This window comes from Roseovarius azorensis, assembly GCF_900109455.1.
Classification (GTDB): domain Bacteria; phylum Pseudomonadota; class Alphaproteobacteria; order Rhodobacterales; family Rhodobacteraceae; genus Roseovarius; species Roseovarius azorensis.
In genome coordinates this window covers 222,808-304,579 of record NZ_FOAG01000004.1, presented here as the reverse complement: position 1 = coordinate 304,579, position 81,772 = coordinate 222,808, and the positions used below count along the sequence as shown (strand labels likewise).

General features: G+C 62.0%; 77 protein-coding genes, 2 tRNA genes and 2 pseudogenes (1 of these 81 cut by a window edge). 36 read left to right on the top strand and 45 right to left on the bottom strand.

The window, feature by feature from the left end; genetic code table 11:
- The first annotated feature begins 157 nt into the window (after positions 1–157).
- The 3 genes and pseudogenes from tnpA to BSG08_RS19900 all read left to right on the top strand — a co-directional run.
- Positions 158–523: an IS66-like element accessory protein TnpA gene (gene tnpA / locus BSG08_RS08645; protein ID WP_093035130.1), complete on the top strand. Its 366-nt coding sequence runs from the start codon at positions 158–160 to the stop codon at positions 521–523.
- Positions 432–1,079 (top strand): annotated as a pseudogene (gene tnpC, locus BSG08_RS08640) (IS66 family transposase); the annotation flags it as partial. The gene tnpA and the pseudogene tnpC, both read left to right, overlap by 92 nt.
- 82 nt (positions 1,080–1,161) lie before the next feature.
- Positions 1,162–1,299 (top strand): annotated as a pseudogene (locus BSG08_RS19900) (transposase); the annotation flags it as partial.
- Positions 1,300–1,415: 116 nt separating this feature from the next.
- Here the strand turns inward: BSG08_RS19900 and BSG08_RS08630 are convergent.
- From BSG08_RS08630 to BSG08_RS08590, 9 genes are all read right to left on the bottom strand, one after another.
- Positions 1,416–2,381 (bottom strand): SMP-30/gluconolactonase/LRE family protein, encoded by a 966-nt coding sequence (locus BSG08_RS08630; protein ID WP_093035124.1) that lies wholly within the window; start codon positions 2,379–2,381, stop codon positions 1,416–1,418.
- Positions 2,382–2,422: 41 nt separating this feature from the next.
- The gene (garD, locus tag BSG08_RS08625) at positions 2,423–3,976 is read right to left on the bottom strand and encodes a galactarate dehydratase (protein ID WP_093035121.1); all 1,554 of its coding nucleotides are present in this window, start codon (positions 3,974–3,976) and stop codon (positions 2,423–2,425) included.
- A 3-nt stretch (positions 3,977–3,979) separates the two neighbouring features.
- The gene (locus BSG08_RS08620) at positions 3,980–4,867 is read right to left on the bottom strand and encodes a 2-hydroxy-3-oxopropionate reductase (RefSeq protein WP_093035118.1); all 888 of its coding nucleotides are present in this window, start codon (positions 4,865–4,867) and stop codon (positions 3,980–3,982) included.
- Between the two features lie 25 nt (positions 4,868–4,892).
- Positions 4,893–5,735 carry an HpcH/HpaI aldolase family protein gene (locus BSG08_RS08615; RefSeq protein WP_245770636.1) on the bottom strand — a complete coding sequence of 281 codons (843 nt, stop codon included), beginning with the start codon at positions 5,733–5,735 and terminating at the stop codon, positions 4,893–4,895.
- Complete coding sequence (locus BSG08_RS08610) at positions 5,716–6,519, bottom strand: NAD-dependent epimerase/dehydratase family protein (protein WP_093035112.1); 804 nt, start codon at positions 6,517–6,519, stop codon at positions 5,716–5,718. The genes BSG08_RS08615 and BSG08_RS08610 overlap by 20 nt, the downstream gene beginning before the upstream one ends.
- Before the next feature lie 103 nt (positions 6,520–6,622).
- The gene (locus BSG08_RS08605) at positions 6,623–7,609 is read right to left on the bottom strand and encodes a TRAP transporter substrate-binding protein (protein ID WP_093035109.1); all 987 of its coding nucleotides are present in this window, start codon (positions 7,607–7,609) and stop codon (positions 6,623–6,625) included.
- A 95-nt stretch (positions 7,610–7,704) separates the two neighbouring features.
- Positions 7,705–8,862 carry a M24 family metallopeptidase gene (locus BSG08_RS08600; protein ID WP_093035106.1) on the bottom strand — a complete coding sequence of 386 codons (1,158 nt, stop codon included), beginning with the start codon at positions 8,860–8,862 and terminating at the stop codon, positions 7,705–7,707.
- Positions 8,863–8,890: 28 nt separating this feature from the next.
- The gene (locus BSG08_RS08595; RefSeq protein WP_093035103.1) at positions 8,891–10,168 is read right to left on the bottom strand and encodes a TRAP transporter large permease; all 1,278 of its coding nucleotides are present in this window, start codon (positions 10,166–10,168) and stop codon (positions 8,891–8,893) included.
- Between the two features lie 6 nt (positions 10,169–10,174).
- Complete coding sequence (locus tag BSG08_RS08590) at positions 10,175–10,669, bottom strand: TRAP transporter small permease (protein ID WP_093035100.1); 495 nt, start codon at positions 10,667–10,669, stop codon at positions 10,175–10,177.
- 144 nt (positions 10,670–10,813) lie between these two features.
- Between BSG08_RS08590 and BSG08_RS08585 the strand changes: the two genes are divergently transcribed.
- From BSG08_RS08585 to BSG08_RS08575, 3 genes are all read left to right on the top strand, one after another.
- On the top strand, positions 10,814–11,866 hold the full coding sequence (locus BSG08_RS08585; RefSeq protein WP_093035098.1) for a LacI family DNA-binding transcriptional regulator: 1,053 nt from the start codon (positions 10,814–10,816) through the stop codon (positions 11,864–11,866).
- Between the two features lie 62 nt (positions 11,867–11,928).
- Positions 11,929–13,179, top strand: coding sequence for a glycerate kinase type-2 family protein (locus BSG08_RS08580; protein ID WP_093035095.1), 1,251 nt, complete (start codon positions 11,929–11,931; stop codon positions 13,177–13,179).
- Positions 13,180–13,349: 170 nt separating this feature from the next.
- Positions 13,350–13,607: a hypothetical protein gene (locus BSG08_RS08575; RefSeq protein WP_093035092.1), complete on the top strand. Its 258-nt coding sequence runs from the start codon at positions 13,350–13,352 to the stop codon at positions 13,605–13,607.
- 310 nt (positions 13,608–13,917) lie between these two features.
- On the opposite strand, the gene BSG08_RS08570 is transcribed toward BSG08_RS08575, so the two are convergent.
- On the bottom strand, positions 13,918–14,658 hold the full coding sequence (locus BSG08_RS08570; protein WP_093035089.1) for a glutamine amidotransferase: 741 nt from the start codon (positions 14,656–14,658) through the stop codon (positions 13,918–13,920).
- Positions 14,659–14,793: 135 nt separating this feature from the next.
- On the opposite strand from BSG08_RS08570, the gene BSG08_RS08565 reads away from it, so the two are divergent.
- From BSG08_RS08565 to lpxK, 3 genes are read left to right on the top strand one after another with little or no spacing between them, the layout of a single operon-like run.
- Positions 14,794–15,036 (top strand): DUF4170 domain-containing protein, encoded by a 243-nt coding sequence (locus BSG08_RS08565; RefSeq protein ID WP_093035086.1) that lies wholly within the window; start codon positions 14,794–14,796, stop codon positions 15,034–15,036.
- 5 nt (positions 15,037–15,041) lie between these two features.
- Positions 15,042–16,271, top strand: a complete 1,230-nt coding sequence (locus BSG08_RS08560; protein ID WP_093035082.1) for a 3-deoxy-D-manno-octulosonic acid transferase — start codon at positions 15,042–15,044, stop codon at positions 16,269–16,271.
- Entirely contained in the window at positions 16,268–17,290 is a 1,023-nt protein-coding gene (gene lpxK / locus BSG08_RS08555) for a tetraacyldisaccharide 4'-kinase (protein WP_093035079.1), read from the top strand. Before BSG08_RS08560 ends, lpxK begins: the two co-directional genes overlap by 4 nt.
- A 92-nt stretch (positions 17,291–17,382) precedes the next feature.
- Here the strand turns inward: lpxK and BSG08_RS08550 are convergent, their stop codons facing one another.
- Together BSG08_RS08550 and BSG08_RS08545 are read right to left on the bottom strand one after the other, a co-directional pair.
- Complete coding sequence (locus tag BSG08_RS08550; protein WP_093035076.1) at positions 17,383–17,991, bottom strand: DsbA family protein; 609 nt, start codon at positions 17,989–17,991, stop codon at positions 17,383–17,385.
- 17 nt (positions 17,992–18,008) lie between these two features.
- Positions 18,009–18,518, bottom strand: a complete 510-nt coding sequence (locus BSG08_RS08545; protein WP_093035073.1) for a DUF721 domain-containing protein — start codon at positions 18,516–18,518, stop codon at positions 18,009–18,011.
- Between the two features lie 82 nt (positions 18,519–18,600).
- Here BSG08_RS08545 and mutY point away from each other — a divergent pair, with 82 nt between their 5' ends.
- Both mutY and BSG08_RS08535 read left to right on the top strand, forming a co-directional pair.
- The gene (gene mutY / locus BSG08_RS08540; protein WP_093035070.1) at positions 18,601–19,662 is read left to right on the top strand and encodes an A/G-specific adenine glycosylase; all 1,062 of its coding nucleotides are present in this window, start codon (positions 18,601–18,603) and stop codon (positions 19,660–19,662) included.
- 31 nt (positions 19,663–19,693) lie between these two features.
- A complete protein-coding gene (locus BSG08_RS08535) occupies positions 19,694–20,833 on the top strand; it encodes an alkane 1-monooxygenase (RefSeq protein WP_093035204.1) in 1,140 nt (379 codons plus the stop codon).
- Between the two features lie 10 nt (positions 20,834–20,843).
- Here BSG08_RS08535 and BSG08_RS08530 read toward each other — a convergent pair whose 3' ends face one another.
- From BSG08_RS08530 to petA, 4 genes are all read right to left on the bottom strand, one after another.
- Entirely contained in the window at positions 20,844–21,512 is a 669-nt protein-coding gene (locus BSG08_RS08530; protein ID WP_093035067.1) for a cupin domain-containing protein, read from the bottom strand.
- Between the two features lie 138 nt (positions 21,513–21,650).
- Complete coding sequence (locus BSG08_RS08525) at positions 21,651–22,496, bottom strand: cytochrome c1 (RefSeq protein ID WP_175544733.1); 846 nt, start codon at positions 22,494–22,496, stop codon at positions 21,651–21,653.
- A gap of 16 nt (positions 22,497–22,512) precedes the next feature.
- Positions 22,513–23,835 (bottom strand): cytochrome b, encoded by a 1,323-nt coding sequence (gene petB, locus BSG08_RS08520; protein WP_093035061.1) that lies wholly within the window; start codon positions 23,833–23,835, stop codon positions 22,513–22,515.
- A gap of 12 nt (positions 23,836–23,847) precedes the next feature.
- Entirely contained in the window at positions 23,848–24,408 is a 561-nt protein-coding gene (petA, locus tag BSG08_RS08515) for a ubiquinol-cytochrome c reductase iron-sulfur subunit (protein WP_093035058.1), read from the bottom strand.
- A 228-nt stretch (positions 24,409–24,636) separates the two neighbouring features.
- Here petA and BSG08_RS08510 point away from each other — a divergent pair, with 228 nt between their 5' ends.
- Positions 24,637–25,326, top strand: coding sequence for an outer membrane protein (locus tag BSG08_RS08510; protein WP_093035055.1), 690 nt, complete (start codon positions 24,637–24,639; stop codon positions 25,324–25,326).
- A 36-nt stretch (positions 25,327–25,362) separates the two neighbouring features.
- Here BSG08_RS08510 and BSG08_RS08505 read toward each other — a convergent pair whose 3' ends face one another.
- The 4 genes from BSG08_RS08505 to dapF form a co-directional block, all read right to left on the bottom strand.
- Positions 25,363–25,965 carry a glutathione S-transferase gene (locus BSG08_RS08505; protein ID WP_093035052.1) on the bottom strand — a complete coding sequence of 201 codons (603 nt, stop codon included), beginning with the start codon at positions 25,963–25,965 and terminating at the stop codon, positions 25,363–25,365.
- Positions 25,966–26,027: 62 nt separating this feature from the next.
- Positions 26,028–26,648 carry an FMN-binding negative transcriptional regulator gene (locus tag BSG08_RS08500; protein WP_093035049.1) on the bottom strand — a complete coding sequence of 207 codons (621 nt, stop codon included), beginning with the start codon at positions 26,646–26,648 and terminating at the stop codon, positions 26,028–26,030.
- Between the two features lie 16 nt (positions 26,649–26,664).
- Positions 26,665–27,924 carry a tRNA (N(6)-L-threonylcarbamoyladenosine(37)-C(2))-methylthiotransferase MtaB gene (mtaB, locus tag BSG08_RS08495; protein WP_093035046.1) on the bottom strand — a complete coding sequence of 420 codons (1,260 nt, stop codon included), beginning with the start codon at positions 27,922–27,924 and terminating at the stop codon, positions 26,665–26,667.
- On the bottom strand, positions 27,921–28,754 hold the full coding sequence (gene dapF / locus BSG08_RS08490; protein ID WP_093035043.1) for a diaminopimelate epimerase: 834 nt from the start codon (positions 28,752–28,754) through the stop codon (positions 27,921–27,923). Before dapF ends, mtaB begins: the two co-directional genes overlap by 4 nt.
- Positions 28,755–28,862: 108 nt before the next feature.
- Between dapF and BSG08_RS08485 the strand changes: the two genes are divergently transcribed.
- A tRNA-Lys gene (locus tag BSG08_RS08485) sits at positions 28,863–28,938 on the top strand.
- A gap of 355 nt (positions 28,939–29,293) precedes the next feature.
- On the opposite strand, the gene BSG08_RS08480 is transcribed toward BSG08_RS08485, so the two are convergent.
- On the bottom strand, positions 29,294–30,118 hold the full coding sequence (locus tag BSG08_RS08480) for an IclR family transcriptional regulator (protein WP_245770634.1): 825 nt from the start codon (positions 30,116–30,118) through the stop codon (positions 29,294–29,296).
- Positions 30,119–30,130: 12 nt separating this feature from the next.
- Between BSG08_RS08480 and BSG08_RS08475 the strand changes: the two genes are divergently transcribed.
- From BSG08_RS08475 to BSG08_RS08460, 4 genes are read left to right on the top strand one after another with little or no spacing between them, the layout of a single operon-like run.
- A complete protein-coding gene (locus BSG08_RS08475) occupies positions 30,131–31,489 on the top strand; it encodes a selenium-binding family protein (RefSeq protein ID WP_093035038.1) in 1,359 nt (452 codons plus the stop codon).
- On the top strand, positions 31,486–31,854 hold the full coding sequence (locus BSG08_RS08470) for a 2Fe-2S iron-sulfur cluster-binding protein (protein WP_093035035.1): 369 nt from the start codon (positions 31,486–31,488) through the stop codon (positions 31,852–31,854). Before BSG08_RS08475 ends, BSG08_RS08470 begins: the two co-directional genes overlap by 4 nt.
- A 1-nt stretch (position 31,855) precedes the next feature.
- A complete protein-coding gene (locus BSG08_RS08465) occupies positions 31,856–32,320 on the top strand; it encodes a CoA-binding protein (protein WP_093035032.1) in 465 nt (154 codons plus the stop codon).
- A 39-nt stretch (positions 32,321–32,359) separates the two neighbouring features.
- The gene (locus BSG08_RS08460; RefSeq protein ID WP_245770633.1) at positions 32,360–32,668 is read left to right on the top strand and encodes a rhodanese-like domain-containing protein; all 309 of its coding nucleotides are present in this window, start codon (positions 32,360–32,362) and stop codon (positions 32,666–32,668) included.
- Here BSG08_RS08460 and BSG08_RS19230 read toward each other — a convergent pair.
- From BSG08_RS19230 to BSG08_RS08440, 5 genes are all read right to left on the bottom strand, one after another.
- Positions 32,598–33,023 (bottom strand): hypothetical protein, encoded by a 426-nt coding sequence (locus BSG08_RS19230; RefSeq protein ID WP_139274548.1) that lies wholly within the window; start codon positions 33,021–33,023, stop codon positions 32,598–32,600. The genes BSG08_RS08460 and BSG08_RS19230 overlap by 71 nt on opposite strands.
- Positions 33,024–33,567: 544 nt before the next feature.
- Positions 33,568–34,359 carry a heme ABC transporter ATP-binding protein gene (locus tag BSG08_RS08455; RefSeq protein WP_093035030.1) on the bottom strand — a complete coding sequence of 264 codons (792 nt, stop codon included), beginning with the start codon at positions 34,357–34,359 and terminating at the stop codon, positions 33,568–33,570.
- Positions 34,359–35,429 carry a FecCD family ABC transporter permease gene (locus BSG08_RS08450; RefSeq protein WP_093035027.1) on the bottom strand — a complete coding sequence of 357 codons (1,071 nt, stop codon included), beginning with the start codon at positions 35,427–35,429 and terminating at the stop codon, positions 34,359–34,361. Before BSG08_RS08450 ends, BSG08_RS08455 begins: the two co-directional genes overlap by 1 nt.
- Complete coding sequence (locus BSG08_RS08445; protein WP_093035024.1) at positions 35,410–36,309, bottom strand: heme/hemin ABC transporter substrate-binding protein; 900 nt, start codon at positions 36,307–36,309, stop codon at positions 35,410–35,412. Before BSG08_RS08445 ends, BSG08_RS08450 begins: the two co-directional genes overlap by 20 nt.
- Entirely contained in the window at positions 36,306–37,370 is a 1,065-nt protein-coding gene (locus BSG08_RS08440; protein ID WP_093035021.1) for a hemin-degrading factor, read from the bottom strand. The genes BSG08_RS08445 and BSG08_RS08440 overlap by 4 nt, the downstream gene beginning before the upstream one ends.
- A gap of 242 nt (positions 37,371–37,612) precedes the next feature.
- On the opposite strand from BSG08_RS08440, the gene BSG08_RS08435 reads away from it, so the two are divergent.
- Both BSG08_RS08435 and BSG08_RS19455 read left to right on the top strand, forming a co-directional pair.
- On the top strand, positions 37,613–39,631 hold the full coding sequence (locus BSG08_RS08435; RefSeq protein ID WP_245770632.1) for a TonB-dependent receptor domain-containing protein: 2,019 nt from the start codon (positions 37,613–37,615) through the stop codon (positions 39,629–39,631).
- 142 nt (positions 39,632–39,773) lie between these two features.
- Positions 39,774–39,932, top strand: coding sequence for a hypothetical protein (locus BSG08_RS19455; RefSeq protein WP_175544732.1), 159 nt, complete (start codon positions 39,774–39,776; stop codon positions 39,930–39,932).
- A gap of 9 nt (positions 39,933–39,941) precedes the next feature.
- Here BSG08_RS19455 and BSG08_RS08430 read toward each other — a convergent pair whose 3' ends face one another.
- Positions 39,942–40,733, bottom strand: coding sequence for an inositol monophosphatase family protein (locus BSG08_RS08430; protein ID WP_093035018.1), 792 nt, complete (start codon positions 40,731–40,733; stop codon positions 39,942–39,944).
- 16 nt (positions 40,734–40,749) lie between these two features.
- Entirely contained in the window at positions 40,750–41,556 is an 807-nt protein-coding gene (locus BSG08_RS08425; protein ID WP_245770631.1) for a DeoR/GlpR family DNA-binding transcription regulator, read from the bottom strand.
- Positions 41,557–41,758: 202 nt separating this feature from the next.
- Here BSG08_RS08425 and BSG08_RS08420 point away from each other — a divergent pair, with 202 nt between their 5' ends.
- The 5 genes from BSG08_RS08420 to BSG08_RS08400 all read left to right on the top strand — a co-directional run bounded on the left by BSG08_RS08420 (position 41,759) and on the right by BSG08_RS08400 (position 49,183).
- Positions 41,759–42,703, top strand: coding sequence for an ABC transporter substrate-binding protein (locus tag BSG08_RS08420; protein WP_093035015.1), 945 nt, complete (start codon positions 41,759–41,761; stop codon positions 42,701–42,703).
- Between the two features lie 108 nt (positions 42,704–42,811).
- Entirely contained in the window at positions 42,812–43,843 is a 1,032-nt protein-coding gene (locus BSG08_RS08415) for a quaternary amine ABC transporter ATP-binding protein (protein WP_093035012.1), read from the top strand.
- On the top strand, positions 43,840–45,849 hold the full coding sequence (locus BSG08_RS08410) for an ABC transporter permease (RefSeq protein ID WP_245770630.1): 2,010 nt from the start codon (positions 43,840–43,842) through the stop codon (positions 45,847–45,849). Before BSG08_RS08415 ends, BSG08_RS08410 begins: the two co-directional genes overlap by 4 nt.
- The gene (locus BSG08_RS08405; protein WP_093035009.1) at positions 45,846–46,733 is read left to right on the top strand and encodes a choline/ethanolamine kinase family protein; all 888 of its coding nucleotides are present in this window, start codon (positions 45,846–45,848) and stop codon (positions 46,731–46,733) included. Before BSG08_RS08410 ends, BSG08_RS08405 begins: the two co-directional genes overlap by 4 nt.
- 8 nt (positions 46,734–46,741) lie before the next feature.
- On the top strand, positions 46,742–49,183 hold the full coding sequence (locus tag BSG08_RS08400) for a GcvT family protein (protein WP_093035006.1): 2,442 nt from the start codon (positions 46,742–46,744) through the stop codon (positions 49,181–49,183).
- A 31-nt stretch (positions 49,184–49,214) separates the two neighbouring features.
- Here the strand turns inward: BSG08_RS08400 and BSG08_RS08395 are convergent, their stop codons facing one another.
- The 8 genes from BSG08_RS08395 to BSG08_RS08360 all read right to left on the bottom strand — a co-directional run bounded on the left by BSG08_RS08395 (position 49,215) and on the right by BSG08_RS08360 (position 58,362).
- Complete coding sequence (locus tag BSG08_RS08395; protein WP_093035192.1) at positions 49,215–50,276, bottom strand: ATP-binding cassette domain-containing protein; 1,062 nt, start codon at positions 50,274–50,276, stop codon at positions 49,215–49,217.
- Between the two features lie 14 nt (positions 50,277–50,290).
- Positions 50,291–51,346 (bottom strand): ABC transporter permease, encoded by a 1,056-nt coding sequence (locus tag BSG08_RS08390; protein ID WP_093035003.1) that lies wholly within the window; start codon positions 51,344–51,346, stop codon positions 50,291–50,293.
- A 99-nt stretch (positions 51,347–51,445) separates the two neighbouring features.
- A complete protein-coding gene (locus BSG08_RS08385) occupies positions 51,446–52,408 on the bottom strand; it encodes an ABC transporter substrate-binding protein (RefSeq protein WP_093035000.1) in 963 nt (320 codons plus the stop codon).
- A gap of 91 nt (positions 52,409–52,499) precedes the next feature.
- A complete protein-coding gene (locus tag BSG08_RS08380; RefSeq protein WP_175544731.1) occupies positions 52,500–53,204 on the bottom strand; it encodes a DUF3726 domain-containing protein in 705 nt (234 codons plus the stop codon).
- The gene (locus BSG08_RS08375; RefSeq protein ID WP_093034994.1) at positions 53,204–54,883 is read right to left on the bottom strand and encodes a hypothetical protein; all 1,680 of its coding nucleotides are present in this window, start codon (positions 54,881–54,883) and stop codon (positions 53,204–53,206) included. Before BSG08_RS08375 ends, BSG08_RS08380 begins: the two co-directional genes overlap by 1 nt.
- On the bottom strand, positions 54,880–55,887 hold the full coding sequence (locus BSG08_RS08370) for a membrane dipeptidase (RefSeq protein ID WP_093034991.1): 1,008 nt from the start codon (positions 55,885–55,887) through the stop codon (positions 54,880–54,882). Before BSG08_RS08370 ends, BSG08_RS08375 begins: the two co-directional genes overlap by 4 nt.
- On the bottom strand, positions 55,884–57,335 hold the full coding sequence (locus BSG08_RS08365; RefSeq protein ID WP_093035189.1) for an aldehyde dehydrogenase family protein: 1,452 nt from the start codon (positions 57,333–57,335) through the stop codon (positions 55,884–55,886). The genes BSG08_RS08370 and BSG08_RS08365 overlap by 4 nt, the downstream gene beginning before the upstream one ends.
- 25 nt (positions 57,336–57,360) lie before the next feature.
- Entirely contained in the window at positions 57,361–58,362 is a 1,002-nt protein-coding gene (locus BSG08_RS08360) for an Ldh family oxidoreductase (protein ID WP_175544730.1), read from the bottom strand.
- A 100-nt stretch (positions 58,363–58,462) separates the two neighbouring features.
- Between BSG08_RS08360 and BSG08_RS08355 the strand changes: the two genes are divergently transcribed.
- Positions 58,463–59,338, top strand: a complete 876-nt coding sequence (locus tag BSG08_RS08355; protein WP_093034985.1) for a LysR family transcriptional regulator — start codon at positions 58,463–58,465, stop codon at positions 59,336–59,338.
- Positions 59,339–59,402: 64 nt separating this feature from the next.
- On the opposite strand, the gene BSG08_RS19805 is transcribed toward BSG08_RS08355, so the two are convergent.
- The 3 genes from BSG08_RS19805 to BSG08_RS08345 all read right to left on the bottom strand — a co-directional run bounded on the left by BSG08_RS19805 (position 59,403) and on the right by BSG08_RS08345 (position 61,604).
- Positions 59,403–59,537, bottom strand: coding sequence for a hypothetical protein (locus tag BSG08_RS19805; RefSeq protein ID WP_281248265.1), 135 nt, complete (start codon positions 59,535–59,537; stop codon positions 59,403–59,405).
- Positions 59,538–59,655: 118 nt separating this feature from the next.
- On the bottom strand, positions 59,656–60,117 hold the full coding sequence (locus tag BSG08_RS08350) for an ABC transporter permease (protein ID WP_093034982.1): 462 nt from the start codon (positions 60,115–60,117) through the stop codon (positions 59,656–59,658).
- Positions 60,111–61,604: a Hint domain-containing protein gene (locus BSG08_RS08345; RefSeq protein ID WP_175544729.1), complete on the bottom strand. Its 1,494-nt coding sequence runs from the start codon at positions 61,602–61,604 to the stop codon at positions 60,111–60,113. The genes BSG08_RS08350 and BSG08_RS08345 overlap by 7 nt, the downstream gene beginning before the upstream one ends.
- Positions 61,605–62,040: 436 nt before the next feature.
- On the opposite strand from BSG08_RS08345, the gene BSG08_RS08340 reads away from it, so the two are divergent.
- A complete protein-coding gene (locus BSG08_RS08340; protein WP_139274547.1) occupies positions 62,041–63,018 on the top strand; it encodes a LytTR family DNA-binding domain-containing protein in 978 nt (325 codons plus the stop codon).
- Between the two features lie 156 nt (positions 63,019–63,174).
- Here BSG08_RS08340 and torT read toward each other — a convergent pair whose 3' ends face one another.
- Positions 63,175–64,218 carry a TMAO reductase system periplasmic protein TorT gene (gene torT / locus BSG08_RS08335; protein WP_093034973.1) on the bottom strand — a complete coding sequence of 348 codons (1,044 nt, stop codon included), beginning with the start codon at positions 64,216–64,218 and terminating at the stop codon, positions 63,175–63,177.
- 83 nt (positions 64,219–64,301) lie between these two features.
- On the opposite strand from torT, the gene BSG08_RS08330 reads away from it, so the two are divergent.
- Positions 64,302–67,229 (top strand): ATP-binding protein, encoded by a 2,928-nt coding sequence (locus BSG08_RS08330; RefSeq protein WP_093034970.1) that lies wholly within the window; start codon positions 64,302–64,304, stop codon positions 67,227–67,229.
- Here the strand turns inward: BSG08_RS08330 and BSG08_RS08325 are convergent.
- Positions 67,202–67,906: a winged helix-turn-helix domain-containing protein gene (locus BSG08_RS08325; protein ID WP_093034967.1), complete on the bottom strand. Its 705-nt coding sequence runs from the start codon at positions 67,904–67,906 to the stop codon at positions 67,202–67,204. The genes BSG08_RS08330 and BSG08_RS08325 overlap by 28 nt on opposite strands.
- A gap of 155 nt (positions 67,907–68,061) precedes the next feature.
- Here BSG08_RS08325 and BSG08_RS08320 point away from each other — a divergent pair, with 155 nt between their 5' ends.
- The 3 genes from BSG08_RS08320 to BSG08_RS08310 all read left to right on the top strand — a co-directional run bounded on the left by BSG08_RS08320 (position 68,062) and on the right by BSG08_RS08310 (position 72,061).
- Complete coding sequence (locus tag BSG08_RS08320; RefSeq protein ID WP_093034964.1) at positions 68,062–69,003, top strand: ABC transporter substrate-binding protein; 942 nt, start codon at positions 68,062–68,064, stop codon at positions 69,001–69,003.
- A 74-nt stretch (positions 69,004–69,077) separates the two neighbouring features.
- Positions 69,078–70,109 (top strand): quaternary amine ABC transporter ATP-binding protein, encoded by a 1,032-nt coding sequence (locus BSG08_RS08315; protein ID WP_093034961.1) that lies wholly within the window; start codon positions 69,078–69,080, stop codon positions 70,107–70,109.
- Positions 70,106–72,061, top strand: a complete 1,956-nt coding sequence (locus BSG08_RS08310) for an ABC transporter permease (RefSeq protein ID WP_093034958.1) — start codon at positions 70,106–70,108, stop codon at positions 72,059–72,061. Before BSG08_RS08315 ends, BSG08_RS08310 begins: the two co-directional genes overlap by 4 nt.
- 222 nt (positions 72,062–72,283) lie before the next feature.
- Here the strand turns inward: BSG08_RS08310 and BSG08_RS08305 are convergent.
- Positions 72,284–72,360 (bottom strand) — tRNA-Met (locus BSG08_RS08305).
- A gap of 104 nt (positions 72,361–72,464) precedes the next feature.
- On the opposite strand from BSG08_RS08305, the gene BSG08_RS08300 reads away from it, so the two are divergent.
- The gene (locus tag BSG08_RS08300; protein ID WP_093034955.1) at positions 72,465–73,892 is read left to right on the top strand and encodes an FAD-binding oxidoreductase; all 1,428 of its coding nucleotides are present in this window, start codon (positions 72,465–72,467) and stop codon (positions 73,890–73,892) included.
- A gap of 1 nt (position 73,893) precedes the next feature.
- Here the strand turns inward: BSG08_RS08300 and hemC are convergent, their stop codons facing one another.
- The gene (gene hemC, locus BSG08_RS08295) at positions 73,894–74,841 is read right to left on the bottom strand and encodes a hydroxymethylbilane synthase (RefSeq protein ID WP_093034953.1); all 948 of its coding nucleotides are present in this window, start codon (positions 74,839–74,841) and stop codon (positions 73,894–73,896) included.
- A 94-nt stretch (positions 74,842–74,935) separates the two neighbouring features.
- On the opposite strand from hemC, the gene hemE reads away from it, so the two are divergent.
- Together hemE and dddP are read left to right on the top strand one after the other, a co-directional pair.
- On the top strand, positions 74,936–75,994 hold the full coding sequence (hemE, locus tag BSG08_RS08290) for a uroporphyrinogen decarboxylase (protein WP_093034950.1): 1,059 nt from the start codon (positions 74,936–74,938) through the stop codon (positions 75,992–75,994).
- 262 nt (positions 75,995–76,256) lie between these two features.
- Positions 76,257–77,600 carry a dimethylsulfonioproprionate lyase DddP gene (gene dddP, locus BSG08_RS08285; RefSeq protein WP_093034947.1) on the top strand — a complete coding sequence of 448 codons (1,344 nt, stop codon included), beginning with the start codon at positions 76,257–76,259 and terminating at the stop codon, positions 77,598–77,600.
- Here the strand turns inward: dddP and BSG08_RS08280 are convergent.
- The gene (locus tag BSG08_RS08280) at positions 77,597–77,809 is read right to left on the bottom strand and encodes a hypothetical protein (RefSeq protein WP_093034944.1); all 213 of its coding nucleotides are present in this window, start codon (positions 77,807–77,809) and stop codon (positions 77,597–77,599) included. The genes dddP and BSG08_RS08280 overlap by 4 nt on opposite strands.
- Positions 77,810–78,236: 427 nt before the next feature.
- On the opposite strand from BSG08_RS08280, the gene BSG08_RS08275 reads away from it, so the two are divergent.
- Entirely contained in the window at positions 78,237–79,448 is a 1,212-nt protein-coding gene (locus BSG08_RS08275) for a bifunctional alpha/beta hydrolase/OsmC family protein (RefSeq protein WP_093034943.1), read from the top strand.
- A gap of 66 nt (positions 79,449–79,514) precedes the next feature.
- Here the strand turns inward: BSG08_RS08275 and BSG08_RS08270 are convergent, their stop codons facing one another.
- Positions 79,515–79,877 (bottom strand): response regulator, encoded by a 363-nt coding sequence (locus BSG08_RS08270; RefSeq protein ID WP_093034940.1) that lies wholly within the window; start codon positions 79,875–79,877, stop codon positions 79,515–79,517.
- A gap of 247 nt (positions 79,878–80,124) precedes the next feature.
- On the opposite strand from BSG08_RS08270, the gene BSG08_RS08265 reads away from it, so the two are divergent.
- Together BSG08_RS08265 and cbiB are read left to right on the top strand one after the other, a co-directional pair.
- Positions 80,125–81,066: a threonine-phosphate decarboxylase gene (locus BSG08_RS08265; protein ID WP_093034937.1), complete on the top strand. Its 942-nt coding sequence runs from the start codon at positions 80,125–80,127 to the stop codon at positions 81,064–81,066.
- 14 nt (positions 81,067–81,080) lie between these two features.
- Positions 81,081–81,772: the 5' portion of an adenosylcobinamide-phosphate synthase CbiB gene (cbiB, locus tag BSG08_RS08260; protein ID WP_245770641.1), read on the top strand. Its footprint extends 193 nt past the window's final position; only the first 692 of its 885 coding nucleotides appear in the window; it begins with the start codon at positions 81,081–81,083; its stop codon lies beyond the right edge, outside the window.

Below are 81,772 nucleotides of genomic sequence, written 5' to 3'. Positions count from 1 at the left end.
CAGCCAGGTAGCTCGTCAGGCTCATAACCTGAAGGTCGTAGGTTCAAATCCTACTCCCGCAACCAAAAATACTCATAATAAATCAACACGTTTGAGGCGTAAGCCTCCGGGGGCGGCCGTCTGATCTTGGGTTCGCTCCGATGGTAAGTCCGACTTTATCAACCGCCCTCAAATCGAAGTTCTGTCTGCTGCCGATGGTGATCGCCGCCGGTATTGGTCGGATGATGACAAACTGCGCATTGTGGAAGAGAGCTTCATCGGCGACCGCCAGGCGGCGGCCACGGCGCGGCGGCATGGCATTTGCCGATCGCTGCTGACCACGTGGCGGCGGCAGTATCGAAACGGCGAACTTGGGTCTTCTCGCGCGGTATCGTTCGCGCCGGTGACCGTGACGAACGCGCCGCCGCCGCAGATCAATTCAGTTGATCCCTGCCGCTCACCGTCTGCATGGCGACGACACGACCGTGCCGCTTCTGGCGCGGGGTGGCGCGAAGAAGGCTCGGCTTTGGACCTTTGTGCGTGATGACCGGCCCTGGAATGGGGGCGCACCGCCGGCCGCGGTCTTCCACTTCTCCCGCGACCGTTCGGCAACCAATCCCAATGAGCATCTGGCCGGATGGCAAGGCGTGCTACAAGCGGACGCCTATGGCGGATACAACGACCTCTATCGAGCTGACCGTGATGCGGGGCCCGTGACCAGTGCGTTGTGCTGGTCGCATGCGCGCCGGAAGTTCTTCGAGCTGGCTGACATCGCGGGCAACGTCCGCAAAGGCAAACCCGCCCATCAGATCTCGCCGGTCGCGCTGGAAGCGGTGAAACGGATCGACGCCATCTTCGACATCGAGCGCGAGTTGGGTGGGCTGGATGCCGATGCCCGCCTTGCCACCCGCCAGGACCTGTCCCGTCCCCTGGTGAACAGCCTCCATGACTGGCTTCTGGCAGAGCGCGCGAAACTCTCCCGCCACAACAAGGTGGCCAAGGCGATCAACTACATGTTCGAGAAAGATGGGCGTTGGCAGGCCTTCACGGCATTCCTCGATGACGGGCGCATCTGCCTGACGAACAATGCGGCCGAACGAAACGGATGCAATAATTATGCTTCCAAGCAGTCCTGGGTCATTCCTTGAACTTGGAGCGTTTTCGCACATGGAGGAAGCGCGGATGTCATCGCAGAATAGGTTTACGGACGAGTTCAAAAGGGACGCTGTGGCGCAGGTTGTTGATCGCGGCTACGCGGTCAGCGAGGTGGCCGAACGGCTCGGGGTCAGCATCAAGTCGCTTTACACATGGAAGGCTCAGTTTGCGACGCCTGCCAAGGACTCCCTTGCGAAAGGCTGGCGACGGCGTCGAATAGTGGATATCGCGTCAATAAATAGTGACTGTGACGCGCTTCGTTCGACCTGAATGTGTGGGCGCTACCCGCTGACAACACCGGCCACGTTCACATAGAGTGCATAGACGGAGTGGCTGGCGGCCATGAACAGCCGACTGTTGGCGCGGCCACCGAAACACAGGTTGGCGCAACGCTCTGGCAACGCAATACGTCCGATGGGCGTGCCGTCGGGCGCAAAGACCATCACCCCATCCAACTCGGCGCTTCCCATGCCCCAACCGCACCACAGATTGCCATCCACATCGACGCGGAACCCGTCCGGAGTTCCGGGTCCCGCATCGATCAGCACGCGTTTGTTACGGATCGTTGCCCCATCTTCGCTGAGGTCATAGGCTAGTATCTTGCGGGTCGGCACACCACGCGATTCGACGATATAGAGCATTTGTTCATCAGGGCTGAACGCCAGTCCGTTTGGCCCCAGGATATCATCGGCCACCACATTCAGCTTGCTGGTGTCGGGATCCAGGCGATAGACATTCTGTTCCAATTCCGGTTCGGCTTTGTGACCTTCGTAGTTGCCAGCGATGCCAAAGGGAGGGTCAGTGAACCAGATGCTACCGTCGGACTTCACCACCACGTCATTGGGCGAATTCAGCCGCTTGCCGTCGAAGCTGTCTGCCAGAACTGTGATCGCACCGTCGTATTCCGTACGCGTTACCCTTCGCCCGCCGTGCTCGCAGGTGATCAGGCGGCCCTGATGGTCGCGTGTCTGTCCGTTCGAAAAGTTCGACGGTTGGCGGAAAGCCGAGACCTGCCCGGTCACCTCGTCCCAGCGCAGAATACGGTTGTTGGGGATGTCACTCCAAAGAAGGTAACGGCCATCACCGAACCATACCGGGCCTTCGCACCAGCGGCAGCCGGTCGCCAGCCGTTCAACGCCAGCGAGTGGCAACTTCAATGCGTCGAACCTAGGGTCCAGCGAGATAACGGAAGGGTCAGGATACCGCGAGGCCGGTTTCCAGCCACTGTAATCTGTGAAGCTTTCCATCGTCTGCTGACCTCTTTAGACAATGTGGAGGGACGAATGTGTCAGGTCACTGGTCCCGGATTGAAAAGAGCAAGTTGATTGCTGATCCCCAAGCACTCGGCTTTAGTCTTTTGACCACTGGCCACCGCCAGTATCGTTTCAAAAATCTCTATCCCCATGGACTCAAGCGTTCGGTTCTCGGAGATGATCCGGCCCGTGTCGACATCAACCAGATCGTACCAGCGCCGCGCCAGATCGGTGCGCGTCACAAGCTTCACGACTGGTACTTCGGACAGGGAATAGGGTGTTCCCCGCCCGGTTGTGAAGACATGCACATTCATCCCTGCAGCCAACTGCAAAGTACCGCAAATGAAATCAGAAGCCGGAGTCGCGGCGAACAAGAGACCCTTCCGAGATGCGCGCTCTCCAGCCGGGATGACCCCGGAAATGGGCATCGATCCCGACTTGCTGATCGACCCCATGGCTTTTTCGACGATGTTTGAAAGGCCACCTTTCTTGTTGCCGGGCGTTGTGTTGGCGCTGCGGTCGGACCGGCCTGCGGCGAGGTATTCGTCGTACCAAGCCATCTCGCGGATGAGATCCTTGGCTACATCCGCTGTTGCAGCGCGCGCGACCAGCCGGTCGATGCCGTCGCGAACTTCGGTCACTTCCGAAAATATCACCGTGCCGCCCGCTCGAACAATCAGGTCAGCAGCTATACCAAGTGCAGGATTGGCCGTGACGCCGGAAAGGGCGTCGCTGCCGCCGCATTGCATCCCAACCACAAGATCGGACACCGGACAGGCTTCGCGCGTTCTGTTGTTCAGCGCGGTCAGATGCACTTCGGCTGAGTACAGAATTGACGTAATCATTGCCTCGAACCCGACATGGCTTTCGTCCTGAAGGGTGACAAGGCTGCTGGCTCTCCCCCGATCTAGGCCGGACCCGTCCGGGCTTTGAAACAGCTCGGGGAAAAGCCGAGTAGGTTGTAGTTTTTCGCAGCCTAGGCTCACGATCATAGTCGAGCCCGCGAAATTCGGATTGCGGGCTATGTTGTGCAAGGTGCGGATCGGCACAGCGGCGCCGGGCGCATCGATCGCGACACCGCATCCGTAGGTGTGATCTAGGGCGACAACATTGTCGACATTGGCAAACCGGGGAAGCATCTCACGCCGGATGCGCTCCACTGCGTGCCCGACCACGCCAGAGACGCATTGGACTGTGTTGGTGATGGCTAGAATGTTGCGCGTCCCCACGCTGCCGTCGCGATTGCGAAAGCCCTGAAACGTATAGCCTTCCAACGGAGACGTCGCAGGCGGTGGTGCCGATGGCACAATCAGTTCGGACAAAACCGGCGGCGCCGGCATGGTCAGGTTGGTTTCATTGACCCAAGCGCCTGCCGGTAGTGGACGGTCCGCGTGGCCGATCACGACGCCATAGCGCAGCACTGGTTCGCCCGCCTTAAGGTCCGTCAGCGCAACCTTGTGCGCCTGTGGAACGTCGTCGACCAGCGTCAGTCCGTCAACCTCTGTTCCTCCGGCCAGCCCTCCGTTGTTGGCGACAACAGCGACATTGTCAGACGCATGCATCCGGATAAGGCGTGGCAAATCGGCCATGGTTCAGGACCGCCCAATCTCATGATCGGCCAGAAGTTCAAGCGCGCGGACCATGCCGGAATGGTCCCACGCGGACCCGCCATTGGCAACGCAGGCGTTGAATAGTTCCATCGCCGTGGCCGTGTTCGGCAAACTGAGCCCCATCTGCCGCGCGTTGGACAGCGCAAGGCCAAGATCCTTTTGGTGCAACTCTATGCGAAAGCCGGGATCGAAGGTGCGCTTAATCATTCGTTTGCCGTGCACTTCGAGGATCTTCGAAGAGGCAAAGCCACCCATGAGCGCTTGACGTACCTTTTCCGGATCCGCTCCGGCTTTCGAAGCGAAGACCAGCGCTTCGCTGACAGCTTCGATGTTCAGCGCCACGATGATCTGGTTTGCGACCTTGCAGATCTGGCCGCTGCCCACGTCGCCCACATGGGTGATGTTTTGACCCATAAGTTCCAGAAGCGGCAGAACCCGGGCAAAGGCCGCGTCCGAGCCGCCACACATGATCGTCAGGCTGCCCGCCTTGGCCCCGACTTCGCCGCCAGAGACTGGCGCATCAACGTAATCACATCCAAGATCGTCGATCTTCCGGGCGAAATCCTTGGTGGCGAGGGGCGAAATCGAACTCATGTCGATCACACATTTCCCGGCGCCAAGGCCAGTGGCCACACCGTTTTCAGCGAACAGAACTTCTTGGACATGTGGCGTGTCCGGCACCATCAGGATGATCGTGTTGGCGCTCTCGGCGACTGCTTGCGGGGATACGCAGGCGACGCCGCCCGCCTCGGTTAATGGACTCGGGACACCGCTGCGCGAATGCAGGAAAACGTCGTGACCTGCCATAATCAGATGCCTCGCCATGGGCGCACCCATGATGCCAAGCCCAATAAACCCTACCTTGCTCAATGCACCCTCCTGTTCTCCGGACTGATCAATAGCTGAATGTTTGTGACGCAGGTTTTGCTGCGCGCATTGTCGACAGGATTGCCTGCGATCCCGATGCCATCAGGCGCGCGTCCGAGGAGACGGTCACAAACTGATACCCCATCTCGACCCGTTTCAGCGCCACTTCGACCGAGCCGTTGTGGATACCGCAGATTTTCCCATACTCTTTCGCCTTGGCGGCAACGTGCGCGATGGCCTCAGCAGCGGGCGGATCCACGTCGTCAAATGTCGGTCGGCAGCCCAGGGCCAGCGACAGGTCAGAAGGCCCCACATAAACTGCATCGAGGCCTGGGGTTGACAGGATGTCTTCGAGGTTGTCGAGTCCCTCGCGCGTTTCGATCATAGCAAAGACAACCACGGTGTCGTTGGCGCGTTCTGGATAGTCCTGCCCGCCATACAGAAAACCGCGGATCGGGCCGAAGCTGCGGGTGCCGTGGGGCGGATAGCGCGTATAGGCCACGAGCCTTTCGGCATCCTCGCGCGTGTTTACCATCGGGCAAATGACGCCGTAGGCACCCGCATCGAGAACCTTCATAAGGTAGACCGGGTCAAGCCATGGCACACGGACCACGGGTACCGTTTCGGTCGTGGAGATCGCGGTCAGCATCGGCACGGCCGCCTGATAGTCGACAACGCCGTGCTGCAGATCGACGGTCAGTGAATCCCAGCCTTGATGGGCCATGGTTTCGGCGGAGAACCCGTTTGGAACCGCAAGCCAACCATTTACTGCGGCGCCGCCGGACGCCCAAATCTGTCTTAACCTGTTCGCGCGCATGATGCGTATCCCTTTTGCTCGAATGATCCCCGGATCACTCTTCGTGAATGCCATCCGTGCAGAAAAGTCCGCCTTGATACATTGCGTCCGGCTCATTCCGCATGGGCGGTGTCCGTTCGGCGTCGAGTTTGCTGCGGAAACGCTCGGAATTGTCCTTGGGGCGCCAGCCGAGATAGGCGGCGCTGCTGTTGTCCCACCATGCGGCATCGTTATCCGACACGCCGTAAAGGACGGGACAGCCAAGCTGCGGGACGCTGAAGATCCGCTCGATCAGACAGATCATGTCATCCGCGCTTAGCCAGGACGACAACATCCGGTGGCTGGGCGGTTCGGGAAAACAGGAACCGATACGTACGCAGGCCGTCTCAATCCCGAACTTGTCATAATACATCCGTGCCAGCGCCTCGCCGAATACCTTTGAAACCCCGTAGAGTCCATCCGGGCGTGTCGGGTTCTTGCTTGGATCAAGGCGGGTTGTTTGCGCATGAAAGCCGGTGGTGTGGTGCGAGCTGGCAAAGAATATCCGCGGTTGGACAGAGGATTTCCGTGCCCCTTCATAGAGGTTGAACATGCCGTCGATATTGGCGGCCTTGACGATTTTCCAAGGACCCTCGACCGCCTGCCCGCCCATGTGAACGATGCCGTCACAGCCCTCGACCATCGCTTCGACCGCCGACTTGTCGCTTAGGTCGCAATAGACGATCTCTTCATCTGGCCCCGCAACGCCCAATCCGCGCCGGGCATTCAGGCGAATGGTTTTAGCCATGTGACCGAGGCGTTGCCGACAAAGGGATCCGAGACTTCCGTTGGCACCAGTGATCAGAAGCTTTTGCAACATCGTCCATTTCCTAGGTTTGCTGTGAAAACCACCGCAGGCCGCGAAACCTGTGAGCGCGCGACTGACGCAGGCGGCTTTCTGCCGCCCGCGTCAGTTGGTTCATTCAGGGAGTGGTGTTCTGCACCGCTTCGAGAAGTTCCCCGCCATGCTTAGACTTGAAGTCTTCGTATATCGGGCCCATCCGAGCCCGGAAGGCTTCGACATCGACCTCGTTGACCTGCATGCCTTTGGCCTGAAGCTCTTCCAGCGCCTGCGCGCCGACCTCGGCTGTCAGGGCGATCTCGTAGTCCTGAAGCCGTGCAGATTCCTCGACAAGCACTTGTTGCTGTTCTGCGGTCAGGCCGTTCCAGGTCCCCAAACTGATTGCCACGACACCCGGAGGACGAAAATGCTGCGTCATCGACAGGTAACTGGTCACTTCATAGAAGCGATCGTTCAGCACGTTGCCGGTGGCGTTTTCGCCCCCGTCCAGAACGCCCTGTTCGAGTGCGGTGTAAAGCTCGCTATAGGACATCGGTGTTGCCGAGCCGCCCATCGCGTTCACTGTGTTGACCATGAGCGGGCTTTCCATAACGCGGATTTTCAGCCCGCCCATATCTTCTGGCGTCACCACTGGGCGCACCTTGTTGAAGACGTTGCGATAGCCGTTGTCGAACCAGGCCAGGATCTTGATGCCGCGTGCTTCGGCCATCTCGTTGAACTTTGCGCCGACCGGCCCCGAGATAACCGCCTTGAAATGTTCGGTGTCGCGGATCAGGTAAGGCAGGCTGAACAGGTCGAATTCCGGTACGAAGCCGGCGATCGGGGCGGTCGAGACCTGCGCCATCTGAATGCTGCCCAGCATCATTCCTTCAATGTAATCCCGCTCACCGCCAAGCTGGGCGCCGTCGAGAACCTCGATATTCAGGCCAGCGTCGCGCGCGGCGACCTGTTCGGCGAACCAGCGCAACGAGATGTTGTGATGGTGCGATGGTCCGGTGACCGACGCCACGCGGATTGTCTTGTCCTGGGCCAGCGCAGGGCTTGCCAGCGCGCCAAGCGACAGTATAGCAGTAGCTCCGATTACTTTGAGAAGTGCTCTTCTGATCATGGTGTAATTCCTCCCTTTAGAGTCCGTTGGATAGTCAGGTTATCCGGCCCCTTGCCGGATAGTCGCTTGACGGATCAGCGCCTTGCCTTCAAGGCTCAGCGCTGCACGGCAAAATCATCTGGTTCATCAAGAACCAGCTTGTTGAGCGGGCGCACGCCGTCTTTGGTGACCGCGACCACAACTTCGATCCGATAACCGCCGCCTGGCAGATCGTGCAGGTCCAGCTTGACGGCCAGCGTCATGCCGGCCTCGAGCTCGAAATCGCTGTCCGAGCTCAGGTTTGGCGGTTCGACCACGTCAAGCCCCACCGCATGCCCCACGCCGCGCAGGCCTTTTGCATAGGGCGTGAAATTATCGGCAAAGCCATGCGGTTCGAGTTCTTCCAGTAGCGTGTCGAAGATCGAGCGCGCGGTGATTCCCGGGCGAATGGTCGGGATCACCTTTTTCAGCGCCCGGTGACCTGCCACCAATGCGCGTTCCTGTTCCGGATCGGCGCCGGGCATCAGAATCGTGATGCCACCATCGTTGCAATAGTGGCCGATGGCCGGGTTGAAATCGAGCATGACGTATTCGCCCGGCCGGATCTTGCGGTCGGTTGCGCGCCATGCGGGGTAGTTCGTGTTTGGTCCAGACATGACCACGGTGGCCGAGCCGATGTCGGCGTTCATCTGCCGCGCGATGCCTTCGGCCAGTCCGGCGACCTGGATTTCGGTCATGCCCACCTTGACGGACTTGGCGGCCTGCTTGAGCACAGCGTCGTTGATATCCGCCGCCTGCTCCATCAGGTCGATTTCAGCCTCGGACTTGATTTTTCGCAGATCGAGCATGATGTCGTCTCGGTTCTCGATCACAGCGTCGGGCACGGCATCGACGAGTTGCTCGTAGATCTCGAAGGGCAGGATGTTCTTTCCGATCAGGCCAATCTTGCTAGCGCGGCCAACGATCGGGGCAAATACCTGTGGAAAATCAGAATACGGGCGGTGAATGCCGCGCACGTCCTCGATCCAGCACATATCCTTGGCGGCGTAGGCATTGAGCCGCCCCAGAAAGACTACCGGTTCATTGTCACCAACGATCAGCACCAGCTGCGGTGATTCCTCGATCACGTTGATGGGCTTGTAATTCGTGACATATGTCGAATGACCCGAGCGGTATTCATCCGAATAGATGATGAGCGCGTCGTATTCCTCGGACTTCATGCGGCGTCGCAGGTTTTCGGTCCGTTGCTTTAGTTCCTCAGTTGTAATGCCCATAGCGGCTATCCTTTGCTGGAGTAGGGGTTCAGTGGCCGAGCAGCGTCGGTACTGACATGATGAAGACGGGAAACACTGCGCAGAGGAGCAAGATTGCAATCAACACGGCGCAGAACGGCACGAGGCCGCGGAACGCCTGTGAAATTGTGATGCCCGCGATAGCGCAGCAGATGTAGGTGAGGATACCGACAGGCGGCGTTACCGATCCGATGACCACAGCCATGACAAGAATGACCCCGAAGAAGACAGGATCGATGCCCAGACCCAATATGACTGGCAGCAGCACGGGCGTGAAGATGATCAGGATTGGGATTCCCTCGATGAACAGCCCTAGAATCAGAATGAAGATGAGGATCAGAAGCAATGCGATAGTCGGATTGGTCGATATTCCTCCAAGGACATCGAGCACCGCGGCACCAAAACCGGCCCAGGCCAACAGCCATGCAAAGGATGTAGCCATGGCGATAAGGAACATCGCGGCGGCGGTGGTCACGGCGGCATCAACCAAAAGCTCGCCCACCAGTTTGAAGGTAAGCGTCTTGTAGACGAATGTGCCGACAAGTGCGGCGTAGGCGACCGCCACAACCCCGGCCTCGGTGGCGGTGAAGACGCCCGAGAATATCCCGCCAAGGATGATGACCGGCATGAAGAGCGCCCAGGCAGCGCCTCGGAAGGCCGGGATTACAGGCGGTAGTTCGCTGCGCGACGGTGCGGGGTAGTTGCGTCTCCGGGCGATGTAATACGCCATGCCCATTAGCCCCAGGGCAACCATCAGGCCCGGGACAAAGCCACCAAGGAAAAGCTGCGCAATCGAGACATTCGCGATCGAGCCATAGATGACCATCATTATGCTGGGCGGGATGATCGGCCCCATGGCGCTCGACGACGCGTTGACCGCAACGGCATAATCGGCGTCAAAGCCATTCTTCTTCATGGCGGGGATCATCATTGATCCGAGTGCTGAGGCATCCGCCGTCGCCGACCCGGAAATGCCCGAAAAGAACATGCTCGACACGATTGAGACATGGGCAAGACCGCCCCGGATATGGCCGACCAGAGATCTTGCAAAGGCCACGATCCGTTCGGTGATGCCGCAGGCGTTCATCAGCTCTCCGGCGATGATGAAGAACGGGATGGCCAGCAGGGTGAAGCTATCCACGCCGACAAAAGCGCGTGTCACAATGCTGTTGATCGGCAAGGTATCATCGACGAGCAATGTTGTTGCCGCGGCGATGCCAAGCGCAAAGGCAATCGGCATGTTGACAATCAGCAGAACGAAGAATGTCAGAAAAAGGACGGTAAGCATGTGTGATCAGTCCTCTGACATGTTGCTTGAGAACGCGTAGGCGACCAGCCGCTCTGCGCAGATCAGAAAGATTAGGGCCATCGAGACGGGAATCGCGATGTAGATCCATGACATCTGCATGCCGAGCGCAGGGGAACGCTGGAACATGTTCATGTTTATGACGGGGAAACTCGCGTAGATGACAGTGGCCGCAAATCCTGCAATGAGCGCGTTGGTAAGCGCATCAAGCCCGCGACGCGCTTTGCGCGGTAGCATGTTGACGAATAAATCTACACCTAGGTGAATGCCGCGGGACAAACCGACTGCACCGCCCAGAAAGACAATCCAGACAAAGCAGTAACGCGCCAATTCCTCTGACCATGGCAGCGGCGCAGCAATCACGTAACGGAAAACGACCTGGGCTAGTGTAACGAAGACCATCACAACCGAAATTGCAATGATGGACGCTTTCGTAATCGCCAGCAAAGCCGTGAGTACGACCGAATTCCTGTCGCCTTCCATGGCCCCCTCCCTCTAATGCCCCTGCTCAGGGGCTGCCCTCAAATATGAAATCGATTTCACAAGAAATGTCATCTTGAGTCAATACTTTTCTGCTTTTGCCTCTAAATATCTGGTAACGGACAATTTGTAAGCTTATGATCCGGTATGAAGTTCACAGAATCAGGAAATCGATTGCAGGATTTTGCGTTAAAAGTGCGTGTGACGGATGTCGCTCGGCTTGCCGGTTGCGCCCCGGCCACTGTCTCGCGCGCGCTCAACAATCCGGACAAGGTGTCGCCTGAAAAACGCGCGCGTGTCGAAAGCGCGATGAAAGAGCTGGGCTATGTACGTAACCATGCGGCTAGGGCTCTGCGGTCACAGCGGTCGCATATGGTGGGAGTTCTAATCCCAACGCTCGATTATGCGATTTACGCCAGTCTTGTCGGTGCGGCCACCCGGCGTCTTTCCACTGCCGGAATCTCGGCACTGGTCGCCACTTTCAATTACGATCTGCAAACGGAATTTAAGGAAGCCAGGCTGCTTATCGAACGGGGTGCCGAGGCGCTTATCCTGATCGGCCAGAAGCACGACCCGGCGCTCTACAGCCTGCTTCACCAGCATGATGTATGTTTCGTGAACACCTATACGCTTGATCCGCACGGCACACATCCGAGCGTCGGATTCGATAATGAAGCGGCAGCGGCAGCCATAACGCGCCATCTGGTGCATCTCGGTCACCGCAATATCTGCGTTATATCCGGGCGCACCCGTGACAATGACCGGACCATTACCCGTCTGGCTGGTATCAGGCAGGAGCTTATGCGCCACGGGATCGAACTTCAGCCTGATCGTGTCATAGAACGCTCATATTCCATCGCAAACGGTCGCGAGGCTTGCGCGACGCTCTTGGCGCGCATCCACCCCCAGCCCACGGCGCTGATCTGTGGCAATGATGTCCTGGCGCTCGGCGCTATCGTCGAATGCCGCGAGCGTGGTCTGCGGATTCCCGAGGATATTTCCATAGTCGGCTTTGACAATCTGGAACTGTCCAAACATTCCAACCCGCCGCTTACGACGGTCGATGTACCAACCGAACAGATGGGTGATGCAGCGGCGGGTTATCTGCTTGACCGGTTGGACGGAAAAGAGGTTTCGCCGCAGAACTCGGTCGAGGTGCAGCTTATCCTGCGGCACACCACGGCGCCGCCGGCACGGTAAAGCTGACCTTTACCCATGAACCAGAAATCCGCAAGCGACCGGCACGACACTGGAGACCTACCATGAACTCACTGCGCGAGATCGCGCTTTCGCTGTTTAGGGCTGCCGTGGACCAGGCCGATCCGGCGCGTGCGTTGCGACGGCACTGGCAGGCCAACCGCTTGCCGGATCTTGGAACCGGGCGCTGCTTTGTGGTAGCGATCGGCAAGGCAGCGGTGCCGATGATGCAAGCGGCGCTTGACAGCCTGCCCCGTGTGGACCACGCGCTGGTGGTCACCAACGCCGAAAACGCTGTCCCCCTGACTGGAGCGTCCATAATGTTAGCGGCGCATCCCGTGCCTGATGAAACCTCGGTCGCGGCGGGTAGAGCGGTGACGGCCCTGTTGCAAAAGGCCGGGCAAGGAGACCGCGTGTTGGCGCTGATTTCGGGCGGCGGCTCAGCGCTGATGGCGGCACCCGCCGGTGATATTTCCCTGGCGGATTTTTCCCATACGAACGCGGTACTCTTGGCCAGCGGGCTTGAAATCACGCAGATGAACCTGATCCGCCAGCAGATCGACAGCCTGAAGGGTGGCGGGTTTCTGCGTCAGGCTGCGCCCGCCAAGGTGTATGGCTACCTGCTCTCCGACGTGATCGACGACGATCTGCGCGCCATCGCCTCTGGCCCGACTGTATCGCCGATAGGCACCCGCGAGGATGCGATCGCCTTGCTGCGCGATGCCGGACTCTGGGATGCCGTGCCCGAGATGGTGCGCTATCATCTGCAAGTTCCAAGCCCCTCCGCGATGGTGCCACAGGCGATAAACCATCTGATCGGCTCGAACCGCCACAGCCTTCAGGCGATGCTTTCAGCCGTGCCTGAAGGGCTCGCCGCGCGTATCGCCAACGACCGGCTCGAGGGCGATGTGTGTGATGCGGCGGAACAGATCCTGCGCAACGCGGAGGATGCCCAAGGTCCGGTGGCGCTGATCTTTGGCGGTGAAACCACGGTTCAGGTGCGTGGCACAGGCCTTGGCGGGCGCAATCAGGAACTGGCTCTGCGCGTGGCCATGGGAGCCGAGGACCGCCTCGCCCCAGGCTGGGTGTTTCTGTCCGGGGGCACTGATGGGCGTGACGGTCCGACTGAGGCTGCAGGTGGTGTGGTGGATGAGGGAACGCCCGCGCGGATCCGGGCAGCGGGGCGCGATCCTGCCGCCCTGCTTGCAAGCAACGACAGCTATGCCGCCCTGAAACTGTCGGAAGACCTGCTAATCACCGGTGGCACCGGTACCAATGTTGCTGATGTTCAGGTATTCCTGCGACCAGCACCCTGATACCCTCGGACCGCGCAGATAAATTCAGAAGCGATACCGCCCGTGAGAGGCTCTCTAGGATTTCGTAACTGAGTAATTCCGCACGGGAAATAGGAAAGTATGTCTTTGAAATTGACTTGTTGATAGATTCCTGCGTGCGTTTGTGGTGAAGGCCCGCAGGATGCCGTGCAATGGTCCTTCGCAAATGCAAATCGAATTACGGTTCCGTTCGTACCGTCATCATCCGGTTGAAGAGAATGCTGCGCGCTGCACGAATGACGGTTTTGGTGAAGGTGGGTCACTGGGTAGACCCATTAGCTGCGCAGAAACGATGGTGCGCCATGGCAATCATGGAGACCGCAAAGCTCAATGGCCTCGATCCGCGGGGCGATCTCGCCGAGGTTCTCAACCGGATGTGCAGAGTGCAGATGCAATCCTCCAATTCTTGAGATACTCATGAAGAATCAAACTGAGATGGAAATCATTTCCTTGGTAAGAGCTTGCTCCGATCCCCCTCCAGCAACAAAAAATACTCATAACAAACAGATACTTAACAGTCGCTCAAAGGCGGCTTTCCGCGTTCCGCTTTCTGCCGTGGAAGCACTGTGGAAGCAAACGAGGCGTGAAAAAGAGTGTGGCAACAGCGCAACGCTAACGCCTGCGACGGCAAAACCCTTCTCCGATCATCGCATCCGCACTGTACGGGTCATTCGCCAATTCCTGCCAATCGCCCGCCAAGGCGGCCTTTGCTTTCACCCGTCACGCCCCATAGCGCTGAACGAAATTCCGCAGGATGCGTTCGGGGGCGTGGACCTGTGCTGCGCGGCACATGACGATGAGGTCTTCTGCGGTTTCGGGCGGGAAATAGCCCTTGTGGCGATAGATGCGGATGCGGGTCTCGAAGCCGTCCGCATCGGCCTCGGGGTGGAACTGGGTGGCATAGACATTCTGGCCATAGCGGATCATCTGAAAAGGACAGGTGGAGGCGCTGATCAGGTGGGCGCAGCCCGGTGGCAGATCCTGCAGGGCCTCTTTGTGACCGACGAACGCCTGAAACCGCAGGGGCAGTCCGGCAAGCAGCGGGTCGGCGACGCCCTCGGGTGTGAGCGAACAGTCGGCGGTGCCAACGGGTTCGCCGTAGCGCGCCTTGCTCACCTCTCCCGAGAGATGTTTGCCGAGGATGCCGATGCCGTAGCAACAGCCGAGAAAGGGGATGTCGCGGTCCGTGATGCGCGGCATGAGCGAGAGCACCTCGGCCTCGATCCGCGCCTCCTGTGGCGTTTTGTCGGTGGGCGTGTCGCTGACGCAGCCGGGGCCGCCGCCGACGATGACACCGGCGTAACCGGCGAGGGACAGATCGGCGGGCAGGCCCTGTTGATCCAGCCGGATACGGTGGCAGCAATCGGGTGCAAGACCGCCTTTGCGCAGAATGGCGGCATATTCGTCCTCTGCCGCCTCGGTTTCGGGGCGCAGTTGTAGGATCAGAAAGGGCTTGGGCATGGCTGCGCTCCTCGGATAGAACTGTGGTTGCCCGCTTGGCGCCCCCGCGTCAAGCCTGCAGGGTTGCGCGTGCTTGACGCGGGGGCGCAAATGCATAGGGTGCGCGCAATCCGTGCCAACCCCAAGGAAAGAGCCATGACCCAACGATTGCATCTGGTTTTCGGGGGCGAGTTGACCGACCCCTCGCGCAATGTGTTCAAGGATGTGAGCGCACTGCATGTGGTGGGGATCTTTCCCGATTACGAAAGCGCCTACAATGCCTGGAAGGCCGAGGCGCATCGCACGGTGGACAATGCGCATACGCGCTATTTCATTGCCCATCTGCACAAGCTGCGCGACGAGGCGCGGGAGGCCTCGCCAACCGAAGAGCTGGGCTGACGGGCATGAGCCGCTCGCTCAGTCTTGCGGCTTATCTGGCCTATGCGCGTCGGGCGGGCCGGGCGGGGGCCGCGCCGGATACGCCCCGGCCAGAAGGCAAGCTGATCTGGGCGCATGCGGTGGATGCAGCGCGTGCGGATACGCTGGTGCATCTGGCCGGGCGGCTGGCGCAGCAGCGCCCCGGCCTGCACATGGTGCTGACCACAACCGAGGCAGTGCCCGAGCGGCGGCGCTCTGGCGGGACGGTGATCTGGCAGCCACTGCCAGAGGATCACGTGCCTGCCGCCGAGGCCTTTCTGGGGCATTGGCGACCCGATATCTGTCTGTGGACCGGCGGCGACCTGAAACCGGCGCTGCTGATTACGGCGGCGCGGCGGGAAATCCCGCTCTACCTGGTGGATGCCGACGAGGCCTTTCTGGAGCGTCCGGCATGGCGCTGGTTTCCCGACATGCCCCGCGCGGTGCTCAGCTCGTTTACCGAGATCCTGACCCGGAGCGATGCGGCGGCGCGGTTGCTGCGCCGGTTTGGCGCGCCGGCGCGGATCGTATCGGTCACCGGTCCGTTTCAGGAAGGGGCCATGACCCTGCCCTGCAATGCCGCGGACCGGGAGGAGTTGGCTGCTCTGTTGCGCGGGCGTCCGGTCTGGCTGGCGGCGATGGCGCAGGTGGATGAACTGGAGATCATCCTGGAGGCGCATCGCGAGGTGAGCAGGCTGGCGCATCGCAGCCTGTTGATTCTGGTGCCCGACGAGATTTCGGACAGCATTGCGGTTCGTGAGCGACTGGACGGGCAGGGCTGGCGCTATGTCACCTGGTCCGAAGGTGAAACGCCGCGCGAAACGACGCAGATCGTTCTGGCCGATACCCGTGGCGAAATGGGGCTGTGGTACCGGCTGGCGCCGATCACCTTCATGGGGTCGTCGCTGGTGCCGGGGCAGTATGGCCGCGATCCGAACGAACCTGCGGCGCATGGTTCGGCCATTCTCTATGGCCCCAACGTGGGACGCTATCTGCGGCGCTATTCGCGTTTTGCCGAGGCCGGGGCGGCGCGGATCGTGCGCGATACCGAGACGCTGGCGGGTGCGGTGCAGCGACTGATCGCGCCGGATCAGGCGGCGGCGATGGCGCATGCGGCGTGGGATGTGGCGTCAAAGGGGGCGGCGGTCACGGACCGTATCCTGGACATGCTGCTGGACCGGCTGGATCGGCTGGACCGGCTGGATGCGCAGCGATGAGGGCACCCGGTTTCTGGTTCGCCGCGCCGGAGCAGCCCGGTTTGCGGGCGAGGTTCATGTCGCCTCTGGGTGCGCTTTATGCACGCGCCACGGCGCGGCGGCTGGCCGGATCTGATGGCTGGCGGGCGCCGGTTCCGGTGATTTGTGTCGGCAATCTCAATGCGGGCGGCACGGGCAAGACGCCGACGGTGCTGGCGGTGGTTGGACGTCTGCAGGCGATGGGGCTGGCGCCTGTGATCCTTTCGCGCGGCCATGGCGGGCGGCTGGCCGGGCCTGTGGCGGTCGATCCGGCGCACCACGGCGCGGCGGATGTCGGGGACGAGCCGTTGCTGGCGGCGGCCTTTGCGCCGACATGGGTTGCCCGCGACCGGACGCGGGGGGCGAAGGCCCTGCTCGCGAAGGCTGAGGCCGAGGGTGTATCGGTCGATTGCATCGTGATGGATGACGGGTTTCAGAACCCGGGACTTGTCAAGGATATCTCGGTCATCGTGGTGGATGCCGCGCGTGGCTTTGGCAACGGGCGCTGCATTCCGGCGGGGCCGTTGCGTGAACCCGTGGCGGTGGGACTGGCGCGCGCCGACATGGTGCTGTCGATCGGCCCGGAAGCGGCGCAGGGGGTGTTTGACCAGTGCTGGGGGCACCGGATCAGCCTGCCGCATATGCGCGGGCAACTGGAGCCGTTGCAGACTGGCATGGACTGGCAGGGCGCGCGAGTGCTGGCCTTTGCCGGGATAGGCCACCCGGAGAAGTTCTTTGCTACCTTGCGCGGGCTGGGGGCGGATCTGGCGCGGTGCGAGGCGCTGGAGGATCATCAGCCTTTCACGGCTGCGCTGATGGCGCGGTTGGAACGGGAGGCTGCGATACTGGGTGCGCAACTGGTGACGACCGAGAAGGATGCCGTGCGATTGCCGCCCGAATTCCGACGCAGGGTATTGACGCTGCCGGTGCGGTTGCATGTTGCGGATTGGGGGCCGTTCGATGCGGCGCTGGCGCGGGTCGGATTGTTGCCGGGGGAGTGATGCCGGGCTGAAGCCCGGCCTACGTATCCAGCCGTGATTTTGGCGGTGGCGTGCGGGGCCGGAGTTTGCCCTGACCCCGCAGCCGGCGCGATTTATTCGGCCAGTTTTTCCTCGATGATGGCCTTGAGATCGGCGTAGGCCATGTTCGAGTATTTCTGCTCGTTGATGATGAATGTCGGCGTCGAGTTGACGTTATGCGTCTCGGCATTCTCCTGATAGTACGCGACCAGCGCCCTGGCGTTGTCGTTGTCATTGAGGCAAGCCTCGAGCGCGTCAGGCTCGATTCCCGCCACTTTGCCGATGCGGCGCAGATTATCCGCAATGCTGGAAGGATCGCCACTGGTCCATTCGCGCTGCTGCTCATAGATCATGTCGGTGATGCCAAAGAATTTCTCGGGTCCGCCGCAGCGGGCGACCATTGAGGCCCAGAGGCCGAAACGGTCGAAATAGACGTCGCGATAGACGAATTTCACCTTGTCGTTGTCGAGATAGTCGGCCTTGAGCTGTTTGAATGGCCCGTTGTGGAAATTGGCGCAATGCGGGCAGGTGTAGGATGCATATTCGATGATCGTCACCTTGGCGTCCTCGGGTCCGATGAACATGTCGACGATGCCGGAAGTGTCGGGTGCGGCCTCCTGGGCCGCAACCGGAGCGGCCAGCATGGCAAGGGCAAGCGCCCCGATTGCGATCAGTTGTTTCATTGTCTCTCCTTTATCGGTCAGCGTTGAGATTTGGATAATACGTTGCGCGCCAGCGATTCCAGCGCGGTGCGCAGGCCCTCGTCCGCGACGGGGGCGGTCAGTGTTGCAGCGGCCTGCACCGTTTCAGGGGCGGGCGGTTCAGGGGTGGCGGTCCTGGGCCGGTGGGTGAAATCAGCCTGACCCTCGGCGAATCCGGTGGGCGCGGTCTGTGTGATGCGGATGCGCGAGATGGCGTTGTAGCCATAGACGGCATTGACACGCTCGCGCAGTTTTTCCTTTTGCATTTCGAGCATCGGGGCCTGCGCGCCGGTGGTCAGCAGGGTCAGCGTGGCCCCCATCCCCTGACGGCCATAGGATACCTCGACCGGGCGGGAAATGGCCGCGATCTCTTCGCCTGCGACCTCTGGCCAGTGGGTCAGCAGACGGGACTGGGCAAAACCACGGGACTCGGAGGCGCGCCGGATGCTGGATTGCAGCAGCGCCGAGGTGCGTTTGAAGCCATATGTCGTCGGCTTGCGGCTGACCATGGTTGGCAGTCTCCTCACTGGCGCTAATCTATGTCATGTGGCAGGGGATACCAGACCTGATCGGGACGGGAAGAGGTAAACTATGCGTTATGGCGCAGATCCGCAGGCGTTGCTGGACTGGTATGATACTCATGCTCGGGATCTGCCGTGGCGTGTCAGTCCCCGTGACCGGGCGGCGGGGGAGCGGCCCAATCCCTATCGCGTCTGGCTGTCGGAGGTGATGCTGCAACAGACCACGGTGGCGGCGGTGCGCGGTTATTTCGAGCGCTTTACAAAGCTCTGGCCGACGGTGGGCGATCTGGCGGCGGCCGAGGACGCGAAGGTCATGGGGGAATGGGCCGGTCTGGGCTATTACGCCCGTGCGCGTAACCTCTTGAAATGCGCGCGGGTGGTGGTGGCCGAGCATGGTGGGCGGTTTCCCGAGACGCGCGCGGGGTTGCGCGCCCTGCCGGGGATCGGCCCCTATACCGCGGCGGCGATCGCAGCGATCGCCTACGATCAGCCCGAGGTGGTGGTGGATGGGAATGTCGAGCGCGTGATGGCGCGGCTGCATGACATTCGCACGCCCCTGCCCATGGCCAAGCCGGAACTGACCGCAGCGGCGGCGGCGCTCACGCCGCGGCGCAGGCCCGGCGATTATGCGCAGGCGGTGATGGATCTGGGGGCCACGATCTGCACGCCGAAGTCACCCGCCTGCGGGGTCTGTCCATGGATGGGGGCCTGTGCTGCCCGAATGGCGGGCACGGCGTCGGAGTTGCCAAAGAAAACAGCAAAGGCGGCCAAGCCCGTCCGGCTGGGCTATGCCTATGTGGCGCAACGGGCCGATGGCGCGCTGTTGCTGGAGCGGCGACCGGACAGGGGATTGCTGGGCGGGATGCTGGGCTGGCCCGGCAGCGACTGGAGTGTGGCGCCGGAACCTGCCCCGCCGGTGGCGGCGGAGTGGCGCATGCTGGAGGCTGAGGCGCGGCACACGTTCACGCATTTTCACCTGCGCCTGCGGGTCTGTGTGGCGGATGTCGGGGCTCGTGTGCAACCCTGCCGCGGGGAGTTTCGGCCAAGACAGGAGTTTCGCCCGTCAGAGTTACCCACCGTCATGCGAAAGGTGTTTGACCTTGCGCAGGGGGCGCTGGAAAATGGCTGCTGACGGATCCGGCATGCCGATGAAGGAGCAATACATGATTCCCGCAAATCAGGTCGCGCAGGTGCATCGGGCGTTGCCGTTCTGGATGTCGCTGCTGCTGGTGCCGGTGGCGGTGCTGGGGGCGGTGCAGGGCGGCTGGACGGTGATCCTGTTGCCGGTTGTGACATGGTTTTTCTTTTCCCTGCTGGATGCGATCCTAGGGCTTTATACCGAAAACGCGGATCTGGAGACGCGCGAGGAACAGCTTGGCTGGTACAGGGTGATCACGCTGATCTGGACACCGGTGCAGTTCGGGCTGCTCTACTGGCTGCTGTGGTATGTTACCGGGCCGGGGGATGCGCATCTGTCGGCACCGGAAACCATCCTGCTGTTTTTCGGCATGGGGGTGATCAGCGGGACGGTAGGGATCAATTACAGCCACGAGTTGATGCATCAGAAGGACCGGGGCGAGCGGTTTCTGGGCGATGTTCTGCTGGCGATGGTGCTGTATTCGCATTTCCGGTCAGAGCATCTGCTGGTGCATCACCGTTATGTCGGCACGCCGCGCGATCCGGTAACGGCGCGGTATAACGAGGGGTTTCACCGCTTTTTCCCGCGGGTGTTGAAGCAGTGCTGGTTGTCGGCGTTCAGGGCCGAGCGGGAGATGCTGGCGCGCCGCAATCTGCCCTGGCATGAGCTGAAGAACCCGTTTTTCAGATACTGGGCCTTGCAGGGGTTCATGCTGTTGCTGGCGGTGCTGATTGGCGGCTGGGCCGGTCTGGGGCTGTTTCTGTGGCAGGCCATTGTCGCGGTCTGGCAACTGGAACTGGTGAATTACATCGAGCATTACGGGCTGACGCGCAAGCATCTGGGGGATGGCAAGTACGAGCATGTCCAGCCGCGGCACAGCTGGAACGCGGCGCACAAGGCGTCGAACTGGCTGTTGATCAACCTGCAGCGCCATTCGGATCACCATTACAAGCCCGACCGGCGCTTTCCCCTGTTGCAGAATTATACCGAAGCGGACGCGCCGCAACTGCCCTATGGCTATCCGGTGATGACCATGGCGGCGATGGTGCCGCCGCTGTGGCGGCGGGTGATGAATCCGCGCGTGCGGCGCTGGCGCGCGATGTATTACCCCGAGATCAACGACTGGCGCCCCTACAACAAGGCCACCAACCCGATGCCGCGCTGAGCCAAGAGGATCAGGCTGCGGGGGCGATGGGAAGGTGGCCGGTTTTCACATAGATCAGGCAGCCCTGATCGGAGAAGGGTTTGTGTTCTGACAGGTGCGGGCTGCGAATCCAGGTGCCTGCCGGGTAATCGCCGTGCTCGTCCTGGAATATGCCTTCGATCACGAAGATCTCTTCGCCTCCCCAGTGCCGGTGCGCGTTGAAACGCGTGCCGGGAGCCCAGCGGACAAGCGCCACGTTCTCGCCCGGAGCGCTGTGCAGGGGCAGCACACTCAACCCGTCAACCAGACCGGGGCGGAATTCGGCATTGCGGGTGTCGATGTGAAACTGCGCGGTATCCCCGGCGTCGAACTGGTGCAGCTTGACGAGGATGGTGCAGCCTTCTGCGGTGTGGGGCTTGTGGCTGGTGCCGATCGGGTTGCGCACGTAGAACCCTGCCGGGTAGTCACCGGAGTCGTCCGAGAACACGCCGTCGAGCACCAGAAACTCCTCTCCGCCGTCGTGGGTGTGCGCGTCGAAATACGAATCCGGCGCAAAACGCACGATGGTGGTGGCGCGGGCCACCTCGCCACCGATGCGGTCGAGCATCATGCGCTCGACTCCGCTGGCCGGGGACTGAACCCATTCGTAATCTTCGGGGCGGATCACCACCCGTTTCGAGAAGTCGGCGTTCAGGCGCATTGTGGGGCCTCCTTGTTCGATAAGCTATCAACTAGTAGATAGATTTCAAGAGATCAAGTCTCATCCGCATGAACAATCCACAGCGAAAAACCCCCGCAGAGCGGGTCTGCGGGGGCTGAACTTGTCAGGCGCGGGCGATCAGTGGGATTTGCGGCCCTTGATCGGCGCCCAGATGCGTTTGTTGGTGAGATATAGCAGCACAGACAGAACCGTGAGGAAAATCACGCCCGTCAGGCCCGCATGTTTGCGCGCCATCATCTTGGGTTCCGCGGTCCACATCAGGAAGGCGGCGACATCCTCGGCCTGCTGTTCAAGTGTCGCCTCGGTGCCGTCATCATATTCGACATCATCGCCCCAGAGAGGCTGCGCCATCGAAATCCAGCTGCCCGGCACTGTGGGGTGGCCATTCTCGTCCTTGCATTCCTCTGGATAGCCGCCCGCGGTGAAGGCTGCGTTATACGATCCCTCGAAATCCTCGGGCGCGCAAGCGGGGGGCTCATGATAGCCCACCATTAGCGAATAGATGTATTCCGCCCCACCCATGCCGTTGAAAAGCTGGCTGAGGCCGGTGCCCGCCGGTCCATGGAATCCGGCGCGTTTTTTCGCCATCAGCGAAAGGTCGGGCGCGGTTTCGAGGCCGGATTTCGGGAAGTGATCGGTGGGAACCGCCGGGCGGAAATCGTCGAGTTCCGCGTCGAACACCTCGAACTGGGCGGCGTAGGCGCGCACCTGATCCTCGGGAAGATGCGGGCCGCCCTCGTCGCCCAGCGTTCGCAGCGGCACGTATTGCAGGCCGTGGCATGCGGCGCAGACCTGGGTATAGACCTTCAGCCCGCGTTGCAGCTGGTTCTGGTCGAACTTGCCGAACGGTCCCTCGAAGGAGAAGGCGACATCCTCTATATGTCCCTCGCCTCCGGCGGCCCATGCGCCGCCAGCAGAGAGGGACAGGGCCACAAGGGCCGCAATGCCTGATTTCGTGAACATTGTCCTCGGTCCTTTCTTATTCGGCGGGCGTTTCGGCCTTGCCATAGTGCGCATCGAAGTCCTCTTCGATGGTGGCAGGCACGGCCTCTGGTTTTTCGATCACGCCCAGAAGCGGCAGGATCACCAGAAAATAGGCGAACCAGTAGGCTGACCCGATCAGAGAGATGGTCGAATAGGGTGGCTCTGCGGGCATTGCACCGGCCCACATCAGGACCATGAAGTCGACGACCAGAAGCCAGAACCACCATTTGAACATCGGGCGATAGCGGCCGGAACGCACCGACGAGGTGTCGAGCCAGGGCGCGAGGGCCATGACCGCGATCGAGCCGAACATCGCCAGCACGCCGAAGAACTTGGCGTCGATGATGCCGCCGGTGATCCAGCTTGCGAACATCACCACCCAGACATCGCCGGTAAAGGCGCGCAGGATCGCGTAGAACGGCAGGAAATACCATTCCGGCACGATATGCGCAGGCGTGACCAGCGCATCGGCCTCGATGTAGTTGTCGGGATGGCCGAGGTAGTTGGGCATGAAGCCGACGATGGCGAAGAACACCACGAGGATCACTGCGAGGGCAAAGAGATCCTTGATCACGAAATAGGGCCAGAACGGCACCGTGTCACGCTCGGCTTCGGTCTTGGAGGTGCGGCGCACGTCAACCCCGGTCGGGTTGTTGTTGCCTGTGGTGTGGAACGCCCAGATATGCAGCGCGACCAGGGCCGCGATCACGAAGGGCAGCAGGTAATGCAGGGAGAAGAAGCGGTTGAGCGTCGCATTGCCCACCGCCGGCCCGCCCAGCAACCAGGTCTGGATCGGCTCGCCGATAAAGGGGATCGCACCAAAGAGGCCGGTTATCACGGTAGCCCCCCAGAACGACATCTGCCCCCAGGGCAGCACATAGCCCATGAAAGCCGTGCCCATCATCGCCAGATAAATCAGCATGCCGATGATCCATGTGATCTCTCGCGGGGCCTTGTAGGATCCGTAGTAGAGCCCGCGGAAGATGTGCAGATAGACCGCGACAAAGAAGAGCGACGCGCCGTTCATATGCAGGTAGCGCAGGAAATGCCCGCCGTTCACGTTGCGCATGATGTGCTCGACCGAGGCAAAGGCCATATCGACCTGCGGGGTGTAGTGCATCGCCAGCACGATGCCGGTGACGATTTGCAGAGCGAGACAGAAGGTCAGGACGATGCCCCAGATCCACATCCAGTTCAGGTTCTTGGGGGTGGGGATCATGATGGTGTCGTACAGCAGCCCGACAATCGGCAGGCGCGAATGCAGCCATTTCTCGCCGTTCGTCTTGGGTTCGTAGTGATCGTGCGGAATACCGGACATCTGCGCGTTTCCTTATCCCAGTATGATCGTTGTTTCGTCAGCGAATTCGGCGACCGGCACCCAGAGGTTCTCTGGTGCGGGGCCCTTGCGGATTCGGCCTGACGTATCGTAGTGCGAGCCGTGGCAGGGGCAGAACCAGCCGCCGAAATCGCCCGCGCCGTCGCCGATCGGCACACAGCCCAGATGCGTGCAGACGCCGATCATCACCAGCCATTCACCGGCCTCGTCGAGCGTGCGGTTCTGATCTGAAGCGTCGAGCGCCATGTCGTTGCGGTTCTGCGCGTTCTGATCGGGCAGGTCGGTCACGGCCACGGCGCGGGCGGCCTCGATCTCGGCCTCGGTGCGGCGGCGAATGAACACCGGCTTGCCCAGCCATTTCACCGTCAGTTGTGTGCCCGGCTCGACGCCGGAGACATCGACGCGGATCGAGGCAAGCGCCTGAACGTCGGCAGACGGGTTCATCTGGTTGACAAGCGGCCAGACGGCCGCCCCGGTCGCAATGGCACCGGCGCCAGCTGTGGCGTAGTAGAGGAAATCCCTCCGGGTGCCTTCGTGATCTTCTGCGTGGGACACGAGGTTTACTCCATTATATCAGCGCCGCTCACCGGCCTCATACGGGGTTCAGGCCGCAGCAGCCCCGCAGCCTTCCTGCGCGGCTATTTAGCGGGGCTTGGGCGTGGCGTCCAGTGCGCATTGTTCCGAGATGTGATCAGAGCGCGCATCTGTCGCGCTTGTCCAGCCGAAGATACGGGTATAAGCAAGGGCAAATCCCCTCCTAATTGAACCCAAAGGCCTCGCCATATGCTCAAACACCTGAAAATTGCCGCCGCCGCCCTGATGCTGACGGCGGCCCCCGCCACTGCGGAGCTGGAGCTCAGCCTTTATCTTGGCACGCAGAGCGCAAGCAGTGGCACCGACACGGTGCGCCTGCCGGGTGCCGCGCCGGTCAGGCGTGATATCAAGTGGAATGTGAAGCCTTTTGACAATCCGCTCTATTATGGCGGCCGTGCGACGTGGTGGACCCGGAACAACCTGGGCTTCGGGATCGAGGGTACCCACGCCAAGGCGATTGCCAAACCTGCGGACCGCGCCGCGCTGGGGGTGGACAAGCTGGAATTCACTGACGGGCACAACATCATCACCGCCAACGTGATGAAACGCTGGCCGGGGGCGTTTGCCAAGGCGACCAGATTCACGCCCTATGCGGGTGGGGGTATCGGGATCGCGGTGCCGCATGTCGACATCAAGGTCACCGGCGCCAGCAACCGCACCTTCGGGTTCGAGGCGACCGGCCCCGCGTTGCGCGGTATTCTGGGTTTGAAATTCGATCTGAGCGACAAATGGGCGCTGTTCAGCGAATACCAGATTACCTGGTCGGACAACGATGCCAAGATCAAGGCCGATCCCGCCGTTCCCGGCCAGACCGCCGGCAGCCTCAAGACTGAACTGCTCACCCATGCGCTGAATTTTGGCGTCAGCTACAGTTTCTGATCTCTCGGGTCAGCTACGTGACCTGGGCGGCGCCGGTCATTCTGGCGCCGTTTTCGTCATGCTGTCGCGGCTGGCAAAGCCTGCATACCAATCGGCCAGCGTCTCATTCCCGTGCCGCCAGCCGCGCGCGTCGTGGCGGAAATCGAGATATCCAAGCGCACAGCCCATCGCGATATGGCTCATGTCGAGCGGCCCGGCAAGGTGGCTCATCCAGCGGGCATTGACCGCATCGAGGGCGCGTGCGGCCTTGGCCCATTGCGCCTCGACCCAGGGGGCATGGCGCAGCTCTTCGGGGCGCAGGCGCGCCTCGTAGGTCATCGACAGCGCCGCCTCCATGATGCCCTCGGCGGTGGCCTCGAGCGTCAGCACCTCCCAGAGGCGGCTGTCGGGGTAAAAGCCAGCCCCGGCGCGCGCGTCGAGATAGCGGGTGATCACCCGGCTGTCATAGATCGCAGGGCCGTCATCGCGGATCAGCGCCGGGATCTTGCCCAGCGGGTTGGCGGCCGCAGCCTGTGCGTCGGTCGCAAGCGGCGTGGTGGTCACATCGACCACCTCGACCTGATCGGCAAGGCCGCTTTCGAGCAAGAGCACGCGGACCTTGCGGACAAAGGGGGAGAGGGGAGAGGATATGAGTTTCATGGCGCGCTCCTGCTGGTGTTTGGCCCGGACGGTAGGCGCGCGCGGGAGGGGTGTAAAGTGGCTCAGTTCGGGGGATCGCGCATGAGCGCGGCAAGCAGGTCCGTTTCCTGTGCCATCGCCGCCGGTGCGAGATGTCCGGCGGCGCGCAGGCGCACCTCGTCAGGTTTGTTCTGGCCCAGCTTCCATGTGGCAGAGATCTCATCCACGCGCATCGCGCAGGGCACGATCTGTCGCATCAGCCGGTCGAGCACCTCGGAGGTCATCTTGGTGGTCAGCCATGGTGGTTTGGGCAGCAGGCGATTCTCATAATGCGCCGATTGCCGGTCGAGCAGGTCGCGCATCGCCGTCTGGGGCTGCAACGTCACCTCGCCCACCAGATGCACGGCGACATAGTTCCAGGTGGGCACCTGATCCGTCACCCCATACCAGTCGGGCGACACGTAGGAATGCGGTCCCTGCACGGCAAGGCGGGCGGGACGGGCCGTGGCGAGCATCCGCGCGATGGGATTGGAGCGCACCAAGTGAAATTCCGCAAGATCCCCGTCCTCGGACAACAGAAACGGGATATGGCTGATCAGCGGAGCGGTGTCGGTGCCGATGGCAAGCAGCCCGAAACCTCGCTCGCGCGCGAAGCCGATGTTGCGCACCTGCGATATCTGGCGAAAGGCGGGATTGGGGTGCATGGCGGTTCTTTCGGGCTCAGGTGGCGGTGAGTTGCATGCCGTTCTGGCCCGTCACGGTGGCGGTGATGATCTGTCCCTCGGGGCGGTCGCTGCCGAAGATGACTTCGGTGAATTGCTCGGTTCGGCCCATGCGGGGAGACTCCGTCAGCACGCGGTGCCTGCGGCCCTGCTGTTCGGCGAGATGCATCGCCACCCGCGCCGCGCCCGCCGCACGCAGCCGTGCGGCGCGGGACTTGATGGCGCGTCCGTTCACCTGCGGCATGCGCGCGGCGGGGGTGCCCGGACGGGGCGAGTAGGGAAACACATGCAGCCAGGTGAGGTGACATTCCTCGACCAGCCGCAGCGAGTTCTCGAAATGCTGTTCGGTCTCGGTGGGAAAGCCCGCGATGATATCGGCGCCAAAGGTCATCTCGGGCCGCAGTTTCCGCGCCGTCTCGGTGAATCGGATGGCGTCGTCCCGCAGGTGGCGGCGTTTCATCCGCTTGAGAATCAGATCGTCGCCATGTTGCAGGCTGAGATGCAGATGCGGCATCAGCCGCGGTTCGATCGCGATGGCCTGCATGAGATTTTCATCCGCTTCGATGGAATCGATGGAACTGATCCTCAGGCGCGGCAAATCCGGCACCAGTCGCAGGATGCGCATCACCAGATCGCCCAGTTTCGGCACTGCGGGTAGGTCCGCCCCCCAGCTTGTCAGGTCCACGCCGGTCAACACCACCTCGTTATAGCCCGTATCCACCAGCCGCCTGATCTGATCAACGACAACCCCCGCGGGCACGCTGCGCGAGTTGCCGCGCCCGTAGGGAATGATGCAGAAGGTGCAGCGATGATCACAGCCGTTCTGGACCTGAACATAGGCGCGACTGCGCGTGCCGAAGCCGTCGATCAGATGGCCCGCGGTCTCGCGCACCGACATGATGTCGTCGACCAGCACCCGTTCGGTAGTACCGATGAAATCCGCGGCCAGTCGGCCCCATGTCTCGGGCTGCATCTTTTCGGTGTTGCCGATGACGGCGTCCACCTCGGGCATGGCGGCAAAGGTCTGGGGCTCGGTCTGCGCCGCGCAGCCGGTCACGATGAGCCGCGCCTGCGGGTTCTCGCGCCGCAGACGCCGGATCTCCTGCCGCGCCTTGCGCACCGCCTCGGCGGTCACGGCGCAGGTGTTGATCACCACCGCGTTGCCCAGCCCCGCCTGCTGACCCAGTTCCTTCATCGCCTCAGTCTCATAGGCGTTGAGACGACAGCCAAGCGTGGTGAATTTTGGCGCGCCGGTCATCGGAGGGACGCCAGAAATTCGGGCGTGAAGGTGCCGCTGGCGACATGCGCCGTGGCCCCGGTCATCCATACCCCGTCATCGCGCCAGTCGATCAGGATTGTGCCGCCGTCGAGGTCGATGCGCACCTCGCGTCCCGTAAGCCCCCGGCGCGCCGCCGCCACCGCCGTTGCGCATGAGGACGAACCGGAGGCCAGCGTCACCCCCACGCCTCGCTCCCACACACGCATGCGGATATGGTCGGGGCCGATCACGCTGGCCACCTGCACATTGGTGCGCTGGGGGTAGAGCGGGTGATGCTCATAACGCGGGCCGAATTGTTCGAGCGGCACCGCCTCGGCATCCTCGACAAAGAAGGTGCAATGCGGATTGCCCATGCCGGTGGCCACTGGCCCGCCCTCGATGGGCAGTTCCAGCGTGTCCACCGCTTCGGCAAGCGGGATGTCCTGCCAGTCGAGTTGTGGCTGGCCCATATTCACCGAGGTCAGGCCGCCGCCCGCATCGACGGCATGGATATCGCCCCGCGCCGTGGTCAGGTGCAGGCTCTGGCGGTTCGATTCATCCATCAGATAGCGCGCGATGCAGCGGGTGGCATTGCCGCAGGACGCCGAGACCGAGCCATCAGCGTTGTAGAAGGTCAGATGGGCATCGCCCGCGCCGCACTCGATCACCGCAAGCTGATCGAAGCCGATACCGCGGTGGCGATCCGCGATGCCGGTGATCTGGGCGGGCGAAAGGCGCAGGTCGCGCGCACGCGCATCCAGCACGACAAAGTCGTTTCCTAGCCCGTGCATCTTCATGAAGGGCAGCCCGGTATCGCGCGCATCATTCATCCGCGCGCATATAAACCCGGGCGCGGAATGAATCCAGCGTCTCGCCGAATTATCCTGCACTTTCGGGGTTGACCCCCCGCCAAGGTGTTTCTAGATACCGCCCCTAGTGGGCCGTTAGCTCAGTTGGTAGAGCAACTGACTTTTAATCAGTGGGTCACAGGTTCGAATCCTGTACGGCTCACCACTTTCTCGTTTAATATCAATCGCTTGTGCGGTGGTATTTGTATTGCAGTTCGCCTTCAGGTTTTGCCGGAAGCAATACGGAAGCAGGTGGTGCAAGAAATCGGGGCTGGTCGAGTGCGGCAATCGTGCCACACCCGATTCGACGGGCAATCCTAGCAGTGGCAGCCTGACCCCACATCGTCACTTGTCGCGCAATACAATTCCTGCCTTGGAAAACTTATCTCGGAGCGGGCCAGTTCGACCAAGATGCCGCCATTACCCCAGCACCATTTTCTACCGCCCAGAGCCTCGGAAAATGCGTCGCAACTACCCGAGGGCTCTCAGTGCGAGGTTGCAATCCAAGGCAGAACGGAGCGTCAGGACAGGCTTTCTATCCTGGTATCCTGCTTGATACCCCAGCCCAAGAGTGTCGACACTTCACGCGCGATCTGGGTGATCTGAGGACCAAGTGTTTTGCGGAATTCTGGCGTGAAAACCCGCACCGATCCGGTAGCACCAATTGACAACGTGGCCCCCGGCCCGCTTGGCGCAAGGGGGGCTGCGACCGAGCACATGCCGCGCTCGATTTCTTCCACGCATTCCGCAAATCCGCGCTGACGGATGGTCTCGAATTCCGCTTCCAGGTCATGCACGTCTGTCAGGGTGAATTCAGTGTATGCGCGCAACCGGCCTTCAATTTCGCCGGTCGAAAACAACTCCGGCGAAAAGGCAGCAATAGCCTTTGAGCAGGAACAGGCATGCAGGGGGCGCTTTCCCAATCCCGGATGAAGATAGGACACTCCGGTGTCCGGCGTCTCGACATGAATGATTTCCACGGATTTCCCGCGCAGCCGCGACAGGAAAAACGCGGTTCCAAACTGCTTGGCGGCTTGTTTCAGCGTTGGCGCGATCAATTCCAGCAGCGTGCGGTCGGAATTATCGCTGTGTGTAATCCCTTTCAGGCGGGTGCCGATCGTGAACTGCCCACGCCCGACAGGTTCCAGCAGGCCGACGCTGACCAAGTCCTGCACAAGCCTGTAGGCAGACGGCTTGGGCAGATCCGAATGGGCGCAAATCTCGGTCACCGTGGCCTCGCCCTTCTGGCCAACGATTTCGAGAATCAGTGTGAGGCGTTCAAGATGCATATTTTTTCCTTGTGAGAATCTATTTATCGAATTACGAGAAACATGGCGTGACCGCAAGGGAGGAATGTGATGATGGACGGCGCATGTTGCGGCCCGGGGTATGCAAGCCCGACCGAGGCCATCAAGGCCCCACGCGAAAAACTGCTCTACACGATCGCCATCTACACGGGTACCGGGATTCAGAAGCCGGACTATCTGGCGACCGTTGACGTGGATCCCGACAGCCCGACATATTCTCAGGTCATCCACCGTCTCGAGATGCCGGGCATCGGGGACGAGTTGCACCACATGGGGTGGAACGCCTGTTCGTCGTGCCATGATGACGCAGGGATGAGTCGTAAGTACCTGCTGGTGCCCGGTGTGCGATCGAACAACATCCATGTTGTCGATACGGCCACCGACCCCCGCGCGCCGCGTCTGCACAAGGTGATTGACGGGGCAGAGATCAAGTCGAAGACCAACCTAAGCGGCCCCCACACCGTGCATTGCCTCGGCTCCGAGATCATCATTTCGTTCCTCGGCGATGCGCAGGGCGAAGCCCCCGGTGGCTACCTGCATCTCAACAAGGATTTCGAGATCGTGGGCCGTTGGGAGGAAACCATGGGCGACATCCCGTTCAGCTATGATTTCTGGTACCAGCCGCGCCACAACGTCATGGTATCCTCCGAATGGGCGGCGCCCAACACGTTCATGCCGGGCTTTGACCTCGAAGAAGTGGGGCACCTGAAATATGGTCGCCGCCTGCATATCTGGGATTTCGAGGCGCGCAAACCGGTCGAGACCATGTATCTCGGCGAAGACGGGTTGATCCCGCTGGAAGTGAAATTCCACCATAACCCTGACAGCACCCACGGCTTTTGCGGTGCGGCCCTGTCGGCCAACGTGATCCATTTCTGGAAGTCCGATGCCGGCAAGTGGGAATGGGAAAAAATCATCGACGTTGAGAACGAGCCGCACCCCGAATGGCCCATCCCGATTCCGGGTGTGATGAGTGCGATCCTCGTGTCGATGGACGACAAGTATCTTTACCTGAACAACTGGCTGCACGGCGACATGCGCCAGTACGATATCAGCGATCCGCACAACCCTGTGCTGACGGGGCAGGTCTATATGGGCGGTCTCCTGGGCAAGGCGCCCGAGGTCAATGGTGTCAAGATTGCGGGCGGGCCGCAGATGTATCAACTCTCGCTGGATGGCAGGCGCCTCTATGTTACAACCTCGCTGTTCAGCACATGGGACAACCAGTTCTACCCCGAGATCCGCACCCAGGGCGGTGTCATGCTGATGATCGACTGCGATGTCGAAAACGGCGGCATGAAGATCAACGAGGATTTCATCGTCGACTTCGGCAGGGAACCGAATGGCCCGAGCCGCTGCCACGAAACCCGTTATCCCGGCGGCGACTGTACGAGCGATATCTGGCTGTGAGCAAAACCCGCACCATAACGATTGCCAACCGCGGCGGTGCGACCTATCAGGTCGAGGCCCGCCGCCCGTTGCTGGATTGTCTGCGCGAGCAGGGCGTCGATCTGCCGTACGGTTGCAAATACGGCGGCTGCATTACCTGTGCGGCCAAGCTGACCGCAGGTGAGGTTGACCAGCGCCGCCAGGTGGCGTTGAACAATCGTCAGATCAACAATGGCTACGTCCTGCTCTGCGTCGCACGCGCCGTTACAGATTGCACTTTGGAAATCGGCGTCGAAAGCCATGACAAACTCTACCGAAACCCATTCCTCGACCCGCTGGAGCCGCATGAGTTGAAGGCGGACATTGCCACACCCAAGGAACGTTAACATGCCAGCAGCCGCGCTTGATGAACTCTACGACTACGACCAGCAGTACATCGCTGACATCCTGAAATCGGTCAAGACCATCGCCATGGTCGGGGCAAGTGCCGACAAGACCAAGTTCAGCTATGGGGTGCTGCGCGTGTTGCACGAGACAGGATACGACATGATCCCGGTGAATCCGAACCCGAACCTGACGGAGATCCGGGGTATTCCGGTGTATCATTCGCTCGAAGAAATCGATCGACCGGTCGATATGGTCGAGGTTTTCCGGCCGAAAGAGGAGCTCTATGCCATCACGAAAAAGGCGATCGCCATCGGTGCGAAAGTGCTTTGGGGACAGATCGGTGTCTACGACGACCAGGCGGCGAAGCTCGCGCAAGACGCGGGCCTGAAAGTGGTGATGAACCGCTGTCCCAAGATCGAGCTGTTCCGCCCGTTCTGGAAACCCCGCCTCGACCTTGAAATTTGATCTGAGCGATCTGACGCCGTCCGGAAAAGGAATCTGAATATGCCGCAGGCCATTACCAAGACTTCCAGGCACATTGTGAAAGAGGCGGTGGCGTCCGTGCCTGCAATCAGCGCCATGGAGGCATTGAGCTTAACCGGCTCTTCCGATCAAGTCTTTGTCGACCTGCGCGATGGTACCGAACAGGCAAAGACAGGCGTCATCGCCGGGGCCGTTAAGTCGTCGCGCGGTATGATGGAATTCCATATCGACCCGGAAAGCCCGGCACACAAACCCGAATTCAATCAGGACAAGACCTACGTCTTCTACTGGGCATCCGGTGGACAGTCGTGCGGCCCGATTTGCCACTGACCGCCATATCGGTATTGGCGATGTTATCGCGGCGGCGCGTGCTGGAATGCATGATGAACGCCTCGGGATCTAGCACGAATTCGGGCGGCGCGAGAATATCCACGCAGTAATCGACGCGGGAAATGCTGATATCCTCGGGGCGGGCGCGGATGCCCAACCGCTCCAGCACGATATCCAGATGCGCGCGCGCTGCGCCAAGGCCAAGTGTCGCGAGAAAGGCCGAACCGAGAATAACCCTGATCCCCCAAGGGTCTTTCGGGTTGGGTTTCTTGAACGCCCATTGCGCGCCCATCGGCCCGCCATTGGCCAGAATACGATACCCGGCCCCGCCGTGGCCTTTGATATGCAACTGCACGCCGTTGTAGTCAGTCAGGATAGGGGTTCGGTTTGTGATCCGGTTCGGCCAGCTTTCCCTGTCATGTCGTCGTCATTCATCAGCAATCCGGATTGGCAGGAGTTTCGGGCAGGGCGGGATTTGCCATCGTTAACGATATGTAAGAGCACTGTGCCGTGCCCGGGTCCTTACATAAGGGGTTGCGTTCCGCCACGGCAGTTCTTTTAGGACATAGTGGGCTGACCCGCGTTCCTGGCCCCTTACATAACGTTACGTAGGACATGAACCCATCCGGGCACTTTCTACGTAATGTATAGTCAACGGACGCACACATCGACCAATTCCGCCCCGCTAATCGCGGGCTGTGGTGGGTTTGCAGTGCTCCTCGACATATTCCTCCAAGAAGCGGTCAAAAAGGCTCGCAACGATCGGTGCGCGCCGCTTGGCCTGCCTGATGGCCGATGGCTCACCACTGAGAATCCAAGATTATCGAAGAATGGGTTTCTCTGCTTTGTGATCTGGTCGATGGCGCAGGAACTGCGCTTAAAAAGGTTCGGATTGCCGGTTAGGGTGCCGCAGTACCGTTTGACGCCTGCGGCAGGATGTAGGCGATGCCGTGAGGCGGTGGCGTGCTGACCTGCAGATTGCAGTCATAGACGCGAGAGAGGATCGCCGAGGTCAGGACATCCCTGGGCGTTCCCGTGGCGGCGACCTTTCCGTTGTGCAGGACCATGACGCTATCGGCGAACATCGCGGTCAGGTTGAGATCGTGCATCACCGTCACCACGCCACCGCCCCGTGTGGCGAAATCCCGTGCGAGCCTCATGATTGCCAGTTGTTGCCCGATATCGAGGCTTGAGACCGGCTCGTCCAGAAACAGCCAGTTGGGGCCGTCCTGTCCGACCGGCTCCCAGATCTGTGCCATAACCCGGGCCAGTTGTACGCGCTGCTGTTCGCCGCCCGAGAGATCCTGGTAAAATCGGTCCGCCATATGGCGCAGGCCCACCCGGTCGAGGGCGTGCAGGGGCAGGTCAGGCCGGCCGGCGAAGCGACCGGCGCGGTGGCCGATGCGTACCACCTCGAGGACGGTGAAGGGAAAGGCGAGGTGTGAGGCCTGTGGCAGCACGCCCCGGCGCACGGCAAGGGCGGCGGCATTGCGCGGGGAGATGCGGACGCCGTCGAGCGTGAGGTTTCCCCGTGCCGCGATCTCGCCGGTCAGGGCGCGCAGGAGCGTTGTCTTGCCCGAGCCGTTGGGCCCGACGATGGCTGTCACTGCGCCCGGCGCTGCGGTGGCGTCGATCTCGCTCAGGATGCGCATGCGGCCGATATCGACCGAAACCTTATCTGCCCGCAGCATCACAGGTCCATCAGGCCGCGTCGCCGGAGCAGGATCCACAGAAACACGGGTGCCCCAAGCACTGCCGTGACGATGCCGATGGGCAATTCGGCAGGGGCGATTATCAGGCGGCTGATGATATCGGCGCCGAGCAGCAGGCTCGCTCCGAGCAGGGCGCAGTTGACGAGCAAGGGGCCGTGATCCGGTCCGGTCGCCAGCCGCAGCAGATGCGGCACTACGATGCCGATGAACCCGATGCCGCCAGAGACCGCCACGGCGCCGCCGGTCGCAGCGGCCACGGTGAGAATGGCGAGGTTTTTGACCCGCTGCACGGGGATCCCGAGATGCAGCGCGGTTGCCTCGCCGAAGGCCAGGCCGTTGAGGCTGCGCCCAAGGAGCGTCGCGCCGATCACCGCCACGGCGATGATCGGCGTGGCGACCGCTACCTTGGTCCAGGTCGCCCCGGCGAGCGAGCCAAGACCCCAGAAGGTCAGATCGCGCAGCTGCTGATCGTCGGCGGCATGGATCAGCAGGCCGGAGACCGCCCCCGACAGGGCCCCGAGCGCGATCCCCGCCAGAAGCATTGTCGCGACGGATGTGCGACCGCTGCGCGTGGCCACGCCGTAGAGCAGCAGGACCGAGGCCCAGCCACCGAGAAAGGCCGCGAGCGGCACCAGGTAGATGCCCAGACTGTCGCGCAGCCCGATGGGCACCAGGCCACCCAGCACGATCGCCGTCACCGCGCCCAGCCCGGCCCCGGCGCTGACTCCGACGATACCCGGATCGGCCAGCGGATTGCGAAACAGGCCCTGCATCACCGCGCCGGAAACCGCCAGCGCCGCCCCGACCAGCACGCCGAGCAGTACGCGGGGCAGGCGAACCTCCCAGAGGATGATGCTCTGGAAAGGCGCCTCGCCCGCCACCCCGCTTCGGAGCGCTGACAGCAGCGAGACGCCGGAGGCGCCGGTTTCCAGGCTGATGGCGCAGGTGCACAGCAGCAGGAGCGTCAGCCAGAAGTGGGCGCGCCGCGCGGTCGCGCGACGGTCACGGGCGCGGGGCGGGGCGAGTGTTTCAGCTTGGGTCAGTGTCATGCGTGGCCGCATCGTTTTGGCCGTAGAGAGCCGCATTGAGATCCAGGGCGGCCTGCGCCGTGCGCGGACCAAAGCCCAGCAGGTATAGTCCCTGCATCCGCAGGATTTTTTCGTTCCGGCCAGCCGGGGTTGTGCGGATCGCGGGCATGGCAAGGAGGTGTTCGTCGGCGATGGTATGATCGCCGCCCCGATCCATCATCAGGATCGCGTCCGGCGCGGCCTGTGCTATGGCTTCGTCGGTCAACTGTTTGTAGCCTTCGAATTCGGTCACCGCGTTGACGCCGCCCGCCATTTCGATGATCGCCGACGCCTGCGTGTCGCGTCCCGAGGCGAGAATCCGCCCGCCCTGAAGGCTGAGGATGAAGAGTACGCGTTTGCGGTCCGACGCTTCAGTCTCTGCGGTTTGCGCGGTTGCCGCATTCAGCGCGGTGCGGGTCTTGTCGATGAGCGTTACGGCTTTGTCCGGCACGCCAAGAGCTTCGCCCACAACAGCGATCTTTTCGAGGATACCGTCGCCGCTTTGCGCCTCGGGAATTGTCACGAAGCTCACGCCCGACTGGCGCAGAACCTCGACCGTTTCGGGCGGTCCGGCGCCTTCGATGGCGAGGATGAGGGTGGGGGCCACGGATAGCACACCCTCGGGGCTGAGGGCGCGGGTATAGCCTACATCCGGCAGGTTCGCGGCCTCGGGCGGCCATGTCGAGGTGGTGTCGCGCGCAATCAGGCGGTGACCCTGACCCAGCGCATAGACGATTTCGGTCACCGATCCGCCGATGGCAAGCACGCGCCCGCCATTTCCGGCCATGCCCGCGCCGGTGAGAGCCATGAGCGCGCCCGCCTGTGCCAGCACCGCGCGCCGTGACAGCCAGCGCCGGGTCATGACGCCACCTCTGCTGCGGTATCCTGCAGTCCCGGCAGCACGGCCACGGTCCGGCCAAAGGCGGCGCGGCTGTCGCGGCCCTCCTTGCCCAGCCCGAAGATCTGAAAGATCAGCGCCCCCTGCGCATCGAACGCCTCGACCGATATGGCCGCGCCGCGCTGGGTGGGCTTGTCCACGGCCCAGACCTCGGCCACATGATCGAGCCGCAGATGCAGATTGAAGCCCGGATCCATCACGTTTTGCCAAGGTCCCATCGGCCTGAGCGTAACAATCGGTCCCGAATGGATCTGGATGCAGCCGCGATTGCCCACGAATACCATCACTTCTGTGCCGTCCTGCGCCAGTTGCGCCAGCAACGCATTCACGGCTTCGGGAACCAGCGGTCGGACAAAGGGTGCGCCCGCGATGCGGTAGGCCCCGAGACGGTTCATCCGCAGCTTGGAGGTCAGGCGCAGGAACTGGTGTGTGTCAGTCATTCGCCGCCATTCCTCGCGCAGCACCTCGATCTTGTCGGGGTTGGATTTCGCGGCCTCGGGCGGAGTGCGCGGCGCGACGGCCAGGGTATCCGCCTGATCGGGCACGGCCAGCGACAGCCGGAGCGCGTCCCACGCCGAAAGCGAGGACTCCGCGCGCAGGAGAATCTTGTGAACCGCATCGCCTGCGGCATCGAATACCTGCAGGCTGCGGCGCGGTCCGGTTTCCGTTTCGGCCTCGACCATGAAGGCGTGGTGCCAATGACTGGGGAATATCCGCAGGTCGATATCCTCGGTCAGGATCATCGCGGCATGTTTGCCGGTGTGATAGTTGTCATACCGCCCCACCTTTTCATGCACGCAGCTTTCGTTGCGGGTTAGTGCCATCACCTTGCCCAACTTTTGCGCGGCGGCCATTACCTGATCGGGGTGGGCCGCAATCCGGGTCGCACCCCGCCCGCAGGAGGCCGCGACCAGCTGTGCCTCGCTGATGCCCAGGCTGTCAGCCTGATCGCGGGTTCGCATCCTTGGATTGTCGGCCTGAAAGGCACGGATTGCGTCGGATGTTATGGGGGTGGTTCTGGCCATGCCTGCCTCATGCTGTGCTGAATTGGCTGGCTGCATCGCGCGGTCTGCGCTGACGTGGCTGAAAAGTGATCCATCCGGGTGAATCATATTCTTGACTCTTTTACTCATAAAATAATAAGGGATGCAAGACTGATCGCGACATGATCGCTCAAGCAACTAAAACTCAATAAAAACAACCGTGCCAGCCCTTCGCAAGCACAGCGGTGTGACAGCCAATGTCTGTGAGACGAAAGGGACACATGATGACATCGCGCAAGCGCAATGCATTGCTGACAACGACCTGCCTGTGCATCGGACTGGGGCAAGCCCCGTCCGTTCTGGCACAGGATCTGTCGGCAGAAGAGGGATTTCTGGGCACCATCATGCTGGGGGAGAGCAAACGGGACGTGCAGACCCAGACCGCGGTGCCCACGACCGTGATCGACGAGGAGGAAATCCGTGATCGCCAGGCGGGCACCGCGGCCGAACTTCTGGTCACCGTGCCCAGTGTGGCGCTGGTGAACGGCGACACGGCGCAGGGCTCCGGCGTCTCGATCCGTGGCTTTGGGTCGAACGATACGTTCGGCACCGATCAGAAGGTGCTGATTCAAGTCGATGGCGCCACGCGCGGTGCCGAGGAACTATATCGCATCGGCACGCAGCTTTTCACAGATCCATTTCTTTTCAAGGAGGTAGAGGTCATCCGCGGGACGGTTGGGTCGTTTGAATATGGCTCGGGTGTGGTCGGCGGTGTCGTGCGGTTAGAGACCATCGACCCCGAGGATCTGACCGGAGGCGAGATCGGATTCGCCCTGCGCCAGACGCTGGAATTCCAGACGAACGGCAACGGCGTCACTTCATCCACCATCGGGGTATGGCAGCCGACCGAGGATTTCGGTCTGTTGTTCAACTATGTGGACCGCAATCTCGGTTTCCCCAAGGATGGCGATGGCAACATCATCAATCCGGGCCGCGACCGGATCGACGATCCGTCCTGGCTGGTAAAAGGCAAATACCGCTTTGGCGAGGACAAGGCGCATTCGGTCGAGGCCAGCTATCAGGAGACGCGCTCGTCGCAGTTCGATGTGCCGTTCGACAGTTTTGGCAACTTTCTGTTCTTCGGCAATGTCGATCGCATCGTCGAGAGCAAGACTTCGATCCTGCGTTACAACTACAACCCGGCGAATGACCTCATCGACCTGACGCTGCAGTACTCGCATGTGGATGAGACCGTAGATCAGGAGCCGGTCTCTTGTCCGGCCAGCCCGACCGGCAGTATTCCACCCTGCTCGGCGCTGCTGGATGCCGATCACGATTATGAAACCACGACCATCGCACTCAAGAACACGTCGTTTTTCGAGACGGGTGCGCTCAGTCATGATCTGACGGCGGGCCTCGAATATATCAACCGTGAGCGCGTCAATGCCTTTGCCGCGCCGGGGGGCGAGGATGAGCGCTGGGCGGTCTTTGCGGTGGACGAGATTGGCATTGGTGACGCGTGGGCGCTGACGCCCGCATTCCGCTACGAGACCTCGACCGTGCAGGGCAATACCGCACCCAATGACGGGCGATTCAGCAAGGACGCGCTGATGGGAGGGCTGTCGGTGCGCTATGCCTTTGGTAATGGGTTTGCCGTGTTTGGCAGCGCCGCCTATACCGAAGTGTTGCCGATTATTGATGATCTTGAATTTCCGACCCGCATCATCCTGAGCGAGAAATCCCGAACCTATGAGCTTGGCTTTTCCGTCGATCGGCAGGGGGTCATCCGGACCAACGACAATCTCGCGCTCAAGGTCAACTATTTCGATAGCGAATTGTGGGACGTGACCTCGTTCGTTTCGGGCGGCGCAACGCTGGACGAGATTCGCACCGAGGGATTCGAGATCGAGGCCTCCTATGCGATGGAAAACGGGTTCTACATCGACCTCAACGCCACGATTGCCGATGGCGAGGAGGTGGCGCAGGGCGGTGTTGTCAGTGACTGGCGCAATCAGGCGGCGGACAATCTGCGTCTGACCCTTGGAAAGCGGTTCAGCGACACCTACGATGTCAGCTGGGAAGTGGTGAGCGCCGATGCGATCACCGTCAACGGAGTTCGTGATCCCGGCTACACGGTGCACAACCTGCGCGCCACCATGGCGCCAAGGGGCAACGGGGTCTGGGAGAACACCGAATTCCGTGTCGGCATAGATAATCTGTTTGACGAACAGTTCACGCCCAATCTTGCCACGCGACCGGCGGTGGGTCGCAATTTCAAGTTCACTCTGGCCAAGACATTCTGATCGCGGATGTTTTATGCAATCCATGAGAATGAACCGGGCAATCTGTGGGGCGGCCATCTTGGCCGCTCTGTTGGCTGGTGGCGGCGCTGACGCTGTTTGATTCAGGCGCGCTGCCCGCTGTCCGCCCGCGCGCCGGTTCGATATGAGCCGCAGCTATCTGGCCCCGGCCATCGCGCGGGCCTTTGAGATTGCGGGCGCTGCCGATTCCGCTGTCACACCTCGGCTGGAGTCAGAAGCGCTGTTTTCCAAGCCGCCCCGAGGGGCGCAGCGCAGCCTCTCGGTTCGGATCAAGTGGTGGTGAAGGTGCAGGTTACGGTCTCGCGTGGCTGAGCAAATCCAGCAGGGCGGCGTGCAGTTCGGCGGTAGCGGCGGTGACGACGCGCCCGTCAGAGGTGAGGTCCAGCGGCGCGCCGCTCCAGTCGGTGATGGTGCCGCCTGCCTCTTGCACGATCGGGATCATGGGCAGGTAGTCATAGGGTTTCAGGCCGTAATCGACCACCGCATCCACCTGACCTGCCGCGACCAGCGCATGCGGCTGGCAGTCGTAGGACAGGCGTCGCAGGGCGCCCGCACCGAGCAGCCGGTCGAACAGATGCGGATGGTCGGTATGGATCTTTTCGCCCTCGTTGATGAACAGCATGGCCCGGTTCAGATCGGTTTGACCTGATACCGAAATGGGCCTGCCGTTCAGGGTCGCGCCGAGCCCCCTGGCGGCGGCATAGACCTGGCCCAGTGCCGGAAGGCGGCAGATGCCGATCTGCGCCTTGTCATCGCGCATCATGGCCATCAGCAGGCCAAAGAGCGGCACCCCCGCGATGAACGACCGGGTGCCGTCTATCGGGTCGATCACCCAGACGGTTTCGCGATCAAGGCCGCTGGCGCCGTATTCCTCGCCATAGATTCCGTCCTGCGGGAAATGCGCCTGCAGGCGGTGGCGGATATATTGTTCGGTCTCCTGATCCGCGACGGTGACGGGGCTGGCGTCGTCCTTGCTGGCGATGCTGAGGGTGCCGTTGAAATGGCGCAGGGCCACCTCGCCCGCAGCCCCGGCGATGTCGAGCGCGGTATCGAGGCGGGTCTGCAGATCGAGGGCAGGGGACATGGGGCGGGTTTCCGGCCTAATCGGCGACGATGATTTCGGTGCCCCAGAGTCGGGCGGCATCCTGAATATCTTTGGGCGGCAGGGCGTTCGTGATCAGCAGGTCGACCGCCGAGGGGGCATCGAGCGCGATCGGGGCGGAGCGGCCGAACTTGGACGTGTCCGCCGCCACGATCCGGGTTGTGGCATTGGCCATGATTGCGCGCGAGTAGCGTGCCTCTTCGAGGTCAAAAAGCATGAACCCGTGCCGCGCGTTTATGGCCGCAGCCGACAGCACGGCGAAATCCGTGCGGAAATCCCGGACGAATTCCAGCACCTGCGCCCCGAAGATGCCGCCATCATGGCTGCGCAGTTCGCCGCCCGGCATGAAGACGCGGTTGTTGTTACGGGCCGCGAGGGTATGCGCCACGGCCACCGAGTTGGTGACGACCAGCAGTTCCTGATGGCTTTTCAGCGCCTCCGCGATGTAGGCGGTGGTCGAGCCGATGTCGAGAAACAGAGAGCTGCCGTTGCGGACCAACCCTGCGACATGGGCTGCAATCCGTTGTTTGGGCAGCGGGTTTTCACCCATCCGCTGTGCGAAGCTGAGTTCGGTCGATCCGTATTGCAGCAGCACCCCACCATGCACCTTGCGCACCAGCCCCTCGTCGGACAGGCGGCGGACATTGCGACGCACGGTTTCCTCGGACACGTCGAGTGCTTCGGCAATGGAATGGATACGCATACTGCCGCCAGCCCGCGTGACCAGTTCGAGGATTTCGGCCCCGCGGTGAGATGACGGGTGAGATCTGGTATCGGGCGCAGGTGCGGTCATGTCATCGGGCATGTGCGATTCCACATGTAATCACTGGATTTATCAGGAGAAGGCCACAAAATCAGGCGAAGGTCCACATTCAAACCCCGAAAATCAAAGTTCAATGTTGCAAAGTGTAGCAAGCTGTTCAAAATTTGAGGCTGCGAGCGTGCGAATCGAGCGTCCGTCCAAAAAGGTTAGCAATTGCGACAAAAACTACAGGGGGGTTTGAGAAATGCGTTTCACAACTTTTACGGCGGCGGCTGTCATCGGGCTGGGGCTGACCGGAGCGGCGCTTGCCGAGGCAGAGTCGCAGGAGCCGATCAAGCTGACCATGCATGACTGGACGGGGCAATTGCTGACCACGACCATCATGGGCAAGGTGCTGGCCAGCGCCGGTTACAATGTCGAATACGTGCAGGCCGATTATATCGCCCAGTTCGCGGGGCTGAAGAGCGGAGACCTGCATGTGGCGATGGAAATCTGGGAGACCACGGGCCGCGAGGCGATGGATGAGGCGACCGGCACCGGCAATGTCGTCAATATGGGCGAAACGGGCATGAACGCCATCGAGGAATGGTGGTATCCCGCCTATATGGAAGAGGTCTGCCCCGGACTGCCGGACTGGCAGGCGCTGAACGCCTGCGCGCGCGAATTCGCAACACCGGAAACCGCGCCGCTGGGCCGCTACCTTGGCGGGCCGGTGACGTGGGGCGGGTTTGATGAAGAGCGCGTCGAGGCGCTGGGCATGGATTTTGAAGTGGTACATGCCGGAACCGATGCCGCGCTGTTTGCCGAGTTGGAAAGCGCCTATCAGCGTCAGGCACCGATCGTGCTCTGGGTCTATGCGCCGCATTGGGCGCCGACGAAATATGAGGGCCGTTTCGTGGAATTTCCGCCCTATACGCCGGAGTGCTATGCGGATCCGTCCGTCGGCATCAACCCCGCGATGGCCTATGACTGCGGCAAGCCTACCGGGCCGATCTGGAAGGTGGCCTGGTCCGGCGTGGCGGACAAGTGGCCCGGCGCCGCAAAGGCGATCAAGGCCTTCACGATCAGCAACGAGGACATGGGCGCAATGGTTGCCGATGTTGATCTGAACGGCAAATCCGTGGACGAGGTCAGCGACGCCTGGCTGGCGGAGAACAAGGACACGTGGTCCGCGTGGATCGCCAAGTGACCGATCGGCGGGTTGGGGGCGGCGGGTGACGGTTGTTTCTGCCGCATTGCCGCGGCATCGATAAATAATACCGTTCGCAGATCAGACGCCGCCGCGTCCGAGGAAGACATGGAAAAACCAATTCTGCTGGATTGTCGGGATGTCTGGAAAATTTACGGGGCGCGTGCGGACGATCTCTACAAGAGCCATGGCAGCCGGTTGACCGCCGAGGACCTTGCAGCCCATGGGCTGATCGGGGCCGTGCGTGCGGTGAATGTGCGGATCCGGCAGGGCGAGATATTCGTCATCATGGGCCTGTCAGGATCGGGCAAGTCGACGCTGGTGCGGTGCCTGTCGAGGCTGATCGAGCCGACCGGCGGCGAGATCCTGTTCGAGGGCCGTAATCTGTTGTCTATGACAGACAGGGAAATGATCGAGATACGCCGCAGGAAGATGGGAATGGTGTTTCAGCATTTCGCGCTGTTGCCCCATCTGACGGTGTTGCAGAACGCCGCGTTTCCGCTGGAAGTTCAGGGGGTGCCGCGCGCGGAACGCGAGGCGCGGGCGCGCGAGGTGATCGAACTTGTTGGCCTCAAGGGGCGTGAGGCGCATTTCCCCCGTCAGCTCTCTGGTGGGCAGCAGCAGCGTGTCGGCATTGCCCGGTCGCTGGCGGTGGAGCCTGACCTGTGGTTTCTCGACGAGCCGTTTTCGGCTCTTGATCCGCTGATCCGCCGCGAGATGCAGGACGAATTCCTGCGGCTGCAGGGATTGCTGCAAAAGACGATCGTCTTCATTACCCATGATTTTGACGAGGCCATTCGGCTGGCTGACCGGATCGCGGTGATGAAGGACGGCGCCATTGTGCAGGTAGCCACGCCCGAAGAACTGATCCTCAGTCCCGCGACCGCCTATGTCGAGGAATTCACCCGCCACATCCCGCGCGCCAAGGTGCTGTCGCTGCGCAGCGTCATGACGCCGGGCGCCCCAAGCGGCGATACTGCCGGAGATCTGCCGGTGACGGAACGGATCGAGAGCGTGGCCGAGCGGATCGAAGCCAGCGATCTGCCCTATCGCGTTCTGAGCGAGGCGGGCGAGGTTGTCGGCTTTGTCGGGCGGCAGGCGGTCATCGACGTTCTGATCGGACGAAAGGCGGCGCGATGAGCCGCCTGCGCCGGATGATGCCGGGCCGGGCGGGTGCGTTCTGGATCGCGCTTTTTGGAATCACATGGCTGCTGTCACGCTACTCGTGGGATCTGTACAAGGTGTTCGACGCCCGCTGGATCATCAAATATCCCGCCGCCTATCAGTTGCCCGTGGAAAGCCGGATAAGTGCCTTCATGCAATGGCTGGTGGAAGAGGCGCATTTCGGCCTGTTTTCGTTTCGGGATCTGACACGATTCATCGCTTCCGTGATCGAGTTGCCTTATGATTTCGCGCGGAACATGCTGATTGACGGCTTTTCCGCCGGGCTTGGCAATCAGGCGGTGGATATCGGACCGTCGCTGAGTTGGATCGCCATTGTGGTGATGGTGACCGCTCTGGGCCATTATGTCCGCGACTGGAAGCTGGCGGCGCTGGTTGGCGGGTGTTTTGCCTATCTCGCGGTTTTCGGACAATGGGACAGCGCCATGGTCACGCTGGCCTCGGTCCTGATTGCCGTGCCGATCGGATCCGTCGGCGGTCTGCTGTTGGGGGTTCTGGCATTTCGCGTGCCCGCGTTCGAGGCGGTGATCCGACCGGTTCTGGATCTCATGCAGACGGTGCCGGTCTTTGCCTACCTCGTGCCCATCCTGTTTCTCTTTGGTTTCGGGCCTGTGGCGGCGCTGGTGGCGACGATCATCTATGCCATGCCGCCGATGGTGCGTGTCACGATTATCGCGCTCAAGGGGGTTCCCGGCGAAATCAGGGATGTCGGTGTGATGGTTGGCTGCACAAGGCGTCAGCTGATGTGGAAGGTGCTCATTCCCACGGCGATGCCGACGCTGATGGTGGGAGTGAACCAGGTCATCATGCTGACGCTCAACATGGTCATCATCGCCTCGATGATCGGGGCGGGCGGCCTGGGATTCGACGTGCTGAGCGCGCTGCGTCGTCTCGATATCGGGGGCGGTATCGAGGCGGGTGTCGCGATCGTGGTCATGGCCATCGCGCTCGACCGGCTGAGCCAGGCCTTTGCGACCCGCGTTGCCGAGGATCGCACCGTCGATCCCGATCTGAACATCGTTCAGCGGCACCCTTGGAGCGCGACCGTTCTGATCGTGACGGTGGTGACCTTTCTGATGTCGACGCGGTTGCCCGGCGTGCAGTCGTTTCCGGAAGCGGCTACGATATCGACCGGCACGTTCTGGTCCGATCTGATGGGCTATATCAACGTGCATTTCTTTGATGCCTTCGAAGCGGTCAAGACGGCGTTCCTCAACTATCTGCTTTTGCCGATCAAACGCTTCTTCACAGGAATTCCCTGGGCCTGGGGCATCGTGCTGGTCACGCTGATCGGCTGGCGTGTCGGGGGGATCGGGCTGGCGGTTCTCGGGGGCGTTCTCACGGCGCTGATTGTGGCGGTCGGGCTGTGGGACAAGGCGATGATCACGGTCTACCTGTGCGGCACGGCGGTTCTGGTGGCCACGGTCATCGGCGTGCCGATGGGAATACTGGCGGGGCAGAACGATACGGCCAACCGGGTGATCGGTTCGCTGATCGACACGCTGCAGACCCTGCCCAGTTTTGTCTATCTGATCCCGGTAGTGATGCTGTTCCGGGTGGGCGATTTCTCGGCGATGATCGCGGTGGTGCTGTATGCCATGGCGCCCGCCGTGCGCTATGCCGCGCATGGCATCCGCAGTGTCGATCCGCAATTGATAGAGGCAGGCATGGTGTCGGGCTGCACGCCGCGTCAGCTGCTATGGCGGATCAGGCTGCCGATGGCGTTTCCGGAACTGTTGCTGGGACTCAACCAGACGATCATGCTGGCGCTGTCGATGCTGGTGATCACCGCCCTGGTCGGAACCCGCGATCTGGGTCAGGAAGTCTATATCGCGCTGACCAAGGCAAATTCGGGGCAGGGCATCGTGGCGGGTCTGGCGGTCGCCTTTATCGCCATCATCGCGGATCGCATTCTGACCGCCGCAACCCGAAACGCCCGTCGCAACATGGGACTTGAAGCATGACAACTGCTGCGCATGAGGCCCTTGAACGGGCGTGTTCTCTCTCGATCTGGAAGGAGCCGGAGCAAGCCATGCTGCTGGGTGGCGGGATCACCAATCTCAACGTATCGCTGGTGGATCAGGGCAAACGCTATGTGGTGCGGGTGGGCGAGGATATCCTGCTGCACCAGATTCTGCGTTTCAACGAGCAGGCGGTGCATCGCGCGGCGCAGGCGGCGGGCGTCGCCCCCGCCATCGTCCATACAGAGCCGGGCATTCTGGTGCTGGAATATATCGACGGCACCACGCTGGATGAGGTCGTCGTGCGTCAGAACGAGATGCTGGCGCGTATCGTGCCGCTGCTGAAACGCTGTCATGTCGATGCGATGGCGCGGCTGCGCGGTCCGGTACTGACATTCTGGGTGTTCCATGTGCTGCGCGACTACGCGGCGACGCTGCAAGAGGGGAATTCTCGTCATGTGCCGAAGCTGGACGATCTGCTCCGCATCGCCGGGACACTGGAGGCGGCGGTTGGCCCGGTGCGGATCGTTCTTGGCCATAATGACCTGCTGGCGGCGAATTTTCTCGATGACGGCGAACGGCTGTGGTTGTTGGACTGGGAATATGGCGGGTTCAATTCGCCACTGTTCGATCTGGCGGGGCTTGCCTCGAACAACGGCCTTGGCCCGGCGCAGGAACGCTGGTTATTGGAGACCTATTTCGAGGCCCCTCTGACCGATCAGCTGCATTATCAGTATCACGCCATGAAATGCGCGTCGCTCCTGCGAGAGACGATGTGGAGCATGGTTTCGGAAATCCACTCGGACATCGACTTTGATTACGGCGGGTACACGGAAAAGAACCTGACACGTTTCAAGGCTGCGCTCTCCGATTTTCAGTCAATGTGAGGAAGACCATGAACACCATCCCGCGCAGCGCCAGGGCGGTTATTATCGGGGGCGGCATCGTTGGCTGCTCGACGGCATATCATCTGGCCAGGATGGGCTGGACGGATGTGGTATTGCTGGAGCGCAAGAAGCTGACCTCGGGCACGACGTTTCACGCGGCGGGGCTGGTGGGTCAGTTGCGGACGAATGCGAATATCACCCAGTTGCTCGGGTATTCCGTCGAACTCTACAACCGGCTTGAGAAGGAAACCGGGCAGGCGACCGGCTGGAAGATGAATGGCGGGCTGCGGCTGGCGTGCAATCAGGAACGATGGACCGAGGTCAGGCGGCAGGCCACCACCGCGCGTTCATTCGGACTGGAGATGAATCTGCTGACGCCATCGGAGGCGCTGGATCTGTGGCCGCTGATGACGGTCGATGATCTTGTCGGCGCCGCCTACATGCCGACCGACGGTCAGGCCAACCCGTCCGATATCACCCTGTCGCTGGCCAAGGGCGCGCGACAGGCGGGGGCGACGATCATCGAGGATACCGAGGTTACCGGGGTCACACTTGAGGACGGGGTCATCAGGGGCGTGATGACCGAGCAGGGGCCGGTCGAATGCGAAAAGGTCATCCTGTGCGCTGGCCAGTGGACCCGCGCGTTTGCCGCGACCGTGGGTGTCAACGTGCCTCTGGTGTCGATGGAGCATCAGTACATGGTGACCGAACGGATCGAGGGTGTGACCTCGAACCTGCCGACGTTGCGCGATCCCGACCGGCTGACCTATTACAAGGAAGAGGTGGGCGGTCTGGTGATGGGGGGCTACGAGCCAAACCCGATTCCCTGGGCGGTAAACGGTATTCCGGAGGGGTTTCATTACACGCTGCTCGATTCCAATTTCGACCATTTCGAACAGATCGTCGAACTGGCGCTTGGCCGCGTTCCGGCGCTGCAGACTGCCGGAATCAAGCAGCTTGTGAATGGCCCGGAAAGTTTCACCCCGGACGGAAATTTCATTCTGGGCGAGGCACCGGAGCTGAAGAATTTTTTTGTCGGCGCGGGGTTCAATGCCTTTGGGATTGCCGCCGGGGGCGGCGCGGGCATGGCGCTGGCCGAATGGGTCGCCAAGGGTGAGCCGCCGTTCGACCTGTGGCCGGTGGATATTCGCCGCTTTGGCCGTCCGCATTTCGATACCGACTGGGTGCGCACGCGCACCATCGAGGCCTATGGCAAGCATTACACCATGGCTTGGCCGTTCGAGGAACACAGCAGCGGGCGCCCCTGCCGCAAGTCGCCGCTATATGACAGGTTACGCGCCAAGGGGGCGTGTTTCGGTGAAAAGCTGGGCTGGGAACGTCCGAACTGGTTTGCCACGAACGGGATGGAGGCCAGAGATATCTACAGCTTCGGGCGGCAGAACTGGTTTGACACCGTTGGCGAAGAGCACAAGGCCTGTCGTGAGGCGGCGGTGATCATCGACCAGACCTCCTTTGCCAAGTTCACGCTCAAAGGCCCCGATGCCGAGGTCGCGCTTAGCTGGATCGCCGCCAATGATGTGCAAAGGCCAGTCGGATCGCTGATCTATACGCAGATGCTTAATGACCGTGGTGGCATCGAATGCGACGTGACCGCGGTGCGGGTCGCCACGGACGAATATTACATCGTCACCGGAACCGGCTTTGCCACGCATGATTTCGACTGGATTTCGCGCAACATTCCGCGCAGCATGAATGCACAGCTGGTCGATGTGACCTCGGCCTATTGCGTGCTGTCGCTGATGGGACCGCGCGCGCGCGATGTTCTGGAAAAGGTGACCGGTAGCGACGTTTCAAACGACGGGTTCAAGTTCGGCACATCGAGGGTCATCGGCATCGCCGGTTGCCCGGTGAGGGCGCTGCGGGTCACCTATGTCGGCGAGCTGGGCTGGGAGCTGCACCTGCCGGTCGAATATGCCACGACGGTCTATGACGCGCTGATGGCAGCGGGGGCCGCGTTCGGGCTGCGCGATGCCGGTTACCGCGCGATCGAGAGCCTACGTCTTGAAAAGGGCTATCGGGCCTGGGGGGCCGATATCGGGTCGGATCACACGCCAGCCGAGGCCGGGCTGTCCTGGGCGGTAAAGTTGAAGAAGGATATCGACTTCAAGGGGCGCAGGGCGGCCGAGCATCAGCGTGACACTGGCGTAAAAAAACATCTGGCCTGTTTTACCACCGACCCCCAAATCGTGCTGTCGGGGCGCGAGACCATCTATCGCAATGGCGTGCGCGTGGGATGGCTGAGCAGCGGCGGGTTTGGGTATACCCTCAACAGGTCAATTGGTTACGGATATGTCCGCGCCGAGGAAGCTATCGGTTTCGATCATGTGCTGAGCGGCAATTACGAGTTGGAGGTGGCAACGAAACGTGTGCCCTGTTCCGTGCATCCGGGGCCGCTCTATGACCCGGAAATGAAGCGGGTGAAATGCTGAATGGCAGATACGGTGTTTTCGGGCGGTCGGATCAGACCGCCTGCGCCCGCATCCCGTTCTGAGCGGCCCCTGTCGGAACGAGCGCGCGCACCAGTTTCTTCATGTCCAGAACGCCGATCTGGTGTCCGTCGCGCATGACGCGGTAACACAGCGCCGTGTCGCCGCCCGACGTTGCGATCACCGATTCCAGCGTATCGTCGGGGTCTACCTCGCCTGCGAAGGATTGATCGGGATCGTCGGGGGACTCCATTACCGAGCGCACCCGAAGCACGCGTGCGCGGTTGATGTCGCTGATGAAATCCACGATATAGGGATCATTGGGATGCAGCAGGATATCCTGCGGTTCACCTTGCTGGACCACCTGCCCATCCTTCAGGATCACCAGATGATCGGCCAGTTTCAGCGCCTCGTCGAGATCGTGGCTGATGAAGATCACGGTTTTCTGCAGTTCTTCCTGGAGTTCCAGCAGCAAATCCTGCATGTCGGTGCGGATCAGCGGATCGAGTGCCGAGAACGCCTCGTCCATCAGCATTATGGGTGAGTTCGAGGCCAGCGCTCGTGCTATCCCGACGCGCTGTTGCATGCCGCCCGATAGCTGGTGCGGATATTGTCCGCCCTGGCCGCCCAACCCGACCCGATCGAGCCATTTTCGCGCCTCGCCCTCGTAATCTGAGCGGGGATTGCCGCGCACCGCCTGCGCCATGCCGGTGTTCTCCAGCACGGTCCGGTGCGGCAGCAGCGCGAAATGTTGGAATACCATGGACATCTGTTCGCGGCGCAGTTTGCGCAGGCGCCTTTCGCCGTATGTCAGAACATTTTCGCCATCCACGATGATCTCGCCCGCCGTGGGTTCGATCAGGCGGTTGAGATGCCGGATCAGCGTGGATTTGCCAGAACCGGACAGGCCCATGATGACGGTGATGTCGCCGCTGCGCATGTCGACATTGATGTCTTGCAGGCCGAGCACATGGTGGTGCTGTGCCATCAGTTCCGCCTTGCACAGGCCGTTGCGGACATGTTCCAGCGCGGCGCGCGGTTTGGTGCCGAAGATCTTGTAGAGATTGCGGATAGATATTTTGATGTCTTTGTCCATCACCATCGTCCCGCTCAGGAATTTCTTTGCACAGCACTTGCGGCATTGACGCGGGCCAGCGCCGCCTTGGTCACCCGGTCGAGGATCACCGCCAGCAGGACGATCCCGAGGCCCGCAATCAGGCCGACACCCAGTTCGAGATTGCGGATGCCGCGCAGCACCAGCACGCCCAGCCCCGGTGCCGAGACAAGCGAGGCAATCACGACCATGGCCAGGCTCATCATGATGGTCTGGTTCACGCCGGCCATGATGTTGGGCAGCGCCAGCGGGATCTGAACGCCGTAGAGTTTCTGCCGCTCGGTCATACCAAAGGCATCGGCGGCCTCAATCACCTCCTTGTCCACCAGTCGGATGCCCAGATCGGTCAGCCGGATCACTGGCACGATGGCATACAGGATGATGGCGATGCCGTAGAGTTTGGGTTCGGTCACGGAAAACAGAAAGATCAGCGGGATGAGGTAGACGAAGGGTGGCAGGGTCTGCAGCATGTCGAGGACGGGAATGGTCAGACGCTGCATCGTGTCGCTGCGCGACATGGCGATGCCTATGGGCACGCCCAGAAGGACGCAGAGCAGCGCGCAGACAAAGATGATCGCCAGCGTCTGCATTGCAAAGTCATAGTGGTCGATGAAGGCCATAAAGAGGATCGAGGCGGCGACGAACCCGACCAACCTCAGCGATCTGGATGCGAAATAGGTAAGCGCAAGCAACAGTGGGATCATGATGAACCAAGGCGTTGTCTGAAACGCATAGAGCGCACCCCTGATGAACCAGCTGAGCGGCTGGGTCAGCGGGTCGAGCACCACCTTGAGCGTATCCTTGATGTCGAGAAAGCTGGCCTCGACCCCTTTGGTCAGGTCACGGGTGCGCGCGATGGCCGGGCAGGCCTTGTTGAGGGCGTCGAGCGAAGGGAAGGGCAGTTCCCACATCGGGCCGATGTCCGCCTTGGGGTCATCACCGGCGGGTTTACGGTTCAGCAGTTCAGCCATGGTCATCGGACCGACTGTGGCGTCCTTGTCGCACCACTCTCGCAGGCCGAGCACGTTGAAGATGAAATCATAGGTCGCCATGTTCGGTTTCTCCCCGCGCGGGCCGCCGCGGGGGGCCCTGTCCGGTCATGCTGGCGATCAGGGCCGCACGCATGGCGTGGCCCTGATCCGTGGCAATGGTCACTGGATGATTGCGCTCAGCTTTTCGCCGGCCTCGTCATTCACCCAACCCATCCAGGTGTCCTTGTTCTGGGTGAGGAAGTAGACTGCGGCCTCTTCGGCAGAGGCGCTGTTATCCGCCTGCCACGCCAGAAGATTGCTCAGTTCCTGCGTGCCGAACGAGATGTTGCTCACCAGTTCGAACACCTCCGGGTTACGGTCTGCAAAATCGGAGGTCACCACGGTCAGCACGGGAGCTGCGGGATAGGCCGATTTGCCCGGTGTGGCGCAATCGACGGTCTGGTTGCAGGCGTGGATGTCGGGATCATGCGGCCCCATGTCCACCGCAACCATGTTGTAGCGGCCCAAAACGGCGGTCGGCCCCCAGTAATAGCCGAACCACGGTTCCTTGTTTTCGTAGGCAGAGGCCATCGCTGCGGGAAGGGTATCGCCGGAGCCGTGATTGAACACCTCGATGCCGTGGCCCGCAAAGTCGAACGCCTTTACCAGATTATCGTTGGCGATCCGGCAGCCCCAACCGTCGGGGCAGTTGTGGAAACGCCCGCCGACCAGTTCGGGATTGGCGAGGATGCCGTCGATCGTGGCAAGTTCCGGATGTGCCTCGACCAGATAGTCGGGCACCCACCAGTTCTCGCTGCCGCCTTCGGCAAAGACATCGGCGGCCTTGAGCACTTTGCCTTCCTCGTTCAGCCGGAAATAGGCGGGGGCCGAATTCACCCATAGCTCTGGCACGATATCGGGTTCGTTGTTTTCCGCCAGCGAGGTGATCGCCGTGGTGGTGGCCGAGGGCACGAGGGTCACATCACAGCCATAGCCCTGAACCATCAGGAATTCGGTGATCCTGGTGATGATCGAGCCGGAAGCCCAGTTCATCTCGGCCACCGAGACCTCGCCGCAGTCCGCGTAGGCGGCGGCGGGCAGGCTGAAGGCGCCGAATGCCAGCGCAAGTGTCAGGTTTCTCATTGTCTTTCTCCCTTTTGGTCTGGTTGAGTTTCGATAGTTGCGGATTGGTTGCGGTGGTCTTGATGAGAAATGGTGCGTTCCTGCGGCCATCTCAGTCATTGTCGCCTCCTTCGGCACCCGCCCCGGTGCGGGATTGCGCTGACGGCGGCACGGTGATCCGCAACGCGAGCGCATCCAGCGCCTGCCAGTGCAGCAGGCTGATGACGCCATAATGAGGAGCGGGCGTGGGCGGATTGGTCGTAATGCCGTCCTCGCGCAGGATGATCAAGTCAATGGGGGCTGTGCCCAGGCAGGCACTGTCGGATGGTGTCCGCGACAGACGGCCAGAGCAGGGATCAATCATGCCAGCCCCGCATCGGACCAGCAACCGGGAGCCGATGCGATGCGCCGCCCGCGCGACAAAGGGCAGAATGATCGCCGGATGAGCAAGGTTTTCGAGAACGAGCGGGGTCACGCCCGGCCCCTCGGGCAGGGCTGCATGGTCGGCCAGCGCCACGCCCGTGCGCAGTGGACATTGTCTGCGGCCAGATGTCGTCCATCGGTCGCGTGCGGGCAGGGGGGCGGCAAGGTCAGTCTCTCGCAGCCAGGCCAGCAGCAGCGCCGGTCCCGGCAGTCCGGCGGCGGCCAGCCAGGCGGCGGCCCATCCGGCCTCTTCGGCGTGACCCCAGTCATGACCGGCCCCGCGCGCTGCCTTGAAACACAGCGCCTGTATCTCGGACAGGGACAGGTGTGCCGGATTACCGGTTTGTGGGACGGGTGCGGATCCCGCGCGGGTCGGGTCGTTCGGCTTGATCATCATGGTGTCCCTGCGCCTTGCATCTCGTCAGGGTAGGGTGCGCCCTGAAACAGATTGATCCGCAGCCAGCGATCCGAGCGCGGGTCGAACCGGGTAGCACCAAAGAACGCCAGCTTGCAACGCAAGAGGTCCATCGGCAGCATATTGGCGGAAATCAGGTTGTCGCGGATATCTGCGAAAGGGTGGCCTGCGCTGATCTGTGCCCGGCGGACCATCAGACGATGTTCCGGATGAGTCAGCAGAAAGCCTGCGATGGGCAGTGCGCCGGGCTGATCGCTGAGGGCGCGCAACAGAGCCGCCGCCTGTCGTCCGACGTCGAGCGGCAGTTCACGCTCTGCGCCGGGTTCCGAGAAACGCTCGCCAAGGCGCGGTTCCAGCTTTTCCTCGGAGATATACCAGAAGCGGGCGGAATTGGCAGGATCGTCGTAATCGACATCCAGCGCCCAGCCATACCGTGCAACAAGGATGTCGCGCATGGTGGCGACGGGCATCGCGCCGTCTATGCTGAAGAATCTGTTCTCGTCGGCATCCATGCAATCGGCCAGGCCGTCGACCAGATCGCCATGGGGTTCCAGCATCAGCGCCAGCAGCGCCTCCTGCGCCTCGAGCGGCAGATTGGCCTGTCCCCAGGTCCAGAGTGCGTTCCATGGCAGGGGTGCCTGCGGAACCCAGCCCTGCACCACATGGTCTGCAAGCCGCGCCAGTCCGTCTCGCAGGTCGCGGAGTTTCGCGATCTGGACAGGGTGGGTGCTGTGCCATTCATCGGCATTGTCAATCGCGGCCGCCAGCGCCGTTTCAAATGCGGCAATTGAGGTTTCTGTCGCCCGCGCCTGTGCGCGCACCCGCGCCAGCGCCTCTTCGCGGGCCAGCATCCAGTTGTTCAGCAATACCGGGTGGCGCACCAGGAACGGCGCCATCCCCAGGCCGGTGGAATTGCCCACGCCAAGTGTGCGACGCAAGGTGCTGTTCAACCTTGTGGCCCGCGCGCCGCCTCGCGCCGCTGCCAGATGGTTCACCAGATCGACGGTGAAGGTTCGTGTCAGCCAGACCGACAGCATTTCGGCCTGAAACGGCGCGCTGAGTTCCGGGCGGTTCGCGATCATGCCGCGATCCGCCGCCCCGAATTTTCCGGAGCCGTAAACGGCGGTGGTGCGCATGAGATATCCGGTGTCGCGCAGCATCGCCGGATCGGGCTGTTGGCCCGCGGCGAGCCGTTCGACGACGTGATCGAACAGCCGCACGGATCTGTTGGCGCGGCTCAGCGACAATTCCCGCGGGCTGATCCGCCCGGCCTCTTGCAGGGGCACATTGGCGGCCAGTCGGGTCAGGTCATCGGCCGTGGGCGTGCCGTCAAAGAGGGCGAAGGTCGCGTCCCAGGCGGTCGCAATCACCCGGTCCGAGCGCGCCTCGGGTGGCAGTTCATGGGCAAAGGCGACAAGGCAGTAGCTGCGCACGGGTCCAGAGGCGCGATACACCGCACGGCCCACGCCGCGCGCGTCAATGTCCCACAAGGGTCTGTCAAAGCACCAGCTCTCTGCCTGCATCCGGCGCAGCAACCGCCGCAGGAACGACAGGCGCGTCGGGTGGCTGCACCCTATGCGGGAAAGGTGCATCACCTCATCCGCATCGCGCCGGAACGCCGCCGCTTGCGGCATCGGGTCAAGCGCGTTGCAACTCATTGCGCGGCCTCCTGACAGAGCGGTTGCGCGCCCTCGAAACTGTCTGCGAAGAACCGCGCCCAGTTGCCACCCATGATGGCGGCTACCTCGTCCTGCGACATGCCGGTGGCGCGCAACCCCCCGGCGATACGATCAAAGTCGCGATTGTCCTGAAACCAGTCCGGCATCGGCGGGAAGCCGGGGTTTTCCGCGCTGCCTTCACCCAGATCGCGCCCCTTTGTCCAGCGCCCGGCGCGCATCCAGTCGACCACGCTGTCGGGCTGATCCTGGCACAGATCGGTGCCCAGTCCGATATGGGTGGTGCCCATCAGATCGGCTGTGCGGGCGATCATCGCGCAGAAATCGGCAAGCGCGCAGGCGCTCCCGCCGCGCAGGTGGTGCGGATAGACCGAGAAGCCGAGCATGCCGCCGCTCTCGGACAGCGCGCGCAGAACGTGGTCGGATTTGTTGCGCCGTGCCGGGTGCCAGCTTGCCGGGTTTGCATGGGTGATGGCGATGGGGCGCGTCGAGTGCTCGATTGCCTCCAGCGTCGAGCGTTCGCCGGAATGGCTCATGTCGACGACAAGACCGACGCGGTTCATTTCGGTCACGACTTCGCGGCCCATGCGGGTGAGGCCGGTATCCTCGGCCTCGTAACATCCGGAGGCGAGAAGCGACTGATTGTTATAGCTCAGTTGCATGAACCGCAGGCCAAGGCGGTGCAACACCTGCACCAGCCCGATATCGTCCTCGATACAGCTGGGATTCTGCGCGCCGAAGAATATCGCGGTGCGGCCAGTTTGTTGCGCAAGCGTGATGTCGCGCGCCGTGCATCCCTGAAAGATCAGGTCCGGGAATCGCTCGAACCAGCGATTCCATGCCTCGATATTCAGAACCGTTTCGCGAAAGTTCTCATGATAGGTGATGGTCACATGCACCGCGTCGACACCGCCCTCGCGCATCTGGCGGAATATCCGCTCTGACCAGTTGGCATATTGCAGCGTGTCAATGCGCGGGTGCGTCATGCCGGCTCTCCCGCCGCGATGTAGGAGGTCTTGACGGTGGTGTAGAATTCCACCGCGTAGCGACCCTGTTCGCGCGGTCCATGACTGGATGCGCCGCGCCCGCCGAAGGGGACGTGATAATCGGTGCCTGCGGTGGGCAGGTTGACCATCACGCAGCCCGCCCGCGCATTGCGGCGGAAATGCGTGGCACGCGCCAGCGAGCGGGTCATGATCCCCGCCGTCAGCCCGAATTCGCTGTCATTGGCGAGATGCAGCGCCTCGTCGTAATCCGTCGCCTTGATGACACAGGTAATCGGGGCGAACATCTCCTCGCGGTTGATGCGCATGTCGTTGCGTGTCTCGGCAAAGACGGCGGGGGCCATGTAGCAGCCCTCGGTCGGGCGTTCGAGGCGCATGCCGCCGCAGAGCAGTTCCGCCCCCTCGGCTTTGCCGATGCCGACATAGTCGAGATTGTTGTGAAGTTGCTCTTGGTTGACTACGGGGCCGATTTGCGTGCCATCCTCCAGCGCGTGCCCGACCCTGAGCGCCTCTGTCGCCGCGACCAGCCGTTCGACAAAAGCGTCGTGGATCCGCGCATCGACAATCAGCCGCGATGCGGCGGTGCATTTCTGTCCGGTGCCGCCAAAGGCCGCGTTCGTTGCATGGGAGACCGCCAAATCGAGATTGCAATCGTCGCAGATCACCATCGGGTTCTTAGAGCCCATCTCGAGCTGGATCCTAGTCATGTTGGTCGTTGCCGTCGTCGCGATGCCGCGCCCGACCGGTACGGAGCCGGTAAAGCTGATCGCATCGACCAGTGGGCTTTCGACCAGCCGTTGTCCGACCGCGCGCCCGGGCCCCATCACCAGATTGAACAGGCCCGGTGGCAGATCCTGTCGCGCGATGATTTCAGTGAGCGCCACTGCGCTCGCCGGCGTCTGATTGGCCGGTTTCCAGACCACCGCGTTGCCAAAGGCCAGGGCAGGCGCGATTTTCCACGCGGGCGTGGCCACGGGGAAGTTCCACGGGCTGATGATCGCCACTACTCCCACTGGCTCGCGGCGGATGTCGATCTCGATTTCGGGGCGAACGCTGTCGGCGGTGTCGCCGATCTGGCGTAGCGCCTCGGCAGCAAAATAGGTAAAGAACTGCCCGGCGCGATAGGCCTCGCCCTTGCCCTCGGCCAGCGGCTTGCCCTCTTCGCGGGAAATGAGCGCGCCGATGTCGGCGGCGCGGGCCATCAGTTCTGTCCCGATCGCCATCAGCACGTCATGCCGTCGCTGCGGTCCGCTCGCCCCCCAGATCGCCTGAGCCTTTCTGGCGGCCCCGAGCGCCCGGTCAAGCTGGGCTGCATCCGCCTGGGCGAAATGGTCGATGATGTCAGACAGGTCCGAGGGGTTGCGGTTTTCGACCGTACCCGCGCCGTCCTGCCAGTTGCCCGCGATGAAATTTCGTGTCTCAAGTGTCATGTTCATCCTGCTCCCGTGGCGGCGCTCAGGCTGCCTTGATCCTGTCCAGCAAGGTCTGGTCAACCCGGACGCCCCCGGTTTCTGTCCGGGCGCGGTTGAGTGCACGCCGCGCGCCGGGCAGGCGTGCACCGTCCTGATCGGTGATACTGCACGCCAGACGCGACATGGCGGCGCCGAAACCGTCACCGGAAAACGCCTGCGGGTCGAAGCCGACGAAGAATTGCCCGGTGCCGGGAGGGCCTCCATCGCTGCCGGAAAACGGGCTTGCCTCGGTACTGAGATTGGCCCCGGCGAGTGCCGCGGCAAAAATCTCGGCCATGAGGCCAACGCCAAACCCCTTTTGCCCGCCCGCTGGCAGCATCGAACCCGCGAGCGCCGCCTTGGCATCGGTGGTGGGCTGACCGTCGGCACCCAGTGCCCAGTTCGGCTCGATTGCTTTGCCCTCTCGCGCACGCAGCAGAATTTCGGACTTGGCGATCACGCTCGCGGACTGGTCGATTACCAACAGGGCGCTGCTCCTGCCATCTGGCACGGCGAGGGCAAAGGGGTTGGTGCCGATGACCGGGATCTTGCCGCCGACTGGCGCGATTGACGCGGGAGCATGGGTAAAGCAAAGCCCGACCAACCCCGCCTCGGCCAGACGTTCGGCATGATGGCCCAGCACCCCGCAATTATAGGAGTTATGCAGTGCCATTGCCGCTACGCCCTGTTTGCGCACGGCATCGGTGAACTCCGCCCAGCCCGCATCAATCGCGGCATGGGCAAAGCCATGTGCTGCATCCACCCGGACGGCGCCCGCACGTCGGCGCGTGACCACGGGCACGGCGTTGCCCAGCACCTTGCCGCAACGCAGATGGTCTGTGTAGACAGGCAGATACATCAATCCGTGGCTGACGATGCCGTCGCGTTCTGCCAATCGCATGGATCGGGCGACGGCGGTTGCCTGACGTTCGGATGCGCCCGCCCTGCGCAGCCTGTCGCGGGCCAGTTGTTCGATCTCATCGAGGGTCAAGATTCCGGTGCCCATCGCAGTCATCCCTGTTCACAGCGAGAGTGTGGTGACCGATAAGTTAAATCAATCGAAAATAACTTGATTAAATTTCAGTTTGCCTGAAGTATACCTGTGCATGATCCGTACCGAAGCCCTCCGTGTCTTTGTCAATGTCGCCGATTGCGGTAATATCCGCGATGCGGCGGAGCGCCTGTTTCGCACGCCCTCGGCCATCTCGATGACGTTGAAGCAGCTTGAGGAACAACTGGGCGCGCGGCTGTTCGAGACGGACCGCAAGAGCACGCTTACGGCGTTGGGCGCAGAGATGCATACGATCGCGACCGAATTGCTTCGCGACCATGACCGCGCGCTCGACCGGATCGAGGCTGCCGCCACCGGGCGGCAGGGGCGACTGCAACTGGCCTCTGTCCCGTCGGTCGCGGCAGAGTTGTTGCCGGGATTGCTGGCGGATTTCCTGACCGAGAGACCGGGCGTGACGATCGAACTTGTCGATACCGACAGCAGCAGTGTGCATGCCCTTGTTGCGGGGGGTACGGTTGAACTGGGAATTGCGGGGCCCCCGGATTCGGGATCGGGCCTGACGTTCACGCCGCTTTTCCGGGATCCGTTCCGTCTTGTGTGCCGGGCGGATCATGCGCTGGCGGACAGGACGGAACCGGTGACGTGGGACGATCTGGGGGGGCAACGGATCATCAGCAACGAAGCCGCCAGCACGATCGGTGCAGCGGAGTATCGTGCGCTGGTGAAATCGCCGGCGTTGAGTGCCCGCAACGTCATCTCGCTGCTGGCGCTGGTGCGGGCCGGAGCGGGGCTGACGCTGTTGCCACGGCTGGCGACGGTATCGCTTGGTCCGGATCTGCGGGCCCTGCCGATTGCCGATCCGACGGCCCAGCGCGAGGTTGGCGTGATCCTGCGCCAGAGTCGCACTCCGACACCGGTCTGCGGCGCGTTTCTGGACCGGATCGTCAGGGGGACTAGAGATATCCGCTGATCCTGAATGTCATGGGATATGGTCGGGGCCGGTCACATGCGGGATGTCAGCGCGGCAGGTTCGTTTATGATCTGCGGGCGGTGCGCCCCGACACGGCGTGTGTCTTGCGCCGGAACAGCACGATAGTCAGGGTCATGAAAAACAGCGCGGCCCCCGAGATCGCATGGAAATCCTGCATCGCCATTGAAATGGCAATCAATATGATTGCCGGGAACTCAGCCCGGATCTGCAATCAAGGGCTGAAGAAACAGACGGTTCTGGCATGTCAAGAGAGGTGTATATCCACAATCCGCCACCGGATTGCCTAGTCCGTCCTCCTACCGGCGCAAGGCGTGAATCACCAGAACCGCTGCCAGAAACGCAAGAAGCCCACCAACTGACACACCCAGATAAAGCCCGAGAACAGTCCAGATTTCCGCCCCGAGCACCGTTGCCAGAACCGCAACGACAAGTCCCAGACTGCATCCCACGAGAAGTGCCGCTAACGCGAGAGGCTGGTGCGTGTCGATCTCCTGCTCTTTATGTGTCTCGTCAAGAAGATCGTCGAAGATCACTGACGCGTGCTGGTCATTCCTTTGCCTTTCCAGAACCCGCCAGGCGTCATCAGCAAATTCTGACCGGCTTTCGGTGAAATGCGCCGCCTCCTTTTTGCGGGCAGTCGTACTGTAATCGTAGATCTGCGTCATGTCGGACTCCGGTGTCGTCGTTCTTGCGAAATCGGCACTTGTCGGGAAGGGTTCCGCTTTGCGCACCAGAACAGGTTTCATGCGGGTCAGCATGGCAGCCTCTGCACGTTGGCATATGCCGCGCCTTGCATCGCATGCAGCACAACATGCGCCTCCTTGCAGTCCAGCACCCGGCGGGCGGAGGTGACATGCTGCGTCTCGAGTTGTCGCGCAAGGTCGGGAAAGAACTTGAACATCTCTGTCCGGGTGCTTTCGCGCAGCATACTCCAGTTCATGTTTCCGGGATGAAAACTCTCGGTCCAGCAGCCTTCGGAAAGGATCAACTCGTGATTCTCGAAGAGAATGTGGAAATATTCGACCACGCCGCCACTGCGCTGAATGACGTCGTGGCCGTCCACCAGAAATCTGGCTGGTACCAATACTTCGTTCTCGCCGGTCACAAGCTCGGCGGCAGGCCCCACCAGCAACACCTTATGGTCGGGCGAAACCAGCAGATCGCGCTGGTTGTCCAGCGCTCCGCGACGGATCAGGACCGGAGCAACCGTACCAAGTGCCCGATGAGTGGCCGAGCCTATCCACAGTATACGCTGATATCCCCGGTCGCGGGTGATCACGCGATCTCCCACGATCAGATCCTCAACAGGCACCTCGCCTTGCGCCGTCGCGATATGCGTGCCGCGCGAGAAACAAAGCACATCCTCTGTGTTATGTTTGGGCATGGAGGACGCGGATAACGTGTCGCTGGCATGCCAGTTTGGTGTGGTGGTCGACTCCCGGTCGGTGATCGGGGTGTTCAGGATGCCGTCCTGCTCGTGGTCCGACCTCAGCCACTCAAGCGGGTTACGGATCTCCGCGGGATCAATCAGGCCAAGAGATACAGCCCTCTGGTATTTTTCCTGATTGTAGGTTCCCGACAGATGGACGAAATCGTAGTCGTGCGGACCGCCATCGTCGAACCATCCCGGATGCGCGCCGGGGCCTGTGACCGCGTGGCCCCTGACGGATATGAATGCACCCACACCTGCGCCGCCGTAGAGGGAGTCATCGTCGTGGGCCTCAAAGACGGTTTCGCCGCCGGACTCATCAACTCGGGCGACAACAGTCGGCCTCCGACTGTCCGCTGCGTTCTTTTTATGGTACGCGTCCTCGACAGGCCGGGTTGTGACCGCTTGCTGCGGCAGGGACATCCTTCCGGAAGCTTCAGCGGCATCCAGTCCGGGATCGACCCGATCAAGGACCTCGCCCACCCTGGCAAGTTCCGCCATGATGATTTCCCTGGCCCGACCTGCGGTATCACGAAGGGCGGCGCCTTGCGCGAATGCCCCGGATGGAGGCGCGAAAAACAGATCGCCATTGGTCAGTTGCACCAGAGAGCCATCGCCCAGAGCCTGCCGCTCGCCATCGGTGAATTCGACGACCAGCTCCCCGCTGACCGCGAAATCCAGCGTCACCCCGCCATAGAGTATTCCTTCGCGCAGGTAGCCTAGGGTCGCCGCCGGACCTATTCTGGCATAGCTTGTGGCGAATCCGGCGTCATCCGCGTGGCCTGCGAGTGCCACATAGGACGGGCAGGCGAACATCTGATCGGTCAGCCTGTCTAATGCAGCGGCGTCTGTCGCGCGCAGGGGAGGAAACCTTCCCAGAAATAACCAGGTAGTGCTTATCATCTCTACTACTCGTCCCTCACGGTTCTTCACGTCTGGGAAGATGCTCGTCACCACCGGAAATTTGGTCTCGCGACCGGGGTGAAATCCGGAACAGGTAACAGGCAAAACCCGTTAGCGCCCCTACCCAGACTGAAAGCTATGGGCGCAGGCGGGTTTTCATACCCCGGGAGTCGCGTGCTGCGGTGTCAGGTTGGATTGCATGTGGCTTTCGTCATCAATGGAGGCGATTCAACCGGTTGTTTTCGTGAGCGGTAGCGTTTGTTGATGATTGATTAGGGAATCACGTGAACCGTCGTCTGGCGGTGCCTCACGGATTCGTGAGGAAATTGCTACGATTTTTGAGACCTGCTTGACGGGCGTATCCTTTAAGAACGCTCCATGCCGGGCCAATGATGCCGGAATCCGGACATACACCGATCAACATCTCGACAGGCAAATCCCGATGGCAAGCCAGAGTGCGATAAAGCTGTATTTTCCGAACGGCGGCTCGATCGTGATCTGCAGGCGAACGCTCTTGTCGCTGTTCGCAGAACCCTACGCGATATTCATCTTCTTCTTCGCAGCGAATGTCGTCCGTACAGCATCAGCCTATTCATATGGATTTGATCTGAAGCCATTTCAGCTTTTCGTTGCGAATATTGCGCACGGGCTGGTGTTTCTGATCAGCATCTTCTCGATCATGCTGTTCTTCACGCTTGTGGCCTGCCGAACCGGTCGCAGTTTCACGGTTTTCATGCCGGCCTGTACCCTCACTGCCATGATCGTGAACGAGGTGTTCGGGATCTGGTATTTCAGAGAGATGCACGGCCTGAGCATAGCGTCGACCTACACCATCCTGCGGGTGCTCCTGACCGGTTATGTGATCCATCTCGGTTTCGAAGTTCTTTATGCTGCTGCGGTCCTGCCACGGATCAAGGCCATCAGCCAGCACCAGTGCCACACTCAGACCCGAACCATCGGACCCGAGCCAGCCGCGAACAGGCCGCAACGCCCCACGCCATTGTTGCTTATTGGCGGAGAGGCAATTCCGTCGCATGAGGTGGGTCTGGTCAAGGCGGACGAGCATTACGTTTTTGTCCACTATCGGGATCAGCGGCTGCATGCGCGCGAAAGATTTGGCAATCTCGTCGACAACCTTACGGATCTGCCGGGCATGCAGGTGCATAAATCCTATTGGATATCGTTCGATTTCATCACTCAGGTTCAAGCCAGACGAGATGGCAGCATGGAACTGACCCTGCGCAACGGAGAGGTCATCCCCGTTGCGCGCACCCGCGCCAAGACGTTTCGAGCGAGATACGGGAACTGGCGGCAGGCTCGCGCCTGATTGCGCCCTCCGTTTTCACGCGCAGGCCGAGCCGCCTGGTCGTCCTGGCCCTCCACTGTGGCAAGCGTCGGGCGGTTGAATGTCAACTGAAACTGACCCGGTCTTGTTACTGCGATATGATCCGCCCTGCCCGAGTCTCGGGTTGGCAAGCCGGGGTCATTCCACCTCGAACACCGGGATGAAGCTGGCGGGTGCCAGAGTGCCGACAAGATCGGTGCTGTCGACCGTATCCGAGACAACCAATCGGATCCTGGGTCCGGCATGGCGGATCGTCAGCGTGCCCTCGATCGCACGCACAGCCATCTCGATGGCCAACCTGCCCTGAGTTATCGGAAAATCGGTGGGCGCCGCCAGAATTCGCCCTCGCCGGATTCCGCGAAAGACGGCATGGCTCATGTAATCAGAGACTATGCTGATCTGATCCTGCAATCCCCGCGCCCGCAGGATCGACACGGCGACCTCTGCCGTGGGAGCGCTGCCGACGAGATAGTCGATATGGATGCCGCTATCGAGCGTTTCTTCCACCAGCGACACCTGAATCTCGCGTCCGGTATCGCCGTATTTGGTGAGGGCGATCATGGCCGCGCTATCCGCGATGGCATCTCTAAACCCGGCCTCCACGAACGAGACCCAGCCCGCGCCTTTTGGCCCAGGGAACCATGCGAGTTGCACGGGGGCGCTGCCGGGGGGATGTCGCGCGGCGATGAAGCGGCCTGCCGTCGCCCCCATTTCATACCAGGACACACCTGCCTTGGCCGCGATGCCTGAATCGGCGATGTCATTGACCGCCGCGATCACCGGCACTGTCTGTGACAACTCCAGAATGGTGGGGGTCAGCCCGTCAAACGAGACCGTGCCAACAATCAGCGCATCGGCCCCCTGCGCCACGCAGTCCCGGATCTGTTCGATCTGGCGGTCGAGGTTGGGATAACCGCCTGCCTCGACCAGACGAAAGCCCACACCAAGGCGCTCTGCCTCTTCGACCATGCCGTAATTGACCGATAACCAATAAGCGTCCTTGAGATGAGGATAGGAAACGCAGATGATCCAAGGTTTTGCGGCCTGGTCCAACGGGGTGTAATCCAACGACAGCGCCGGGCTGTCATAGTCGAACGGTGTCGCATGGGTTTCAAGAGGCCAACTCTCCGCCCAGAGCGGCAGGGGCAGAAGTGACAGAATACAGGCGATTATTCTTTGCATGAAAAGTACACTCCTGTCGAGGAAATTACTATAAGCTGCCAGGAAAGGAGTGCAAGAAACATGGCATTTCGTGGCTTTGCCAGATGAGAACCAGGATCGGATTGGGTGCGAGGCTTCTGGCGGCGTTTCTTGTGATCGCCGGTCTGCCTGCCCTTGCGGGATTTTTCGGCTGGTTCGAGTTGCGCGACGTGACCCGCGCGCAGCAGCAGCTTTATGAGAAATCCATCCCGGTCCTGACGGATATGCGGCGTTTTACCGAGGAAAGCTCTTCAATCGTTACCGTGGCACCGGAGATGGCCGCGGTGGATGACGAGGCCGAGCGGCGCGATCGCGCGGCGTATCTGAGTGAACGGGTTGCGGCGCTGTCGGATCATCTGGTGCAGTTTCAGAGGGAACATGGCGGTACCGGGGACGATCTGACCGGCGCGGTGGCCCAGATGAAAGAGGGCATTGCAGAACTGGACCGGCTGGTGAAGCAGCGCATCTCGCTGGTTCAGGCCCGGGATGAGGGTCTGGACAAGGCCCTTGGGGCGACTTCCGAACTCTTGAGCATGGCGGATACGCTGGTGGCCAATGCGGAGATGGGGACCGCAGCGGTGATCTCGAACCTTTATGAATATGAACCCGGCTCGCCGGGCACCTCGTCTCGGCTAACTACGCTCGACAAGCTGATCGAGGTCGATCTGTTCCAACTGGGGCTGATGTTCGAGCTGCGGTCGCGGACGGCGGAAATGGGCCTGCTGTTCAACCGCATCGCGACGCTGCGGAATGAAGCCGAACTGCCGTTGATCCGGGCCAACCTGGAAGACCGGGCAGAGATCGTCGCGCGCCGGGTTGCGGCGATCCGTGATCCCGGGCGCGCGGCGCAGGCGCAGGTGCTGCTTGCGATCATCCTGCCACTGAGCGATGGCTCGGGGTCGGGCGGGCTGCTTGGGCTTACCGAGGGCATCTTGAAGCTGGAGCGGGAGATAGACAGCCAGCAAGCGGCGCTGCGGGTGTCGGCCGCGCGGCTGCATGACGCCGTGACTGCTCTGGCTGAGCGGGTTCAGGCGGACGCACTCCTTGCCGGAACCACGTCAATGGAGGTCATCCGCGCAACACGGTTGCGCAGTGCTGGCGCGGCCGGGCTGGCACTTTTGCTTTCGCTTGGCGTGCTGTGGTTCTACGTGCGAGGCAACATTTCGCGCCGGTTGGACAACCTGTCCGACATGATGACCCGACTTGCAGCGGGGCAGCTTGATATGCGTGTGGCTCCTCGTGGCAATGACGAGATTGCAGGCATGGAGCGCGCGGTCGAAGTGTTTCGCCGTCAGGCCATCGCCAACCGAAATCTGGAAGAAGCGCGTCGCCGCAACGAGGAGGAGTTGTATCGGCACCGTACTGCCCTGGAAGAGCTTGTGGCAGAGAAGACCGAGCAATTGCGCGGTGAAGTCGAGGCCCATACGGTTGCCCGTCAAAAGGCAGAGGCGGCGGATCGGGCCAAATCGGAGTTTCTCGCGATGATGAGCCATGAGATTCGCACGCCGATGAACGGGGTTCTGGGGATGCTGCGCAACCTGTCGATGGACGGCTTGTCGGAGGCGCAACTGGAACAGGTGCGCGCCGCGCGTGCGTCGGGCGAAAGCCTGCTGACGATCCTGAACGACATTTTGAACTATTCCAAAGCTGAGCTGAGTGGCACTCATGAGGAACGGGTCATCTTTTCGGTTGCGGAGGTCATGCAGGTGATTGTCACGCTGCTGGAACCGGGTGCCCGGGAAAAGGGCATCGTGCTATGGCTGGATCTGCCGGCGGATGTGCCCGCCGCCGTGAATGGCGATATGGTCAAGTTGCGGCAGATCCTGTTCAACCTCGTCTCGAATGCGGTCAAGTTCACCGAGGAAGGCGAAGTGGTGCTGCGGTTACGCTGTCGCCTTGCTGGCCCTGGCCGTGTGACCCTGATCATTGAGGTGAGCGATACCGGCAAGGGCATCTCTGCCCATGCCCGGCAACGAATTTTCGAAGCTTTTGAACAGGAAGACGGTCTGACCGCCCGCCGCTATGGGGGCACCGGCCTCGGGCTTGCGATCTGTCGCAAGTTCGCCGAGGTGATCGGTGGTGCGCTGAGTTTGGAAAGCACGCCGAATGTCGGATCGGTCTTCACGCTCAGCGCAGATTTTGATCTTGCTGATGCCGCGACACTGACGGATCGCGTGCCGGACTGGACGCCAGTCAAGGGCGCGCGGGCGCTGCATGCGCTGATCGTCGAGGATCACAAGGTCAACCAACTGGTCGCGCGCAGCTATCTGGAGCGGATGGGGCACACGGCCGTTTGCGTGGGCAGCGCCGAGGAAGCGCTGGAGATGTTGGGGAGCGAGCGGTTCGATCTGGTGTTGATGGACGTCAACCTGCCGGGACTTTCGGGAACCGAGGCGACCCGCCGCATTCGGGACATGCCGGTTGGCGGGACCTTGCCTGTCATCGGTATCTCGGCGCATGTGGAGGACGATCAAGTTGAGGAGCAATTGAACGCCGGGATGGATTGCTTCGTGGCCAAACCGGTCTCGCCCGAACGGCTGGTCGCGGCCCTGGATCAGGTGGTGGACGGGCAGCGGCGTGGGGTGTTTCTGTCGCCACGGTCGCTATCCTGGCCTGCCGCAGGGGACGGCGATGTGCTGAGTGCCGTGCTGTCGGACCTAGGGAGTGAACAGACCGTGGAGGCGGTGCGCCTCTATCTGGCAGGGCTGGAGGACGAGGCGTCATGTCTGACTGAGGCTGTCGCGGAACGCGCTGTCGGATCTGTGGTCAAGGTGGCGCATCGCATGAAGGGGGCTGCGGGTAATTTCTGCCTGCCCGGACTCACCGCCTGTCTGAAAGAGATCGAAGGGGCCGCCCATATGGGAGATATGGATCGCGTGAGCGAGGCGGTTGAGCAGTTGCCCGCTGAAATAGGTAAGGCGCGCAGCGCGCTTAGGCGCGCGATCATCGATCTGGACAGCGTGCCTCAGTCCAGGGTGGCGGTAAACACATAACCTTCGCCATGGGCGGTGGTGATGATGCGTGGCACGGCCGGATCCTCTTCGAGCTTGGTGCGCAGACGACGGATGATCACGTCAACGGTGCGGGTATCGGGATGTTGTTGGCGGTGGGTCACGGCGCTCATCAGGCGCTCGCGGCTCAGGACTTCACCCGGGTGCCGCAGCAATTCGGCCAGCAGCTCGAATTCGGCGCGGGTCAGGCGAATACTCGCGCCATCTGACGCGGTCAACTGCCGCGTGGCCATGGCAAAGGAAAACCCGTGAAAACGGACGTGCTGACGCGAGAAACGGCGGTGCATCTCGGTGCGCCGCAAGAGGTTCTTGATCCGGGCCAAGAGTTCACGCCTGTTGAAGGGTTTGCAGACATAGTCATCTGCCCCCAGTTCCAGCCCGACGATCCGGTCCACGTCATCGCTGAGACTGGTGGTCAGGATGATGCCTATGTCGGAGCGCGCGCGTTGTTCGCGGGTGATTTGCAGGCCGTCCTTGCCATCAAGGGTGATATCGACCAGCAGCAGGTCTGCCTGATCGCTGGCCAGCATCGGCTCTGCCGACTCGGCGCTTTCGAAAGCTGTCACTGTATAGCCATGCGAGCTTAGGTATTCCGCAAGTGTGGTGCGGGTCACCGGTTCGTCCTCGATGATAAGGATATGAGGAGGCCTTGCTGCCATCGAGCTCTCCACGCAGTTTCCCCCTGTTAATATTTTTTTACAGTTAAGTCCAGTTCGTTTACGCCGCCCGTCTGACGTGTTCACATCCTGGGCATAGAGTTCTCTTACCAAAGCCCGAAAACGGGCGGGCTTACTCAACACAGGGAGTTTTCAAAATGACTGCAGGTTTGCGAATGGTTGCCGGTGTCGCGGCTCTTGCGATGGCCGCTACAGGCGCCTTGGCGGATTCGGAAGATCCGATCATCATTCCCACGCATAACTGGTCCAGCCAGATCGTGATGAGCCATGTGGTTGGCCAGATTTTTGAATCCATGGACAACAGCGTGGAATATGTCTCGACCGACAGTCAGTCGGTCTATGAATCCGTCCGGCTGGGTGATGTAACGCTCGAGCTGGAAGTCTGGGAAGGAGCGTTTGGCGCATCCTTCCGTGCAGCGCTGGAAAAGGGCGGGTTGCATGATGCGGGCGATCACAACGCGGTTACCCGTGAGGATTGGTGGTATCCGATGTGGACCAAGGAGGCCTGTCCCGGTCTGCCGGATTGGGAGGCGCTGAATGCCTGCGCCGCCGCTTTTGCCACCCCCGAAACGGGCGAGGCCGGTCGTTTCCTGGGTGGTCCGGTAGACTGGCTCAAGCATGATCAGGAGCGGGTTGACGGGCTTGGTATGAATTTCAAGGTGGTGAACGCAGGCTCTGCTGCCGCTCTTTGGGCAGAACTGGGCGCAGCTGAAAAGACCAAGAAGCCGATTGTCCTGTTCAATTGGACGCCCAATTTCGCCGAGGCCGTCTGGCCGGGGGAATTCGTGGAATTTCCGGAGTGGGTCGAGGGTTGTGACACCGATCCCTCGGTCGGTCCCAATCCCGACAAGACCTATGATTGCGGCAATCCTGCCAATGGTTATCTGAAAAAGGCCGCCTGGGATGGCATGAAGGACAAATGGCCCGACGCCTATGAGACCCTGACCAAGATCAGCTTTACCAACCCGCAGATCGCGGAAATGGCCAAGCTGGTAGACATCGACGAGATGGAGCCGGAAGAGGCCGCAACCCAATGGCTCGACGAGAACCGAGACGTCTGGGAACCTTGGGTCAACTGATCCTGACCTGAAGCCCGCCTCACCCGTGGCCCGCCACGGGTGAGGTTTTGCCATTCAAGAAAGGGGGGTGTCGCGTGCCAGTGTCTGAACCCGTGATCTCATGCCGGAATGTCTGGAAACTCTTCGGGCCGTCGCCTGAGACCTATTTGAAGGTTCTCAAAGGCGATCCGGGATTCGAGACCATTCGTCAGGCGGGCTATATCTCGGCAGTGCGCGATGTCTCGCTCGATATCGCGCGGGGAGAGATGCTGGTGATCATGGGCCTCTCGGGTTCGGGCAAATCCACGCTGGTGCGCTGCCTGTCGCGCCTGATCGAGATCACCGGCGGCACCGTGTCGGTCGAGGGACAGGACATCGGTGCGCTCTCTGAGAAACAGTTGATTGACCTGCGCCGCAACAAGATGGGCATGGTGTTTCAGAGCTTTGGATTGCTGCCGCATCGCACGGTGCTGGAAAACGTGGCCTTTCCGCTGGAAATGCGTGGGCAGGATCGCACGACCCGCCGCAAGCGCGCGTTAGAGGTCATCGAACTGGTGGGGCTGGGAGGGCGCGAGGACTATTTTCCGCGTGAATTGTCCGGTGGTCAGCAGCAGCGCGTGGGCATCGCCCGGTCGCTGGCCATCGAACCGGACATCTGGTTTCTGGACGAGCCGTTTTCCGCGCTTGATCCGCTGATCCGGCGTGAGATGCAGGATGAATTTCTGCGGCTGCAAGGGCTGCTGGGCAAGACCATCGTTTTCATCACCCATGATTTTGACGAGGCGCTGCGGCTGTCGGATCGTATTGCCATCATGAAAGACGGTGCGGTCGAGCAATGCGACACGCCCGATCGCATCGTTTTGAAACCTGCGACCGAGTATGTGCGCAAGTTCACCGAAGACATCGAGAAGGCCCGCGTGGTGCATGCTGCCGGACTGGCGCGACCGATAAATGGCGTTCCCCTCAGGGGACAGCCGGTGCCGGGCAAGAGCACGATCCGTGCCCTTGCACGATTACTGGTCAATGACGCCCGCGAGGTTCTGCCGGTGGCCGATGAGGCCGGCCGGATAACAGGCGGTCTGAACCGGCAGGAGGCGCTGGATATTCTGCTTGGAGGGCACGCATGAACGAAAGCGCCCAGCCTTCCCGACCGGTTGCGAAACTGGCGCTCGGCCCGGCGTGGGCGTTGTTCGCGCTGGCAGTCGTGCTGATCATTGCGCGACCGATATTGCCGGATGGGCTGATGCGCCCTGCGGAGATGCTGATCCTGCCGCTGGCGGACTGGATCAATGCGTTTTTCATATGGTTGCGTGACGATCTGGGGCTGATCCATGTCACCCGCGCCTTTGCTGACGGCATCGAGTGGCTGCTCGATGTGACTGCAAATATTCTATATGGCAAAAACCGGTGGCCGCGGATCGGGCCCCTGCCATGGATAGTGACGGCACTGAGTGCCGCCTGTCTGGGCTATTGGCTGGGCGGTGTGCGTCTGGCTGTTCTGGCGGGGGGCACCTTTGTCTGGATCGCGCTCATGGGGCAATGGAAATGGGCCATGGAAACCCTGTCGGTGATCGTGGTGGCCGCGCCTTTTTCCGTGTTGCTGGGACTCCTGACGGGTGTGGCCGCGTGGCGCTGGCGCAGGTTCGAAGCGGTGCTGAACCCGATTCTGAACATTGCGCAATCCTTGCCGCATTTCGCCTATATGATCCCGGTGGTGGTGTTCATCGGGGTGGGGCCAAAGGCAGGAGCGATCGTCACCATCATCTTTTCGGTACCGCCGATGATCCGCATGACCCTGCTGGGTTTACGCAAGGTCCCGCCCGAGGTTGTCGAGAGCGGCAAGATGTGCGGCAGTACGAGCTGGCAGTTGATGACGCGAGTGCGTATCCCCTCTGCGCGCACAGATATTCTGGTCGGTGTCAATCAGGTGATCATGCAATGTCTGGCGATGGTTGTTCTGGCCAGCTTCATCGGCATGCCGGGGCTGGGGCAGAAGCTCTTGCAACTGTTGCAGGCGCTCAAGATCGGTCGATCCATCGAGATCGGCATAACGATTGTCCTGCTGGCGGTGGCGCTGGATCGTTGCTCAAAGGCTTGGGCAGAGCGCCAGCCCGTGCATCACGAGTCGGGGACAGGATGGGCAGCGCGGCATCGGGTGTTGCTGACATGGGTCGGATTGACGATGGCGGGGTTTGCCCTGTCTGCAGAGGTTCCGTTTCTTGCCGAGGTTGGGCGGGGGCAGTCGCTGTCGGTGGCGAATCCGCTTGATGCGGCCATGTCCTGGGTGATCGTCATGATTGATCCGGTGACCCAATGGCTGCGCTGGTTCCTGATCACTTGGGTGCTTATTCCGGTGCGCGATGCCCTGCTGTGGCTGCCCTATACGGCGGTTCTGGTGGCGCTGGCGGGGGCGGGTTATGCCGTGGGAGGCTGGCGCTCGGCGTTGATCTGTCTGGGCTTCTTTGGCTATGTTGCGATCTCAGGCTGGTGGGATCGGGCGATGATCACGGTCTATACGGTTCTAGTGGCGGTCGCGGTCGCGGCCAGCTTTGGCTTTCCGCTGGGGATATGGGCATCTCGCCATGAAAAGCGTGCCAAGCGTGTCCTGCTGCTGTGTGACAGTCTGCAGACCTTTCCCAGCTTTATCTACCTTATTCCGGTGATCATGCTCTTTGGTGTCAACGATGTGGCGGTGGTTGGGGCCGTGGTGCTCTTTGCGGCGGTGCCGCTGATTCGTTACACCATAGAGGGTCTGCGCAGCGTCCCCGAGTCTATGATAGAGGCGGCGGACATGTCCGGCGCCACCCGTGGCCAGAGCCTGCGCCATGTGCGCCTGCCGCTGGCTTTTCCCACGATCATGGTCGGACTGAATCAATCGCTGATGTTCTCACTTTTCATGGTGATCATCGCGGCCTTTATCGGGACACAGGATCTGGGGCAGGAAATGCAGCGTGCGCTCAGTTCTACCGATGTGGGCAAGGGATTGGTCCTGGGTTTCGCCGTGGCCTTCATCGGCTTGATGGTGGATCACCTGATCAATCGCATGGCCGATAGTCGCCGCCGCGCTCTTGGGCTATGACGCTCGGGAGCTATCCTCCTTTAGTGGGCGCAGGCACAGCCCGATTGTGCAGCGATCACAACCCGGAACAGGTCATTGCCATCCTTGATGCGCACTATGCCGGTGGGCATTGAAATACAGGCAAAGCGGCGAGTTGGAGGCCGGATGCGCATGAAAAAGGAACAAAATCTCCAGACTGCGGAAAAGCGTCCGGGCATCTGTCGTCTAAATGTCTGAAAAGATTGGTAGCGGAGGAGGGACTTGAACCCCCGACACGCGGATTATGATTCCGCTGCTCTAACCAACTGAGCTACTCCGCCAGACCGAGGGGTAGGTATGCCACCCCGGGCCGTGCGTCAAGGGAGAAAGTGGCCGGGGTAATGCTGTCTTGTGGCCGGGGTCGGTTTGTCACATGATCAGGCCCATGGCGCATCAGGATCCCGTTCTCATCGAAGAAATCGGACGCATCATAGGGTCTGACCATGTGGCTGCCGGTTCCGATACTGCCCGCTGGTCGCGTGACTGGGCGGGCACGGTTGCATGGCGGCCGCTGGCGGTGGTGCGGCCCGCCAATAGCGCCGAGGTTGCGGCGGTTGTTCGGCTGGCGAACCGGCGCCGCCTGCCTGTCGTGCCGGTCTCGGGCAACACCAATCTCGTCAAGGGCACGGTTGCCGAAGGGGCGCTGATGCTGTCGCTGGACCGGATGTCCGCCATCCGCGAGATCAGGCCGGAGGCCCGGGTGGCGATTGTCGAGGCCGGAGTGATCGTGGCCGCACTGCACGAGGCGGCGGCGCGACATGATCTGATCTTTCCGCTCAGTTTCGGCGCGAGGGGGTCGGCGATGGTGGGTGGTGTGCTGTCGACCAATGCAGGGGGCGCGAATGTGTTGCGCTATGGCAATACGCGCGACCTGTGCCTGGGGCTGGAGGTGGTGACGCCGACGGGCGAGGTGATGAACCTGATGAGCGCTCTGCACAAGGACAACTCGGGCTATGATCTGCGGCATCTGATGATTGGGGCAGAGGGAACGCTGGGGATCATCACGGCGGCGGTTCTCAAGCTTTTTCCAAGGCCGCGCGCCTATGCCACGGCGATGGTGGCGGTGTCCTCGGTCGGTGGCGCGCTGCGGCTGCTGAACCGGTTGCAGGACGAGACGGGCGGCGCGGTTGAGGCGTTCGAATACATGCCGCGCAGTTTTGTGGCGATCTTGCTGAAACGGTTTCCGGACATGCGTCCTCCGTTTGAAAATGCGCATGATATCAATATCCTGGTAGAGCTGGGTGCTCGCGCTCCGCGCGATGTGACGCCGGATCCGGCCGGTCAGGTCCCGGTTGCGGCGCATCTCGAAGAGGTGTTGGGCGGGCTATATGACGAAGGTTTGGTGCTGGATGCCGTCGTGGCGCAGAGCGAGGCACAGCGGGCCGAGATATGGGCGCGGCGCGAGGCCTCGGCGCAGATCCTGCGGCTGCGAAGGCCGGTGATCGAGAACGACATCGCGGTGGCGACCGACTGCATGGAAAAGCTGATCGCGCGGATCGAGGTTGTGACCCAAGCCATTGATCCGAAAATTGAAAATACCGGCGTGGCGCATCTGGGGGATGGCAACCTGCATTATGTGGGCTGGCCGTCGCGGGATGATCCGGCACTCTGCCGGGCGGTGCAGCAGGCGATCGAACGGGAGGCGATCGCACTGGGCGGCAGTTTTTCGGCCGAGCATGGGATCGGGCTGTCGAAGCTGTCCGCGATGGCGACGCACAAGGATCCTGTGGCGCTGGAGGTGATGCGGGCGATCAAGGCGGCGCTTGATCCGAACGGGATCATGAATCCTGGAAAGATGATCCCAGATCAATGAGTTAACTGCGCCAGTCAAAAAATCCCTCGCCCGCCTGTGCGAGCAGTTTTGCCGCCATGGCACGGCCGAGTTCCGGGCCGTCCTCGACAGGGGCGGACTGGTCGTCGCTCAGGCTTTCGCTGCCGTCGGGGCGCAGGATTTCTCCGCGCAGGCGCAGGGTGTTGCCGTTCAATTCTGCCAGCCCGGCGATGGGCGTTTCGCAGGATCCGTCGAGGGTTGCCAGAAAAGATCGTTCCGCGGCAAGGCGTTGGCCGGTCTCGGCATGGTGAATTGTCGCCAGCATATCGGCGGCGCGGCTGTCGTCGGCACGGCGCTCGATGCCGATGGCGCCTTGGGCGACGGCGGGCAGCATCACCGCCGGGTCGATCGCCGCCGTGGCCACGTCCGCGCGGCCCAGGCGGTTCAGTCCGGCCATGGCGAGGAAGGTGCAGGCGGCCACGCCGTCCGCCAGTTTCTTCAATCTTGTCTGGACGTTACCGCGAAATTCGACCACCTCGAGATGAGGATAGGCGACCAAGACTTGCGCCTTGCGCCGCAGCGAGGAGGTGCCGACCATGGCCCCGGTGGGCAGGTCGGCGAGCGAGCCTGCGGAAGGCGACACAAACGCATCGCGCACATCCTCGCGGGGCAGGTAGGTGTCGAGCAGAAGGCCCTTGGGTTGCAGGACCGGCATGTCCTTCATCGAGTGGACGGCGATGTCGATCTCGCCGGTCAAAAGCGCCTGTTCGATCTCGCGGGTGAAGAGGCCCTTGCCGCCGATCTCTTTCAGCGGGCGGTCGATGATCTGATCGCCGGTTGTCTTTATGACAACGATTTCAAAGGCTTCGTCGGGCAAATCAAAGGCGGCCCCGAGCCGGGCGCGGGTCTCGTGCGCCTGCGCGAGAGCGAGGGGCGAGCCGCGGGTGCCGATCCTGAACGGGCGGGACGGGGTGGGTAAATCAGATGTCATGTCAGAGGTTTAGACGCGACAAGGGGACGTGGCAAGCGTCGGGCGCTTGACATCGTGGTTCCCCGAGGCGACCACAGGCAAAACGGAGGATGCCATGCCCGCGCAAAAGACCATTCTGAGAGCCCTCGCAGGCGAGGTGCTGCCGACGCCGCCCGTGTGGATGATGCGGCAGGCGGGGCGCTATCTGCCGGAATACAGGGCCACGCGGGAAGAAGCGGGGGATTTCCTTTCTCTGTGTTATAACAGTGACTTGGCAACTGAAGTGACACTGCAACCGATACGGCGCTACGGGTTTGACGCAGCGATCCTCTTTGCCGATATCCTGCTTTTGCCGCAGGCCCTGGGCGCGGATCTGTGGTTCGTGACCGGCGAGGGGCCGCGGCTGTCGACGATCACGGATCGGGCGGGGCTGGAGCGGCTGAAACCCGTCAGCGAGATTCATGAAACGTTAAGTCCGATTTACCAGACCGTGCGCAATCTGGCCGGGGCCTTGCCCAAGGACGTGACGCTGATCGGATTCGCGGGTGCGCCCTGGACTGTGGCGACCTACATGATCGCCGGGCGCGGCACCCCGGATCAGGGACCGGCACATGCGCTGAAGGCTGAAAACAAGGAGGTTTTCGAAGGGATCATCGCGCGGCTGACCGACGGTACGATCGAATATCTCTCGGCGCAGATCGAGGCGGGGGCGGAGGTGGCCAAGCTGTTCGACAGCTGGGCCGGATCCCTCAAAGGTGAAGATTTCGAGAATTACGCGGTCGCGCCCGCGCGGCGGATCATTTCCGAGTTGAAGGCGCGGCATCCGGAGATTCCGGTCATCGCCTTTCCGCGCGAGGCGGGCGATAACTACATGGGATTCCATGAAAAAACCGGTGCGGACTGTGTCGCGGTGGATGATTCGGTGAGTGCGGAATGGGCCGCCGAACATGTCCAGAAAGACGGTTGCGTGCAAGGAAATCTCAAGTCTTCTCATATGGTTACGGGGGGCGAGGCGCTGGTGCGCGAGACGCGGGCGATTGTCGAGGCGTTTCGCGATGGCCCGCATATTTTCAACCTGGGGCATGGGATCACGCCGGATGCGGATCCTGCGAATGTGCAGCTGATGATCGACACGGTGCGAGAGACGGTGCGAGAGACGGTGCGCGGCACCTGAGTGTGCAGCCTGTTCATCGCGTATGCGGGTTATATACGCAGGGCTTGGGTATGGCGTGCGCATGCGATTTTTCAACGCACGGCAACCCGATCTTAACCTTTGCCGGGCAGGGTGATCGCATGTCGGGTTGAAAGGATCGAGCATGCGAAAAAGATTGAACGCCGTCAAAAGCCAGAGCGCCAAAAGCGACAGGGCGCGATGTCGCGGCTGAGCGCGCCAAGGGCAGGGCGGGGTCACAGTCTGGGTGTCGGAGGATGTGCCGATGAACCGACATTACCGCGACACCCGCAAGATCGATCCGACGCGCGGGGATCGTCTGGGCGACAATACGCCAAACGATGCCGACCGGATCGAGATCGGGCCGACGCAGATGGCCTATGCCGAATGGGCGGCGGCGGGGCTGGAATTGCCGGATCTGCAGGTGATGCGGCGGTTCCGCTGGGAGCGGCTGACGGCGGCGGTGGTGGCGCGGGATTATGCGGGGCTGTTGATGTTCGACCCGCTGAATATCCGCTATGCGACCGACAGCACCAACATGCAGCTGTGGAACACGCATAACCCGTTTCGCGCCGTGCTGCTGTGTGCGGACGGCTACATGGTGATCTGGGACTACAAGAATTCGCCGTTCCTGTCGTCGTTCAACCCGCTGGTGCGCGAAGCGCGGTCGGGGGCGGATCTGTTCTATTTCGACCGGGGCGACAAGGTGGATGTGGCCGCCGATGTCTTTGCCCGCGATGTGGCGGGATTGCTGGCGGAACATGCGCCCGGCAACCGGCGGCTGGCGGTGGACAAGGTGATGCTGCACGGGCTGCGCGCGCTGGAGGCGCAGGGGTTGGACATCATGGAGGGTGAGGAGGTCACGGAAAAGACCCGTGCCGTCAAGGGGCCGGACGAGATCCGGGCGATGCGCTGTGCCAGCCATGCCTGCGAGGCGGCGGTGGCGGAGATGGAGCGGTTCACGCGCGCGGCGGTGCCGGGGGGTGGGGTGAGCGAGGATGACATCTGGGCAGAGTTGCATGCCGGCAACATCCGGCGCGGCGGCGAGTGGATCGAGACGCGGCTATTGGCGTCGGGACCGCGCAGCAATCCGTGGTTTCAGGAATGCGGGCCGCGGATCGTGCAGAATAACGAGATCGTGGCCTTCGATACCGACCTGATCGGCAGCTATGGCATCTGCGTCGATATCAGCCGGACATGGTGGATCGGCGATGCGCGCCCGCGCGCCGATATGGTGGCGGCGATGCGCCACGCGCACGAGCATATCATGGCGAACATGGAGATGCTGAAACCGGGTGTGACGATTCCCGAGCTGATCGCGGGCTGTCACCGGCTGGACGACAGGTATCAGGCACAGAAATACGGCTGCATGATGCATGGCGTGGGGCTGTGCGACGAGTGGCCGCTGGTGGCCTATCCCGACAAGGCGGTGGCGGGCGCGTTCGACTATGCGCTGGAGCCGGGAATGGTGCTGTGCGTCGAAGCGCTGGTGGGCGAAGTCGGCGGCGATTTCTCGATCAAGCTGGAGGATCAGGTTCTCATCACCGAGGATGGGTATGAGAACCTGACGCGCTATCCGTTCGACGCGGCGCTGATGGGGGCGGGTTAGCGGGCATTTGCCCCGTTTTCCCAATGCGAACGCATGACATTGCCGTGCCAGTCCTCGATTAGCGGGGCGCTGGCGTTGTCGGCGGGGTCCGGGGCGTTCGCGGGGGCGGTCACGGCGATGACCGTCGCGGCAAGGAGGATCGCGGCAATCGGCGCGAGTGCCGGTTTTCGGGGCGCTTTGTGGGTGCGCAGGCTGATATCGTGGGGCATGGTCCGGTTCTCTTTGTGGTCTCGGAGTCCAGATGTAGGCCCGATATGTATATTCCTGAAACGAATTTATATCATGTACAACATCACGTATCCTGATGATTTGGGTCATTCCGCCGCCGGGCGGCAGCAAGAGGTCGCGCAGCGCTATGCTGCCAAGGAGCATCCCGCGGGAGGTCACAATCGCAATGCGGCGCACATCCCCGCGCGCCCCGATCTGCATCGGCATGCCGTCACCCCGTCCTGATCCGGCACAGCATGGCGCGATCCGGTCAGCGAAGGATGGGTGCGGCCTGTGACGGGGGCGGTGAGTCTCCGGGGTTTTACGCAATTCTGTCGCAACCTCACCTTCGCGTGACGATGCCGTGCATAGGCTGGCAGGTGGCGGCGGGTGACCCTAGAGTAGGCGCTGATCTGCCAAGGAGGACCCATGCCGACCGAACGTCTGACCTTCACCGGCCATGCCGGGGATACGCTGGTGGCGCGGCTTGATCTGCCCGAGGGGCCGGTGCTGGCGACCGCGCTTTTCGCGCATTGCTTTACCTGTTCCAAGGACATCCCGGCGGCGCGCCGGATCGCGGCGCGGCTGGCGGGGGCGGGGATCGCGGTGTTGCGGTTCGATTTCACCGGGCTGGGGCATTCGGGGGGCGAATTCGAGAATACCTCCTTTAGCTCGAACATCCGCGATCTGGTGCTGGCGTCCGAGGCGCTGTCCGGGCGGGGCATGGCGCCGGGGCTGCTGATCGGGCACAGCCTGGGCGGGGCGGCGGTGCTGGCCGCCGCCGGGCAGATCGGGAGCGCGCGCGCGGTGGTCACGATCGGCGCGCCGTTCGATCCGGGGCATGTGACGCATAATTTCACGGATGCGCTGGAGGCGATCGACGCGGAAGGCGTGGCGGAGGTTTACCTGGGCGGGCGGTCGATACGGATCGGCAGGGAGTTTGTCGAGGATGTGAAGGCCGAGAACCTCGGACCGAAGATCGGCGCGCTGCACAAGGCGTTGCTGGTGCTGCATGCGCCGCGCGACGCCACGGTGGGGATCGACAATGCGGCCGCGATCTTCAGGGCGGCGAAGCATCCCAAGAGCTTTGTCACGCTCGATGACGCCGATCACCTGATCACCGGCCCGCAGGATGCCGAATATGCGGCGCAGGTCATTGCCGCCTGGGCCACGCGCTATCTGAAGCTGACGCCGCCGGTGCCGCCGCCCGGCGCGCCCGAGGGGGTGGTGCGGGTGAGCGAGGCCGACTGCAACGGATTCCTGCAGGATGTCAATTCCGGCCCCCGGCATCATGTGCTGGCCGATGAGCCGCTGGCTTATGGCGGCACGGATCTGGGCATGTCGCCCTACGGGTTTCTGGCGGCGGGTCTGGGGGCCTGCACCTCGATGACGATCCGGATGTATGCGCGGCGCAAGGGTTGGCGGCTGGCGCATGTGAGCGTCGATGTCTGCCATGACAAGGTGCATGCGCAGGATGCCGACAGCCGCAGCGAGGCCAAGGCGGACAAGTTCACGCGGGTGATCCGGCTGCAGGGGAATCTGACCGCGGAACAGCGCCTGAAGCTGATGGAAATTGCCGACAAGTGCCCGGTGCACCGGACGCTGGAGCGCACTTCGGTGATCGAGACGAAAGAGGGGTGACGGGGTTTTCCCGGCGAAAATACCCCGGCGGTCTGGGGCTGACCCCCGATCGCGGTTACGGTCGTTTCAGGGGCTGCGGCCCATGTGTTCGACCATGGCGGTCAGATCCTCGGGGAGGATGTCGGATTGGAGATGCGCGCAGGCATTTGCGCTGAGTTCGAATATCGAGCCATCGGAGAAAAAGCTGGTGTTGGTGACGAAGATCACCTTGGTCTCCGGATAGCGATAGCTGGCCAGATCGGCCACGGCAAAGGCGCTGCCCTTGTCCAGCACCAGATCGAGGACGATCACGTCGAACCCCTGGGTGTTGAGTGCGTTGACCGCACCGGCCTGATCCATGGTCAGGCAGACAGTCATTCCCTGGCGTTGCATGTGGCTTTGCCACAGGCTGCCCAGATCGGCATTGCTTTCAACGATCAGAACTTTCATGCGTCCCCGCACACTCACTAAACGGCGTCAAGGGTCTGGTCGCCGGTTGCCGCGTCTCTGTCGCCTCAATCATTAACAAAAGGTTAACGGTGACGCGAGGGCAAGGTTTATCCCCTGATATCCTTGCGTCCTGTGCGGATTTCCGCTTGATGAGGGGCGAAAGCCACAGGGCGCGTCGGGTGAGGCACATGATCGGAGTGAGCGGGAATTGCGTGGCGGGCATCGCCGGTGCCGGGGGGCGTGTCGGATGACCCGCGATCATGGTGGCGGCATAGATGCGGTGCGGGCGCGGTTTGGCGGGCTGCGCGACGAGTGGCTCGATCTTTCGACGGGGATCAATCCGCGCCCCTATCCGGTGGGCGATCTGGCGGCGGAGGTCTGGACCGCGCTGCCGGACCGGGCGGCGACGCTGGCGCTGGAGCGGGCGGCGCGGGCGTTCTGGCGGGTGCCGGAGGGGGCGGGCGTGCTGGCGGCGCCGGGAGCGTCGAGCCTGATCGCGCGGCTGCCGGGACTGATGCCGTCGGGCCGGGTGCATGTGCCGGGGCCGACCTATAATGAGCATGCCGCGAGTTTCGTTGCCCATGGCTGGGAGGTGCGGGACGAGGATCCGGGCACCGACGCGCAGGCGCGGGTGATCGTGCATCCCAACAATCCGACGGGGCGGTTTTACGGTGCGGACGATCTGGGCGCGCCGCTGACGGTCATCGACGAGAGTTTCTGCGACATCGCCCCCGAGCGGTCGCTGGTGGCGCATGCGGTGCGGCCCGGTGTGATCGTGCTCAAGAGTTTCGGCAAGTTCTGGGGGCTGGCGGGTTTGCGGCTGGGATTTGCCATTGGGCCCGGCGAGTCGATCGGGCGGCTGGCCGAGATGTTGGGGCCGTGGCCCGTTTCCGGTCCGGCGCTGGACCTGGGGGCGCGGGCGCTGAATGATCCCGACTGGGCGCGCGAGACGCGGGTGCGGCTGAATGAGGATGCGGCGCGGCTGGATGCGCTGTTGCGTCGGGCGGGGGCGGATATCGTGGGCGGCACGGCACTGTTCCGGCTGGCGCGGGTGGACAGCGCCGGGGACTGGCATGAGCGGCTGGCCGCGCGGCGGATCCTGGTTCGGGTGTTTCCCTGGGCCGATGATCTGATCCGGCTGGGGCTGCCGGACGGGGACGGCTGGGCGCGGCTGGAGGCGGCGTTGTGACCCTGGTGCTGGCGATGCTGCTGGATGCGGCGCTGGGCGAGCCGCGCTGGCTGTGGGACCGGGTGCCGCATCCGGCTGTGCTGATGGGGCGCGCGGTGGGCTGGTGCGATCAGGCGTTCAATCGCGGCGGCGCGCGGCGGGCGCGTGGAGCGCTGGTGATGGCGGGGCTGGGGGGGACGGCGCTGGGGCTGGGCTGGCTCTTGTCGCTTTTGGGTCCGGTGGTGGAGATTGTCGTGGTGGCGTTCCTCTTGGCGCAGCGGTCGCTGGTCGATCATGTGCAGGCGGTGGCGCGCGATCTGCGTATCTCGCCGGGCGAAGGGCGGCGGGCGGTGGCGCGGATCGTGGGGCGCGACACGGGCGCGATGCAGGGCCCGGACGTGGCGCGGGCGGCGATCGAATCGGCGGCCGAGAACCTGAGCGACGGGGTGATCGCTCCTGCCTTCTGGTTTCTGGTGGGGGGGGTGCCGGGGCTGATGCTCTACAAGATTACCAACACGGCGGACAGCATGATCGGTCATCGCACGGAACGGCATGAGCAATTCGGCTGGGCGGCGGCGCGGTTCGACGATCTGCTGAATCTGATTCCCGCGCGGCTGACGGCGGTGTTGATACTGGCGGTGCATGGCATGTGGGGCGGCTGGCGGGAGGTGGCGGCAGAGGCGCCGCGCCACCGTTCGCCCAACGCGGGCTGGCCCGAGGCGGCGAT

What these genes read in the sequence shown, in the direction of transcription:
- BSG08_RS08530 (WP_093035067.1), bottom strand. Translation starts at nt 21,512, where the DNA reads ATGCGCCTGAACGCCGACTTCTCGAAACGGGTGGTGATCCGCCCCGAA.
- BSG08_RS08600 (WP_093035106.1), bottom strand. Translation starts at nt 8,862, where the DNA reads ATGGGCATTACAACTGAGGAACTAAAGCAACGGACCGAAAACCTGCGA.
- BSG08_RS08450 (WP_093035027.1), bottom strand. Translation starts at nt 35,429, where the DNA reads ATGACACTGACCCAAGCTGAAACACTCGCCCCGCCCCGCGCCCGTGAC.
- mtaB (WP_093035046.1), bottom strand. Translation starts at nt 27,924, where the DNA reads ATGACCGGCGCGCCAAAATTCACCACGCTTGGCTGTCGTCTCAACGCC.
- BSG08_RS08435 (WP_245770632.1), top strand. Translation starts at nt 37,613, where the DNA reads ATGACATCGCGCAAGCGCAATGCATTGCTGACAACGACCTGCCTGTGC.
- BSG08_RS08310 (WP_093034958.1), top strand. Translation starts at nt 70,106, where the DNA reads ATGAACGAAAGCGCCCAGCCTTCCCGACCGGTTGCGAAACTGGCGCTC.
- BSG08_RS08475 (WP_093035038.1), top strand. Translation starts at nt 30,131, where the DNA reads ATGATGGACGGCGCATGTTGCGGCCCGGGGTATGCAAGCCCGACCGAG.
- BSG08_RS08610 (WP_093035112.1), bottom strand. Translation starts at nt 6,519, where the DNA reads ATGTTGCAAAAGCTTCTGATCACTGGTGCCAACGGAAGTCTCGGATCC.
- BSG08_RS08465 (WP_093035032.1), top strand. Translation starts at nt 31,856, where the DNA reads ATGCCAGCAGCCGCGCTTGATGAACTCTACGACTACGACCAGCAGTAC.
- BSG08_RS08370 (WP_093034991.1), bottom strand. Translation starts at nt 55,887, where the DNA reads ATGACGCACCCGCGCATTGACACGCTGCAATATGCCAACTGGTCAGAG.
- BSG08_RS08445 (WP_093035024.1), bottom strand. Translation starts at nt 36,309, where the DNA reads ATGACCCGGCGCTGGCTGTCACGGCGCGCGGTGCTGGCACAGGCGGGC.
- BSG08_RS08615 (WP_245770636.1), bottom strand. Translation starts at nt 5,735, where the DNA reads ATGGCATTCACGAAGAGTGATCCGGGGATCATTCGAGCAAAAGGGATA.
- petB (WP_093035061.1), bottom strand. Translation starts at nt 23,835, where the DNA reads ATGTCCGGTATTCCGCACGATCACTACGAACCCAAGACGAACGGCGAG.
- BSG08_RS08565 (WP_093035086.1), top strand. Translation starts at nt 14,794, where the DNA reads ATGACCCAACGATTGCATCTGGTTTTCGGGGGCGAGTTGACCGACCCC.
- BSG08_RS08630 (WP_093035124.1), bottom strand. Translation starts at nt 2,381, where the DNA reads ATGGAAAGCTTCACAGATTACAGTGGCTGGAAACCGGCCTCGCGGTAT.
- BSG08_RS08350 (WP_093034982.1), bottom strand. Translation starts at nt 60,117, where the DNA reads ATGCTGACCCGCATGAAACCTGTTCTGGTGCGCAAAGCGGAACCCTTC.
- BSG08_RS08365 (WP_093035189.1), bottom strand. Translation starts at nt 57,335, where the DNA reads ATGACACTTGAGACACGAAATTTCATCGCGGGCAACTGGCAGGACGGC.
- lpxK (WP_093035079.1), top strand. Translation starts at nt 16,268, where the DNA reads ATGAGGGCACCCGGTTTCTGGTTCGCCGCGCCGGAGCAGCCCGGTTTG.
- BSG08_RS08460 (WP_245770633.1), top strand. Translation starts at nt 32,360, where the DNA reads ATGCCGCAGGCCATTACCAAGACTTCCAGGCACATTGTGAAAGAGGCG.
- BSG08_RS08590 (WP_093035100.1), bottom strand. Translation starts at nt 10,669, where the DNA reads ATGGAAGGCGACAGGAATTCGGTCGTACTCACGGCTTTGCTGGCGATT.
- BSG08_RS08505 (WP_093035052.1), bottom strand. Translation starts at nt 25,965, where the DNA reads ATGAAACTCATATCCTCTCCCCTCTCCCCCTTTGTCCGCAAGGTCCGC.
- BSG08_RS08575 (WP_093035092.1), top strand. Translation starts at nt 13,350, where the DNA reads ATGGTCCTTCGCAAATGCAAATCGAATTACGGTTCCGTTCGTACCGTC.
- hemC (WP_093034953.1), bottom strand. Translation starts at nt 74,841, where the DNA reads ATGACATCTGATTTACCCACCCCGTCCCGCCCGTTCAGGATCGGCACC.
- BSG08_RS08390 (WP_093035003.1), bottom strand. Translation starts at nt 51,346, where the DNA reads ATGGCGACCTATGATTTCATCTTCAACGTGCTCGGCCTGCGAGAGTGG.
- BSG08_RS08440 (WP_093035021.1), bottom strand. Translation starts at nt 37,370, where the DNA reads ATGGCCAGAACCACCCCCATAACATCCGACGCAATCCGTGCCTTTCAG.
- dddP (WP_093034947.1), top strand. Translation starts at nt 76,257, where the DNA reads ATGAACCGACATTACCGCGACACCCGCAAGATCGATCCGACGCGCGGG.
- BSG08_RS08400 (WP_093035006.1), top strand. Translation starts at nt 46,742, where the DNA reads ATGAACACCATCCCGCGCAGCGCCAGGGCGGTTATTATCGGGGGCGGC.
- BSG08_RS08270 (WP_093034940.1), bottom strand. Translation starts at nt 79,877, where the DNA reads ATGAAAGTTCTGATCGTTGAAAGCAATGCCGATCTGGGCAGCCTGTGG.
- BSG08_RS08320 (WP_093034964.1), top strand. Translation starts at nt 68,062, where the DNA reads ATGACTGCAGGTTTGCGAATGGTTGCCGGTGTCGCGGCTCTTGCGATG.
- BSG08_RS08410 (WP_245770630.1), top strand. Translation starts at nt 43,840, where the DNA reads ATGAGCCGCCTGCGCCGGATGATGCCGGGCCGGGCGGGTGCGTTCTGG.
- BSG08_RS08580 (WP_093035095.1), top strand. Translation starts at nt 11,929, where the DNA reads ATGAACTCACTGCGCGAGATCGCGCTTTCGCTGTTTAGGGCTGCCGTG.
- BSG08_RS08585 (WP_093035098.1), top strand. Translation starts at nt 10,814, where the DNA reads ATGAAGTTCACAGAATCAGGAAATCGATTGCAGGATTTTGCGTTAAAA.
- BSG08_RS08360 (WP_175544730.1), bottom strand. Translation starts at nt 58,362, where the DNA reads ATGGGCACCGGAATCTTGACCCTCGATGAGATCGAACAACTGGCCCGC.
- BSG08_RS08385 (WP_093035000.1), bottom strand. Translation starts at nt 52,408, where the DNA reads ATGAGAAACCTGACACTTGCGCTGGCATTCGGCGCCTTCAGCCTGCCC.
- BSG08_RS08415 (WP_093035012.1), top strand. Translation starts at nt 42,812, where the DNA reads ATGGAAAAACCAATTCTGCTGGATTGTCGGGATGTCTGGAAAATTTAC.
- garD (WP_093035121.1), bottom strand. Translation starts at nt 3,976, where the DNA reads ATGGCCGATTTGCCACGCCTTATCCGGATGCATGCGTCTGACAATGTC.
- BSG08_RS08300 (WP_093034955.1), top strand. Translation starts at nt 72,465, where the DNA reads ATGGCGCATCAGGATCCCGTTCTCATCGAAGAAATCGGACGCATCATA.
- BSG08_RS08425 (WP_245770631.1), bottom strand. Translation starts at nt 41,556, where the DNA reads ATGCCCGATGACATGACCGCACCTGCGCCCGATACCAGATCTCACCCG.
- BSG08_RS08525 (WP_175544733.1), bottom strand. Translation starts at nt 22,496, where the DNA reads ATGTTCACGAAATCAGGCATTGCGGCCCTTGTGGCCCTGTCCCTCTCT.
- BSG08_RS08280 (WP_093034944.1), bottom strand. Translation starts at nt 77,809, where the DNA reads ATGCCCCACGATATCAGCCTGCGCACCCACAAAGCGCCCCGAAAACCG.
- BSG08_RS08570 (WP_093035089.1), bottom strand. Translation starts at nt 14,658, where the DNA reads ATGCCCAAGCCCTTTCTGATCCTACAACTGCGCCCCGAAACCGAGGCG.
- BSG08_RS08275 (WP_093034943.1), top strand. Translation starts at nt 78,237, where the DNA reads ATGCCGACCGAACGTCTGACCTTCACCGGCCATGCCGGGGATACGCTG.
- mutY (WP_093035070.1), top strand. Translation starts at nt 18,601, where the DNA reads ATGCGTTATGGCGCAGATCCGCAGGCGTTGCTGGACTGGTATGATACT.
- BSG08_RS08510 (WP_093035055.1), top strand. Translation starts at nt 24,637, where the DNA reads ATGCTCAAACACCTGAAAATTGCCGCCGCCGCCCTGATGCTGACGGCG.
- BSG08_RS08595 (WP_093035103.1), bottom strand. Translation starts at nt 10,168, where the DNA reads ATGCTTACCGTCCTTTTTCTGACATTCTTCGTTCTGCTGATTGTCAAC.
- BSG08_RS08455 (WP_093035030.1), bottom strand. Translation starts at nt 34,359, where the DNA reads ATGCTGCGGGCAGATAAGGTTTCGGTCGATATCGGCCGCATGCGCATC.
- BSG08_RS08380 (WP_175544731.1), bottom strand. Translation starts at nt 53,204, where the DNA reads ATGATCAAGCCGAACGACCCGACCCGCGCGGGATCCGCACCCGTCCCA.
- BSG08_RS08430 (WP_093035018.1), bottom strand. Translation starts at nt 40,733, where the DNA reads ATGTCCCCTGCCCTCGATCTGCAGACCCGCCTCGATACCGCGCTCGAC.
- BSG08_RS08550 (WP_093035076.1), bottom strand. Translation starts at nt 17,991, where the DNA reads ATGAAACAACTGATCGCAATCGGGGCGCTTGCCCTTGCCATGCTGGCC.
- BSG08_RS08405 (WP_093035009.1), top strand. Translation starts at nt 45,846, where the DNA reads ATGACAACTGCTGCGCATGAGGCCCTTGAACGGGCGTGTTCTCTCTCG.
- BSG08_RS08500 (WP_093035049.1), bottom strand. Translation starts at nt 26,648, where the DNA reads ATGCACCCCAATCCCGCCTTTCGCCAGATATCGCAGGTGCGCAACATC.
- BSG08_RS19455 (WP_175544732.1), top strand. Translation starts at nt 39,774, where the DNA reads ATGAGCCGCAGCTATCTGGCCCCGGCCATCGCGCGGGCCTTTGAGATT.
- BSG08_RS08325 (WP_093034967.1), bottom strand. Translation starts at nt 67,906, where the DNA reads ATGGCAGCAAGGCCTCCTCATATCCTTATCATCGAGGACGAACCGGTG.
- BSG08_RS08395 (WP_093035192.1), bottom strand. Translation starts at nt 50,276, where the DNA reads ATGGACAAAGACATCAAAATATCTATCCGCAATCTCTACAAGATCTTC.
- BSG08_RS08605 (WP_093035109.1), bottom strand. Translation starts at nt 7,609, where the DNA reads ATGATCAGAAGAGCACTTCTCAAAGTAATCGGAGCTACTGCTATACTG.
- torT (WP_093034973.1), bottom strand. Translation starts at nt 64,218, where the DNA reads ATGCAAAGAATAATCGCCTGTATTCTGTCACTTCTGCCCCTGCCGCTC.
- BSG08_RS08375 (WP_093034994.1), bottom strand. Translation starts at nt 54,883, where the DNA reads ATGAGTTGCAACGCGCTTGACCCGATGCCGCAAGCGGCGGCGTTCCGG.
- BSG08_RS08330 (WP_093034970.1), top strand. Translation starts at nt 64,302, where the DNA reads ATGAGAACCAGGATCGGATTGGGTGCGAGGCTTCTGGCGGCGTTTCTT.
- BSG08_RS08535 (WP_093035204.1), top strand. Translation starts at nt 19,694, where the DNA reads ATGATTCCCGCAAATCAGGTCGCGCAGGTGCATCGGGCGTTGCCGTTC.
- dapF (WP_093035043.1), bottom strand. Translation starts at nt 28,754, where the DNA reads ATGAATGATGCGCGCGATACCGGGCTGCCCTTCATGAAGATGCACGGG.
- BSG08_RS08560 (WP_093035082.1), top strand. Translation starts at nt 15,042, where the DNA reads ATGAGCCGCTCGCTCAGTCTTGCGGCTTATCTGGCCTATGCGCGTCGG.
- BSG08_RS08345 (WP_175544729.1), bottom strand. Translation starts at nt 61,604, where the DNA reads ATGTTCGCCTGCCCGTCCTATGTGGCACTCGCAGGCCACGCGGATGAC.
- hemE (WP_093034950.1), top strand. Translation starts at nt 74,936, where the DNA reads ATGCCCGCGCAAAAGACCATTCTGAGAGCCCTCGCAGGCGAGGTGCTG.
- BSG08_RS08265 (WP_093034937.1), top strand. Translation starts at nt 80,125, where the DNA reads ATGACCCGCGATCATGGTGGCGGCATAGATGCGGTGCGGGCGCGGTTT.
- BSG08_RS08355 (WP_093034985.1), top strand. Translation starts at nt 58,463, where the DNA reads ATGATCCGTACCGAAGCCCTCCGTGTCTTTGTCAATGTCGCCGATTGC.
- BSG08_RS08420 (WP_093035015.1), top strand. Translation starts at nt 41,759, where the DNA reads ATGCGTTTCACAACTTTTACGGCGGCGGCTGTCATCGGGCTGGGGCTG.
- BSG08_RS08545 (WP_093035073.1), bottom strand. Translation starts at nt 18,518, where the DNA reads ATGGTCAGCCGCAAGCCGACGACATATGGCTTCAAACGCACCTCGGCG.